The organism is Methylobacterium sp. 77 (assembly GCF_000372825.1).
GTDB lineage: Bacteria > Pseudomonadota > Alphaproteobacteria > Rhizobiales > Beijerinckiaceae > Methylobacterium.
Genome location: NZ_KB910516.1, coordinates 4,330,417 through 4,440,510, shown reverse-complemented (window position 1 = coordinate 4,440,510; position 110,094 = coordinate 4,330,417). Strand labels below are relative to the sequence as shown.

Sequence of the window (110,094 nt, the reverse complement as noted above, 5' to 3'; positions counted from 1 at the left end):
GTCTCGAACCGCATTCCCCTCGTAGTCGCGCCGACCACCGACAAGGTCCAGGCGGGGTTGGAGGCGATCGTGCCGGAGCCGTTCCGCCTCAATGCCCACCATTGGCTGATCCTGTTCGGTCGCTACGTCTGCAAGGCGCGACGTCCCGAATGCCCCACCTGCCTCATCGCCGACCTCTGCACCTATCCGAGCAAGACCATCGCGGCGTGAGAGACAGACCGGGATCAGAGTGCGGGTAAACCTGCGGTGACCAGCCGGGCGGTCGAGGGACGGCGTCCGCCACGCATCGCGCTCACCCTGCACATCCCGCTCGCCCTGCACAGCCGGGCTGCCGGGGTACGCGTTGTACTGCAAACCCGCTTCGGGTAGTTTGCGCCACGGTCGTCGAGGCTTTCGACAAACGATGTGTTCTCGCGGCCCGGTCTCACCGAGGCCGCCACGCCGCGGATTCCGCACATCGTCTGTCCGAAGGAGTCACGGCCCATGGACTTCCTCAAACCACGGTATACGCCTATGAACCGCCGCCGTCGCATCTACGAGGGCAAGGCGAAGGTCCTCTACGAAGGACCCGAGCCGGGGACGCTCATCCAGCACTTCAAGGATGACGCGACCGCCTTCAACGCGCAGAAGCACGAGGTCATCGACGGCAAGGGCGTGCTGAACAACCGGATTTCCGAGTTCGTGTTCCAGCACCTCAACGATATCGGCGTGCCGACCCACTTCATCCGCCGCCTCAACATGCGCGAGCAGCTGATCCGCGAAGTCGAGATCATCCCGCTCGAGGTGGTGGTGCGCAACGTCGCCGCCGGTTCGCTCGCCACCCGCCTCGGCCTCGAGGAAGGCACGCAGCTGCCGCGCTCGATCATCGAGTTCTATTACAAGAACGACGCGCTCAACGACCCGATGGTGTCGGAAGAGCACATTACCGCGTTCGGCTGGGCGACGCCCCAGGAGATCGACGACATCATGGCCCTCGCCATCCGCGTCAACGATTTCCTGTCGGGCCTCTTCCTCGGCGTCGGCATCCGCCTCGTGGACTTCAAGATCGAGACCGGCCGCCTCTGGGAAGGCGACCTGATGCGCATCGTCGTGGCCGATGAGATCTCGCCGGATTCGTGCCGGCTGTGGGACATCAAGAGCCAGGACAAGCTCGACAAGGACCGCTTCCGCAAGGATCTCGGCGGCCTGATCGAGGCCTATACGGAAGTGGCCAAGCGTCTCGGCATCATGTCCGAGAACGAGAAGGTTCAGTCCGGCGGCCCGCGCCTGGTGCAGTAACACCAGACCTCGATGAGCGTGACCGATGGGTCGGGCTCGGTGAGACTGGGAATAGGACGCGCCGTAATCGATACGGAACGAAGAAGGGGGCCTCGCGCGAGCGGCGGCCCCCTTCTTTTTATGCGACGGCTTCTGCGACGAGGCATCCGCCCCAAGAGTCTCGGATCTCCCGCGAGCCTATTGTGCGGCGCCGGGAGCGGATTCGGTCGGCACTGCGGCGTTGGCCGGCGCCTTCTTGCGCTTGCGCGGTGCCGCGGCCTTCCCCGGATTGCCGTGGAGAGAGACGCCAATCTCGTAGCTCTCGCTCAGGGGACGCGGCACGACGAGATTATCCTCGATGACCGAGAACAGGCCCTGCGCCTCGCCGGCCCCGATCGACACCGGCACCTTGCGTGCCCGCGTCACGATCGTCTGGTCGCCGGCCTTGATCGTGAAATAGACCGGGGCCTCGAACCGTCCGGGACGCCCCTGCGGCCCGAGCAGAACCTGGCCCTCGACGCCGACTTTCACGCTGACCGAACCATCGGCCAATCGGACGCATTCGCGGGCGAGGCGTCCGAGGGTGATCTGGCTGCGCAGGGCCGCGTTGTCGTCGGCCCGTCCGCCGTAGCTGCGCAGGGCGGCACCGTTCTCGCCGACATCGATGGTGGGGCAGTAGACCTCGCCGAGGTCAGGCCCCTGGGACGGCGGAACCGTGGTCCCGCCGTATTTGAGCATGTTGGAGAACCAGTTGCCGTCCTCGGCCTCGGCCGCCCAGGGCAGCAGGGCCGCGATCAGGGCCAGCCCGACCGTCCTCGCACGTATCCGCATCATACGATCCCGCTGAAACGCCGGCGCACGACGCCGGAACAGGCCTATTTCAGGCTGGCGAACCCATCGCCGAACCCCTTCATCGAGAGGGGAATGCCGACGCCCTCCTCCGGGGTCTGGAACACGATGAACGTGGCCTGCGCCCCTGCGCTGAACTGCTTGATGAGGTTGTCGTCCATCACCACCTCGGCGACGCAGCCCGTGGTCAGGCAGCGGACGAAGCCGGCCCGGCCGACATCGGTCTTGTCGATCTTCAAACCGAGCCCCGACGGCAGGAGGACGCCCAGCGGCGCCACCACGCGCAGCAGATAGCCGCGATTGTCGGCGGTCTTGAGCACGATGACGACGAGGGTGAGGTTCGGCCGGTCCTCGGCGGCCAGATACTGGACCATGGCACATTGTTCGGCCTTGGCTCCGGCCGGTGTCTCGCAGCGGAGCTGCCAGTCACCGTAGGTGTTGCGCACCATGCCCTGCGCCTCGGCGCGGCCATTGCCAGCGAGTGTCATGCCGGCCAGTCCGACGAGGCAGGCCAAACCTGTCCTCGTCATGCCTGTCCTTGTCATGCCGGTCCTTGTGAAGCTGATCCTTGTGAAGCTGAACCTGGCGAGACGCCCGAGAATGGTCGCCCGACCATCGGCGACCGGCCTTGCGCGCCTCAGCAATCCTCGAAAACCCACGCGCCGATCCCTCTCGCCTCGAGCCCCTCATGGCCAGGGGCACCGGATGAAACCCGCGGTGTTCCGACCATGCGCGGCTATTCTGTGTCAAGCGTGACCACAAGTTTACCATCGCGGACTATCGTTCTCCGAGAAGACGCCCTAATTCCCAGGGTAAAGCCACAAACGCCTACGGACCCAGCCATGCGATTCAGAGCTACCGCCGCGTTCCTGATCCTTGCCGGGATCGCCCCCGCCTCGGCCCAATCCCTGCCGGTCGACGAGACCACCTATGTCGAACGCTCGCTCAACCGCGACGGTCCGCTCGTGGTCGAGCACCGGCCGATCCGGCGCATGCCGGGCGGACGGGTCAATACGAATTCCGCCGAGATCGCAGGCTTCTGCCGGGATGGCGGGTATGTCCGCCGCCTCGACGAGTTCGGCAATCCGACGATCCTGCGTCAGCGCGAAGTCTGCGACAGCGTGGCGCCCCGCACCATGCGGCCGGGCGACGTCGACGCTCGCCCGACATGGCCGGCGGAGCGGGTCGCGCGCGACCGGGTCCTGCGCGTTCGCGGGTAGGAATTCGGCCGCGCTCGTCAGCCGTAGCGATGGAGGCTCGCGCCGTTGCGCTTGAGCCAGCGCTCGGCATCCTCGACGTTCGGGCACAGCGATTCCAGCAGAGACCAGAAGCGGGAGGAGTGGTTCATCTCCCGTAAGTGGGCCATCTCGTGCGCCACGAGGTAATCGAGCACTAGGGGCGGCGCCAGGATGAGGCGCCATGAGAAGTTCAATTCGCCTCGCGCCGTGCAGGAGCCCCAACGCGAGCGGGTGTCGCGGATCGTGATCCGCTTCGGCCCCTGCCCGAGCTTCGCGGTATAGGTCGCCACGGACGTCGCGAGATCCTTGCGGACCTCCCGCTCCAGGAAATCTTGGACCCGACGCGGCAGGTGCGGCGCCTCGCAGGCCACCGACAGCACGGGACGATCGTCATCCTCGGCCAGCAGCGTCACGCCGCTGCGCTCGCTGCGGTGAACGATGCGATGAGCGACGCCGCGCAGGGGCAGTTCGGCCCCGGCCTCGAAGGCGACCCGCTCGGGCAGTTTCGCGAGCCGCATCGCGATCCAGCCGCCATGGCTCACCGCGAAGGTGCGGGCGACGGAGACCGACGTCCGTGCCGGCAATGTCATCACCACTTCGCCGGTCGCACTCGACACGCGCAGGGTCAATCGCCGGGCCGTGGGCCGGCGACGCAGGGTGACACGAAGCTTCGCGCCTTCGTGGAGGATGTCGATATGGTCGGGATCGGACCCACGCAGCAGGGCGACTCTCATGGCCGCAGCTTAGCCGCAGCCTCACACGGCCGCCATCGGCCCGTCGCTCGAGTCCAGAACTTTCGCGCGTTCCGCCCGGTGCATCACGCCGCCGGGCGTTGGGGGATCGCCGGCAGTCCCTGCATCTCGCGGATGAAGGACGCGATCCTCGGCGCGATCGTCGTGCGATAGCGCGAGCCGTTGAAGACGCCGTAATGCCCGACCCGCTCCTGCAGGTGATAGGCCTTGCGCTCTGCGGGCAGGTTCGGCGTCAGGTCGAGGGACGACTTGGTCTGTCCGACCCCGGAAATGTCGTCGTTCTCACCCTCGATGGCGAGGATCGCGCAGGAGCGGATGGCGGTGAGATCCACCCGCTCGCCATGGTGAAGCATCTCGCCCTTCGGCAGCGCATGGTCGACGAAGACCGTCTTGACCGTCTGGAGGTAGAATTCCGCGGTCAGGTCCATCACGGCGAGATATTCGTCATAGAATTCGCGATGTTTCTCGGCCGAATCGCCGTCGCCGGTGACGAGATGGTCGAACATCTCGGCATGGGCGTTGACGTGGCGGTCGAGGTTCATCGCCATGAAGCCGCCGAGCTGGAAGAAGCCGGGATAGACGCTGCGCATGGCGCCCGGATACATGAGCGGAACGACGGTGATGCAGTTCCGCTCGAACCATTCCGTGCCGCGCTCCTGCGCCAGGCAATTGACGGCCGTCGGCGAACGACGGGTATCGATGGGGCCGCCCATCAGGGTCATGGTGCAGGGCAGCGGCGTCAGCCCCTGCGCCTCCATCAACGCCACCGTGGCCAGGACCGGCACCGCCGGCTGGCACACGGCCATGATGTGAAGATCCGGTCCGAGGGCGAGGAAGATCTCCTTCAGGTAGTCGATATAGGTGTCGAGATCGAACCGCCCCTCGGTGATCGGCACGAGGCGCGCATCCATCCAGTCGGTGATGAAGACCTGATGATCGGGAAGCATCGCCTCCACGGTCCCGCGCAGGAGCGTGGCGTAGTGCCCCGACATCGGCGCCACGATCAGCAGTTTGGGCTGGGGCTCGGGCTGGCCGCGCTGGAAGGAGCGGTCGAAGGTCACCACCCGGCAGAACGGCTTCTCCCACACCACCCGTTCGCTCACGGGCACGCTGGTCCCGTCGACCCGGGTGCCGGTGAAACCGAAGGTCGGTTTGGCATAGCGGCGGGTTCCGCGCTCGAACATCTCGCAGGCGGCGGCCATGGACTTGGCGTAGGGCGAGTAGGCCAGCGGATTGGCCGGGTTTTGAAGACTGTGCTTGATCACATCCGCCGAGAGGCGCGCCGGCGCCGTCATCATGCGCCCGAGCTCGTACCAGGTGTAGGCCAAGCTCATATCCGTACCTCTTCCTCGTCTGTGCCGAGCGCTGGAACGCGGTAGAGAACGCGGCTCTCCGAAAAACGTTCGGCGTGCAGACTGCGCAATGGTGCGCGCAATCGTCGACGGGAGGATGGATTACCGCCCGGCGAGCGCTATCGTTGCGCATACATGATCGACATGAGCACCAACGGCTTCGTCCGCGACGCCCGCCACCTGCGCCTCGACACGTTCGTGCGCCTGCGCTGGCTCGCGATCACCGGGCAGAGCGCGGCCGTCGTCGGCGCGCAGTTCGGGCTCGGCCTGCCCCTGCCCTTCGGCTGGTGCTTCCTCGTGATCGCGGCATCGTCCTGGCTCAATCTCGCCCTGAGGATCCGGTTTCCGGCGAGCTACCGTCTGAGCGACGATTCGGCGGCCCTGCTGCTCGCCTTCGACATCATCCAGCTTGCGGCTCTCCTCTTCCTCACCGGTGGCCTGCAGAATCCGTTCTCCCTGCTCTTCCTCGCCCCGGTGCTGATTTCGGCCACCGCCCTTCCCCCCGAGCGGACCCTGGCTTTGGGCCTTCTCGCCGTCGGGCTCGCGACCATGCTGGCGCTGCTCCATCGGCCGCTGCCGTGGTTCGCCGACGGGCGGCTCGAACTTCCCTTTCTCTATGTCTCGGGCGTGTGGACCGCGATCCTGCTCGGCACCGCTTTTACCGGCGTCTATGCCTGGAAAGTCGCCGAGGAAACCCGCCAGCTCGCCCAGGCCCTCGCGGCCACCGAACTCGTGCTCGCACGCGAACAGCACCTGTCGCAGCTCGACGGGCTGGCGGCGGCGGCGGCGCATGAACTCGGCACGCCGCTGGGTACGATCATGCTGGTCACCAAGGAGCTCACGCGCCAGCTCGCCCCCACCGCCTCCCCGGCGGTGAAGGAAGACCTCAACCTCCTGCGCGATCAGGTCGATCGCTGTCGCGGCATTCTCTCGAAGCTGACCTCCCTCGACGGTGACGAGGCCGGCATCCTTCAAACCGTATCGCTGAGCCACCTCGTGGAGGAACTCGTGGCGCCGCAGCGTGCCATGGGCATCGCCCTCGACGTCACCAGCCGCGGCGACGGCATCGAGCCGGCCTGTCGGCGCAATCCCGGCGTGCTGTTCGGGCTCGCCAACATCGTCGACAACGCCGTGGACTTCGCCACCACCCGCGTCGTCATCGAGGCGCGCTGGACCGTCGACCGGGTCTCCCTCGAGATCAGCGACGACGGGCCGGGCTTCTCCAGCGAGATACTCCTTCGGGCGGGCGAGCCCTACGTCACCACGCGCAGCCCCGATAAATCACGCGGCGGCGACAGCGTCGGAGCCGGCCTCGGTCTCGGGCTGTTCATCGCGAAGACGCTGATCGAACGCTCCGGCGCCCAGCTTACGCTCTCCAATGTATCGGGCCACCAAGCAACCGGAGCCGTCGTGCGCGTATCCTGGGCACGGCACATCTTCGAGCGGGATACGCTACCGCGGCGCAGCGCCGAATTCAGTACTCAAGAGCCCCTGACGGAACGCAGTCCGGCGCCTATATAAGTTGCCAACAATTCAATCTCGAAAAACGGAGGAGCGTCAGATGCTGACGCAGAGTGGAAGTTCGGCCGTCACTGCCGACGTGCTGCAGACCTCGGAATCCGACCCGCTGGCGGCCTATGCCGACCGCTCGCTGCTGATCGTGGATGACGACCGTCCGTTCTCGACCCGGCTCGCACGGGCGATGGAAATGCGCGGCTACGAGGTCCAGGTCGCGGAAAGCGTGGCAGAGGGCGTCTCGATGGTCGATGCGCGTGCACCCGCCTTCGCGGTGATCGACATGCGGCTCGGCGACGGCAACGGTCTCGACGTGATCGCGCGCTTGAAGGAGAAGCGTCCCGAGGCACGCGGGGTCATCCTCACCGGCTACGGCAACATCGCCACCGCCGTGACCGCCGTGAAGCTCGGCGCGTTCGATTACCTCGCCAAGCCCGCCGATGCGGACGAGATCCACGGCACGCTGATGGCGCAGCCGGGCGAACGCGCGGATCCGCCAGAGAACCCGATGTCGGCGGACCGTGTCCGCTGGGAGCACATCCAGCGGGTCTACGAATTGTGTAGCCGCAACGTGTCGGAGACGGCGCGCCGTCTCAACATGCACCGGCGCACCCTGCAGCGCATCCTCGCCAAGCGAGCGCCGCGCTGATCCGGCCGTCCGGCCAAGACCTCGACCACCCGATGTTGCGCGGGATGGGACCGGCGCTGTAAAGCTCCGCCCTCCCGTCGCAAACGCTGCATCGGGGCCGACGGAGAATCACGCCCGTGAACACGCGCAACCTGATCACGATCCTCAGCATGATGGTGCTGGTGGGCACCGAAGTCTTCGCGGTCGCCATCGCCGCGGGCTGGGCCCTGGCCGGGTTGTTCGATCTCGGCGATACGGTCGGCCATGTCCTGATGGCTCTGTTCAGCCTGATCGCCGCCTGGATCATGCTCCAGCTGTGGCGCCGGGCAACGAGTATCGAACCGATCCGCACTCCCGTACCGGCCGCTCGCCGCTAGGGGGCGCCCTGCTACGCGTTCCGGTTTTCAATACGATCGGGCGACGTCGCTGAGTCGCGCGAACCCCTGATTTCCGCAGGGCCGCCGGTCTGCCCTGCGTTGCAAGGCCGGCATTTCCCGACTATCGCCTGACGGGCCGAGCCACAGCACCGAGTCCGAGCCCATGAAAGCCCGCATCATCGTCACCCTGAAGACCGGCGTGCTCGACCCCCAGGGCAAGGCGATCGAAGCCGCGCTGTCCTCCTTCGGCATCTCCGGTGTCGAGGGCGTGCGCCAGGGCAAGGTCTTCGATGTCGAGATCGCCGACACGGACAGGGCGAATGCCGAAGCGACGCTGAAGAGCGCCTGCGAGAAGCTGCTCGCGAACACCGTCGTCGAGAATTACGAGATCGAGATCGCCTGATGCGCGCCGCGATCGTCGTCTTCCCAGGCTCCAACCGCGACGGCGACGTCGCCCGCGCCCTGCGCCTCGCCGGCGCGGACGTGGTCAAGGTCTGGCATACCGATACGTCGTTGCCGGCGGGAACCGATCTCGCGGTTCTGCCCGGCGGCTTCTCCTATGGCGATTACCTGCGCTGCGGTGCCATTGCCGGGCGAGCGGGCGCCATGGATGCGGTCAGGGACCACGCAGCGCGCGGCGGCCTCGTTCTCGGCATCTGCAACGGCTTCCAGATCCTGTGCGAATCGGGATTGCTGCCCGGCGTCCTGATGCGCAACGTCGACCGGCGCTTCATCTGCCATCGGCAATTGCTGCGCGTCGAGCGGGCCGATACCCGCTTCACCTCGTCCTACGCGAAGGGTCAGGTCATCGACGTCTGCGTGGCGCATGGCGAGGGCAATTACTTCGCCGATGCCGAGACGATCTCCCGCCTCGAAGGCGATGGCCGCGTGGCCTTCCGCTATGCCGACGCCGCCGGCCAGCTGACGGTGGATTCCAACCGCAACGGGTCGCTCAATTCCATCGCCGGCATCTACTCGGAAAAGCTCAACGTGCTCGGGATGATGCCGCACCCGGAGAATTTCGTCGAAGGCCTGATGGGCGGACTCGACGGGCGCGGGCTGTTCGAGAGCTTGGCGGCTTAAGCCCGGTCGTACCCCCTCCCCCGCGGCGGGGGAGGGTCAGGGCACCATCAGTGCCCGTCGAATTCCATCAGCGTCCGCACCGGCACATCGAGATCGCGCAGCTTCTGCGCGCCGCCGATCTCCGGCAGATCGATCACGAAACAGGCCGCCACCACCTCGGCGCCGATCTGGCGCAGCAGGTTCACCGCCGCACAGGCGGTGCCGCCCGTGGCGATGAGATCGTCCACCAGCAGCACCTTGTCACCCGGCTTGATGGCATCCACGTGGATTTCCATCTCGTCGGTGCCGTATTCCAGCGCGTAGGCGATGGAGACGGTCTTGTGGGGCAGCTTGCCCTTCTTGCGGATCGGCACGAAGCCCGAAGAGAGCTGATGCGCCACCGCGCCGCCGAGAATGAAGCCGCGCGCCTCGATCCCCGCCACCTGATCGATCCGGCCGCCCGCATAGGGATGGACCAGGGAATCGACCGCGCGGCGGAACGCGCGCGGGTCGCTCAGCAGCGTGGTGATGTCGCGAAAGATGATCCCTGGCTTCGGATAATCCGGAATCGAACGGATCGAATCCTTCAGCGCGGAGTGGCGGCGGGCTTCCATACGGGCGGCTTTCGCGAGGTTCGGCGATGATCGGTGCGGGTTAGAGCAGACCCGGCCCCGGCTGGAAAGCCGGGGCCTCGGATCCTCAGGCGTTGGCGCGGCGCAGGAGCTTTACGAGTTCGCCGTGCAGATTCTCGTTGCCGCAGGCCACGGAGCGGGCAGCGAGCGGTTCCGCTCCGCCATCGGCGCTGGTGACGAAGCCGCCGGCCTCGCGCACCATGATGATGCCGGCCGCGATGTCCCAGGTCTGCAGGTCGCGCTCCCAGTACAGGTCCGAACGGCCGCAGGCGACGTAGGCGAGATCCAGGGCCGCCGAGCCGAAGCGGCGGATGCCGCCGGTCACCGCCATCACGGCCGCGACTTCGCGCATGAGCTTCGGGTGGTCGCCGCGCCCGAGATAGGGCGAGCCGTAGGCGACGAGGGCGTCGGCCATATCGTCCCGGCCGGAGACGCGCAGGCGGCGGTTGTTGAGGTAGGCGCCCTTGCCGCGCTCGGCCACGAACAGCTCGTCCTTGGCCGGGTCGTAGATGACGCCGGCGACGATCTGGCCATCGCGCTCGAGCCCAACCGAGATCGCGAAATGCGGGATGCCGTGCAGGAAGTTGGTGGTGCCGTCGAGAGGATCGACGTGCCAGGTATGGCTCTTGTCCTGTCCCTCGATGTTGCCGGATTCTTCCAGGATCAGGCCGTAGCCGGGACGCGCCTTCATCAGCGCATCGCGCAGAACCTCCTCGGCCTTGCGGTCGGCGGCGGAGACGAAGTTTCCGGGGCCCTTGCGCGAGACCTGAAGGTTCTCGATCTCACCGTAATCGCGCTTGAGGCCGCGTGCGGCCTTGCGGACGGCGTCGACCATGACGGTCATGAGGGGTGAGCTGATCATCGATGCAAAGGTCCGGGTCGATTCAAAGAACGGTCTTGCGCGGCCATAGCATGTTTGCCGCCCGCCTCACCCCTCGCGGATGCGGGGCAGAGCAGAATCGCGTGCAGGCTCCGGTCACCGCGGCAGGCGTGACGCCGGCCTACTCGACCTTGGCACGGTCCGCGGCGAGTCGCTCGGCACGGGTCCGCTCGTCCGCGCTGAGGCCGGACAGGGTCTCGTCGAGCTTCGGGTCCGAACGCCCCTGAGCGGCAGCCGCGAGGTTCCAGGCCGCCGCCTCGACCGTGTTCTTCGGCATTCCCCGGCCCAGGGCATAGAGGATGGCGACGCGATTCTGCGCGATGGCGTTGCCGCGCGATGCCGCGTGCAGGAAGTAGCGGCCGGCGCGGGCCTCGTCCTTCTCGACGCCGATGCCGTTGAACAGCAGGATCGCGAACTCGACCTCGCCCGCGAGGTCACCGTTGTCGGCGGCGCGGCGGAACCACTCCGCCGCCTGTTTCGGGTCCTTCTGCACCCCCCTCCCCTGAAGGTAGAGCACACCGAGATCGTGCTGGGCCGGGCCGATCTCGCCCTCGGCCGCCTTGCGGAACAAAGAAGCGGCCTTGACCTCGTCCTGTGTGGCGCCGGTGCCGATCAGGATCAGGGCGAGGTTGTAGGCGGCCGTCGTGTCGCCCTTGTCGGAGGCCTGTTCGAGCCAGCGGCGACCGGCTTTCGGATCCTTCGCACCGCCGCGGCCGTCGATCGACATCAGGCCAAGCGAGGCCATCGCGTGGATGTCGCCCTGGTTGGCGGCGAGGCGATACCACTCGGCGGCCTTCACGGGATCCTGCTTCACGCCGAGGCCCTGGTTATAGAGCTCGCCGAGAAGGGTCATCGCCGCCGCATCCTTGTTGTCGGCACCGATGCGCTTCGTCGCCTCGCGGAAGGCCGTCGTGTATTGGCCGCGCTGGTAGGCGCCGAAGGCGATATCGGGCTCGGTCGTCGAGCGCGGCGGCACCGCACCGACCGCACCGACGGAATAGGGTGTCGGAAGCTCCTTGACCGGCCCCTTCAACGTCTCATTCCCGCCGAGGGGGGCGGTGCGCCCACGCGGTGTCATCGACTGCGGAAGCGCAGGATCGGTCGGCATCACCTTGGGTGCCTCGGCCGAGGCGGCGAAGCCCACGCCTCCCGCCAGAGCGAGCGCGACACCGATCCGTAGGGAGCCCCTCACGCCTCAAGCCTCCGCTGCGGTGACCGTCGCCTGGATGGCGGCGACGTCGGCTCCTTCGCCCATCCACAGGGCGCTCTCGAGCCCCAGGAACTCGGCGCCGGTGGCCACGAGGCCATCCACCTGCGCCCGGTCATGAGCCACGGCGATGCAGGGTGTCTCGAAGATCTCGACCCACCATTCCGCCCGTTCCTGCACGGTCTCGGCATCGGGCGCGAATCCGTCGGCATACAGACCGCCGAACATCACGTAATCGACGCCGGCCTCGCCGGCCTCCATTGCCGCATGCTTCTGCTCGTGGCCGCCGGCCCCGAGGATACGGCCCTCGCTGAGGCGGCTGCGCAGCTCGCGCAGGACCCCGTCGCGGGCCTTGTCGATATGGACCCCGTCAGCCCCGCCTCGGGCCGCGACGCTGACGACGTCGCCGGCGAAGTCGGAGACCGAGATGACCAACGCGGCACCCGTCGATTGCGCGGCCGGCGCCAGACGCTTGACCAGGTTGACGAGGCTGCGCTCGTCGGCCGACGCGAGGCGCAGGATCACCGCGGCCACGTCCCCCGCCGCGCAGGCGGCGGTCAGCGCATCGGCGAGGGCGTCGGCCTGCGCGGCCTCCACACGATGCGGAGACAGAAGGGCGAGGCGGGTGTGGGGATCGGACATCGTCTGGTCTTGGTCCTCGAGCTTCAGGCCGCGCCGATTTTCGGATCGAGCGAGCCGCTGGCGTAGCGCTTGGCCATCTCGGAGACCGAAATCGGACGGATCTTGGAGCCCTGGCCGGCGGTGCCGAACTCCTCGAAACGCTGGCGGCAGAGCTTCGTCATCGCGTCCATGGCGGGCTTTAGATACTTGCGCGGATCGAACTCGGCCGGGTTCTCGGTGAGAATCTTCCGGATCTGGCCGGTCATCGCCATGCGGTTGTCGGTGTCGATGTTGATCTTGCGCACGCCGTGCTTGATGCCGCGCTGGATCTCCGCCACCGGCACGCCCCAGGTCGGCTTCATCTGGCCGCCGTAGGAATTGATGATGTCCTGCAGGTCCTGAGGCACCGAGGAGGAGCCGTGCATGACGAGGTGGGTCGTCGGCAGACGGCGGTGGATCTCCTCGATCACATTCATGGCGAGCACGTCGCCGTCGGGCTGGCGGGTGAACTTGTAGGCGCCGTGCGAGGTGCCCATGGCGACGGCAAGCGCGTCGACCTTGGTCGCCGTGACGAACTTCACCGCCTCTTCCGGGTCGGTGAGGAGCTGGTCGTGGCTGAGCACGCCCTCGGCGCCGTGGCCGTCCTCGGCCTCGCCCTGGCCACTCTCGAGGGAGCCGAGCACGCCGAGTTCGCCCTCGACCGAGACACCGGCCCAATGCGCCATCCGGGTCACGTTGCCGGTGATCTCGACATTGTAGGCGTAGTCGGCCGGGGTCTTGCCATCGGCCTTGAGGGAGCCGTCCATCATCACCGAGGTGAAGCCGTACTGGATCGCGGTGGCGCAGGTGGCTTCGTTGTTGCCGTGGTCGAGATGCATGCAGACGGGGATGTGCGGGTAGATCTCGACCAGGCCGTCGATGAGCTTGGCCAGCACCACGTCGTTGGCGTAGGCGCGCGCGCCCTTGCTGGCCTGGAGGATCACCGGCGAATCGGTGGCGTCGGCAGCCGCCATGATGGCGAGGCCCTGCTCCATGTTGTTCAGGTTGAACGCCGGCACGCCGTACTCGTACTCGGCGGCGTGATCCAGGAGCTGCCTCAGGGTAATGCGTGCCATTGGTATCCCCTAAAACGATCGCGCCACTCAGGCGCACGAATGATCAAACGAATGCGGTCTTCGTCACGGCATGTCCCCCCGCATTGTCATTCCGGGGCGCCGAAGGCGAGCCCGTAATCCGCTCATGCAGCTTGGGCGGACAGGATGCCGACCTGTGGTTCCGGGTTCCGGGCACCATATCGCGGCCCCGGAACGACGCTCGGGGGACGGAACCGGTCAGTTCAGCCCCGCCCATATCCTGCCCCTCAGCCCTTGACGCGCAGAGCCTCGACGCCGGGCAGGACCTTGCCTTCCAGCCATTCGAGGAACGCGCCACCCGCGGTGGAGACGTAGGAGAAATCGTCCGCCACGCTTGCGTGGTTGAGGGCCGCCACCGTGTCGCCGCCGCCGGCCACCGAGACCAGCCTGCCGGCTTTGGTGCGTTCGGCCGCATGGCGTGCGGCCGCCACCGTGGCGGCGTCGAAAGGCGTCAGCTCGAAAGCGCCGAGGGGGCCGTTCCAGACCAGGGTGGCCGCCGTGTCGATGGCGGCGGAGATCTCGGCGACGGTGGCCGGTCCGGCATCGAGGATCATGACACCCTCGGAGACGGAATCGACACCGATGGTCTCGTTGGCGGCATTCGCTTTGAACTCGGAGGCGACCACCGCGTCGACCGGCAGAATGATCCGGCATTGCGCGGTCTTCGCAGCCTCGATGATGCGCAGGGCCGTCTCCGCGAGATCCTTCTCGCACAGAGACTTGCCGACGCCCTTGCCCTGCGCGTGCAGGAAGGTGTTGGCCATGCCGCCGCCGATGACGAGCATGTCGACCTTGGCGACGAGGTTCTGCAGAAGATCGATCTTGGAGGACACCTTGGCACCGCCGACGAGGGCGATGACCGGCCGGCTCGGCGCTTCCAGCCCCTTGGTGAGCGCGTCGAGTTCCGCCTGCATCAGGCGGCCGGCATAGGCCGGCAGCGCGTGCGCGAGGCCTTCCGTCGAGGCATGGGCGCGGTGGGCGGCGGAGAAGGCCTCGTTGACGTAGACATCGCCGTTGGCGGCGAGCGCGTTCACGAAATCGGCCTCGTTCTTCTCCTCGCCCGCGTGGAAGCGGGTGTTCTCGAGGAGTAGCACGTCGCCGTCCTTCAGCGCCGAGACGGCACGTGTGGCGACCTCACCGACGCAATCCTCGGCGAAGGCCACCGGCCGACCGAGATGCTCGGACAGGGTGGAGACGACCTGCTTCAGCGAATCGCGCTCCACCGGCTTGCCCTTGGGACGGCCGAAATGCGCGAGCAGCACCACGCGGCCACCGCCCTCCGCGATCTCGCGGATCGTCGGCACGATCCTCTCGATGCGGGTCGCGTCGGTGACGCGCTCCCCTTCCATCGGCACGTTCAGGTCGACGCGGAGAAGCACGCGCTTGCCCTGGAGGGAGCCGGCATCGTCGAGGGTGCGGAAAGCGGTCATCCTGGCCTTCAATGCAGTCAAGAGAAATGTCAGCGCGGGGGCAGGAGCCCATCGAGATGGAAGCGCTGAGCGGCAATGGTCAGGACGACGGTGAGCACCGCCGTGACGATCGCCGTCAGCACCAGGGCGCCGGAGCCGGGCAGGCGCCGCGTCCGGTCGGCCACGGCGCGGACTTCGCTGCGAAGAGCCGCGAGATCGGATTGGCGGGCGGCCTCGCTCATCCGGGTCGTGGCCCCCTCGATCTTCTCCTCGACGCGGGAGAGCAATGCCTCGGAGCGGGCGTACTTGTCCTCGATCCGCGCGCATTTGTCCTCGATGCGGGCGAGTTGGTCGCCGCCGGGCGCGGGCTGGGACAGCGTCTCGGCGCGTGCGACGACAGCTTTCGGCGCCGCATGCTGGTTGGCGATCGCCTGGGTCTCGGGCACGGGCGACGGTGCCGTTCCACCGATCTCGGATGGTCTCGTCTCGGGTGCCTTCGCACCTGGAATGAAGTCGGGTCCGTTCGACGGGGTCGGCGAAGTCACGGTCATTTCAGACGCACCATTGATGGTCGATCACGGGGTGTCGTGCATGGGGTGTCGTGCATGGGACATCGCGGGCGGCCCATGGAGCCGCCCGGAAGCGCTGATCTCAGAGCAGCTTGCCCATCGCCACAGCCGTATCGGCCATGCGGTTCGAGAAGCCCCACTCGTTGTCGTACCAGGACAGGATGCGGACGAAGGTGCCGTCCATGACCTTGGTCTGGTCGAGGTGGAAGGTCGACGAATGCGGATCGTGGTTGAAGTCGATGGAGACGTTGGGCTGGTCGGTATAGGCCAGCACGCCCTTCAGCGGACCGTCGGCGGCGGCGCGGATCGCGTTGTTGATCTCCTCGACCGAGGTCTGGCGCTTGGCCGTGAACACGAGGTCGACGGCCGAGACGTTGGGGGTCGGCACGCGGATCGAGGTTCCGTCGAGCTTGCCCTTCAGCTCCGGCAGGACGAGGCCGACGGCCTTGGCGGCGCCGGTGGAGGTCGGGATCATCGAGAGTGCGGCGGCGCGGGACCGGTAGAGGTCCTTGTGCATCTGATCCAGCGAGGGCTGGTCGTTGGTGTAGGAGTGGATCGTGGTCATGAAGCCGCGCTCGATCCCGACGAGATCGTTGAGCACCTTGGCCACCGGCACGAGGCAGTTGGTGGTGCAGGAGGCGTTCGAGATCACGAGGTGGTCGGCGGTCAGTTGGTCGTGGTTGACGCCGTAGACAACGGTCAGGTCGGCCCCATCGGCGGGCGCCGAGACGATGACGCGCTTGGCGCCAGCATCGAGATGGGCCTTGGCCTTGTCCTTCGAGGTGAAGATGCCGGTGCATTCGAGGGCGATGTCGACGCCGAGTTCGCGATGCGGCAGCTCGGCCGGGTTGCGCACGGCGGTGACCTTGATGCGCTGTCCGTCGACGACGATGAACTCGCCATCCACTTCGACCTTGGCGTTGAACCGGCCGTGGATCGAGTCGAAGCGCAGCAGGTGGGCATTGGTCTCGACCGGGCCGAGATCGTTGATCGCGACGACCTCGATATCCTTGCGGCCGGCCTCGTGGATGGCGCGCAGGACGTTGCGGCCGATGCGTCCGAACCCGTTGATGGCAACCTTCACCGACACGGCGTCAATCCTTCTATGAACCGGGCACCGACCTCGCGGGGCCCGTAAGCAGCAAGAGCGAGACAGCGGACCGAAGGGGCGGAGCCGCCATTCGGCGTCGCTGTGTCATGTGCACCGTTGAACGTCAGATGAACCGCATTGCCCGCGCACAGACCCTCACGCGTCCTCGAACGGAACGATGCGGGATCGGTGGTTGAACGGGTCAAGGGCTCGAAATCCCAATCTGTCGGTCGGTTCGAGGGGCGCGCGGTCTCTAACATGAGCGAAACCGCTGGCAAAGGTTTTGCCCTGTCGATTCGTTTTCCTCCCCCGCATATGGGGACGGACCGACGATTTCACGCGCGAAACAATGGTGGTTTGGCTACAAATCCGCTTTGCCGAAACAAATGGACCGGGACATTCATGCCCTGCGGGACGCGCAACGATGATCCAGACGCCTGAGCGACCGAACGTGGACCATGCGCTTGCTCGACTCGAGACGGCATTGACACGGCTGGAGGCCTCCGTCGCCCATCGCCTCGAAGCCGAGCGCGAACCCGGCGACCTGGAGACGGAACTCGCCATCATGGCCGAGGACCGCGCGCGCCTCGCCGCCGAACTCGACGCCGCCAGCGCACGCCTCGCGACGGTGGAGGCCACCACGACCGACGTTGGGCAGCGCCTCGGGCGGGCGATCGAGGCGGTGGAGGGCGTGCTGGCCCATCCCCGTCCCTCGCGCTAAGCTCGGCCCTTCACACCAGCCCCATCGGACATGCCCCAGATCAGCGTCACCATCGACGGCAAGAGCTACCGGATGGCCTGTGCCGAAGGCGAGGAGGCGCATCTCTCGGCGCTCGCCGCCGACCTCGACACGCGCGTCACCGGCATGCGCCAATCCTTCGGCGAGATCGGCGACATGCGCCTGCACGTCATGGCCGCCCTGACCCAGGCGGACGAACTGGCGGAGCTGAAACGGCGCCTTGCCGATCTGGAGACGGAGACGGCCACGCTTCGCGAGCGCGTCGACACCGCCGATTCCGTCCGCGCGGACGAGGAAACCCGCATAGCGGACGGGCTCGGGCGGGCGGCGGAACGGCTCGAGCGACTGGCGAGCGCGCTCGCGGCAGGGTGAAGGCCTCGCGCACGATTGCAGAGCCGCCCCCCTGGCGCGGATCGTAAGCCGACGCTACATGGAGAGGGCGGTGCTGCGGGGTTCGTCAGGAGTACTTTTCCCCGGGGCCTTATCGACTCCCCAGGGAGCTGTCCCTGGCCCTGTCCCTGGACTTGGCCAACACGGCGCCCACCTACACTGTAGGTTTCCCGGGATCGCAACTCCAACGGCTCACGTGGCTCCGCACTCTGATTTCCCCGCTCTGAAAGCCGATCTTCGCAAACACGCCCTCGCCCGCCGCGACGGTCTCGACCGCGAGACCCGCCGGGTCGGCAGCCTGCGGATCGCGCAGAGCGTGATGCAGATCGGCAAACTTGCCGAAGCCGACATCGTCGGCGCCTTCTGGGCGATCCGCAGCGAAGTCGATCCCCTCCCCCTGATCGAGATGCTGTTCGCGCGCGGGCAGCGCGTGGCGCTGCCCAAGGTGACGCCGGACGGCCTCGTCTTCCGCGAATGGCGCGCCGGCGAGGCTCTGGTGCCGGGCTCCTTCGGCCTCAGCGAGCCGCGCGACGACCTGCCCCCCCTCGATCCCACGGCCCTCATCGTGCCGCTCGCCGCCTTCGACCGGCGCGGGCACCGCATCGGCTATGGACGCGGCTATTACGACCAGGCCATCGACCGGCTCTCGCGCAACGGTCCGGTTCTGACGATCGGCATCGCCTTCGCGGTCCAGGAGGTTGAAACCGTACCGTCCGAGCCGCACGACCAGCCCCTCGACCACCTCATCACCGAAGCGGGGCCGGTCCCGCTCGTGCGGGACTGACATCGACGCATGCGACTTCTCTTCCTCGGCGACGTGGTGGGCCGCCCCGGCCGAAACGTGGTGATGGACCGGCTGCCGAAGCTGCGCGAGCGCTGGCGCCTCGACTGCGTCGTCATCAACGGCGAGAACGCGGCCGGCGGTTTCGGCATCACGGAGGCGATCTGCGACGAGCTTCTCCAGGCCGGGGCCGACGCGGTCACCCTGGGCAACCACTCCTTCGACCAGCGCGAGGCCCTGGTGTTCATCCAGCGCCAGTCCCGACTCGTGCGTCCGGCGAACTACCCGCCCGGCACGCCGGGACGGGGCGCCACCGTGGTGGAGACGCGCGACGGCGCGCGCGTCCTCGTCCTCAACGTCATGGGCCGCATCTACATGGATGCGCTGGACGATCCGTTCGCCTCCGCCGAGCGCGAGCTCTCCGCCTGCCCCCTCGGCGAGGTGGCCGACGCGATCATCGTCGATGTCCATGCCGAAGCGACCAGCGAGAAGCAGGCATTCGGGTACTTCCTCGACGGTCGCGCCAGCCTCGTCGTCGGCACGCATACCCACACGCCCACCGCCGATCACCGCATCCTTCCCGGCGGCACCGCCTATCTGTCCGATGCCGGCATGTGCGGCGATTACGATTCGATCCTCGGGATGCAGAAGGACGAGCCCCTGCGGCGCTTCCTTCAGAAGACCCCCGGTGCGCGCCTGGATTCTGCGCAGGGGAAGGGGACCCTGTGCGGAATCGCGGTCGAGACCGACAATGCGACGGGCCTCGCCACCATGGTGTCGGCGGTCCGCCTCGGTCCGCATCTCGAAGAAACCTGGCCTCGGTCGTGGGATTAGCCCGGTTCAGCTGGTGATGGACTTCCCGGTGGCTTGATCGTGGCAGATCCTGCCGCCAATGTGCGGGCACATTGGTCCCGCCCGCTTTACGAGCCAGCGTAGAAGAGTCCCTGACAGCCCATGGCGACCCGCTCCGCGACTGCCCCACTGAGCCGCCCGGGAATCTATCTGATCCGGATGCTGGTCTTCCTGATCCTCGTCGGCTTCCTCGCCTTCGTCCTATTCCGGCAGATCACCCCCGCCTTCCTCGCTAATGCCGGTTTGAACGGACTGATCCTCGGCGTCCTCCTCATCGCCGTCCTGCTCGCCTTCGGCCAGGTGATCCGGCTCTTCCGCGAGGTCGCCTACGTCAATGCGGTCGCCGCCGGCGAGGATTCGGCCAAGCCGCCGTCGCTGCTGGCGCCGCTCTCGCCGGCGATCCTGGCGCGCCGCGAAGGCACGACCCAGGCGGGCGTGCGATCCTATCTCGATACCGTCGCGGCCCGCCTCGACGAGGGCCGCGAGATCCTGCGTTACGTCGCCGGCCTGCTGATCCTGCTCGGCCTGCTCGGCACGTTCTGGGGCCTCATCGACACGCTGAGCGCGGTCGGCTCGGTCATCCAGAGCATGCGCGGCGGCGGCGAGGCGAGCGCGATGTTCGACGAGTTGAAGAACGGCCTCGCCAAGCCGCTCTCCGGTATCGGCCTCGCCTTCTCGGCCTCGCTGTTCGGCCTGTCGAGCTCGCTCATCACCGGCTTCCTCGATCTCCAGGCGGGCCAGGCCCATGCCCGCTTCCACAACGAGCTGGAAGATTGGCTGGTCTCCGGCGAGGAGCAGACGACGGCAGCACGCCCCGTCATGGCTCAGGAGCCGGCCTCGGCCCGCGAACTCACCGAAGCGGTGGACCGGCTCTCGGCCATCGTCTCCGAGGGCGCCAACGGGCGCGTCGCGACCCAGGCAATGACCAACCTCGCCGAGGGCATCCAGGGCCTCGTCCAGCACATGCGCGCCGAGCAGCAGATGATCCGCGACTGGGTCGAGGCGCAGGCGACGCGGGAACGCGACCTGAAGCAGGTCCTCGACCGGCTCGGCCGCGAGAAGGCCTGATGGCCTCGCTGCGCACGCGCCGGGACCGGAGCCTCAACGTCTGGCCGGGCTATGTCGATGCCCTGGCGACGCTGCTGCTGGCCGTGGTCTTCCTGCTCACGATCTTCGTGGTGGGGCAGTTCTTCCTGTCGCAGGAGATCACCGGCCGCGATTCGGTGTTGAATCGACTCAACCGCCAGATCGCCGACCTCACCGACCTCCTCGCCCTGGAACGCTCCAATCGCCGTGCCCAGGAAGAGAAGGCCTCGAACCTGCGCACGACCCTCCTCGGCACCGAGGCCGAGCGCGACAAGCTGAAGGAACAGGCCCTCGGTGCCGCGAGCAGCGACGGCCGCCAGGGTGAACTCGACAAGCAATTGCTGACCGAGCGTGCCGCCAGCGCGCGTGCCGCCTCGCAGATCGACCTCCTCAACGAGCAGATCGGCGCCATGCGCCGCCAACTCGCCGCCCTGGAGGATGCGCTCGCCGCGAGCGAGAGCCGCGACCGCGAGAGCCAGGCCCGCATCGCGGATCTCGGCAGCCGCCTCAATGTCGCGCTGGCGCAGAAGGTCCAGGAACTGGCGCGCTATCGCTCGGACTTCTTCGGCCGCCTGCGCCAGATCCTCGGCAACCGCAGCGACATTCGCGTGGTCGGCGACCGGTTCGTCCTGCAATCGGAAGTGCTGTTCCCGGCGGGTTCCGCGAGCCTGAAACCGGAAGCGGCGCCCGAACTCGACCGGATCGCCACCGCGATCCTCGACCTCGCCAAGCAGATCCCCGCCGATATCCCCTGGGTACTGCGGGTCGACGGGCATACCGACGCCCGCCCCATCGCCAGCTCGCAATTTCCGTCGAACTGGTCCCTTTCGGCGGCGCGTGCCATCGCCGTCGTGCAGTTCATGGCGGCCAAGGGCATCCCGCCTCAACGCCTTCTCGCGGCCGCCTTCGGCGAATTCCAGCCGCTCGAGGCCGGTACCACCGAAGAGATCTATTCTCGCAACCGCCGCATCGAACTGAAACTCACCGAACGCTGATGCGAGCCCCTCACCGCAGCGGCGCGAGCGCCACCGCCCAGACCACGAACGCCCCAGAAAGCAGGCCGAAGGCCATGAACTCCACCGCGCCGGTCAGGATCATCCGCTTGAACATGTGACGCGCCCCTCGTTGACGGGATCATCTTTGTTCTTGTTTTGTTCTGTGTAAAGCGGGGATTTTGGGCGAGCGCCGGCGTGGTTGAGAAACCGTGAACATGGCTCTCGGGCGTTGAGGGTCAGAACACTGCATTCATCGGGGTGCCGCCGCGCCGGGAGCCCTCGATGAGATCCGGTCGTCCACGAACGTTTCCATCGTGAAAGAGCGATCCGGGCGCGGGTGCCGAAGGCCGGCAGCGGGGAGCGTCGAGGGAACAGGCCGCTCGTCGTTCCCCGTTTCCGATACCCTCTACGCCAGCTGCTCGATCAGCCCATCCCGGATGGTGACGCGCCGGTCCATGCGAGCGGCGAGTTCCATGTTGTGCGTGGCGACGAGCGCCGCGAGGCCCGAAGCGCGGACCAGCGACACGAGGATGCCGAAGACATGCGCCGCCGTGTGCGGGTCGAGGTTGCCGGTGGGCTCGTCGGCCAGCAGCAGGCGCGGGCCGTTGGCGACCGCGCGGGCGATGGCGACGCGCTGCTGCTCGCCGCCGGACAATTCGGCGGGGCGGTGGACCAGGCGCTCCTTGAGGCCGAGAAAGCTCAGGAGTTCGGTGGCGCGCGCCTTGGCCTCCTTGGCGCCGAGACCACGGATGAGCTGCGGCATCACCACGTTCTCCAGGGCCGAGAATTCCGGCAGGAGATGGTGGAACTGATAGACGAAGCCCATCTCCTCGCGGCGAAAGCGCGTGCGCTCGGCATCGGGCATCGCCGCGGTGGGCTGGCCACCGATATAGACCTCGCCGCCGTCGGGCCGTTCGAGCAGACCGGCGAGGTGGAGAAGAGTGGATTTGCCCGCCCCCGAGGGCGCCACCAGCGCCACGAGTTCACCCGGCCAGATCGCGAGATCGGCGCCGCGCAGGATGTCGAGAGCACCCGTCCCTTGCGCGTAGCGGCGTTCCACCTTGGCAAAGAACAGGGCCGGGACCGGCTGAGCGCCGGCCGCCTCGGCGGAAGTGTTCATGAGTGTCCGATCCGCCTCAACCGTAACGCAGGGCCTGCACCGGATCGAGCCGGGCGGCGCGCCAGGAGGGATAGAGCGTCGCCACGAGCGACAGGGCGATGGAGGTGAGGACCACCACCGTGATCTCGCCGGAATTCATCTCGGCCGGAATTTCGGCGAGGAACCGCACCGTCGGGTCCCAGGCCGAGGGAAACAGCACCCGCTGGATCGGCTTGATGTTGAGGGTGATCAGGATGCCCAAAGCCAGCCCGCTCAGGGTGCCGACGATGCCGATGAGAGCGCCGTTGATGAGGAATACCCGCATCACGGTGCCGGGCGTGGCGCCCATCGTCCGCAGGATCGCGATATCGCTCGACTTGTCGCGCACCAGCAGGATCAGGCCCGAGATGATGTTCAGGGTGGCCACCACGACGATCAGGCTGAGGATCAGGAACATCACGTTCCGCTCGACCTCCAGGGCGCCGAAGAACGTCCGGTTGCGCTGGCGCCAGTCGGTGAGCAGCACGGGGCGCTCGGCCGCCATCTCCAGGTCCGGGCGCAATTGCGAGACCGCGTCGGCATTGTCGAGATAGACCTCGATCAGGCTGACATCGCCCTCCCGGTTGAAGAAGGCCTGGGATTCGGCGAGCGGCATGAACACGAAGGTGGCGTCGAACTCGGTCATGCCGATCTCGAAGATCGCCTTCACCGTATAGGCCTTGGTGCGTGGCGCCGTGCCGAACGGCGTCGTCGCCCCCTTCGGCGTCGACAGGGTGATCTGGTCGCCGGCCTGGAGGCCGAGGGATTCCGCGAGCCGCCGCCCGATGGCGACGCCGGTGCCGTCGTCGAACCCGTCCAGGGTGCCGCCGCGAATGGTCTTGGCGATGGAGCCGATGGAATCGATGTCCTCGCCGCGGATGCCGCGCACCAGCACGCCGCTGCCGCCATAGGGCGACGAGGCGAAGGCCTGGCCTTCGACCAGCGGGATCGCCGAGCGGACGCCGGCCACTTTCGAGAGCCGGTCGGACAAGTCGACGTAATCGGTGAACAGCTTGTCGATGGGCGTGACGAAGACGTGGCCGTTGATGCCGACGATCTTCGACAGGAGTTCTGTGCGGAAGCCGTTCATCACCGAGAGCACGATGATGAGTGTGGCGACCCCGAGGGCGATGCCGAGGACCGAGAAGAAGGCGACGACGGAAACGCCGCCGCCCCTGCGCCGCGCCCGCATGTAGCGCCCGGCGATGATCCATTCGAAGGCGGCGAATGGCGGCGTGCTGCCTCGCGCGAACAGGCCGCTCAAAGACGCGAGCCGCTCCTTCACCGTCCCTGCCAATGCCATGACGGCCTCAGTTCCGCTTCAGGCGGGAGATCAGATCGATCGGCGCCACGCTCTCGCGCTCGCCGCCGGAGCGGCGCTTGATCTCGACCTTGCCTTCGGCCAGCCCACGCGGGCCGACGACGACCTGCCAGGGCAGGCCGATCAGGTCGGCGGTGGCGAATTTCGCGCCCGGACGCTCGTCGCGGTCGTCGTAGAGCACGGTCAGGCCGTTGGCCTCGAGATTGGTCTGGATCTCGGCGCAGGCGGCGTCGGTCGCCGCGTCGCCGGTCTTGAGGTTGATCAGCGCGACGTCGAACGGCGCCACGGAATCCGGCCAGATGATGCCGGCCTCGTCATGCGACGCCTCGATGATCGCGGCGACGAGCCGGCTCGGGCCGATGCCGTAGGAGCCCATATGGACGGGACGGTCGACGCCGTCCGGGCCGGTCACCTTGGCGCCCATCGCCTCGGAATACTTCGTGCCGAAATAGAAGATGTGTCCGACCTCGATACCGCGTGCGGCCATCTGCTTGTCTTCGCCCACCTCGGCGAAGGCGGCCGGCTCGTGCATCTCGGAGGTCGCGGCGTAGAGCGAGGTCCAGCGGTCCACGGTGCCCTGGAGGCCGGCGACGTCGTCGAAATCGGTGGTCACCGGCGGGATGTCGAAGTCGAGATACTGCTTGTCGCAATAGACCTCGCTCTCGCCGGTCCCCGCCAGGATGATGAATTCGTGGCTGAGGTCGCCGCCGATCGGGCCGGTATCGGCCCGCATCGGGATCGCCTTGAGGCCGAGGCCGGCGAAGGTCCGCAGGTAGGCGACGAACATCTTGTTGTAGGCGTGCCGGGCGGTCGCCTGATCGAGATCGAACGAGTAGGCGTCCTTCATCAGGAACTCGCGCGACCGCATGGTGCCGAAGCGCGGGCGCACCTCGTCCCGGAACTTCCAGGAGATCTGGTAGAGGTTCTTCGGCAGGTCCTTGTAGGATCGCACGCTTCCCCGGAAGATCTCGGTGATGACCTCCTCGGCGGTGGGGCCGAACAGCATCTCGCGGTCATGACGATCGGAAATGCGCAGCATCTCCTTGCCGTAGGCCTCGTAGCGGCCGGATTCCTTCCACAACTCGGCGGACTGGATCGTGGGCATCAGCAGCTCGATGGCGCCGGAACGGTCCTGCTCCTCGCGGATCACCGCGCAGACCTTGTTGAGGACGCGCAATCCCAGCGGCAGCCAGGCATAGATTCCGGCGGCTTCCTGGCGGATCAGGCCGGCCCGCAGCATCAGGCGGTGGGAGACGATCTCCGCTTCCTTCGGTGTCTCGCGCAAGGTCGGCAGGAAGTAACGGGAGAGACGCATTGCAGGCCTTGAATCTTTGGGGCGCAGTCATGCCGCGCATCGCTGCCGGGCACACAACACATTGCATCGGCAAAATACAAGCGCCGTCCGGACTCAGGGGAAGCGCGGAACGGTCACGAAACCCGGCACCGCCTGCGATCGGAGGCGAAATCCGTCAACTCCTGCAAAAAAACGTGAGGAATCATCTCTGGATAGGTGACAATGCGCAATCCAGTTCCTATACACGCCGCCGTGATGGTCGCGACGCCCGGAGAGGCAGCGCGAGGTCCGAGTCTCGGGAGGAAATTCCAGCCGCCACGCCGTCAGAAATGCGTGAGATAAAATAGGCTGACACGTCATCTATGTTCTCAAAAGCAAGGCGCGAGCCTTGCTTTTTTTATGGCTGCCGCGCCACCGCGCCTTTGGGGTGCGCCGCCGGAGCCACCTCACGAAGGGCCGCGAGCGCGTTCGGAAACCCCGCCGTCAGGGCGCGGCCGGGGAATGAGAGCGAAGCCGTCGGAGTCCAGCGCTTCGGGTGGCCGTTCCCTAGAATGCGGGCACGTTCACGTCACCGGCATCGCCTGCCGGTTCACGCAATCTACAATCCCGACAACTCGAAGATCGGAATCGCCACGAGGAACACGGCGCTGGCGAGGAACGTCGTCCAGATCGCCTTCTCGCGCAGGCGCGGCACGGCAGGAGCTCCGGGATCCTGTCCCGGCACGATCAGCTCCGGGTCGGTCTCGACCTGGTTGCGGATCGGCAGGATGACGAAGAGCAACGTCCACCAGACCACGAAATACAGGGCGAAAGCCCCGAAAACGGTGAGCTTGAACAGAAAGACGGCCAGGGCCGCCACGGCCGAAATGATGACGACCATGGCGGCGAGTGTCCGCCAGGTCGTGGCCGAGGCGGTCCGAACGAAAGCGTTCACGCCGCTCACACCTGCTCCAGCTCGACCAACGTGCCGAGGAAGTCCTTGGGATGGAGGAACAGGACCGGCTTGCCATGCGCGCCGATCTTCGGCTCGCCGGTGCCGAGAACGCGGGCGCCCTGGGCCTTCAGTTTGTCGCGGGCGACGATGATGTCGTCGACCTCGTAGCAGACGTGGTGGACGCCGCCATTGGGGTTGCGCTCGACGAAGCTCTCGATCGGCGAACCCTCGCCGAGAGGCGACATCAGCTCGACCTTGCTGTTGGGCAGGTTCACGAACACCACCGTGACGCCGTGCTCAGGCTGCGGCAGCGGCTCGGTGAGCGTGGCGCCGAGGGTATCGCGATAGATGGCACAGGCCGCGTCGAGGTCTCGCACGGCAATGGCTACGTGGTTCAGGCGTCCGATCATTGGTGTGCTCCCTCTTCCGCAATCCGATCGTTCTTCCTCAAACCGAGCTGTGGCGTCAGCGGCCTCCAAGGAGGCATTCCGCTATCGCCGCGCGCCCCGGATGAGGTCGCGGGGTGGAAAGGCGGTCGAGGACTGCCGTTCCACCCCATGTGTCAGACTTCCACCACCTGAACGTGGCAGGCGGGCTTCTTGCCCCAGGCTTCGTTCACGGCCGAGCGGATCGCCCGATCGATGGCCTTCTCGACGGCTTCGGCATCCTTGCGCTTCTGCTTCGACAGGCCGCTCAGGGTGCGGGAGACCGCCTCGACGGCGACGTCGAGCATCGGCTGTCCGTTCTTGCCGCGGTTGGGCAAGCCCATGATGTCGATCGCCGGTTCACCGAGAACCTCGCCCTGGACGTCGATGGCGATGGCCACCGACACGACGCCGGCCTGCGAGAGCTTGCGCCGCTCCGGGATCGCCCGGTCCTTGGCGTCGATCAGGACGTTGCCGTCCTTGAACAGGCGGCCGGCCTTCACGTGCTCGATGATCTCGGGCGTGCCGGGGGCGAGGCGCACGACGCTGCCGTTGCGGGCCTTGACGACGTTGCCGACGCCCTGTGCCAGCGCGAAGCGTGCATGCTCGTCGAGATGGAGCGCCTCACCATGGACGGGGATCGCGGTCCTCGGCCGGGTCCAGGCATACATCTCGGCCATTTCGTCGCGACGGGGATGGCCAGAGACGTGGACGAGCTTCGTCCGGTCGGTCACCACCTCGATGCCGGCGTTGATCAGGTCGTTGATGATCGCGCCCACGGCCCGCTCGTTGCCGGGAATGGCGCGCGAGGAGAAGATCACGCGGTCACCGGACGTCAGGGTGACGTCGGGGTGGTCGTCGCGAGAGACACGGGCCAGGGCCGCGCGCTCTTCGCCCTGGGAGCCGGTGAGCAGGCAGACCACCTTGTCGCGCGGCAGGTAGCCGTAGCTGTCGGCCGAGCGGAAATCGGGCAGGCCGTCGAGGAAGCCGCATTCGCGAGCGACGCCGATGACCCGGTCCATGGCCCGGCCGACGGCGATCACCTCGCGGCCGCAATCGCGGGCGGCTTCCGCCACCGCCCGCATGCGGGCGACGTTGGAGGCGAAGGTGGTGACGGCGACGCGGTGCGGCGCCTCGGCGATCAGCTCACGCAGGGTCGCGGCGACCTCGGCCTCGCTCGGGCTGCGGCCCTCGCGGACGACGTTGGTCGAATCGCTGATCATGGCGAGGATGCCCTCGTCGCCAAGCTTGCGGAACGAGGCCTCCGACGTGACGTCACCCAGGATCGGCGTGGCGTCGAGTTTCCAGTCACCCGTATGCAGCACGAGCCCGTGGGCGGTGCGGATCGCCACGGCGTTGGATTCTGGGATCGAGTGAGAGACCGGGATGTACTCGATCTCGAACGGGCCGATCGTGACCGGCTTATGAGCCGCGATCTCGCGCAGGATCACCTTCGGCGCGCCCGGCTCGCTGAGGCGGCGCGCCTCGAGCAGGTTCTTGGCGAAACGGGTCGCGTAGACCGGGGCCTTCAGCTTGGGCCACAGCTCACCGATGGCGCCGATATGGTCCTCGTGCGCGTGGGTGATGAAGATCGCGAGGAGATCGTCCTTGCGCTCCTCGATGAAGCTCAGATCGGGAAACATCAGGTCGATGCCCGGGAAGCCCTCTTCCCCGGCAAAGCCCATTCCGCAATCGACCATGATCCATTTCCGGCGCTTCTCCGGCCCGAAGCCGTAGAGTGCCGCATTCATGCCGATCTCGCCCACGCCGCCGAGCGGCACGAAGACGAGTTCGTCTTGCCCTGTCGTCATCGATATAAAACCTCAAGCCGCCGTCGCGGCCGAACCCAAATGCACCTCGCCCGCCGTCACGGTCCGTCGCGTCCCATCATCCGATCGGACGACGAGCCGCCCCGCCTCGTCGATCGTCTCGAAAATTCCTTGCACGATCTCGCCACCGATCCGCACCGAGACCGGTGCGCCGATCCCCGCGGCGTTGTCGAGCCAAAGCTCGCGGATCGATGAGAACCCGCGGCCCCGACTCCATCGTCGCGCGGCAACGACCATCTCGTCCGACAGATGGTCGAACAGATCGTCGGCGCGCGTTTCGTGCGTTATCTGACTGAGGCTTGTGGCGGGATAAGGCAAGTCCTGCGGTGACGCGGCGACGTTGACGCCGAAACCTATCACCGCCGAACGCCGTCCTCCGGGGTGGGTTTCCGCTTCCAGAAGCAGCCCCGCGAGCTTGGCGCCGGACGCGAGGACGTCGTTGGGCCATTTCAGGCGGAAGGGGCTTGTCGAACAATCCCTCTCGCCTGCCGCCTCATCCCGGGGTCTCGTCCGGACGGTGACGCCCTTCAGAGCGGCGATCAGAGCGACTCCCGCCACGAAGCCCAAGCTCGGCACCTGGGCCGGGTCGACGTCGGAGACCGGCCAGAGCAGGCTCGCGGTGAGGTTGCCCGGCAGCGACGTCCAGGCGCTTCCCCTCCGGCCCCGTCCGGCATCCTGCCGGTGAGCGACGACCCAGAGCGGTCCTCTTTCACCCTGGCGTGCCAGTTCCATCGCCTGGCTGTTGGTGGAACCCAGGCTCTCGTGAACGTGAAGGCGGTGCCCGGCGGCCTTGGCCGCCGCACCGAGTCGATACTCCGCCAAAATCCTAGAACAGCGACTTGGCCGCGGCACCGGCCGCGCTGACCAACGGAGCCGGCACGAGGAAGAACAGCACCACGACGGCGCTCGACAGGCCGAGCACGATGCGGATGCCCGGCGGCATGGTCTCGTAAGGGGCCTTCGGCTCGTCGAAATACATCACCTTGACGAGACGCAGGTAATAGAACGCGCCGACCACGCTCGTGACGACGCCGATCACCGCGAGACCGACGAGGTCGGCCTTGATGGCGGCGGCGAAGACGTAGAACTTGCCGAAGAACCCGGCGAGCGGCGGGATGCCGGCAAGCGAGAACATCATCGCGGCGAGGCAGAAGGCCAGAACCGGATGCGTGCGCGACAAGCCGGAGAGATCGTCCACCGTCTCGTACATCTGCCCGCCGCGCCGCAGGGACAGGAGCACGGCGAAGGCACCGAGCGTCATGGCGAGGTAGATGATCATGTAGATCACCACGCCGCGGATTCCCTCTTCCGAGGCGGCGGCGAGACCGATCAGGGCGTATCCGATATTGCCGATGGAGGAATACGCCATCAGGCGCTTGATCGAGTGCTGGCCGATGGCCGCGAAGGAGCCGAGGGCCATCGAGGCGATGGCGACGAAGACGATGATCTGCTGCCAGATCGCGGTCACGTCGGGGAAGGCGCCGATGAAGATGCGTACCGTCATCGCCACGGCGGCCATCTTGGGCGCCGAGGCGAAGAAGGCCGTCACGGGAGTGGGCGAGCCTTCGTAGACGTCCGGCGTCCACATGTGGAACGGCACGGCCGACATCTTGAAGGCGACGCCGGCGGCTACGAACACGATGCCGAGGACGATGCCGAAACCGGCATTGTCGTTGAGCGCCGAGACGATGCCGGGGAAGGAGACCGTCCCGGTGAAGCCGTAGACCAGCGACGAACCGTAGAGCAGCATGCCGGAGGACAGCGCGCCGAGGACGAAATACTTCAGCCCGGCTTCGGTGGATTTCAGATTGTCGCGGTGGAAGGCGGCGATGACGTAGGCGGCGAGCGACTGGAGCTCGAGGCCGAGATACAGCGCGATCAGGTCGTTGGCCGAGGCCATCACCATCATGCCGATGGTGCAGAGCACGATCAGGATGGGGAATTCGAACCGGTCGATGCGCTCGCGCTGGAAGTAGTCGCGGGAGAGCAGGATCGTCGCGGCCGAGCCGATCATGATCAGCGCCTTCATCACCTTCGAGAAATTGTCGACGATGAAGGAGCCGTTGAGGGTGGTGACCTTGGCGCCGGACTGGGACACGACCACGAAGAAGGCCAGGATCAGTAGGACGAGCGCGCCGACATTGACGCTCTCCACCGAGCGCTCACCGCGAAAGGCCCCATAGAGGATCAGCGCCAGCACGCCGATGGCGAGGATCAGCTCCGGCATCACCGGCGAGAGCGAGGGCAGGACGGCCTGGATAGCGGTCATCGACGATACGACCTTCAGCGCGCCACGGGCGGGACGACCGCCGCGGTCTGCGTGTTCGAGAGCGCGGTCCTCATGCTCTGCATCAGCGCCTCCGTCGAGGGGGCGAAGGTGTCGAGGATGGGCGCGGGATGCACGCCGTAATAGATCGTCAGGGCGACGAGCGGCGCGATGATGATCTTCTCACGGATGTCGAGGTCGAGGATGCCCTGCAGGTTGGGCTTCTCGAGCTTGCCGTAGATCACCCGTGCGTAGAGCCACAGGGCGTAGCCGGCCGAGAGGATGATGCCGAAGACCGAGAAGAAGGCCACGGTGGGGTTGGCCTTGAAGGCCCCCATCATCGCCAGGAACTCGCCGACGAAGCCGGACGTGCCGGGCAGGCCGACATTGGCCATGGTGAACACCATCATCGCCGCCGCGTAAAGCGGCATGCGCTTCACGAGGCCGCCATAGGCCGCGATCTCGCGGGTGTGCATCCGGTCGTAGACCACGCCGACGCAGACGAAGAGCGCGCCGGACACGATGCCGTGCGAGATCATCAGGAACAGCGCGCCCTGGATGCCCTGTTCGTTGAGGGTGAACAGGCCGAGGGTGACGAAGCCCATATGCGCCACCGACGAATAGGCGATCAGCTTCTTGATGTCGGTCTGCATCAACGCGATCAGCGAGGTGAAGATGATCGCGACGACCGAGAGGGCGAAGACCAGCGGCGCGAAATAGGCGCTCGCATCTGGAAACATCGGCAGCGAGATCCGGATGAAGCCGTAGCCGCCCATCTTGAGCAGGATGCCGGCCAGGATCACCGAACCGGCGGTGGGCGCTTCCACGTGGGCGTCCGGCAGCCAGGTATGGACCGGCCACATCGGCATCTTCACCGCGAAGGAGGCGAAGAAGGCGAGCCACAGCCAGTATTGCATGCCGACCGGGAAGCGGGTGTGCAGCAGGGTCGGGATATCGGTGGTGCCGGCGTGCCAGTACATCGCCATGATGGCGAGCAGCATCAGCACCGAGCCGAGCAGGGTGTAGAGGAAGAACTTGAAGCTCGCGTAGATGCGCCGCTTGCCACCCCAGATGCCGATGATGAGGAACATCGGGATCAGGCCGGCCTCGAAGAACAGGTAGAACAGCACCAGGTCGAGGGAGCAGAAAACGCCGATCATCGTCGTCTCGAGGACGAGGAAAGCGACGAAATATTCCTTCACCCGGGTGTTCACCGAGAGCCAGGACGCGCCGATGCAGAACGGCATCAGGAAGGTGGTCAGCAGGATCAGCGGCATCGAGAAGCCGTCGACGCCGAGCTTGAACTTGATCGTCTCGGCGAGCCAGCCATGGGTCTCGACGAGCTGGAAGCTCGCTGTCGAGGGGTCGAACCGGCCCCAGGCGACGAGGCTGAGGAGAAAGGTGACGATCGTGGTCGCGAGCGCCGCCCAACGGGCGTTGCGCGCCACGCTCTCGGACTCCGTGCCGAGGGTCAGGATGAAGGCCGCGCCGCAGAGCGGCACGATCAGCAGGCCTGAGAGAATGCCGAGGCCGAACATCTAGCGGGCACTCCGATACGTGTTGGCGGCGGTCACTGCGCGAGCCATCAGTGTCCGACCTTGGGCAGGCCGGTGAGCATGTACCAGCTGATGAAGCCGGCGACACCGATGAGCATGACGAAGGCGTAGTGGTAGACGTAACCGGTCTGGAGCCGGACCACGCCCCGCGTGACGTCGAGGACGCGGGTGGCGATGCCGTCGGGACCGAGCCCGTCGATGACCCGTCCGTCGCCCTCCTTCCAGAGGAACTTGCCGAAACCCTTGGCCGGACGGACGAAGATCCGGTCGTAGAGCTCGTCGAAATACCACTTGTTGAGCAGGAACCGGTACAGGACCGGCTGCTGGGCGGCGAGCTGACCGGGGAGTTCCGGCCGGCGGATATACATCCAGAAGGCCAGGACGAAGCCGGTCACCAGCATGATGAAGGGCGCGTAGCTCACCAGGGCCGGCACCGAATGGATGTCGTGCATGATGTGGTTGTCGGGGCCGTGGCCGAGCGCGTGGCCCCAGAACGTCTCCATGCCCTCGCCGATGAAGCGGTTCTTGAACAGCAGGCCGGCGAACAGCGCGCCGAAGGCGAGGATGGCGAGCGGGATCGTCATCACCAGCGGGCTCTCATGCGGCGTGTGCGCATGGTCGTGATGCTCGATCGCGCTGTGCGAGGCCGGTTCCACGTCGTGGCCCTTGTCGTCATGGGCGACGCCTTCGTGGTGTCCCGGCGCGCCATCGGCCTGCACCGCCGCCGACGCGTGCGCGACGGCCGGCGTGGCGTGATGGTCGTCGTGGTGCGCGGCGCCGTGCCCCGCCCAGCGCGCCGGCCCCTCGAAGGTCATGAAGAACAGGCGCCAGGAATAGAACGAGGTCATCAGGGCGGCGATGACGGTGGCGAGGAAGGCGAGCGTGTGGCCAGGCCGCGTGGAAGCGTAGGCCGCCTCGATGATCGCGTCCTTCGAATAATATCCGGCGGTGAAGGGGAAGCCGATCAGCGCCAGGGTGCCGATGGTCATCATCGCCGAGGTGAAGGGGATGTAGCGGCGCAGGGCGCCCATGTTCCGCATGTCCTGCTCGTGATGCATCGCATGGATGACCGAGCCGGCACCGAGGAATAGCAAAGCCTTGAAGAAGGCATGGGTGAAGAGATGGAACACGGCGGCCGAATAGGCGCCGACGCCGAGCGCGACGAACATGTAGCCGAGCTGCGAACAGGTCGAGTAGGCGATGACCCGCTTGATGTCGTTCTGCACCATGCCGATCGTGGCCGCGAAGAAGGCGGTGATGCCGCCGACGATCGTGACGACGATGAGCGCGTTGGGCGCCACTTCGAACAGCGGCGAAAGGCGCGCCACCATGAAGACGCCGGCGGTGACCATGGTCGCGGCATGGATCAGGGCGGAGACCGGGGTCGGCCCCTCCATCGCGTCGGGCAGCCAGGTATGGAGCAGGAACTGCGCCGACTTGCCCATGGCGCCCATGAACAGGAGCAGGCACGCCAGGGTCATGGCGTTCCAGTCGTAGCCGAGGAAGTGGAAGGTCGCGTCCTTGAGCTCGGTGGCGCGCGGCAGGATGCCGTCGAAGGCCACGGAGCCGAACAGGACGAAGACGAGGAAGATGCCGAGCGAGAAGCCGAAATCACCGACGCGGTTGACGATGAAGGCCTTCATCGCCGCGGCGTTGGCGGAGGGCTTCTCGTACCAGAACCCGATCAGCAGGTAGGAGGCGAGGCCGACGCCCTCCCAGCCGAAGAACATCTGCACGAGGTTGTCGGAGGTCACCAGCATCAGCATGGCGAAGGTGAACAGCGACAGGTAGGCGAAGAAGCGCGGCCGGTGCGGATCCTCCTCCATGTAGCCCACCGAGTAGAGGTGGACGAGGGTCGAGACCGTCGTCACCACCACCAGCATCACCACGGTCAGCGTGTCGATGCGGAAGGCCCAGTCGACCACGAGGTCGCCGGCGGTGAACCACGTCGCCACGTGAACGCGGGTGGCGTGGTCCGAGCCGGGCACCTCGAAGAAGGCGCCCCAGGATAGAAGCGCGGAGAAGGCGAGGAAGCCGGTGGTGATGTACTCGCACACGCGAGGGCCGAGCTGGCGGCCGAACAGGCCGGCGAGCAGGGCGCCGATGAGCGGGAAGAAGACGATCGCGTGATACATCGCTGGCTGGCCCGGCCTCCGGAAGCGTGCCGGATGACCGGCCTCGCTCCATTCTCGTCAATGGGATCGCGCGGGGTGCCGCGCGGCTCGGCTTGGGTGAGGTCAGCCCTTCATCATGTTCACGTCCTCCACCGCGATGGAGCCGCGGTTTCGGAAGAAGACGACGAGGATGGCGAGCCCGATGGCCGCCTCCGCCGCCGCCACCGTGAGCACGAACAGGGCGAAGACCTGGCCGGTGATGTCGTTGAGATGCGTGGAGAACGCCACGAGGTTGATGTTCACCGCGAGCAGGATGAGCTCCACCGACATCAGGATGACGATGATGTTCTTGCGGTTCACGAAGATGCCGAGCACGCCGAGCGTGAACAGGATCGCCGCGACCGTGAGGTAATGGCTCAAGCCGATCATGAGCGCCGATCCTTCGATTGAGCCGACATCAGACCTCGACACCCTGGCGCGACGGCACCTTGCGGGTCTCCACCGCCATCTCCTGCGTCCGCGCGTTCTGGACGGAGATGTTCTGGCGCTTCACGCCCGGCCGGTCGCGCAGGGTGAGCACGATGGCACCGATCATCGCCACCAGCAGGATCAGCCCGGCCAGTTGAAAGTAGAAGACGTAGTCGGTGTAGAGCACCCGCCCGAGCATCTGGGTGTTGGTGACGCCTTCGACATTGGCGAGCGGACCGAGCGGCGCCTGCATCAGGCCCGGATCGATCGTCCAGGAGCCCACCACGAGAAGAAGCTCGATCAGGAAGATCGCTCCGATCAGGGCTCCGACCGGCAGGTATTGCTGGAACCCCTGTCGCAGCTGCGCGAAATCCACGTCGAGCATCATCACGACGAAGAGGAACAGCACGGCGACGGCGCCGACATAGACGACGACGAGGATCATCGCCAGGAACTCGGCACCCATCAGGACGAACAGTCCCGCCGCGTTGACGAAGGCCAGGATGAGGAAGAGCACCGACGCGACGGGATTGCGCGAGGTGATGACCATGAACGCGGACGCGATCGCGATGCCGGCGAACAGGTAGAAGAAGGCTGCGGCTGCACTCATGCGATTATGGAGATCAGCCGTCCCGAGGACGGCCCCTTCTGCCGAATTTCAAACCAGCCCGTGCAGGCCGCCCGTCTATAGAACCCACCCCTGCGGTGCACAACCGCCGGAGCGCTCGTCATTACCGGTATGGCGCGTCCACCGCGAGATTGCGCGCGATCTCGCGCTCCCAGCGGTCGCCGTTCAGCAGGAGCTTGTCCTTGTCGTAGAGAAGCTCCTCTCGGGTCTCCACGGAAAATTCGAGATTCGGCCCCTCGACGATGGCATCGACCGGGCAGGCCTCCTGGCACATGCCGCAATAGATGCATTTCACCATGTCGATATCGTAGCGCGTGGTGCGCCGCGTGCCGTCGTTGCGGCGCGGGCCGGCTTCGATGGTGATGGCCTGGGCCGGGCAGATCGCCTCGCACAGCTTGCAGGCGATGCAGCGTTCCTCACCGTTGGGATAGCGACGGAGCGCATGCTCGCCGCGAAAGCGCGGTCCGCGATGCCCCATCTCAAAGGGGTAGTTGATCGTGGCCTTCGGCTTGAAGAAATAGCGCATGGCGAGGGCGAACCCCGACACGAACTCCTTCAGCAGCAGACCCTTTGCGACCTGATCGAGCTTCATGGCTCAGATCTCCGTGAGGGGTTGTCAGACGCCCGGCGCGAGGCCGGTGAGCTTGAGGACGAAGGCGACGACCACGACCGAGACGAGCGAGAGCGGAAGGAAGACCTTCCAGCCGAGCCGCATGAGCTGGTCGTAGCGATAGCGCGGCACCATGGCCTTCACCATGGCGATCATGAAGAACAGGAAGCTCGCCTTCAGGGCGAACCAGATCAGCCCCGGCACCCAGGTGAAGGGCGCGAACGGGATCGGCGAGAGCCAGCCGCCGAGGAACAGGACCGTTCCGAGCGCGCACATAGTCATGATCGCCACGTACTCGCCGAGCATGAACAGCAGGTAGGGCGTCGAGGAATACTCGACCATGTAGCCCGCCACGAGCTCCGATTCGGCTTCCGGGAGATCGAAGGGAGGGCGGTTGGTCTCGGCCAGAGCCGAGACGAAGAACACCACGAACATCGGGAACAGCCACAGCCAGTACCAGCCGAGGATGCCCAGCGAGGTGTCCTGCGCCATGACGATGCGCGAGAGGTTGAGCGAACCGGCGCAGAGCAGAACGCAGATGATGACGAACCCGAGTGAGACCTCGTAGGAGATCATCTGCGCCGCCGAGCGGAGCGCGCCGAGGAAGGCGTATTTCGAGTTCGAGGCCCAGCCGCCCATCAGCACGCCGTACACGCCCAGCGACGAGATCGCGAAGATGTAGGTGATGCCGACATTGAGGTCGGCGATGGCCCAGCCTTCGGCCAGCGGAATCACCGCCCAGGCCGCGAGCGACAGGGTGGCGAAGACCAGCGGCGCCAGGAGGAACAGCGCCTTGTTGGCGCCGGCCGGAATCACCGGCTCCTTCAGGACGAACTTGAGCAGATCGGCGAAAGACTGGAACAGGCCCCAGGGCCCGACGACGTTGGGGCCGCGGCGCAGCTGCACCGCCGCCCAGATCTTGCGATCGGCCAGCAGCGCATAGGCGATGAAGACGAGAAGCAGCGCCAGGAGCACGAAGCTCTTCAGCACCAGCAGCAGGACGGTGCCCACGATTTCCAGCATGGTCATCGGCAGCCCCTATTCCGCCGCTTCGAGGCCGCGCGTCCGCGCGAGGCTCGAGCATTCGGCCAGCACGCGCGAGGCGCGGGCGATGGCGTTGGTGAGGTAGAAATCCGGAACCGCCGGAGCGAAGGCGGAGCGGTTCGGCTCGCCACCGAGCCCCGCCAGCGTCTCGACCGTGGCGACGACATCGCTCGCGGCGACCGCGTCGAGGGCGGCGAAATGCGGATGCTCCGCATAGAGCGCGCGGCGCAGGGCTCCGAGCGAATCGAAGGCGAGGCGCTGGCCGAGCACGTCGGACAGCGCGCGCAGGATCGCCCAATCCTCGCGGGCATCGCCCGGCGGGAAGCCGGCGCGGTTGGTGGTCTGCACCCGGCCTTCGAGATTGACGAAGGTCGCGTTCTTCTCGGTATAGGCGGCGCCCGGCAGGATCACGTCGGCGCGGGTGGCACCCCGGTCGCCATGAGTGCCCTGGTAGATCACGAAGGCGCCTGCACCGATCTCGATCTCGTCGGCGCCGAGATTGAACAGGACATCGAGGGCGCCCGGCTCGGCCATTTCGGCGACGCTCAGCCCCCCCTCCCCCGGCACGAAGCCGAGATCGAGCGCTCCGACCCGCGCAGCGGCGGTCTGGAGCACAGCAAAGCCGTTCCATTCGGCCGTGACCGCGCCGATATCCTTGGCGAGTGCCGCCGCCGCCGAGAGGATCGCAGCCCCGTCCGGCCTCGTCAGCGCACCGGTCCCGACGATGACCAGCGGGCGGCTGGCGCCCTTCAATACCTCGGCGAAGCTGTGCTGGCCGGCGGCGATATCGGCCAGGGTCTCGGGACCCGCACCGAGATAGGTGTGGGGATAGGTGAGGTCCACGGCCTCGCCGATGAGGCCGACGGCGAGGGGCGCCATGCGCCAGCGCTTTCGGATGCGCACGTTGAGGAGCGAGGCTTCGAGCCGGGGATTGGTCCCGACGAGCAGGATCGCATCCGCCTCCTCGATGCCGGGGATGGTCGGGTTGAAGGTGTAGGCGGCCCGGCCCCAGGCCGGATCGATCGCCTCGCCGGCCTGTCGGCAATCGAGACTGGTCACGCCGAACGACCCCATCAGGGTCTTCAGCGCGTAGATTTCTTCAACGGCGGCGAGGTCGCCGACGATGGCGCCGACGCGCTTGGGATCGGCCGACTTCATCTTCGCGGCGATGGCGGCGAAGGCCTCGCCCCAGGAAGCCGGGCGCAGGCGACCGTTCTCGCGCAGATACGGCCGGTCGAGACGCTGCGCGCGCAGTCCGTCCACCGCATGGCGGGTCTTGTCTGAGATCCACTCCTCGTTGATGTCTTCGTTCACGCGCGGCTCGATCTGCATGACCTCGCGGCCACGGGCATCGACGCGGATGGCGCAGCCGACCGCATCCATCACGTCGATGGATTCGGTCTTCGAAAGCTCCCAGGGCCGCACCTCGTAGCTGTTCGGCTTGTGAACGAGGGCGCCCACGGGGCAGAGATCGGCGACGTTGCCCTGCAGCTCGGAGCCCATGGCGCTCTCGAGATAGCTTGTGATCTCCATGTCCTCGCCGCGCCCGATGGCGCCGAGATCCGGCACGCCGGCCACCTCCGCCAGGAAGCGAACGCAGCGGGTGCAGTGGATGCAGCGGTTCATCGCCGTGCGCACCAGCGGGCCGATATACTTCTCTTCGACCGCGCGCTTGTTCTCGCCGTAGCGGGTCGAGTCGACGCCGTAGGCCATCGCCTGATCCTGCAGATCGCAATGGCCGCCCTGGTCGCAGATCGGGCAATCGAGCGGGTGGTTGATGAGGAGGAACTCCATCACCCCCTCGCGGGCCTTCTTCGTCTGGCCAGAGCGCGTCAGGATCTCCGGCGGCTCGCCGTTGGGGCCGGGCCGGCAATCCTTCACCGCATAGGCGCAGGAGGCAACGGGTTTCGGCGCCCCCTTGAGCTCGACGAGGCACATGCGGCAATTGCCGGCGATGGACAGCCGCTCATGGAAGCAGAAGCGCGGGATCTCCGCGCCCGCGACTTCGCAAGCCTGGAGCAGGGTGTACTCGGCCGGAACATCGACCTCGGTGCCGTCGACGATGAGCTTGGTCATGCGTACTTCTCGGTGTCGAAATTCGGTCCGAAAGACATGGCGATCACTCCGCCGCGATCCGCACAGGGTCGCTGTGCGGGTTGGCGCTGTAGCGGTCGATGCGCTTCTCGATCTCGGGGCGGAAGTGGCGGATGAGGCCCTGGATCGGCCAGGCCGCCGCATCACCGAGCGCGCAAATCGTGTGACCCTCGATCTGCTTCGTCACGTCGAGCAGCATGTCGATCTCGCGGCGCTGGGCGCGGCCTTCCGCCATGCGCAGCATCACGCGCCACATCCAGCCGGTGCCTTCGCGGCAGGGCGTGCACTGGCCGCAGCTCTCGTGCTTGTAGAAATAGGCGATGCGGGCGATGGCCGAAACGATGTCGGTGGAGCGGTCGAGAACGATCACCGCCGCCGTGCCGAGGCCGGAGCCGAGGCCGCGCAGGGTGTCGAAATCCATCTTGGCGTCGATGATCTGCTCGGCCGGCACCAGCGGCACCGAGGAGCCACCGGGGATGGAGCAGAGCAGGTTGTCCCAGCCGCCGCGCATGCCGCCGCAATGCTTGTCGATCAGTTCGCGGAAGGTGATGCCGAGCTCTTCCTCGACATTGCACGGCGTGTTGACGTGGCCGGACACGCAGAACAGCTTGGTGCCGGTGTTGTTCTTGCCGCCGAGACCGGCGAACCACGCGCCGCCCCGGCGCAGGATGGTGCCCGCCACCGCGATCGACTCGACGTTGTTCACCGTCGTCGGGCAGCCGTAGAGGCCCATATTGGCCGGGAAGGGCGGCTTCAGCCGCGGCATCCCCTTTTTGCCCTCGAGGCTTTCCAGCAGCGCCGTCTCTTCACCGCAGATATAGGCGCCGGCGCCGTGGTGAACGTAGATGTCGAACGGGTAACCGTGGACGTTGTCCTTGCCGACGAGGCGGGCGGCATAGGCCTCGTCCACCGCCTTCTGCAGGGCGTGCTTCTCGGCGACGTATTCGCCGCGGATATAGATGTAGCAGGCGTGAGCGGCCATCGAGAACGAGGCCAGCATGCAGCCCTCGATCAGGAGATGCGGATCGTGCCGCATGATCTCCCGGTCCTTGCAGGTGCCCGGCTCCGATTCGTCGGCATTGACGACGAGGTAATGCGGCCGCCCGTCGGACTTCTTGGGCATGAACGACCATTTCAGCCCGGTCGGGAAGCCGGCGCCGCCACGGCCGCGCAGGCCCGAGGCCTTCATCTCGTCGATGATCCAGTCGCGGCCCATTTCCAGCAGAAACTTGGTGCCGTCCCAGGCGCCGCGCTTTTTGGCGTCCTCGAGGCCCGGCGAATGCAGGCCGTAGAGGTTGGTGAAGATGCGATCCTGATCGGAGAGCATGTCAGCCCCTCACTTGTCGGATGCTGCGAGAGTCGCAGCCTGCGCCACCCAGCCCTCGCGGTCGATGCGGCCGGGGAAGGCGAGATAGGTGCCGACCCACGCGACCTCGTCGCGGCTCCAGGTCGCGATCTGGTCGAAATGGAAGATTCCCAGAGTATGGAGGCGCGATTCGTTGCCGGGTCCGATCCCCTTGATCCGGGTCAGAGCATCCGGCGCACCGGCACGAGCCCCATCGAGACCGGCGGGGCGGGTCCCAACGGCATCGGCCTTCTGTTCCGGGCTCGCATCCTTCGGCAGGGTGGCGAGCTTGCTCTCGATCCGAGCCTCTTCGGCTTCGGCGGCGGCCTCGCCCTCGCTGGCGCCGGAGGCGGCGGGCTGGGGCGGCGGCTCGTTACGGGGCAAGGTCGATTGCGTGCCGGCCTCGGCGCCGGCCGCTTCGCCAGCGGCCACGATCCCGGCAGCCGGTGCCGGCGGGGCATCGGGTTTGGCGGAGGATTCGGTCCGATCCGCCGCGTCGGCTTTGTCTCCGGGCTTCACCGGCGTCTCGCCGGCGGCGACGCGCTGGGCCGGGGCGTCGGTGGGAGGCTTCTCCGCGGCGCGGCCTGAATCGGGCTTGGCCGGTTTCGGATCGCTCGCCGCGCGCTGCTCGGAGGAGGCCGCCTCGGATTTACCACCGGACTCAGGCTTGGCACCCGTTTCAGGCTTGGCTGCCTGATCCTCGAAGCGCTTGCGCCATGCACCGACGCGGGAGCCGTCGAACAGCGTTTCGTCGGTGAGCGTCGCCGCGCCGCCCTTCGGCTCGGAGGAGACGCGGCCGGCCTGAGAACCGATCGTCACCGGGCGCCCGGCGGCGAGGTCGTCCATCAGCGTGCCGAGGATATCGGGGGTGAGGTCCTCGTAGTAATCCTGGTTGATCTGCGCCATCGGCGCGTTGCAGCAGGCCCCGAGACACTCGACTTCGAGCCAGGAGAAATTGCCGTCCGCGCTGACATGGCCCGAGGGACCGAGCCGGGACTGGAGATACTCCTTCAGCTCGCGCGAGCCGCAGGAATCGCACGGTACGGTGCCGCAGAGCTGGATCCAGAACCGGCCCACCGGTTCGAGCGCGAACATCGTGTAGAAGGTCGCGACTTCGAGCACGCGGATATGCGGCATGCCGAGCTCGGCGGCCACCGCCTCGATCGCCGCGCGCGGAAGCCAGCCGCCATTCTGCTCCTGCGCCTTCCACAGCAGCGGGATCACGGCGGAAGCCTGCCGGCCCTCCGGATACTTGTCGATCTGCCCCTTGGCCCATTCAGCATTCTCCGAGGAGAACGCGAAGCTGGCCGGCTGCTCGGAAGCTGGGGCGAGTCTGCGATTGGCCATCAGTTCGAAACCTCGAATACGGTCACCGGTCCACCTCGCCGAACACGATGTCGAGCGTGCCGAGCACGCAGGACACATCGGCCAGCATGTGGCCGCGGCACATCCAGTCCATCGCCTGGAGATGGGCGAAACCCGGAGCGCGGATCTTGCAGCGGTAGGGCTTGTTGGTGCCGTCGGCGACGAGATAGACGCCGAACTCGCCCTTGGGCGCCTCGACCGCGGCGTAAACTTCCCCGGCCGGCACGTGGAAGCCCTCGGTGTAGAGCTTGAAATGGTGGATCAGCGCTTCCATCGAGCGCTTCATCTCGCGGCGCGGCGGCGGCGCGAACTTACCGTCGGTGGCCGCGATCGGCCCGATTCCGGCGGGTTCACGCAGCTTGACGCAGCATTGCCGCATGATCTTGGCCGATTCGCGCATCTCTTCCATGCGGATGACCTGGCGATCGTAGGTGTCGCCGTTCTTCCCCACGGGGACGTCGAATTCCATCTCTTCGTAGCACTCGTAGGGCTGCGACTTGCGCAGGTCCCACGGGATGCCCGAGCCGCGCACCATCACGCCCGAGAAGCCCCAGGCCATCGCCTCGTCCACGGTGACGATGCCGATATCGACGTTTCGCTGCTTGAAGATGCGGTTCGACATGACGAGGTCGTCGAGATCGTCGACCACCTGCAGGAAGGGATCGATGAACGCCTCGATATCGTCGATCAGCGCGGGCGGCAGATCCTGATGGACGCCGCCGGGGCGGAAGTAATTGGCGTGCAGACGAGCGCCGGACGCGCGCTCGTAGAAGATCATCAGCTTCTCGCGCTCCTCGAAGCCCCAGAGCGGCGGCGTCAGCGCGCCGACATCCATCGCCTGCGTGGTGACGTTGAGAAGGTGGGAGAGGATGCGGCCGATCTCGCAGAACAGGGTGCGGATCAGCTGCGCCCGACGCGGCACCGTGAGCCCGAGCAGCTTCTCGATGCCGAGGCAGAAGGCGTGCTCCTGGTTCATCGGCGAAACGTAGTCGAGCCGGTCGAAATACGGCGTCGCCTGCAGGTAGGTCTTGTGCTCGATCAGCTTCTCGGTGCCGCGATGGAGCAGGCCGATATGCGGATCGACGCGCTCGACGATCTCGCCGTCGAGTTCCAGCACGAGGCGCAGCACGCCGTGCGCCGCCGGATGCTGGGGCCCGAAATTGATCGCGAAGTTGCGGATGTTGTGCTCGGTCATGGCCTCGCTCCGCCGCTCAAGCCGATTTCTTCTCGTCGCCGGGGAGCACGTACTCCGTGCCCTCCCATGGCGAGAGGAAGTCGAAGTTCCGGAATTCCTGCGTCAGCTTCACCGGTTCGTAGACCACGCGCGCCTCGTCCTGGTCGTAGCGAACCTCGACGAAGCCGGTGAGCGGGAAGTCCTTGCGCAGGGGGTGTCCTTCGAACCCGTAATCGGTGAGCAGCCGGCGCAGGTCCGGATGACCGGAAAACAGGATTCCGTAGAGGTCGTAGGTTTCGCGCTCGAACCAGTTCGCCGCCGGGAAAACGTCGATGACGCTCGGCACGGCCGTCTGGTCGTCGGTCTGCACCTTCACCCGGATACGGCTGTTATGGCGCAGCGAGAGCAGGTGGTAGACGACGTCGAACCGCTTCTCCCGATTGGGATAATCCGCGCCGCAGATGTCGATGAAGCAGCGGAAGGCGCAGGCCGGGTCGTCGCGCAGGTAGGTCAGCGCATAGACGATGTCGCTCGCCTGGACGTTCAGGGTGAGTTCGCCGAAGGCGATCGTGCGCGAGACGATGGCCGGGCCGAGCGCCGCGCCGACATGGTCGCTGAGCGCCTGGAGCGAGCCGTCGGCTGGGGCGGCGGTATGGGCGAGGATCGAGATGCCGTTGCTCATCGCGGTCCTCAGCGCTCGATCGTGCCGGTACGGCGGATCTTCTTCTGCAAAAGGAGCACGCCGTAGAGCAGCGCCTCCGCCGTGGGCGGGCAGCCGGGCACGTAGATGTCCACCGGCACCACCCGGTCGCAGCCGCGCACCACCGAATAGGAATAATGGTAGTAGCCGCCGCCATTGGCGCAGGAGCCCATGGAAATGACGTAGCGCGGCTCCGGCATCTGGTCGTAGACCTTGCGCAGGGCCGGGGCCATCTTGTTGGTGAGCGTGCCGGCGACGATCATAACGTCGGACTGGCGCGGCGATCCGCGCGGGGCGAAGCCGAAGCGCTCGCAATCGTAGCGCGGCATCGACATCTGCATCATCTCGACCGCGCAGCAGGCGAGACCGAACGTCATCCACATCAGCGACCCGGTGCGGGCCCAGTTGATGAGGTCGTCCGTCGAAGTGATGAGGAATCCGCGATCGGCGAGTTCGCTATTGATCGACAGGAAGGTCGGATCGTCGGCGCCGATCGGCCGGCCGGTATTGGGATCGATGATCCCCTTCGGTGCCGGGGCGACGGCTGGGATCCGGGTGATGTCGGGGCTGAAGGCCATCGGTTTCTCGGGATCAGGCTTCGGGCAATGCGATGTCAGGTCGGAGGGACGATCAGTCCCATTCGAGGGCGCCCTTGCGCCACTCGTAGACGAACCCGACCGTGAGCACGCCGAGGAAGGCCATCATCGACCACATGCCGAACCAGCCGAGCTCCCCGAAGGTGATCGCCCAGGGGAACAGGAAGGCCACTTCCAGGTCGAAGATGATGAACAGGATCGCGACGAGGTAGAACCGCACGTCGAACTTCATGCGGGCGTCGTCGAAAGCGTTGAAGCCGCACTCGTAGGCCGAGAGTTTCTCCGGATCCGGGCTGCTGTAGGCAACCAGGAACGGCGCGACGAGGAGAGCCGCCGCGATGAAGACGGACACGCCGATGAAGACGATGAGCGGCAGGTAATCCGCCAGCAGGCCTGTCATGCGACACCTCTCGTGTTCGTGGCGGGCGAAACGCCTCGCGAGCGCTCGATGGGTATGGAATTGCTCCAATGCCAGACTGCGCTGGCGCGAGGCTTAGACGACCCCTCGGAGCGAAACAAGGGCATCGTGCGTCGCACAAATCCGGCCATGCGGTAGGCAAGTAAGTGCCGGGTGACCTCCGGCAACACGACCGATCCGCGCAGGCCGCGTCCCGGCCGGCTCCACCCCCGTCGCCACGCGGGCTTTCGGCCGCTTGCCCGCAGGGTTCCTCAGTCGGCTCGGGCGTGTCCCGCGATCGTCTCGGGAGGTCTGGAAACGAGGATACCGGGGACATCCGGCGCCTCGACGACGATAGGGAATGGCGCCCTGGCGGGGCGAGGAACCATAACCTTAGCCGTGAGTTCCGTTCATGTCCCACTCAGGCCGGATGGCGTTAGGTCGTCGCAATATTCGACCTTACAGGAGACGTTTCGTGCGCATTGCCCAGATTGCTCCGCTCTCGGAGGCTGTCCCTCCTAAGTTCTATGGCGGTACCGAGCGCGTCGTATCGTGGATCACGGAAGAACTCGTCCGCCAGGGACATGACGTGACTCTGTTCGCAAGCGGCGATTCCGAGACCTCTGCAAAGCTCGCGGCCTGCACGCCGGAGGGGCTTCGCCTGCTGGGCTACCGCGACCATACCGCGAGCCACCTGGCGATGCTGCACAATGTGCACAAGCGGGCGCACGAATTCGATGTGCTGCACTTCCACATCGATCTCCTGCAGTATCCGATGTTCGAGGACCTGTACCACAAGTGCGTGACGACCATGCACGGCCGCCTCGACGTCCCGGATTTCATGCCGGTCTATCGCACCTTCACCGGCATGCCCCTGGTGTCGATCTCCGACAACCAGCGTGAGCCGATGCCGTCGAACTCGAACTGGCAGTCGACCATCCATCACGGCCTGCCGGCAGAGAATTGCCCGTATTATCCGGATGCCAAGGGCGGATACCTCGCCTTCCTCGGCCGCATCTCACCCGAGAAGCGCCCCGACCGTGCGATCCAGATGGCGATCCAGTCCGGCGTGAAGCTGAAGATCGCGGCCAAGGTCGACAAGGCCGACCAGGATTACTGGGATGAGGTCATCGAGCCGATGATCCACCATCCGCTCGTCGAGTATATCGGTGAGATCAACGAGGAACAGAAAAAGGACTTCCTCGGAAACGCGCTGGCGCTGGCCTTCCCGATCGACTGGCCGGAGCCGTTCGGCCTCGTCATGATCGAGGCGATGTCGGCCGGTACCCCGGTGATCGCGTTCCGCAACGGCTCGGTCCCCGAGGTCATCGCCGACGGCGTCAGCGGCGTCCTGTGCGAGACGATGGATGACGCGGTCGCGGCCGTGCACAAGGTGAAGACCATGAGCCGCGCCGGCGTCCGCCGGCATTTCGAGACGCAGTTCACCGCCGAGTGCATGGTGAAGAAATACGTCGCGGTCTACGAGCAGTTGATCGCCGGCGAGAAAAACGTGATCAAGATGCCCCATGCGGGCGGCTTCACCCCGCATTACGGCGATCTCAACGGCTCGGCCCGTCCGTCGCTCTCCGCCGCGGCGATGCCCGCTTAAAAAACGTTTCCAAAAGGTTGATGCCATCGGGCACCAGCCTTGCTAACCTTCTCCGCGTCGGCGGCGCTCCATGCGAGCATTGTCGATACCGGTTCCAGAAGGCCGCCGAGTCGCCTGGTCGCGATCGGCGGCCTTTTGATTCGCGAGTCTGAGGTTCAGCCCAGCGTGCCGACGCGCGGACCTCCCGTTCGCGATCGTTCGATGCGACACACCGATCTGCGGGGTCAGGGCGGGTAAGGCCCGGCTTCGATGCCGCAGATCCGGCAGCTCATTTCCCGGAGACGTTCCAGCATGGCGGCGAACACTTCCACGGCGACGACACAGGATGGTCCCAGCGCGAACGGCTTGGGACAGGGCTTCCAGGATGCCGACGAGGTGCTGCCGCAATATCATATCGAGGCGCAGACCTCGCTGGTCGAGCGGCCGTTACGGTCGCTGAAATACGGCGAGGCTTTCGCCGTCCTCGACAGCTACGGCGATATCGGCGTGCTTCCCGGCCCCGAAGGTCTGTACTTCCAGGATACGCGCTACCTGTCGCGCCTCGGTTTCACCGTCGAGGATCAGCGGCCGCTGCTGCTCTCCTCGGTGATGCAGGACGATAACGGCGCGCTCAGCGTCGACATGACGACGCCGGACATCCGCATCGATGCCCATGACGAGACCACCATCCCGCGCGAACTGATCGCGATCGAGCGGACCAAGTTCCTGTTCAAGGGCGCCTGCTACGACCGGATCGGCCTGCGCAATTACGATTCGCGACATTGGCACCTGAAGGTCGGCGTGACCTTCGACGCCGATTTCCGCGACCTGTTCGAGGTGCGCGGCATGGACCGCCCGGTCCGCGGCAAGCGCAGCGTCCAGGTGGCCAGCGGATCGGAGGTCCAGTTCCGCTATGTCGGCCTCGACGAGGTGGTGCGCACCACGAGCCTGCATTTCGGGCCGAAGCCGAAACATATCGAGCCGGGCCGCGCCGAGTTCGAGGTCTCGCTTCCGCCGGGCGGCCGGGCGTCGCTGTTCATCCGCGTCGTCTGCGAATCGCACCGGGCCTTCACCAGCGCGCCTGCCGCCGAGAAGGTCGGCGAGGACGCCGCCGCGGGCCTGTCCCAGGCGGCCGGAAGCGGCGCCGGCGCGCGCCATCCGAAGGGGCTCGGAGAAGGCGTGATCTTCGCCCGCGCCTATCGCGATGCGCGCCGGGACCTGCGCCAGCTCACGGCCGGCATCACCACGATCATCTCATCGAACGACCAGTTCAACGAGGCGGCCTGCCGCGCCACCGCCGACCTCTACATGCTGGCGAGCCGCACGCCGGAGGGCATCTACCCCTTCGCCGGCATCCCCTGGTACTCCACCGTCTTCGGCCGCGACGGCATCATCACCGCGATGATGGCGCTCTGGATTGACCCGAATTTCGCCAAGGGCGTCCTGCGCTACCTCGCCTCGACCCAGGCCAAGGCGACGGACCCCGCCGCCGACGCGCAGCCCGGCAAGGTGCTGCACGAGACCCGTCGCGGTGAGATGGCGATGCTCGGCGAGGTGCCGTTCCGGCACTATTACGGGACGATCGACGGCACGCCGCTCTTCGTCATGCTGGCCTACGAGTATTACGCCGTCACCGGCGACCGCGAGACCATCGCCAGGATCTGGCCGGCGCTCGAACTCGCCGTCGAATGGATGAACAAATACGGCGACCGGGACGGCGACGGCTTCGTCGAATATGCCCGCGATACCGACAAGGGCCTCGAGAATCAGGGCTGGAAGGACAGCCACGACTCGATCTTCCATACCGACGGGCAGCTCGCCAAAGGCCCGATCGCGCTCTGCGAGGTCCAGGGCTACGTCTATGCCGCCAAGAACGGCATGGCCAAGCTCGCTACCCTTCTCGGCCATGACGCGTTCGCCGCCCGTCTCGGCGACGAGGCCCGTCACCTGCGCGAGAGCTTCGACAAGGCCTTCTGGTGCGAGGAGATCGGCACCTATGCGCTGGCCCTCGACGGGGCGAAGAAGCAATGCGCCGTGCGCTCGTCCAATGCCGGTCACGCCCTCTTCACCGGCATCGCCCTGCCGGAGCGTGCCGCCAGCGTCGCCGCCAACCTCCTGTCGAAGGACGGATTCAACGGCTGGGGCGTGCGCACGATCGCGCGCGGTGAGGCTCGGTACAACCCGATGTCCTACCATAACGGCTCGATCTGGCCGCACGACAACGCCCTGGTCGCGATGGGCCTCGCCCGCTACGACCTGAAGCCGGAAGCGTCCCGCATCTTCCAGGGCATGTTCGATACCGCCCTCTACCAAGACCAGAAGCGGCTGCCGGAGCTGTTCTGCGGCTTCATGCGTCGCAACCAGCGCGGACCGGTCTCCTACCCGGTGGCCTGCTCGCCCCAGGCTTGGGCGGCGGCGGCACCGTTCGCCTTCCTCTCGGCCTGTATCGGCCTCGAGATCCAGCACGACCGCAACCGCATCCGACTGCGCAATCCGACCCTGCCGGACTTCCTCGAAGGCGTCTCGATCTTCAACCTGAAGCTCGGCGAATCACGGATCGACCTGCGGGTCCAGCGCTACGGCAGTGACGTCACCGTCAACGTGCTGCGGCGCGTCGGCGACGCACAGGTCTCGGTGGTGAAGTAGCGGACGAAAACCACGAAGAGGCGGTCGCACGACCGCCTCTTTAGACGCGAGCCCAACGAAAAACGCCGCCTCCCAGAGGGAAGCGGCGTTTTCACGAAACGGTTAATCCGTCGAGACGATCAGCGCGGCGCCAGGATCATGATCATCTGGCGGCCTTCGAGCATCGGCTCGCTTTCCACCTTGGCGATCTCCTGGGTCTCGTTCTTCACCCGTTCGAGCAGGCGCAGTCCGATATCCTGGTGGGCCATCTCGCGGCCACGGAAGCGAAGGGTCACCTTCACCTTGTCGCCTTCTTCGAAGAAGCGGATGACGGCCTTCATCTTGGTGTCGTAGTCGTGCTTGTCGATGCCCGGCCGGAGCTTGATCTCCTTGACCTCGACCGTCTTCTGCTTCTTGCGGGCCTCGTTCTGCTTCTTCTGTTCGTTGAAGCGGAAGCGGCCGTAATCGAGAAGCTTACAGACGGGAGGAACGGAGTTCGGCGCGATCTCCACGAGATCGAGGCCCGCCTCTTCGGCAAGGGTGAGCGCGTCGAAGAAGGCAACGACACCGCGGTTCTGCCCGGTATCATCGATGAGCTGCACTTCGCGGACACCACGGATGTCCCGATTGGCGCGCGGCCCGTCCTTCTGCGGGGCCGGCATGGCTCTCATTGGTCTACGAATGGCTTCAATCTCCTAGTGAACGACGAAACGGCAGCCTGCGGACGTCACCCGAAGGGCTAGACCTGGCCACCAATCGCTCCGGCAATCCGGTTGCGGACACCATGTCCGAACTGCGTGCCGTGTCAACAGGCGCGAGCCGGTTTGGTTCACGGAAGCGGCCGATAAGGCCTCACCGGGGACGGCCGGCGAGGAGCCCGGCATAGACGTCGAGGGTGGCACCCACCATGCCGTCGAGGGAGAAATGCGCCTCCACATGGGCGCGTCCGCGCCGGGTCATGGCGTCGCGCGCGCTCGCCCCGAGGTTGAGCGCCTCCAGCAGGGCCTCGGCCAGGGCCGGCGCATCGCCGGGCGGCACCCGCCAGCCGGTGCGCTGCGCCGCCGGCACTTCCGGCGGGGCGAGCACCGTCTCCGGCACGGCGCCGAGATCCGAGACCACCACCGGCGTACCGAGGGCCTGGGCCTCCACCGCGGAACGCCCGAAGGCCTCCGGCTCGACGGACGGAACCGCGACCACCGAGGCCGCGCGGAAGGCAGCCGGCATGTCGGTGCAATGGCCGACCCGCAGGACGATCTCGCGCAATCCGCGCGCCTCGATCAGCGCATCGAGTTCGCGCTCGTAGGCCGAGCGTCCCTGTGGATCGCCGGCCAGGACGAAGGAGACATCGGCAATGCCGCGGTCTCGCAGGACCGAGGCGGCCTCGATCAGCACGCGCTGCCCCTTCCAGGCGGTGAGCCGGGCGGCGAGGAGAACGACCCGCTGATGCGGGGCGACGCCCCAGGACCGGCGCAGGGCCTCGACCCGGGCCGGCGCCACGGCGCCGGGAGAGAACTGGGCGAGATCGGTGCCGCGATGAACCACACGGACCCGGTCGCCGGCCTGCTCGGGGTGCAGCATGCGGATGAGGTCGGCGGTGTAATGCGAATTGGCGATGACCACGTCGCCGCGCGCCATCACCGAATTGTAGAGCACCTTCACCCCGGTCCGCCCCGAATAGCTGCCGTGATAGGTGGTGACGTAGGGGATCTTCAGCCTGCGGGCCGCTCCGAGTGCGACCCAGGCCGGCGCCCGCGAGCGGGCATGAATGATCTCGACCCCCTCCCGCCGGCACAGGCCGGCGAGCCGCCCGACATTCAGCGCCATGGCGAGCGGGTTCTTGGAGGCGGCCGGGAAGGGCAGCCAGGTTCCACCCTTGGCCTGCATCTCGCCGACGAGCCGTCCGCCCTCCGTCGCCACCAGAGCCCGCGCGCCCACGGCCGCGAGGGCGGCGGCCACGTCCACGGTGGTGCGCTCGGCCCCGCCCGCGTCGAGGGCCGGGATGATCTGGAGGATCGTCGCGCCCGCCAGCGGCTGCGCCTCGCTCGGGAAGCCGGCGCCGAATCGCTCGCCGCCGCTCACGTCGCCAATCCCTTGACCGACGCCTTGCGGAACGGCTGAACCGGCGGAACCCGGGATTCAGGGGGGTGACGGTATCCGTCTCGCGTCTCGATCATGGTCTCCAGCATCGGGGGCACGCTTTACGGCTCGGTAAACGAAATGCGACTGCATCGCATTCAGTTGTCGGTTTCGTCGGATCGAGGATCACGAATGGACTCAGCGAGCAGCCAAGCGCCCCTCTTCATCACGGTGGGAGAGGGTGAGCCCGCGCGCCGCCTCGCGGTGCAAATCCGCGAGGGAGACGGGCCTACCCTGGTCTGGCTCGGGGGCTTCCGCTCCGATATGGGCGCGACCAAGGCGATGGTCCTCGATGCCTGGGCGCGGGACAATGGCCGCGCCCTCGTCCGGTTCGACTATACCGGGCACGGCGAATCGGAGGGCGAATTCGCCGATGCGACGATCTCGACCTGGCTCGAAGACGCCATGGCCGTGCTCGATGCGACGGTGAAGGGTCCGGCGATCCTCGTCGGGTCGTCGATGGGCGGCTGGATCGCCTGCCTCGCCGCCAGGGCACGCGCGCGCCGCGGCGATGCCGCGCTCGCCGGAATGGTGCTGATCGCCCCCGCGCTCGATTTCACGCAGAGCCTGATGTGGGAGCGCTTCCCGCGAGGCATCCGCGAGATCATGGAGCGGGACGGCGTGTGGATGCGGCCCACGGAATACGGGCCGGAGCCGGTGCCCACGACGATGGCGCTGATCGAGGACGGACGCCGGCACCTGCTTCTCGGCGGCCCGATCGATCCGGGTTGCCCGGTGCACATCCTCCAGGGCATGCAGGATCCCGACGTGCCCTACGCCCACGCGCTCGCGACGGTGGAACGGCTGCCGGCACCCGGCACCGTCCTCACCCTCATCGCCGATGGCGACCACCGCCTGTCGCGTCCGCAGGATCTCGCGCGGCTGCTGGCGGCGGTGGCCGAGATCGGCCGAGCGGCACCGTCTGCTTAGTGCGGCTGCCTAGTGAAGGCTGACCGCGAACAGGTCGTTGGCCATCGCATTGGCGACGATCACGTCGCGCGAATCGGCGAGGAGGATCGGACTGCCGCTGGCCGAGAGCAGCGCGAACAGGTCCATGCCCGGCGTCAGGTCAGGGGCCTGCGGGAACAGCCGCTTCACCTCGTCGGAGCGGATCGGCCGGACATAGGCGATGTGGCCTTCGCCCAGGGCCGCGAGATCGGCAGCGTTGAAATCGGCGGGGTCGAGATCGGCCTGTGTGATCGGGTTCGGATTGAAATCGGTCATGATGCCCCCCTTTCGAGGCAGAGCTTGCTCTCCGGTCCGGCGCCGCGACGGCCCGAACCCGGTGAGTCGGTGACATGCGTTCAGATGTCGTCGCGGGACGCGATGGCAATCTTTCGGACGATCCGTTCCGGTTCCGGCCGGGTCAGATCGATGGAGAGAAGGCCGTTCGAGAGGTCCGCACCCATCACCTCCATGCCGTCGGCAAGGAGGAAGGCACGCTGGAACTGGCGGGCCGCGATGCCCCGGTGCAAGAACTGCCGCGCCTTGTCGTCGACCTGACGCCCCCGCACCACGAGCTGGTTCTCTTCCAGCATCACATCGAGCTGGTCTCGGGTGAACCCGGCCACCGCGAGGGTGATCCGGAGCCGTTCGGGCTCGTCGTCCGAGCGGGCCACGCGCTCGATATTGTAGGGCGGATACCCGTCATTGGCCGCTTTCGACACACGGTCGAGCGCCTGCTCGATCTCGTCGAAGCCGAGTAGAAACGGATGTCCGAACGGAGAGGGCCGTGTCGTCACGTGATCTTGTCCTTAGCGAAGCCCCGGGGACGATACGGTGAGGCACTTCGATCTGTCGGAACCCGCCTGTGGCAGCACTCCTCCCGGCGGTCGCCTGCCGGTCATCGCGATATGGAGATCTGGAAAAGCGTCATCAAGGGCTTGGATCGTCGACGACTTTCGAGATCGCCACCGCGCCCTCCCCCACGCGCTGCAGACCTGCTCACGTGAGCGCTTTCACGGGCGTCGAGACAGAATTCGGGAGCATTAGGCAATACATGTGGGAGTTTTAGGAAATGCCGGACGCGTGACTGAGCGTTGCAGTAACAGTTTGGAACTGCTCTGATTTTCAGCACATAGCTTGATCTCCCAGCGTCAACTCGGATACTCCGCGCCACGGTGAACGATGCGGCGGTGCGAAGTCGGGCGTCAGGCAAAGCAGCACCGAAACGCGAGCGTTGCGCTCTCAGCCGAGGAATTGTCCGGGACGAGCCCAGTTTGGGAGGTCTCGGCGATGTCGGCTTGCTATGGCGTTTCGACGCACGCGACCAGGGCACGCGACGAAGGACCGTCGCTACCGAGGAGAACCGGACCGTTATGAACGAGGCGCACCGCGTGATCGACTTCTCATCCGTCTTGCCCGCTTCATCCGTCTTGCCCGCTCGGGCCGTCGGCCTGGCGCTGCTCGCCGCCCTCACCGCGGGATGGACCGGCTCCGCCCTCGCGCAGGATGCCAAGGCGCCCGTTCTGAAGCTCGAACTCAACCGGCTCGAGCCGGCGGGCGAGGCCTGCCGCACCTATCTTCTCGTGGACAACAGCCGCGGCACCGCGCTGAAATCCCTCAAGGTCGATCTCTTCGCCTTCGATACGGACGGCATCGCGCAGAAGCGCCTCGCCGTCGAGCTCGGCCCCGTCCAGGACCGCAAGACCATGGTGCGGCTGTTCGATTTCCCCGCCCTCGCCTGTCCGAAGATCGGCCGCGTGCTCCTGAACGACGTCCTCGCCTGCGAAGGCGGTGAGGCCAGCCGCGAGACGTGCCTCGACCGGATCGAGACCGAGAGCAAGACGAGCGCGACCTTCACGCGCTGAGCCGCACGCGCTGAGCCGACACGAGGCGTCCACCGCCTCCCCTACACGCCATCCGGTCGCCCCTCGGCGATCGCCACCGCTCAACGAACCCCGAGGAGCCCGCCATGGATCCGACCTCCGCGCCGGCCGCCGCCGCCCACGACTTTTCCTTCATCGGCCTGTTCCTTCAGGCCGACCCGATCGTCAAAAGCGTCATGATCCTGCTCGTGATCGCCTCGATCGCCTGCTGGACGGTGGTGTTCGAGAAGCTCGTCCGCTTCGCCGCAGCCAAGCGTCAGGCCAGGAACTTCGACACGCTGGTGCGTTCGGGCGGCTCGCTCGAAGCCACGGGTTCGGGGATCGATGCGAGCATCGTGCAGGCGGGCCTCGAAGCCTGGCGTGACCAGGATGCCACCGAGACCCGCGCCGAGCGTCGCGACCGCATCGAGCGCGCCATGCGGGCCGCCCTGACGCTCCGGGTGAAGCGGCTCCAGGGCGGTCTGCCTCTGTTGGCGACCTCCGGCTCCACGGCCCCCTTCATCGGCCTGTTCGGCACGGTCTGGGGCATCATGAACTCGTTCTCGTCCATCGCGCAGAGCCAGGACACCTCGCTCGCCGTGGTGGCTCCCGGCATCGCGGAGGCACTCTTCGCCACGGCGATCGGCCTCATCGTCGCGATCCCGGCGGTGATGGCCTACAACAAGCTGACCAACGATCTCGGCCGCGTGCAATCCGCCTTCGTCGCCGGCATCGGCATCCTCGGCAATCGTCTCGCCCGAGACCGCAAGGGCGTCCCGCACGCCGCAGCCGCCGAGTAGCGCGTCCCTTCTCCGCTCGACGAAGCATTCACGGCCGGCGCGCACGCGGCGGCACTATGACGACATGCGGCGGGCCCTCGAGCCGGCCGCCGATGCCCTGGAGGGCGAACGATGGCAATGGGTTCGATCCGCGCCAGCGGCGGCGACGACGATGACGACCTCGATTCCGCGCCGATGTCCGAGATCAACGTCACCCCGATGGTGGACGTGATGCTGGTGCTGCTGATCATCTTCATGGTCGCGGCCCCCCTGATGACGACGGGCGTGCCGGTGCAATTGCCCAAGACCACCGCCGCCAAGGTCGCGCAGGCGAAGAAGCCCGTCGAGATCTCCATCGACAAGGAAGGCAAGCCCTTCCTGGCGAAGGACGAGCTGACGCCCGAGACGATCATGCCGCGCCTGAAGGCGCTGGCGGCCGAAGACCCGACCCAGGTGATGCTGGTGCGCGGCGACAAGGACGTGCCCTACGGCAAGATCATGGAGGTGATGGGCCTCGTCGGGCAGGCCGGGTTCACCAAGGTGTCCCTGATCGCGCAATCGCCGGGCGGAGCGCTTCCGGCGGCTCCCGCCGCGAGTGGAGCATCGCGGTAGACCCGATGAGCGCCCTCGTCTCGACACGTGAACCCGGACCGCAAGGTCCCACGGGACTCGCTGCCGCCTTCCTCGTGGCCTTCGTGCTGCACCTGACGGTGCTGGCGGGCATGATGCTGTTCGGCCAGGCGCCCAAGGCGCCCCCCGGAGAGAACACGATCACCATCGATCTCGCTCCGCAATCGACGGAAGCGGAAGCCCAGGCGCCCGCCGAGATGGCGGCGGCGGTGCCGCCTCCGTCCGAGGTGACGCCCACCGAGACGCCGGAGACCGTGGACGAGGTGAAGCCCCCCGAAATGGTGGAGGTGAAGCCCCCCGAGACCGCCGAAATCCCGCCCGACGAGACCCAGCCGGTCACGATTCCGGACACCGTCGCCGAGGTTCCGCCGGAAGATCAGGTCGTCACCTCCACCGCCGAGATCGCGGAGCCACTCGCCCCGCCGCCTCCGGTGGTGGCCAAGCCGCCCGAGCCGGCAAAGCCCATCGAGGTCGCCAAACCGAAGCCCAAGCCCAAGCCCGACCCACGGATCGAGGCCAAGCGGCAGGAGCAGCTGGAAGCCAAGCGCGAGGCCGTTCAGGAGGCGAAGCGCGAAGCCAAGCTGAAGGCGGCGCGCGAAGCCAGCAAGCGCCAGGCCCAGGAGGGCGCCGGCCGCTCGCAGCAGAACTCGGCCTCGTCCTCGCGCCAGAGCAGCGCCGGCGCGGCCGCCGCCGGCAACGATCCGAGCGCCCTGCGCCAATGGCAGGGGGCGCTGGCCTCTGCCATCAACGGCCGCATGAACCGCAACGCCGCCGCGGGCACCGCGGGCGGAACCGCGGTGGTGCGCTTCACCGTCTCGCGGTCGGGTCAGGTGCTGAGTGCCGGCCTCGCCAGCAGCAGCGGCATCAGCGTGATCGACGGCGCGGCGCTCGCCGCCGTACGGGGCTCGCTGCCGGCAGCGCCTGCCGGCGTCACCGTGAGCAGCCTCGCCGTCACCGTTCCCATGCGCTTCCGGCCCGGCGGCTGAGCCGGTCGGCTCGGCTTAAGTGAAGGATGGCGGTCTGGTTCACCAGCGACACGCATTTCGGCGACAGGCGTGCGCTGAACATCGATCGGCGTCCCTATCCGGACCTCGCGGCCCACGATGCCGGCCTGATCGCGAACTGGAACGAGAGGGTCGCTCCCGACGACACCGTCTGGCATCTCGGCGACGTGGCGCTCGGCCCTACGGACGAGCGGATCGCGCAGATCGTCGGCGCACTCAACGGCGTCAAGCACCTCATCGTCGGCAACAACGATGGACCCGGCACGCTGGCGCTGCGGGATTGGGCCTCGGTCGGCCATTACGCCGAGATCGAGGTCGAAGGCCGGCGGCTCGTCCTGTGCCATTACGCCTTCCGGACCTGGAACGGCATGGGTCGCGGGGCGCTCGACCTGCACGGCCATTCCCATGGCAAGCTCGCCCCGATCCCGCGTCAATACGATGTCGGCGTCGACGTGCATGCCTGCGCGCCGGTTCGCCTCGCCGAGATTCTGGTCTCTCGCAGGCGCAATAAACCTGCGGAACCTTCGCCGTGAGTTCGCCGTTTGAACCGCAGACCGACGATGATTGATCACCGCCGGCGCTGATCTTGAAAGACGGACGGACCGACCTTCTCGACACGCGGAATCGGAATTTCCATGCGCCTCGCTCTTGCAACGCCCATCGCCGCCCTCGGCTTCGCGCTGTGCACGATCGCCCCCGCCCTGGCGGCACCGTCCTGTCTCAAGGGGGAGAGGAAGGTCGAGGAGGCCACGGCCCTCCGCTTCCAGGCCCGCGAGGAAGCGCGGCTCGGCAACCATGACCGGGTCTGCGATACGCTCGACGAGGTCGGGGACCGCTACGACGAAGCCAAGGATGCGTTCGAGGATTGCGGCGCTGGCATCGTCGCCATCGACTTGCGCAGTGAAAGCCGCGCGCTCCGCGCCGCGAAAGCGGTCAACCGCTGCGACTGACGCCCGAACCTGGATTTCGCGCTTCCTGTCTCGAGGCGATCATTTGAGACCGAAGCTCTGAACTGTCCGACTGCATGCGGAACGCTCCGCAGGCACTGATTCCGTGCGGCGACGCACAGCCACGTCTTCGATCTCACGTCACTGCTCATCTGGAACGACGGCCACTGATCCGTCGGGAGATTTTGTCGATGAACGCCTCCGCTCAGCACAGCGACCTGGCCCTGCTCTCGTCCCAGGCCACGCTCTTGTCTGCCACCGGCCCCTCCTTCGCGGCGGCCTTGTGCGGCTTTCTCTCCACCACCGTCGCCACGACCATGGTGATGTTCCTGCTCAGCAGCCTCTGACCATCGTCGCCTCAGGGGGCGACGAACCAGAAACGACGTTTCGAGAACAACATATCCATCCGGCCGACGCTCTGTTCGTCCTGCGGGCGAGCGCCACCCAAGGTACACGGTGCTTCGATACGCGGCGGAGCGGCCGGTAGCAGCAGCGCCGACGAGACCGGATAGAGCCCCAGCTTCGCCTGCACCTCCGGCTGACGGACGGCGGCGATGGTGACGATCCCAGCGATGAGCCCTCCGGCGAGCGTACCGAGTAGAAAATTCATCATGTCAGTGACGAGTCATGCCCGCCCACGGCGTGGGACTGCGCGAACACAGCATGACCGCAAAACCTCACGGATGCGTTGCACGGGTCGGACGGCCCTCTCCCTTCGCCCACGGCGCACGTCATCGGCTCTGGATGATCCCGGCTGGTCGATGGAGCAGGCCGCTCCCCGTCACGTCCTCCGCCAGCTTATCGGCATGATTACGGCGGCAGCGACCATTACGTTGTTTTAACATTGGTCCGTCTAGGGTCCGCTCCCGGCGGCCCGACTCGGAATGGTCGCACCTCGAGAAGGATCGGCCATGTCCTATGGAGCCAATGCCTATGCGCGTGTCTCGCAGACCGCGCTGACGCCCCGGGAGGCCGAAGCGGCCGTCCTCATCAAGGCGGCAGGCCGGCTCCAGCTTATCCAGTCCGATTGGGCGAATCAGAGCCCGACGCTGAACGAGGCCCTGAACTTCAACCAGAAGGTCTGGACCCTCATTGCCGGTGCCGCGACCGCGCCGGAGAGCCCGCTGCCGGACCAGATCAAGACGAACATCGCCCAGCTCTCGGCCTTCGTGTTCAAGCGCATCATCGACACCATGATCGAGCCGAAAGCCGAAAAGCTCTCCGCCCTGATCAACATCAATCACCAACTCGCCGCCGGCCTGCGGACCTGAACCACAGGACCGGGCGCCGGCCACCGGCCGCTCCGCGGACCCGGCCGACGCGACGATCGGCTTAGACCGCCGGCTCTATTCCCTTCAGCCTGTCAGCCAGGGCCTGTTCGTATTGAACGAGGTCCCGGCCGCGCTTGAGCGCCTTGTAGTGCTCGCCGGCCTCGATGAAGGCGTGAATGTCGCGGATGAAGGGAATCATGCTCGGCACCGCGTTCATGACCTCGCTGGCCTGGGCGACGAAGGCTTCTTCGGCTTGGCGCGGATCGTCGGCCAGATAGATCACCGTGAGCGCGAAGTAGAGCTGCTTGCAGGGAGTGTCCGCGTCGCTCTGCGTGATGATCTCGGACTCGCGCAGGAATTTCGTGTTCGTCTCGATGATGAAGCTCGCCCGGCGCGGACCGTTGCGGATCGCGGCGTTGCCGATGATCAGACGTTCGCCCGGCTTGAGCTCGATCTTGAGGGGCATGGCGTGTCACCTTCACTGCGCAGCGACGTGATCGGGCGAATGCTGCCCTGAGGACAACGGCGTATGCGGCGCGGCTCCTTACGCCATGACCGCTGAGACGATGTCCAGCCCGGCCGGCTCGCGCCGACGATCGCCCGTCGGTCCCGGCAATCTAGGCACCGCCGCTTAACGAACGATTAGTTCTAGTCGGCGCCGACGAGCCTATAAACCAAGTGTTTACCACGATACCGCTCAACACCGACAAGCTCGAATCCAACTGGTCGTTTTAAGTCCTTCGAAAGGCGCTGGGGGACTACTGGGCTCGTCTCCAAAAAGGAGGCACAACGATCAGAATGGATCAGGCATCATGTCTTCTTCGGTTACCCTTTCCGCCGCTACCCGCCAGAACCTGCTCTCGCTGCAGAACACCTCGGCGCTGACCTCCAACACCCAGAACCGCCTTGCCACCGGCAAGAAGGTTTCGTCGGCCCTGGACAACCCTGTCAACTTCTTCACCTCGCAGTCCCTGACGTCCCGCTCCGGCGATCTCGGCGGCCTCCTCGACGGTATCTCGAACGGCATTCAGACCATTCAGGCTGCCAATACGGGCCTCACCTCGATCCAGAAGCTGGCTGATCAGGCGAAATCGATCACCTCCCAGGCGCTCGCCACGCAGATCACCACGACCGGGACCGCCTCGACGGCTTTCGCCGCTTCGACGTCGGCCGCAACGGCCGTGACGTTCTACGTCAACGGCGCCGAGAAGACCGCCTCTATCGCTACGAGCGCGACGATCGACGCTGCCATCGCCACCTTGAACACCGCTGCAGGATCATCGGTCTTCTCGAAAGACACCACCGGCACGAAGCTGGTGCTCAATGCCTCCTCCGACATCGAATTCCAGGCCTCTACCGACCAGACCGCTCTGGGCTTCTCGGCTGGTACCGCGGATAGCGCCGGCACCGACTATTACGGAACCGGCCTCGACAAGAACGTGAAGCAGAGCGCCGACCTGGTCACGACCGGCGTAGAGAGCCGCAAGGCCCTCTCGGAGCAGTACAACGCCCTGCTGACCCAGATCGATCAGCTCGCGCGAGATGCCAGCTTCAACGGCGTCAACCTGCTCAGCAGCAAGGAAGACACCAACAAGCTGAACATCCAGTTCAACGAGAAGGGCACTTCGAGCCTCGACGTGCAGGGCGTGGACGTCACCTCCAGCGGTCTCGGTCTCTCGGCGCTAACGGGCACCTCGACCACGGCCGCTGCGGCCAACCAGACCAACCGCGGCAGCTTCCTCCTCGACGCCGACATCAAGGCCACGGCAAAGGACCTGGGTGCGGCAACCGACGCGCTTCGCTCCAAGGCCTCGACCTTCGGTTCGAACCTGTCGGTGGTGCAGAACCGTCAGGACTTCTCGAAGAACCTGATCAACGTCCTCGATACCGGCGCCGCCAACCTCACCGACGCCGACCTCAACGAGGAAGCCGCGAACTCCCAGGCCCTGACCACCCGTCAGTCGCTCGGTATCTCGGCGCTCTCGCTCGCGAACCAGGCTCAGCAGGGCGTCCTTCAGCTCCTCCGCTGATCCGCCCGACGACCAAGAACGCGAGAACCATCCAAAAGGAGACGGTCGGGCGAAAGCCCGGCCGTCTCTTTTTGTGCTTACGTTAACTAAGCGGAAACGGAGACATGATTGATTAACGTTAACTCTCACTGTCAATCAGATGGATCTGATCCATGGCAACCGACGTTACCCTTTCCGCAGCTACGCGCCAGAACCTGCTCTCGCTGCAGGATACGTCGGCCCTGACGGCTCTCACCCAGAACCGTCTCGCCACCGGCAAGAAGGTCTCTTCGGCGCTGGACAACCCGGTCAACTTCTTCACGGCGCAGTCCCTGAACTCCCGCTCGGGCGATCTCGGCGGCCTCCTCGACGGTATCTCGAACGGCATCCAGACCATTCAGGCTGCCAACCAGGGCATCACCTCGATCCAGAAGCTCGTCGACCAGGCCAAGTCGCTGACCTCTCAGGCGCTCGCGACCCAGCTCAACACCAGCGGCACCGCCTCGACGGCTTTCGCCGCTTCGACGTCGGCAGCAACGGCCGTGACGTTCTACGTCAACGGCGCCGAGAAGACCGCCACCATCGCGACAAGCGCGTCGATCGACACCGCCATCGCCACCCTGAACACCGCTGCCGGTTCGTCGATCTTCTCGAAGGACACCACCGGCACCAAGCTGGTGCTCAACGCGGCCTCCGACATCGAATTCCAGGCCTCCACCGACCAGACCGCTCTGGGCTTCTCGGCCGGTACCGCGGATAGCGCCGGCACCGACTATTACGGAACCGGCCTCGACAAGAACGTGAAGCAAAGCGCCGACCTGGCCGTGATCGGCGTATCGAGCCGCAAGGCCCTCTCGGAGCAGTACAACGCCCTGCTGACCCAGATCGACCAGCTCGCACGCGATGCCAGCTTCAACGGCGTCAACCTGCTCAGCAGCGCCGACGACTCGAACAAGCTGAACATCCAGTTCAACGAGAAGGACACGTCCAACCTCAGTGTCCAGGGCGTCGACGCCACCTCGAGCGGCCTCGACCTGACCTCGCTGAACAGCACCTCCGCCACGGCCGCTGCGGCCAATCAGACCAATCGCGGCAACTTCCTCCTCGATGCCGACATCAAGGCGACGGCGAAGGAACTGGGTTCGGCAACCGACACGCTTCGCTCCCAGGCCTCGACCTTCGGCTCGAACCTGTCGGTCGTCCAGAACCGCCAGGACTTCACGAAGAACATCATCAACGTGCTGGATACCGGCTCGGCGAACCTCACCGACGCCGATCTCAACGAGGAAGCCGCGAACTCACAGGCTCTGACCACCCGCCAGTCGCTCGGTATCTCGGCCCTCTCGCTCGCGAACCAGGCCCAGCAGGGCGTGCTCCAGCTTCTCCGCTGAGTCAGAAGATCCGCCAGACACGAAACAAGGGCCGAAGCGCACCGCTTCGGCCCTTGTTTCGTTCGCTTTCGGTCCGTCAGAAGTCGCTTCAGGCGGTCTTCTCGAAAGGCTGCTCCGGTTTCTCGGCCTTCGCGGCGGCGGCCTGGGCGTAAGCACGCGCCTTCAGCACGACGGCATCCGGCAACTGGACCACTACGTCTCCCGAATTCGGGTCGACGACCTGATAGACCACCGCCTTGGTGTCCTGATCGATCCGTATCCGCTGGGTGTTCTGCTCGACGGCCTTGTCCTCGTTCGCCGCCTTGGCGACGCGTCCTCCGAGAGGCCTGTCGCCCGACTGGATATCCACCTTCACCGCCGGGGCCAGGGGCGCCGGCGCGGTGACGGGTTGAATCGGCTGGATCGCGCTCTGGACGGGCAGAGAGGTGCGCACCGGTGGGAGGGCGCCGAGTGGTGAGATCGCCATGTTACGCCGCTCCTCATCTGGTCGTGGCATGCAACCAGAAACGACGCCGTCGGTGAATCGGTCCTTAAGATGTCCCCGTTCCCCACCATTGCCCACGGGGATGCTGAAGACATCGCTACGGCGAGGAGTCGATTTTTAACGGTTCCGTCGATGCGCGGTCAGATCTCCACCGCGTCCGGCTGAACCGTTCCGACGCCCTGGGGATCGAAGGCCACGCTTTTCACCACGGCGTAGACGGCCCGGCCGGGCACCAGGGCGAGGTCGTCGACCGAGGCGCGGGTCAGGCGGGCGGCGAGCACGGCGCCGTTGCAGTCGATCTCGACCATGGCGGCGGCCTCGCCGAGCGCCTGGATCGAGACGACGCGGCCTTCGAGCAGGTTGCGCGCGCTCAAACCCACCGGCCGCTGCGTGGCGATCAGGACGTCGCGCGCCGGCACGCGGACCCGCACGGCGGTGCCGATGCTGCGCGTCAGGCGGGGAACCGAGAGGTGGCCGGCCCGGCCGGACAGCCGCGTCAGGCCGGTAGAATCGTCGTTCTCCACCACCACCATGTCGAGGATCGCGCCGGCCTCCGCCTCCTGTGCGGCGAGGAGGTCGGTACGCCGCAGCACCATATCGGCATCACCGATTGCGGCGACGCGGCCGGCCTCCAGCACGACGATGGTGCGCGCGAGCCGCGCCACTTCCGAGACCGCGTGGCTGACATAGACGATGGGCAGTCCCGCCTCGTCGCGCAGGCGCTCGATGTAAGGGAGGATCTCGGCCTTGCGCGCCTCGTCGAGGGCGGCGAGAGGCTCGTCCATGAGCAGGAGCCGCGGCCGGCTGAGCAGGGCCCGGCCGATCGCCACCCGCTGTGCCTCGCCGCCCGAAAGGCCGGCCGGCCGGCGTTCGAGGAGATGGCCGATGCCCAGGAGCTCGACCACACCGTCGAAGCCGATCCCGTCCCGGCGGTCGCGCGCGAAGGCACGGCCGTAGACGAGATTTCGGCGCACCGAGAGATGCGGCATCAGCCGCGCCTGCTGGAACACGACGCCGATGCGCCGGCGATGGGCCGGGACGGCGATGCCGCGCTCCGTGTCGAGGAGCGTCTCGCCCGAGACGACGATGCGGCCGGATGCGGGGCGCGCCAGCCCGGCGATGAGATCGATGATCGTGGTCTTGCCCGAGCCCGAACGGCCGAACAGGGCGGTGAGGCCCGCGCCTGCGGTGAAGCCGACATCGAGGCGGAAGGCACCGCGCGTGAGCGAGACGTCGATATCGAGGGTGGGAGGCGTGAGCATCGGCGTCCTCACCCCGCACCGAGCCGGCGACCGAGGCGGCGGGCGAGCAGTTCCGACACGAGAAGGGCCGTCATCGACAGGGCCACGGAGATCAGGGTGAGGCGCAGCGCCCCGCCTTCCCCGCCCGGCACCTGCGTCAGCGTGTAGATCGCGGAGGGCAGCGTCTGGGTCTCGCCGGGGATGTTCGAGACGAAGGTGATGGTGGCGCCGAACTCGCCCATCGCCTTGGCGAAGGCCAGGACCGCACCGGCGAGGATGCCGGGCATGGCGAGCGGCAGGGTGACGGTGAGGAAGACCGCGCTCGGGCGGGCTCCGAGGGTGGACGCCGCCTGTTCGAGGCGCCGGTCGACGGCCTCGATCGAGAGGCGCATCGCCCGGACCATCAGCGGGAAGCCCATGATGGCGCAGGCCAGGGCCGCCCCGGTCCAGCGGAACGAGAACACGATCCCGACCTCGGCGAGGGCCGCGCCGAGCGTACCGCGCCGCCCGAAGGACAGCAGCAGCAGATAGCCCGTCACCACGGGAGGCAGGATCAGCGGCAGGTGGACCAGCCCGTCGAGGAGCGCGCGGCCGGGGAAACGCCCTCGCGCCAGAAGCATGGCGATGCCGAGGCCGGGGGCGAGACTCGCCAGCGTCGCCGCGCAGGCGACTTTCAGGCTGAGGCCGATGGCGATCCATTCGTCGGGTGTGAGATCGAGCACGGGCCGCCGGTCAGGTCGGAGTCTCGACGAAGCGCGGGCCGTATCTCTGGATCATGGGCGCGCGCATTCCCCTGGCCGAAGCGATCGGCGTGACGAAGGCGTCGATAGCACGGATTCGTCGCGCCGATCACGGCATGGACGGATCGTCCTCGGGAGGGGCCGGGCGCTCGGCGCGATGGAGCCGGCTCAGGAGCACCAGCATCGAGCCCGGAACCGGCTCGAAATTCGGCTCGGAATCGAGCAGGCCCGACCCTCCGCTCGCGCGGAGACGTCTGGCCGTCCTCTTGCCGACGATGGCCACGGGGGCCCGGCGCATGTTTTTCTTCTGGTTCGTACTCAACAACGCACCCACGAACGCCACGGGGACGACAGGAGAAGCGCAGTAAAACGCGAAGGCCCGAGCCGGGTTCCGCGATGGTGGCGGTGAATCCTCACGGATGCTAGAGCCCGCATCATGCTCGAAGGCCTTCACCCCAACCGCCCGACCCATGTGCTGCGCCTCCTCACCGATGAGAGGTCGGCGCGCGCCATGACCGACATCATCGGCGAGATGTTCGATCCGACCGAGACGGCGGTCGCCGCTTTCGAGGCCGAGGACGGCAGGACCTGGCGGCTGGAGGCCTATTTCGCCGAGGCCCCGGACGAGGAGATGGTGCGTGACCTGATCCGCCCGCTGGTGGGCGAGCAGGCGGATACGGCCGTGTTCGAGACCATCGACCAGCAGGACTGGGTCCGCGCTTCCCTCGAAGGGTTGAATCCCGTCCGTGCCGGACGCTTCCTCGTCCACGGCTCGCATGACCGCCACACCATCCGGCCCAACGACCTCGCCATCGAGATCGAGGCGGCCCTGGCCTTCGGCACCGGCCATCACGGCACCACTCTGGGCTGCCTCAAGGCCTTCGTCGGCATCATGAAGAAGGGCCGCCCGGCGCATGTGCTGGACGTCGGCACCGGCACCGGCATCCTCGCCTTCGCGGCGGCCAAGGCCCTGCACCAGCCGGTCCATGCCGGCGATCTCGACCCCGAGGCGGTCTGGACCGCGAAGGGCAATGCCCGGCTCAACGGTCTCGGCGGCCTCGTCCGGCTCTATGTCGGCCCCGGCGTGCGGCACGCCAGCGCGAACCGCAGCCGCCGCTTCGACGTGGTGTTCGCCAACATCCTCGCCCGGCCGCTGAAGCGCCTGGCCCCCTCACTGACGGCGACGGTGGCCGATCGCGGCGTGCTGATCCTGTCGGGCCTGATCGAGCGCGACGTGCCGGGCGTGCTCTCGACCTACCGCCATCGCGGCTTCCACCTCGCAGCGCACGGCCTGATCGAAGGCTGGGCGACCCTGGTGCTCAAGCGCGGCGGGGCGGCGGCACGGCGCCTCTGACCGGCGTCCCCTCGGCAAGACGGTGAGGACAGTGTCGTTCATGCCATCCAGCACTCACGACCATGCCGCCGTCCTGATCATCCACGAGGTGGAAGACTACGCCCGATGGAAGGTCGTGTTCGACGATGCCGCGACGATCCGGCGGCAGGCCGGCGAGATCGCGTATCAGCTGCTGGCCTTCGAGACCGAGGAGAGACGCGTGGTGCACTTCTCCCACTGGACATCCCTGGCAGCGGCGCGCGCCTTCTTCGAATCCCCGGAACTGGTCGAGATCCGCCGCGTCGCGGGAGTGCGCGCGCCCGAATTCCACTATCTCAACCGGATCGAGGCGAAGACGCTGTAGGGGACGAACACTCGAGAAATCTGCCGTTCACGGCAGATCCTATGGGGCCAGATTGTTTCGGTGATCGCTCATCAACGACGGCGAATCGGTGATGTCGTCCATGACCAGCTGGTTCAGGGCGCAGATGAATGAGGACAGCCGGTAGCCGTCGTGGCGCGAGAGGGCGTTATCGAAGGCGCGGACGTTCCAGAACGGATCGTTGGGGCGGGTGATCGGCGCGATGCCGGTCAACTGCAGGCCGTGCAGGAAGCGCGCGGCCGGAGCGATCTCGCCGGACCGGCCGCGCGCCAGATCAGAGCTATCCCAGAAATTGCCGCGCTGGTCGGCGCGCGCCAGCCGCGCACGGGTCAACCAATGGTCGGAGCGTGGGCAATCGATGGCCGCATCCGCCAACGTCGCGTAGGAGTGATGCCGTTCGAGGCCGCGGGCGTCGAGACCCATGAGTTCGTGGGTGGTGCCGAAGGGTGCAGCCGAGGGCTGAGCATCAGCGAGTACGCCGGCCGCCGGCCGCGGCGGATCGAAGTTGCCGATGGTATGGGTATCTTCCCGCGCGGTGTTCTGGAACGGGAAGGTCGCGGCGAGCAGCGACAAGGTACGAAGAGGAAGTGTCAGCAGACCAGCCGCGAGGCCAACGGGAGGTGGGGCCGTGCAACTCTCGCCGCGGGGCTGGCGGCCCTCGAACCGCGCCGCCACTCGATCGAGGAAGGCCGCCGCCGGGCGAAAATCCGATTTGAAGGTGGGAAACAGGTCGTGGGTCGCCCAGTCGTAGTCGACGCCCGAATCGAACATGCTGTCCGTCGCGGAGAGCCGGCTCCGGATTTTCCGCCGGGCCGCGGCGAAGGCGTCCTCGACATCGAGGCCGATCCAGGCGCAATCGCCGGGCCGCAGTCCGCCCGCCGGGAAGGCTAGGGCCGCCGTCACCGACATGAGGACCGGCCGTTGATCGGTCGGGAAATAATCATCGTCGCGCACGACCTCGGAGGCCGGCGTGTGCGCGTCCGCATAATCGGCCAGCTTGGTCCAGACCTCGCGCTGGATCGCGGTCCACTTGCTCGCCTCGGAGGCTGGATTGATCAGCACCACGAGGTTGCCGAGCACCGGCAGCAGCGTCTCTCCGAAGCGGTGGCGGCGCACCGCCTTGACGACATCGTCCTTGAGCCCGGTCGCGAGCATGTTGCCGCCGAGGCTGTGCCCGGCCACGATGAGCTTGTTGTGGGTGCCCGGAGCGCTGAGCGTACTTTCGATCGTGCGCAGGGCCGAGATGGCCGCGGGCGCGATCGCCTCGCTCACGGGCTTCCGGTCGAACAGGGTGGCCCCGGCCGACAGGTCGCCGAAGACGCCGCCGAGCGTATCGCCAAACCAAGTCCGCAAGCCGCGCTCGTCGACGCGGGCGCCGCGCCAGCCGATATAGATCGCCGTGACGTCCATATCGCAGACGCTCGGGTCGCTCGGGCAGCGCTGAGCGAGGAAACGGGCGGCGTGGGCCGCATAGAGGCGCAGATCCGCCACGTTGCCGTCGCCGATCCGGGCGTCGTGTCGCCAGCCGTGGATAAAGGCGATCACGTAGTGCGAGCCGGTGGAGAGATGCTTCTTCAGGGCATCGAGCTGGGTGATGACGGGCTTGACCATGGTGGCCGGCATGCCCTTGGCCTGCATCTCGTTTTCCATGGCGTGGCGCAGCATCGCGCTGTCTATGGCCGCGTCGCTCGCCCCTTCGCGGGATACGAGGGCGTAGGGCTCGCCGTCCTCCTGGAATTCGATGAAGCCGAGGTGGTAGGCGAGGTCCCGTCCGCCCTGCTCGCGGGCCGGGACGACGTGGCGCTGCAGGGCGCAGCGCAGCCGCGTCGCCCAGCGCGTATCCGCAGCGATGACGGCGCTCTCGTCGTTGCTGGCATCGAACCATCCATCGCCGTCAGGCGGTATCGCCTTTCGTAACGTCTCGCGGCCGGTATCGGCCAGGATCGTCCAGCCCTGCGCGAGCCCGTCTCGGCATTCGCTGAGGCCGGGGTCGAGGTCGCGATAGGCCCGGGCCTTGTCCGTCGAGAGCACGACGTAGTTCAGGAACAGGATGCCGAAGGCCGCGAGTACCAGTGCGGCGGCGATGCGGGCGGTGGCGCGCAGGGAGTGCATGATCCCGCGAACCAGCCCGGATGCGACGCGGCGCACGCCGCGCCGCCTCTCACCTCGGGGCGTCGCCCGTCCCGGGCTCATCGCGCGGGCGCCCTGGTCGAAATCGACGCCGAAGGCTGCCCCATCGGACGGATCGCGCGCGGCGGCATCGAAAAATCCTTGTTCTCCATACCGGTCCTTCGTTCGCCGTCGCCGCTCCGTTACGGTGCCGGCGGTCGCGAGCGGGACAATTCAATCTCTGTAACTGCCTGGCTCACGCCTGCGAAGACTCATCGATCGAAGCGGGAGTGATCCATCATGATGCGCGCAATCCGACCGGCCGTCGCCCTTCTCGCCGGCACGGGCATAGCCACCGCCTCTTTGTCGAGCCTCGTCGGCGCCTGGGGCCGCGACTTCGTTGTCACGCAGTTCGAGCCGATGCAGCTCATGGTCGCGATGGCGACCGACAAAATCACAGGACAGCAATTCAACGTCATCAAGATGCCGGACGGCCACGTGATGGCGGTGGTGCCCATCGACCAGATGGCAAAGATGCCGGAGATCGACCCCAGGAGTTTGATCCCGATGAAGGGAGCGCGATGAGCGATCGAAGGCCCGCTCTCCGCTAAAATGCATTGAAAGCGGACCGTTGATCAGGGATGGGCGACGACGACAGCGTCCTTCTCGTCGTCAGGCTGCGCGAACGGTCGAGAGGAAGCGGGCCACCTCGGCCGTCAGGTGCTCGGACTGACGCGACAGTTCGGAGGCAGCCCCGAGCACCTGGCTCGCCGCAGCCCCGGTTTCCTCGGCGGCTCCGGCTACGCCGGCGATGTTGCCTGTTACCTCGCCCGTGCCCGCCGCCGCCTGAGCGACGTTGCGGGCAATCTCCTGCGTGGCGGCACCCTGCTCCTCCACCGCCGCAGCGATGGAGGTGGCCACGCCGCTGATCTCGCGGATCCGCCCGGTGATGCCGCCGATCGAGGCGACAGCCTGCCCGGTGGAGGTCTGGATCTGGAGGATCTGCCCGGAAATCTCGTTCGTGGCCTTTGCAGTCTGCTCGGCGAGCGCCTTCACTTCGGCGGCGACGACTGCGAAGCCCTTACCCGCTGCGCCAGCCCGGGCCGCTTCGATCGTGGCGTTGAGTGCCAGCAGATTGGTCTGTCCGGCAATCGACGATATGAGACCGACCACGTCGCCGATCCGTGAGACTGCCGCGCTGAGCTCCTGCACGAATGCGCTCGTTTGATCGGCCTCGCCCACAGCGAGATGCGCGAGGCTGGCTGACCCTTGCACCTGGCGTCCGATCTCCTGGACCGACGAGCCCAGTTCCTCAGCGGCGGCCGCCACCGTATTGACGTTCGAGGCGGCTTCTTCCGCAGCCGCGGCCACCGTCATAGACTGGCTAGCGGTCTCGGTGGCTGTGACGGTCATGGCCTGGGCAGTCGCCTGCAGCTCGGTGGCCGACGACGAAACCATGCCGATGATGCCACTGACCGCGGCCTCGAACCCGTCAGCCATCTGACGCATTCCGGCCCTGCGCTGTTCCTCAGCCGCCAGTCGGGCCTGGGCAGTCTCGACCTCCAGCACTTGGCTGCGGAGCAGGTTGTCCTTGAACACCTGCACGGCAGCGGCCATCGCGCCGACCTCATCTCGACGGCCGCGATAGGGCACCTCGACCTCGGCATCGCCGTCAGCCAGTACCGACATCGTGCCGGTCATGCGCACGAGCGGCCGGGCGATTGCCATGCCGATCGCCAAGGCAAGGCCGATGGAGAGAAGGAAGATGCCGATCCCGCCGACAAGCCATAGCGCCAGCTGATGCTCGGCCCATGAGCGCATCGCGCCCGCAGCCTCGATCAAGTCGGCTGTCAATTGGTTCTCGACAACCTTGAGCGCATCGATGCGCTGCGAGGCGAGCCGGAACCAGCTCGGCGCATCGCGGAAGGCCAGCGCCTCGCCGGGCATTGTGTCCAATGCTTCCTTTCGCAGGCGCGCAACCTCGCGGGCCGGAGCGCTCGCCTCGGCAGCGTCGAGCAGCGCGGTCTGTGACGAGAGAGCGCTCGCACGGAACAGGCTAGCATACGTCGTTTGATCGGCGGACAGGGTCGACAACCGGCGTACAGCCGGGAGGTCGAGGCTGCCGCCGGCGAACGCCGCAGACGCAGCAGCACGCTCTTGACCAGCGGCCTCCTTCATCGCCAGGAATGCGCTGTAGGCGCTAGCGCGGGCAGCGATCTCGGCGCTGTCGATCGCCCCGCTCATCGCGCGGACGATCCCGAGGCCCTCGCCGATCATTCCAGTATAGTACGACGTCGCCTGCGGTGCGGTGGTGCCGAGACCGTCCACCGTTTGGCGCTGTGCCGCAAGGCCAACCAACGTCTTCGCGAGACTTGCGGCCCGTGGCGCCAAGGCAGAGCTGACGCCGCCCGCCGTCGCGATCGCCTCGGGAAGCCCGGCGAGCGCCGTATCGGTGCGCTCACGTTGCGCGACAAGCTCCTGCCGGAACTGCGTTCCCTTGGCGCCGAGGAACAGGCTCGTGGCACCACGCTCGCGTTGGGCTTCGTGTACGAAGGCGCTGATGCGCGATGCGAGACTCACGATGTCTTCGACCCGGCCCATCTCCGCTTGGCGCACCCTGAGATCCGACACGGACAGTGCCGCCGCCCCCACGAAGGCAAGGCAGGGGGCGAGCGCGACCGCCATGATACGAGCGCGAAGCGAAGAGAGAAGGAACATGGGAGACCGAATGCGACCTGGAAACGTATGAACTACTTTAGTCTGGTAAACGAAAGCTCATCCGGCGACCGCAAAACCGTAGGCCGCCGGTCGTTCGTCAATGATCTTGCTTGAGCAGCAGCGGGATCGACGGCCGCTTTCGAGCGCGTGAGCGTGAGCGAGCGGGCACCTCCGGTCGAACCACGCTTCATCGACCGTCCGAGACCGGTTGCCGCCCATCGCCGCGCCGCGTAATTCTCGCCGCCATGACCCGCGCCCGCTTCCAGACTTTCGAAGATCCGAGCCACCGCGAGGGCGCGGCGCGCATCGCCGCCCTGAGGCAGGCGATGAAGGAGACCGGGCTCGACGGGTTCGTGGTGCCGCGCGCCGACGAGCACCAGTCGGAATACGTGCCCCCGAATGCCGAGCGCCTCGCCTGGCTCACGGGCTTCACCGGGTCGGCCGGCACGGCGGTGATCCTGGCCGACCATGCGGCGCTGGTGGTCGACGGGCGCTACACGCTCCAGGCCCCCGAGCAGGTGGAGACCAGCGTCATCACCCCGGTCCAGCTCGCGAAGACCAATGTCGAGGCCTGGATCGGCGAGAATCTGAGGCAGGGCGCCGTACTCGGCTACGATCCCTGGCTCCACACCGCCGAGGGCGTCGCCAAGCTGGAAAAGGCGGCACGCAAGGCCGGCGCCCGGATCGCCCCGGTCTCCGACAACCCCGTCGATGCGGTCTGGGCCGGCAGGCCGTCCTCCCCCGCCGGCGCCGTGGTGGTGCATCCCCTCGACCTCGCCGGGGTTACCGTCGAGGCCAAGCTCCGCCGCATCCGCGAGGCCCTCGGGCGCGGCGGCTGCGACGCTCTCGTCATCTCCGATCCGCACAACCTCGCCTGGGCCTTCAACCTGCGCGGCTCCGACATCGCCCACACGCCCCTGGCACTGGGCTATGCGATCGTGCCGAGGACGGGGCGCGCCGCCCTCTACCTCACCTCCACCGCCCTCGAACCGACCTTGCGGGATGCGCTCTCGTCCTCGACGGACATCGCGGGGCGGACGGGCTTTGCCGAGGCTCTGTCGGCCGTCTGTGCCGGAGGCGCCAGGATCAGGCTCGATTCCGCCACCGGCGCAATGGCGCTCAAGAACCTGGTGGACGAGGCCGGGGGCACGGTCGATCTCGGCCCGGACCCGATCACGCTGATGAAGGCGGTGAAGAACGAGGCCGAGATCGCCGGATCGCGCGCGGCCCATCACCGCGACGGGCTGGCCGTGGTGCGTTTCCTCGCCTGGTTGTCGCGGCAGGCCCCGACGGGCACCCTCACCGAGATCGCCGCCGTCGAAGCGCTGGAAGCGTTCCGCGCCGAGGGTGGGCTCCTGCGGGACGTGTCGTTCCCGACGATCTCCGGCAGCGGCCCCAACGGCGCCATCGTGCATTACCGGGTCACCCGCGAAACCGACCGGCGGGTCGGCCAGGGCGAGCTGTTCCTCGTCGATTCCGGTGCGCAATATGCGGACGGCACCACCGACATCACCCGGACGGTGGCGGTCGGCACGCCCACGGCGGAGATGCGCGACCGCTTCACCCGCGTGCTTAAGGGCCATGTCGCCATCGCGCGATCGGTCTTCCCGGAGGGCACGACCGGCGCACAGATCGATTCCTTCGCCCGTGCGCCGCTATGGCAGGCGGGCCTCGACTTCGATCACGGCACCGGGCACGGCGTCGGCGCCTTCCTCTCCGTGCACGAGGGGCCGCAACGCATCGCCAAGATCGGCACCACGGCGCTGGTGCCGGGCATGATCCTCTCCAACGAACCGGGCTATTACCGGCCCGGCGCCTACGGCATCCGCATCGAGAACCTCGTCCTGGTGGAGGAGCGCGCGATCCCGGGCGGCGAGAGGCCGATGTTGGGCTTCGAGACGCTGACTCTGGCCCCCTACGACCGCGGCCTCATCGACGTGTCGCTGCTGGACGAGGCCGAGATCGCCTGGATCGACGGCTATCACGCATGGGTGCGGGACGCGCTCGGCCCCGCTCTCGACCACGAGACGCGAGGCTGGCTCGAGCGGGCGACGTCGCCGCTGCGGACCGGGGACAGCTGACCGGACCGATCCCTCGCGCGCCGCTGCCGGCTGGGTTAAACGTCGGGCGAGGCAGGAACCCCCATGACCCAAGCTCCATTCGCGACGCAGGCCCCTTTCACCACGCCGGTCCCTACCAATTCCGACCTCGGGCAGCTCGTCGTCGCCGCCTTCCTGAGCGTCGGTTGGCGTCCGGGCCTGACGTTGCAGGCGGCCGACATCGCCGATTTCTTCGAGGCGGCCGACCTGACGCGACACCATGCGCGGATCGGCCTGGATTACGCGGTGACGATCGGCTGGATCGGGCATGAGAGCGCTGATCACTACACGCTGGTCGCGCTCCCGCCTGCCTGAAGGTCGATCCCGTCCGCCGCGGCCGGTTTCCGGGCACCGACTTTGTCGGATCGCCGAAACGCCATATCCTGACGTCAGGATGACTGCTCCCGTCTCCGCCCCAGGGTTTCGATGATCCGGCTTTTCGCCCTCCTGCTCCTCACGCTGATCGGCGCCACCGGCGCCTCGGCGCAAGGGCTCAAGCCGCCGGCCGATCTCGTCAAGGCGAGCCTCCTGGCCGAACCGGGGGCGATCCAGGCCGGGGAGCCCTTCACCATCGGCATCCGCATGGTGATGCGGCCGCATTGGCACGTCTACTGGCGCAATCCCGGCGATTCCGGCCTCCCTCCGGAAGTGGCGTGGTCGCTGCCGCAGGGCTTCTCGGCGGGCGCCCTGCAATGGCCGACGCCGAGCCGCATCCCGGTCGCGCATCTGGTGAATTTCGGCTTCGAGGGCGAGACGGTGCTGCTGGCGCAGATCACCCCTCCGGCGACGCTGCCGGCCGGCAAGGCGGTCACGCTGTCGGCCAGGCTGACCTATCTCGTCTGCGAGCGCGAATGCATTCCCGGCTCGGCCGACCTGAAACTCAGCGTGCCCGTGGCCGCGCCGGGCACCAGCGTCGGACATTCCGCCGCCAACGTCCTGCTGTTCGAGGATGCCCGTGCCGCCCTGCCGGTTCCCTCCCCCTGGCCGGTCAAGCTGACCGGCGCGGGCGACCGGCTCGTCCTCGGTGTCGACGCGCCCGGCCTGAAACCCGACGCGATCCGCGATCCCGCCTTCTTCCCCTATTCGGAAACCGCGATCGAGAACGCCGCGCCCCAGTCCCTGGCCATCGACGACACGGGCTTCACCCTGAGCCTCGCGCGGGCGACGCCCGGCGAACCGGCCCCGGCCGAGCTTCCCGGCGTTCTCACCTTCTTGGAACAGACCGCCGACGGAACGGTCCAGCGCTCATACGCCATCGGAGACGCACCGGCTTCCGCCCCCCTCGGGGCGATCCCGAGCGAGGCCGCCCCCCTCACACGATCCGCCGCGCCGGAGGAGACGCTGACCCTGTGGAGCGCGGCCGGCCTCGCCTTCCTGGGTGGGCTCCTGCTCAACCTGATGCCCTGCGTTTTCCCGGTCCTGTCGATCAAGGTCCTGAGCCTGGTGAAGCATTCGGGCGAGCCGGCCTCACGCGTGCGCCTGCACGGCCTCGCCTACACCGCCGGCGTGCTCGCCGCCTTCCTGTCCCTGGCGGGGTTGCTGATCGCCCTCAAGGGCGCGGGCGCCGGGATCGGCTGGGGCTTCCAGCTGCAATCGCCCCTCGTGGTGGCGGGCCTCGCCTACCTGCTCTTCGCCATGGGCCTCAGCCTGTCCGGCGTGGTCCATGTCGGCGGCGGAATCGCCGGGCTCGGCGACGGGCTGACCCGCCGAGCGGGGCTCGAAGGCTCGTTCTTCACCGGCATCCTCGCCACCGTCGTCGCCACCCCCTGCACCGCCCCGTTCATGGGGTCGGCGGTGGGGTTCGCCCTGACGCAGGCGCCGCTGGTGAGCCTGACCGTGTTCGCGAGCCTCGGCCTCGGCCTTGCCCTCCCCTTCCTGATCCTCACCACATGGCCGGCGGCCGTGCGGCGGCTGCCGCGTCCGGGCGCCTGGATGGAGACGCTGAAGGGAGCCCTCGCCTTCCCGATCTACGCCACCGTGGCCTGGCTCGTCTGGGTCCTGTCGCAGCAGGTCGGCTCCACCGGCCTCCTCGCCGGCCTCATCGGCCTCGTCCTCGTGGGGTTCGCCGCCTGGGCCTGGGAGCGGGCCCGCCACGCGGCCGGCATCGGCGCCGGGTTCGCGCGCCTGACCGCCGTCGGGGCGCTGGTCGCGGCCCTCGCGCTGACCATCGGCCTCGACCAGGACCGCGCGTCGGCGGATCTCAGAACGGCGAGCGCGGAGGGCATCACCCCCTTCACCCAGGCCCGCCTCGACGCCCTCGTGGCGGAGGGCAAGCCGGTCTTCGTCAACATGACGGCGGCGTGGTGCATCACCTGCCAGGTCAACGAACGCACGGCGCTCCGCACGAAAGCCGTGGAGGCGGCGTTCAAGGCGCATGACGTCACCTATCTCAAGGGCGACTGGACCAACCAGAACCCCGAGATCACGGCCCTGCTGGAGCGGCACGGCCGCAGCGGCGTGCCGCTCTACCTGCTCTATACCGGCGCAGGCGCACCCGTCGTGCTGCCGCAGATCCTCACATCGGGCATCGTCCTCGACGAACTCGCCCGCATCCCATCCACCGCCGCCGACCGGCGCGCCGCCCTCGACACGCCGAAGCGGTGAGAGAAGGGGTCGCGCGTCGCCGGCAAGCCGGTGGGCGCCCAGGCCTCACGGCCTAGGCCCGATCGGCGACGCCTGCGTCCTGAGACCGGGCCGTAAAAAAATCTCGATCCATCGATCGGGCTCGACGTGCCACGGTCCGCGGTCGGCGCTGGTTCACGAGAAATCCTCGGTCACGATCCGGGCCCAGGTCTCACCGGCGAGGCCGCCGAGGAAAACGTTTCCGCCGCGCAGGCTTTCCGCGACATCCGGATCGCGCGTCCAGGCGATCGTCCCCATCACGTGATGATAGAAGATCCCTTTCTGGCGGAAGAGCCCTTTGAGCAGGTCGGGCGAGGTCGGCCCCCGCACGGCCACCGAACCGATCTCGGCGGCATCGGCGATCATCTGGCCGATGACGAGTTCCTCCCGGTTCGGCAAGGCGAGGACCTGGAGTGCGTAGGCGACGCCGTCCCGTCGCGCGTAGAGGAGGTAGAGCCCCACCCGGCGTCCCATCCGATCCACCACCTCCCGGATCAGCAAGGGGCCGTATTTCAGCTGGAGTTCCGCCTGCTCGACGAACCATTCGAGGTCGGCCCAGGCCGGCTTCAGATCGTAGGGTTCGAGAAATGACCGGGCGGCTTTGGTGAAGTCGGCGGCGGTGAGCGGGCGCGAGCTGACGCCATCGGGGCGCGCCGGTCCGGACGGCAGGGCGCGTCGGAGCACAATGTCCGCCGCACGGACGAGCGGCGTGATCACAGACGCCAGCCACGGCAGACGCTTTCCGAGAAAATACGCCGCCGTTCCCATCGGGCGGCAGATCTTCACCCATTCGAGGCTCTGCGCCGGCAGGATGACGAAGCGCGTCGCGCGCGCAATATCGAGCGAGGTCCGGTTGGCGGTATCGGTGAAGAGCAGATCGAAATCGCGGGCGGTAACGCCCCGAACGAGACTGACGCCGATGCCGGGATTGTTGTCGGGATCGGCAGCCATGTAGGCGCTGAGGATCCCGGCACGCAGATTCCGGCCCCCGACGACCATGGTCATGGCGATCACGCCCATGAAACCGTTCACGATTCCGTTCTCGTCGAGATGGACGATCGAGCCGGTCGCCTCGGAATAGGCGGGCGAGCCGAAATACGTCGCCTCCAGGCAGCTTGCGAGCTTATCGGCCTGATAGGTGTTCCCCAGTCGAAACGTTTCCGAAAAGAGATGGCATATCTGCGGGATGTCGCTCCTCTCGAAAGCGCGGATCGACCCGTGCCGCGACGAAGCGATTGTACTCGGAACAAGGTCGGGATTTTGCCTTGCCATGCTTTGCGGTGTCGGATTTTGCTTTGGGATGCTTTGGATCATTCTGGCACAACTCGATGGTATTTAATTATACCATGCAAGTTTCTACCCAAGCATCGCCCAGTTAACAAAACGAAGCCGATCGCTTTCGGCTGGCCCGGCAGCGGTGTCGCCCTCGCCGATCGGCTATAGAGCGAGCGAGGCGGCCTCCGCCTCCATCCTGCGAGCGTATGGCCGAGCCTTCATGACAGAGACCGCTGCGCCGCGCTGGTCCGTCTTCCGTAACGGCGATTTCCGACTCTACGGCGCCGCGCGTTTCCTGACCGGCCTCGCCTACCAGATGCAAGCCGTTGCGGTGGGATGGTTCGTCTACGACCTGACCCGCTCGGCGCTCGCCCTCGGCCTCGTCGGCCTGGCGAGCTTCCTTCCGGCGATGCTCTCCGCCCTGATCACCGGGCACGTGGCCGACACCTACGACCGGCGTCTGGTGACGGCCATCGCCTACGCGACCCTGGCCACCGCCGATCTCGGCCTGCTCTGCCTCGCCTTGTTCGGAACCACGTCGATCTGGCCGATCTACGCCCTCGTGGTCGTCATCGGCACGTCCCGCGCCTTCGCGAATCCCGCGCTCCAGGCCCTGCTCCCGACCCTGGTGCCGCGTGACCTGTTCGGATCGGCGATCGCCTGGAACGCCTCGCTTTGGCAGAGCGCCTCGATCATCGGCCCGGCCGCGGGCGGATTTCTCTACGTGCTGGGCCCCGCCGCCGTCTTCGGGGCGGCAGCGGCGAGCTTCGCCCTGGCCAGCGCCCTCGTGGTCGCGATCCGCTTCCGCCCCGCCCCCGTGACGGAGCGTCCGCCCGTCACCTGGGCGACCCTCTCGGCCGGCCTGTCCTACATCCGCTCGCAGCCGGTGGTGCTCGGCGCCATCAGCCTCGATCTCGTGGCCGTGCTCCTCGGAGGCGCCACGGCCCTGCTGCCGATCTTCGCAGCCGAGATCCTTCACGTCGGCCCGCTCGGGCTCGGCGCATTGCGGAGCATGCCGGCGGCCGGCGCCGTGATCACCGCCATCGTCCTCGCCTATCGCCCCCTCGAACGCCATGCCGGATTGCGCATGCTGCAGGCCGTCGCGGTCTTCGGCATCGCCATCGTGGCATTCGGCCTGTCCGCGTCGCTGCCGTTCTCCATGGCCTGCCTCTTCGTCACCGGGGCGGCCGACATGATCAGCGTCTACGTGCGCCAGACCTTCGTTCAGGGCGAGACGCCGGATGCCATGCGCGGACGGGTCTCGGCCGTGAACACGGTGTTCATCGGCGCCTCGAACGAACTCGGAGAATTCGAATCCGGTACGCTCGCCGCCCTCGTCGGGGCGGTCCCGGCGGTCGTGGCCGGAGGCCTCGCGACGATCGTGGTGGCGATGCTGTGGGGTCGGCTGTTCCCGGCGCTCAAGGCACGGGACCGGCTGCTGGCAGCGGCGGAGTGAGGGATGGCCCACAGGGTTCAGCGCAGCGGCGACGATCCTGCTCCGGCCGGGTGCGGTGAGCGGCGTCCGACCGACGGAGTTCCGACCCCGATCACGTCCGTCATCCCTCTCCGGCGCGCGATCTGCCGGAGAGGGATCATCGTCTGTCCATCGATGACGTATACGGAAGGCACCGGCTCCGCGCCTCCCGGAGCCCGTTTGGGGGCTACTTCCCCGCGAGCAGCGGCGACCAGGTCGGGTCCGAGGCATAGGAGGGCGTCGGGACGGGCTGTTCCACCTTGCCGGTGATGTCGACCATGTAGAGCTTGCCGCCGCCCTGGCCGCCGGGATCGCGGAAGAACAGCACGTACTGGCCGTTGGGCGCGAAGGTCGGCCCCTCGTTGTGGAAGCCCTCGGTGAGAACCCGCTCACCCGAGCCGTCCGGCTTCATCACGCAGATGGCGAAACCGCCCTTGCGCTGGCGGGTGAAGGCGATGAGGTCGCCCTTGGGTGACCAGGCCGGCTGCGAGGCCGAGCCTTCACCGAACGAGATGCGGGTCGGGTTCGAGCCGTCGGCGCCCATCACGTAGACCTGCTGCGAACCGCCGCGATCGGATTCGAACACGATCTGGCGTCCGTCCGGCGAGTAGGTCGGCGAGGTATCGATGGCGTTGCCGTTGGTGATCGGCGTCTGCGCCTTCGAGCCGAGATCCATCTTCACGATATCGGCGTTGCCGCCCTGCTGCACGCTCATCACGAGGTGGTGGCCGTCGGGCGAGAAGCGCGGGCTGGTGCTCATCGAATCCATCCGGCCGATGGCTTGGCGCGCGCCGGTCTCGAGGTTGATCACCTGGATGCGCGGCTGCTGGCCGGTGGCCTGAGTCATGAAGGCGATGTCCTGCGTCGCCGGCGAGTAGCGCGGGGCCACGACGGCGGATTCACCGGTGGTGAGGGCCCGGACATTGGCGCCGTCCTGGTCCATCACCATCAGGCGCTTGCGGCGGTTCTCCTTCGAGCCGGATTCGTCGACGAAGGCGATGCGGCTGTCGAACCAGCCGCCGAGGCCGGTGATCTTGGTATAGACCACGTCCGAGATGAGGTGGCCGGTGCGGCGCGCATTGGCGACGTCCGCGCCGTATTGCTGGCCGGCGAGCTGCTGGCCGGAGGTGACGTCCCAGAGCCGGAACTCGACCTTGAGCTTGCCCGAGGGATCGCGCCCGACGCGGCCGGTGATCAGCGCCTGGGCGCCGGCGGCGCGCCACTTGTCGAAGCCCGGCACCGCGTCGAAGCCGGGGTTTTCCGGGAACTTCCCCTTCTCCAGGGGCACGAAATAGCCGGACCGCCTCAGGTTGTTCGTGACCACGCTCGACACCAGCAGGCCGAGGCTCGGATCGCCGGAGAAGTCGGCGACGGCGATCGGCATCGGCTGGAACGAGCCGCCGCCGATCCGCAGGTTCAGCTGCGCCTGCGCGGGCGCGGCGAAGGCGAGAACCAGGGCCAGGATCGCGAGGAGGGACGCCAGAGGCGAGGACAGCCGCCGGTGAAGGGTGTCGGTCATGAAGAAATTCCGAGAGATGGGGCAGGAATTCGGGGCGCTGATCGTTGGGGGAACAGGCCCGATCCGTATGTTCGATCCGTCCCATCCTCGACCTCATCCTGAGGTGCCCGCGTTAGCGGGCCTCGAAGGAGCCCTCCAGTGAGCGCGAGAGTACTGGAGGGCTCCTTCGAGGCCTTCGCTGACGCTTCGGCACCTCAGGATGAGGCGAATGGGTTGGACCGGTCCGAGGTTATAGGCGTCTCGCATTACACCCGCGAGAACTCGAATTCCGCGTTGATCGCCTTCCAGTCATCGTAATACGGCGCGAACTGGGGCGGGATCTTGTAGGGCGCGCAGCGCTTCACCGCACGCAGAGCGGCCTCGGCGAGGGAGCGATCCACCGCATTGGCGCCGCCGCGCATGATCCGCGGTTCGGTGCTCAGAGAACCGTTGGCGGAGAGGCGGATGTCGAGCATCGGCAGCACCACCCCCTGCGACGCACCGGGCGGCGCCGAGTAGCAGCGCTCGATCTGCTGGGTCAGCATCCCGATCAGCGAGTCGCGCATGGAGGGCGACAGGCGCTGCGAGGTGCCGCTGGCGGCTCCCAGCGAGGCCGTGCGCTGAACGTCGCGGCCTGTGGCGCCGGTCGATTGCGAGGGCGCCTTCGAGGCGAGAAGCTGCTTGATGTCGCCTGAGCTGAACTTGTCGGCGAGCTCGGCCTGTTTCCTGGCCTTCGCCTCCGCATCGGCCTTGGCGTGCGCATCCGCCATCGCCTTGGCTTTGGCCTTCGCCTCGGCCTTGGCGGCGGCCTCGGCCTTCGCCTTGGCATCGGCTTTCGCCTGAGCATCCGCCGCGGCCTTCGCCTCCGCGACCGCCTGCTGGCGCTCGGCCTCCGCCTTGGCCTTCGCTTCGGCCTTGGCCTCGGCTTCCGCCTCAGCCTTCTCCGCCTTGGCGAGCGCTTCGGCCTTGGCCTTCGCGTCGGCTTTCGCCTTGGCATCGGCCTGCGCCTTCGCCTCTGCCTTGGCCTCCGCGAGCGCCTTGGCCTTCTCGGCCTTGGCGGCATCCGCCTTGGCGATGGCTTCGGCTTCCTGGCGCTCGATGAGTTCGGCGAGCTTCTCGCGCTTCTCGGCCTCGACCTTGGCGGCCTTCACGGCTTCGGCCTTGGCCTCGGCTTTGGCCGCCTCCGCCTTGGCGGCAGCCTTTGCTTCAGCAGCGGCCGCCTTAGCTTCGGCCGCCTTGGCTTCGGCCGCTTTCGCGGCTTCGGCTTTCGCGGCTTCCTTGGCTTCGGCCGCCGCCTCGGCCTTGGCCGCAGCCTCGGCGGCGTCCTTGGCGGAATCCTTCTCGGGCTCGGGCATGCGCAGGGGCATCTCCTCGGCGCTGGCGACCTTCATGTCGGCCGGGCGCTTCGGCGGAGCCGGAGCATCGAGCTTGGAATTCTCGGGCTCGCGCTCCTCGAACTTCTCGGAGACCTTGTCGGCCCGGGGCTTGGCATCGGGCAGGGGCTTCTCCGCGTTCTTCTCGCCCTTGGTCAGCTCGGAGAATTGCTGCTCGGTCATCACCTCCACCGGCACGCCCTCCTGCGCATCCGGCAGGGCGGGAGCGGCCACCGACATCAGCGCCACGGTGAGCACCGCGACATGGACGCCGGTCGAGATCCAGACGCCCGGTTCGCGGAATTTGGAGGGAAGCTTCACGGTGGCGGCGTCCGCTACTTCTGGTCCGGCTCGGTGACGAGGGCGACCTTCTTGAAGCCGCCGCCCGTCACGATCGCCATCACCTGGGCCACGCGTCCGTAATCGACGCGCTTGTCGCCGCGCACGAAGACCCGCTCCTCGAAGCCGGACTTGGAGGTATCCACGAGTTTCGGGACGATGGTGTCGTCGGTGAGTTCGGCCTCGCCGAGGAAGACCTGGCCGGTCTGGCGGATCGAGAGCGTCACCGGAGTGCTGTCGGAATTGAGCGGGCTCGCCTTGGATTGCGGCAGGTCGAGGGGCACGCCCACCGTCATCATCGGCGCGGCCACCATGAACACGATGAGCAGCACGAGCACGACGTCGATGAACGGCGTCATATTGATCTCGTTGATGGCTCCGCCGCGACGCGCGCGACGCCGCCTGCTTCCACCCTGCGCCGCGCCGTGGGCCATGCCCATGATCGTGCCTCGATGCTCTTGAAAATGGTCGGAATCAGGCGGCGAGCGACAGGCGCTCGTCGATCTGACGGGAGAGGATGGCGGAGAACTCGTCGGCGAAGCCCTCGAGCCGCGACTGGGCCTTGGACACGTTCGACTGGAGCTTGTTGTAGGCGAGCACCGCCGGGATCGCCGCGAACAGGCCGATGGCCGTCGCGAACAGGGCCTCGGCGATGCCGGGCGCCACCACCGCGAGCGAGGTGTTCTTCGAGGCGGCGATGGCCGTGAACGAGGTCATGATGCCCCAGACCGTGCCGAACAGGCCGACATAGGGGCCGGCCGAGCCGATGGAGGCGAGGAACAGGAGACGCGATTCGAGCCGCTCGACCTCGCGCTGGATCGTCACGTCGAGCACCTTGTCGATGCGCTGGGACAGGCTCTGGATCTGCCGGCCCGAGCCCTCGAACGAGCGCTTCCACTCGCGCATGGCGGCCACGAACAGGGCGCCGAGATTGGTGGCGGGCCGGTCGTTGAACGAGCGGTAGAGTTCCTCCAGCGAACGGCCGGACCAGAACGCTTCCTCGAACGCGTCCATCTCGGTTTTGGTGCGGCGGAACAGCAGCGTCTTGTCGACGATGATCGCCCAGCACCAGACGGAGCAGCCGAGCAGGCCCACCATCACCAGCTTGACCACGAAATGGGCATGCCAGAACAGGTTGAACAGGCTCATGTCCGGCGGCGGCAGCGCCTGCATGGCATCGGCGGGATTCATGCGTTCGTCCTCGTCCCGGGTCGACCGGGCGGCCGACTCCCGCACTCCACCTGATCCGGGCGGTATGCTCCCCAGATCGCTGGTGAATCTGTCGAAAGTATGGGGTGCATCGCAAAACGAACCCGCTCACCTTCCTCCGCCGTCAAGGTTAATGAACCGTGAGGATGCCCGTCATTCCATGGCGTCGGAGGCCGCAGCCTCCCGCTGACGGCATGGCCAGGCAATCGCCGGGCCGCACGGCGCGGCGCTGGAGCGTCTTTTCCGAAAAGTGGGAACCGGTTGTCGGAAAAGACGCGGCCCGATCAGGAGGCGGCTGCATCTCCGGCGGCATCGAAACGTTGCGACAGGGCACGGCGCAGGGCGTCCGGCAGGCGGACGGCGCGGCCATCCCGCACCGCCGCCACGGTGACCTCTGCCTTGAGGAGGATTTCGTCTCCGCGCCGCACTTCCTGGCTCATCGGCATCGACGCGCCGCGCAATTCGAGCGGCCTCGTTACGATGGAGAGCATATCGTCCATCCGCGCCGGCCGCAGGAAGTCGAGGACCATGCGCCGCACCACGAAGATCAGCGCGGAATCGCGCTGCAGGTCGGCCTGTTCCATGGCCAGCGCCCGAAGCAACTCCGTGCGGCCGCGCTCCATGTAGCGCAAATAATTGGCGTGATAGACGAACCCGGAAAAGTCCGTGTCCTCGTAATAGACGCGGATGTCGATGCGATGCGAGGTCGTGCGATCAGGGTTCATGCGATGGCTTCCGAGGACAGGTCGACCACGACGATCTCGGGGGGAACACCGAAACGGACCGGCGCGATGCTGTTTCCGAGCCCGCCGGAGACGACGAGATCGGCCTGCTCGCGGACATGGCCGTAGGCGTACCGGTTGGCGTAGCGCGACGGGACAACGGGAGAATAACCGAACAGGCGAACCTGCCCGCCATGGGTGTGGCCGGAGAGGGTCAGCGCCACATGGGCCGGCACCTGCGGGAAGATGTCGGGCTCGTGCGCGAGCAGGATCGTCGGCGCACCGTCCGGTATCCCGGCGAGGGTCTTGTCCAGATCGTCGACGCCGATGCGCGGATGGCCATGGCGCTTGCGGGTCGGCAGCAGGGCGAGCTGGTCGCCGAGCCCCGCGAGCCAGAACGCCCGGTCGTCGCGTTCCAGGCGAATCGCATCGTTGTCGAGGACACGGATGCCGGCCCGCGTCAGGGCTTCGCCGGCGATGGTCGGGCCGGAGCCACGCTTCTGCGCCGTGCGGTCTTCCCACCAATCGTGATTGCCGAGGATGGCGTATGTGCCGAGCGGCGCCTTGAGCCGGCCGAGTTCGGGTGCCCATTCGGCGGCGTCGACATAGCGTGTGACGAAATTCTGACCGGTCACGTAGTCGCCGAGCAGCACGATCACGTCGCCGCCCAAAGAGTTCGCGGTGGCGACGATGCCGGCGATCCGTGCGGCACTCATCCAGGGCTCGCAGGCATGGATATCGGCGAGCGCCACGATCCGCAGCGTCTGCCCGGCCGGCCAATGTCCCTTCGGCCTGATGGCATAGCGCGTCACCGACAGGCGCATGGGCTCGATGCCGATGCCGTAGGCCGAGGTCGCGCCGCCCGCGAGGACGATTCCTCCGAGTCCGGCAAGCACCGTCCGGCGCGTGATCCTCACCGCAGGCGTCTTGGAGGGCAACGCCTCCTCGCCGATCCGATCCTCGTCGAGGCTCATGCCACCGGCTCCGAGGACAGGTCGACCACGACGATCTCGGGCGGGATGCCGAGGCGGACGGGCAGGCCGCTCATGCCGAGGCCGCCGGAGACGACGAGATCGGTCTGCTCGCGGACATGGCCGTAGGCGTAGCGCCGTCCGTAGCGCGAGGGCACGACCGGCGCGTAGCCGAACAGCCTGACCTGTCCGCCATGGGTATGGCCCGACAGGGTGAGGGCGACGCGGGCGGGAACCTTCGGGAAGATGTCCGGCTCGTGGGCGAGCAGGATGGCGGGCGCGCCGTCCGGGATCGCGGCGAGGGTCGCGGGCAGGTCGTCGCTGCCCATCCGCTTGAAGCCGTAGCGCCACCACGTGCCCTGGAAGCTGAGCTGGTCGCCGAGCCCGGCGAGCCAGACGTCGTGTCCCCTCACCTGCAATGGCAGCGCCTCGTTCTCGAGAACGCGGATTCCGGCGCGGGTCAGCGCCTCTCCGGCGAAGGTCGGGCCGTGACCGCGCTCGCAGGCCGCCCGGTCGGCCCACCAATCGTGGTTGCCGAGGATGGCATAGGTGCCGAGCGGGGCCTTCAGGGCGCCGAGGACCGGGGCCCAATCGGCGGATTCGACGATGGTGGTGAAGGCGTGCATGCCGCGCACGTAATCGCCGAGCAGGACGATCACGTCGCCGCCGAGGCCGTTGGCCGTCTCGACGATCCGCCGGATATGCTCGGGCGTCATGAACGGATCGCAGGCATGGACGTCCGAGACCGCCACGATCCGCAGGGACAAACCCTCGGGCCAGGGCGCCCCCGGCCTGATCCGGTATCGCGTGATGGCGAGGCGCATCGGTTCGATGCCGATGCCGTAGGCGGCGGTGCCGCTGGCGCCGAGGGCAGCGGCACCGAGGCCGAGCACGACGGTGCGGCGGGTGATCCGGACCGAGGATGTCGCTCCGTCAGGCTTCATCGAAACCTGCCCGCCATCGATACGGGGTCGGCGGCACAGTCCGGTGCCACGAATCGGCCACGACACCTTCCTGCCACCTTGAGGGGACGGATCGCGGAGGGAGGTGATCGACCGGGTTCTCGTCGGTCGATGAAGCCCCGACCGTGGCCGCCCTCATCACTCATCGGGATCTCCCGCCCCGAACAGCCCGAACTGCGTGGCCGGATCGCGCCGGGGGACGGCGAAGCCCATATGCTTGTAGGCGTGCGGCGTCAGCATGCGGCCGCGCGGGGTGCGCTGGACGAAACCCTTCTGGATCAGGAAGGGCTCGATGATGTCCTCGATGGCGTCGCGCGGCTCGGAGAGCGCGGCCGCGATGGTCTCGATGCCGACCGGACCGCCGCCGAAGGAGGTGGCGATCATCGTCAGGTACTTGCGGTCCATCACGTCGAGGCCGGCGGGGTCCACGTCGAGGAGTTGCAGCGCCCGGTCGGCGATGGCCCGCGTCACGGTGGGGGCATCGGCGACGATGGCGAAGTCGCGCACCCGACGCAGCAGCCGGCCGGCGATGCGCGGCGTGCCGCGCGCCCGCTTGGCGATCTCGTTGGCGCCCTCCGCCGACATGCCGATGCCGAGCACCCGCGCCCCGCGCGTGACGATGAGTTCGAGCTCGTCGACATCGTAGAATTCGAGGCGGATCGGGATGCCGAACCGGTCGCGCAGGGGCGTGGTGAGCAGGCCCGCGCGGGTGGTGGCGCCCACCAGGGTGAATTTCGGCAGCTCGATCTTCACCGAGCGCGCCGCCGGCCCCTCGCCGATGATGAGGTCGAGCTGGTAATCCTCCATCGCCGGATAGAGGATCTCCTCCACCGCCGGGTTGAGGCGGTGGATCTCGTCGATGAAGAGCACGTCGCGCTCTTCGAGATTGGTGAGCTGGGCCGCGAGATCGCCGGCCTTGGCGATGACCGGGCCGGAGGTGGAGCGGAAGTTCACCCCGAGTTCGCGCGCCACGATCTGCGCCAGGGTGGTCTTGCCGAGGCCGGGCGGCCCGACGAACAGGACGTGATCGAGGGCCGAGCCGGTCTTCTTGGCCGATTCGATGAAGATCTGCATGTTTGCGCGCGCCGCGCGCTGGCCGATGAACTCGGCGAGGCTCAAGGGGCGGATCGACTGCTCGACATCGTCCGGGCGGCGCTCGGGCGTCAGCAGCGAGTCCGGCAGCGGATGCAGGGTCGGCGATTTCGGGGACGGCGATTTCGCGGACTTGGGGAGCTTGCTCACACGGGCTCTCGCTCGGGGCCCGGCACGGGGCCTGCTCCGGTGGACGGACGTTTCGCCCGATGTCGCACAACGCCGCCGCGCGCGCTACACTGCGCCGTCGGCGGCATGAAGCCGCCGAGATAACCGGCAAGGGGATCAGCGATGGGCCGCGCGTCTCAGCTTTTCGAGATGATGGCGCTCGACGATTTCGAGGAGCTGCTGGCCGACAAACCGAGCAACGAACGCTGGGAGCTGATCGGCGGCCGGGTCGTCCGGATGATGGTCGGCGCCCGGTGGGAGCATGGGCGGATCGTCCAGAACATCGCCACCAGCCTGGAGAGCGGATTTCGCGCCGCGGGGTCGTCCTGTCAGACCTTCACCGAGACGTTCTACATGAAGAGCAGGCCGCTCGACGCCGCGATGTTGCCGGATGTCCTCGTCGTCTGTGGCGATCTCGAACCGGGAACGACCTCGGTGGACAATCCGACCGTCCTCTTCGAGGTCCTGTCTCCCGGCACGGAGGCCCGCGACCGTTTCGAGAAGTGGAGCGTCTATCAGCAGCTCGGCTCGCTCCAGCATTACGTGCTGGTGGCGCGCGACCGGGCACATATCGAGGTCTTCGACCGGGTCGACGGAGCCTGGACGGGGTTCAGGGTGCTCGAGGGGCTCGATGCGACCCTCGACCTCGCGGCGATCCAGGCCGCCTTGCCCCTGCGCGACATTTATTACCGGGTGATCGCGCGCTGAGCGCCGGCGAACCGGCGCTCAGCGGCGGTCGTCCTAGTCCTTCTCCGGGGCGATCGCCTCGAGGCCACCGATATGCTTCTGCGCGTAGAGCGGCAGGCCGACCTGGGCGATCAGGTTCTGCTGCGTCTCGAGGAAGTCGATATGGCCTTCCTCGTCGGCGGCGAGTTCCTCGAACAGGATCTTCGAGACGCGGTCGTTGATCGAATCGCAGTATTGCGCGGCTTCGAGATAGAGCGCGCGCGCCTCGGTCTCGGCGGCGAGATCGCAGGCGATGATCTCCTCGACATTCTGGCCGATCCGCAGCGGGTCGAGTTCCTGCAGGTTCGGGAACCCGTCGAGGAACAGGATCCGGTCGACGAACCGGTCGGCGTGGTTCATCTCCTCGATCGATTCCTTGCGCCAGAACTTGGCGAGATCGATGTAGCCCCAATCGTTCAGCATGCGGAAATGGAGCCAGTACTGGCTCACGGCCGTCAGCTCGCTACGGAGCCCTCGGTTGAGGTACTCGACGACCTTCACATCACCCTTCATCAAACACACTCCCGTAAGGCTATCGATCAGCCGAAGGGGAGCGTGGGGCCTCGCACAGGCCCTCAGGCGGCGATCCCCTCCTCCGCAGTTTGGAACTTGACCAAACTACAGCCGCTCGCGCAACCCGCCTCGCACGCATGGCCTGCCTCCGCAACGGCATTTTCGAGGGCGCCCTGCAGCGCCGCCTGCATGATCGAGCGGATCGTGCGGGCACAACGGCCGCATTTCGGACTGCAACCGAGGCAGGCATGGACCTGCGCCGGGGTACGCGGGCAATCGGGCCCGCCCTTCAGGCAATCGCGGACGGCACCGTCGGACAACACGTTACAGGAACAGACGATCATGACAGCTCGCTGGACGGGGCGGAGCAGATCGATCGGCATCGAGAGAATCGTGCGCGAGGCAGATTTCCCGTTGCGACCATCGACTTGCGTGCCTCTTTAGAACTTTTAAAATCTACTGCGTTCTCAACAACTTAACTGCCATGGGAGAATTGCGCAAGCCGGGCGGGCGCGGCTCAGCGGGCGAGTTCGCGCAGGCCCAGGCGGATCAGGGTCTTCGCCTCGGCCCCCTCCCCGGCGCCCTTCATGGCCGCAGCGATGGCGGCGGAGGCCTGGACCGGGGCGTAGCCGAGATTGACCAGGGCGGAGATCGCGTCGGCGGCGGGTTGGGGCGCGGTGCGGTCTTCCACCGCGCCGGAGAGGGCGAGCACGGCGGGATCGATGGGGGCGAAGGCCGGCGCCTTGTCCTTCAATTCGGCGGTGAGGCGGGCGGCGAGGCGCGGGCCGACGCCGGGCGCGCGGGCGATGGCGGTCTTGTCACCGAGCGCGATGGCGGTGGCGAGCGCTTCGGGCTCGAGCACGGAGAGCAGGCCGAGCGCGACCTTTGAGCCCACCCCCTGCACCGTCTGCAACAGGCGGAACCACTCGCGCTCGGCATCCGACCGGAAGCCGTAGAGCCGGATCATGTCCTCGCGGACATAGGTCTCGATCGCGAGGGAGGCCGCCTCGCCCACGGCCGGCATCCGCTGCAGGGTGCGGGCCGAGCAATGCACCACGTAGCCGACGCCCTGCACGTCGAGGATCACGAAATCCTCTCCGTAGGAATCCACCACACCCTTCAGCTTGCCGATCATGCATCATCTCGTCATCAGAGGGCGGGTCTTATCAGGGACCGGCCCGCCTGTCCGACCCGCCATTCGAGAAAGAGACCGCATGACGCGCACGCGCCTCCTCGCCCTCCTGCTTCTGGCCTCCACCTGCGCCCAGGCGCAGGAGACACCACCGGATGGCGGCCCGTCGAGCGATCCGACCCAGGTCCGGGCCGGCGCCTACGTGCTCGATCCGGCCCACGGCAAGATCACCTGGTCGGTGAGCCATCTCGGCTACTCGACCTATTACGGCCAGATCACCGATGTCGCGGCCAAGGCCGATCTCGATCCGAAAGCCCCGGCGCGGAGCCGCCTGTCCGTCACCATCGGCATGGCCAGCATCAACGGCCTGAACGACGCCCTGAACCGGCACCTCCAGGGCCCGGATTTCTTCGACACCGCGACCTTCCCCACCGCGACCTTCACCGCCACCCTGGTGGAGCCCACGAGCCCGACCACGGCCCGCATCTCCGGCACCCTCACCCTGAAGGGCGTGACCAAGCCCGTGGCCTTCGACGCCACTTTCAACCAGGCCGGCATCAACCCGATCGACAAGCGCTACACCGTCGGGTTCGACGGCCGCACCGTGATCAAGCGCTCGGATTTCGGCGTCTCCGCCTTCCTCCCCGCCGTGGGCGACGAGGTGAGCCTGCGCCTGGAGGGCGAGTTCAAGGCGCAGTAGCCCCTCTTCTCCGGGATCGTCTTCTCTCCGGGATCGTCTTCCCGAATCCGGCTCCCCTCTCCCGGCACGCGGCGCGGGGGGAGGCACGCCCTCACCCCTTCGCCAGGGCCGCCGCGATCCGGGCGGCGGCGAGCCCGCTCACCCCGGCGACGGGGGCGTGCAGCTTCTTCAGCGCATGCGCCCCGCGATGGTTGGCATGGGTGACGGCGATGGCCAGCGCATCGGCGGCATCCGCCGTCTTGAACTCGGCCTTCGGCATCAGGAACTTCACCATCGCCTGGATCTGCACCTTCTCCGCATGGCCCGAGCCGCAGACGGTCTTCTTGACGAGGTTGGCGGCGTATTCGGAGACGGGCAGGCCCGCCAGCGCCGGCACCAGAAGCGCGATGGCGCGGGCATGGCCGAGCTTCAGCGTCGCCTGCGCATCCTTGTTGACGAAGGTCTCCTCCACGGCGACCTCATCCGGGCCGAACCCCGACACCACGCGGGTGATGCCCTCGTGCAATTCCCGCAGGCGCAGGGCCAGCGGCAGATCCCCATCCGAGGTCACCACCCCGCAATCGACATAGGTCAGCTTGGTCCCGACGACGGAGATCAGCCCCCAGCCGGTGCGGCGAAGGCCGGGATCGATGCCGAGGATGCGGATGGGGGTCATGCGGGCAGGACCATAACAGGCGCGCTCATGGATCGGACGGCTCCGGGCGCGAGCACCGCGCCGATCTCAGCATACGGGACATAGCGTGAACGAAGTCCTGTGCCAAGGCATGCGCCGGAAGGCCAGCAAGCCACACGCGAGACACCCGCAAGGAACCGGCAAGACACGCTCCGGACGCCGACGCCTCGGGACCGATCTCGATGGTAGCCCCTGCGCCGGACCACCGGTCTGCGCTTCGACGGTTAGTTAGATCCACTCTGCCCGAGTGACGCGACGTCCAATCGAATTCAGATCGAAAGTCGACAAAACATATTTGATATCTGCAGTGATATTTGAAATCATCAAATGTAAACCCAGAAGTTGCAATATTTCATCTTAAGACACCGGCCGATCTTTTCGATAAATGCAAATACGTAAGGAATTTTTAGCTCCTATCAGCCTAATCCCCAAGCATAGGCTGAAGTCGGATTGAATTACCCGTGCCCCTCACTGGCTCTCGACGCCCCCTCAACAGACGTGTCGCCGGATTCGTGGCGGGACTGGCCGCGCTCACGGCCGCATTGGTTCCGCTCGGCCTTCTGGCGCTGCCCGCCTCCCGGACGGTAGCGGTCCTCGGTCCGCCCGGTCACGACATGGTCGCGCTCGTCGCTCGGGCCGGCGGGTCGATCCTGCGCATGGGCGGATGGACCAACATTATCGTGGCCACCGACGGCCCGCCGGATCTCGTCGCCCGCCTCTACGCCTCAGGCGCATGGCTCGTCGTCGCTGCCGGCGAAGCGCGCGGCTGCGCTCCCACTTCCCGAGCCCCCGCCATCCAAGCCAATCGCATCTGAAAGACTCCGATCCCGATGACGAATCTCGAGACCCTCCGGCAGAGCTTCAGCCGGTTCCTGATCGCCTTTCTCTGGCTGCATCTCCCGGTCATCGCCCTCGGCGCATGGTACAGCGGGAACGCCCCGATGGCCCCTGTCCTTGCCGCGGCGTTCCTGGCGGGGCTCAGCACGCTGACATGGTTGCGGTCGCGCACCGGACTGGCGACCCGCCTCGCCAGCAGCCTGGCGCTGATCGGCATGGCGGCCATCCTGGTCTCGGTCTTCGCCGGACATGCCTGGCAGATCGACATGCACATGTACTTCTTCGCCTGCATGGCCCTGATCGTGACCTGGTGCGACTGGCGCGTCCTGATCGCCTGCGCGGGCGCCACCGCCGTCCATCACCTCGCCCTCGATTTCGCGATGCCGGTCCTGGTCTTCCCGGGGGAGGTCGCCGGCTCGGATCTGGGGCGGGTGGTGCTGCACGCGGTCATCCTGATCCTGGAGACCGGCGTGCTGGCCTGGCTGGCGAACACCATCGTGACGGCCTTCACGGCCCAGGCAGCCTCCGAGCAGGAGGTCCGGATGCAGATCGCGCGCATGCAGGAATTGGAGACGGAGACGACCCTGGCGCGGGCCGGCGCCGAGGCCCAGCGCCGGGCCGCGATGCAGCAGACCGCCGAATATTTCGAATCGACGGTGAGCGGCATCCTCGGCCAGGTCACGCAGGCCGCCGGGACGATGCAGGACACTGCCCGCGCGATGGTGGACGCGGCGGACAGCACGTCGGGGCAGGCGAGCGCCGTGGCGCGGTCCGTGGCGAGCGCGGCGGAGGGCGCCGCCGCCAATGTCTCGCTGGTGGCAGCCGCTGCCGAGGAACTCGGCGCCTCGGTCCAGGAGATCGGCCGGCAGGTGGAGGATTCGGCCCGGATGGCACAGAGCGCGGTCGGGCAGGCCGACGAGACGGGCCGGCTGGTCCAGGCGCTGAGCGCAGGCGCTGCCCAGATCGGCGATGTCGTCGGAATGATTACCGGCATCGCGGGCCAGACCAACCTGCTGGCGCTCAACGCGACCATCGAGGCGGCCCGCGCGGGCGAGGCCGGACGCGGCTTCGCGGTGGTCGCGGCGGAAGTCAAGGAACTCGCCAACCAGACGGCCCGGGCCACCGAGCAGATCGTTCAGCAGATCAGCGCGATCCAGGACTCGACCGGCGAGGCTGTCGCCGCCATCGACAGCATCGCCGCGCGCATCCGCACCATGAGCAGCGCGGCGGCCGCCATCGCGACGGCGGTGGACCAGCAGGGTATGGCGACGCAGGAGATCATCCGCAACGTGGCGCACGCCGCCACGAGCACCTGCGCGATTAAGGACACCGTCGGGAGCGTCGTCGGCTCGGCCGGGGAGACCGGCACGGCGGCGGCGGACGTCTTCGCCTCGGCATCGGCTCTCGCAGAGCACGCCGATCAGCTCGGCGCCGAGGTCAACCGCTTCCTCGACACCGTCAAGGCGGCCTGACCCGGCGCATCTCCGTGGCGCTCGGTCCCGGAGATTGTCCATCGGCCCGCCCGCCAGGGCGAGGTCGATGGAGACGTTCCGGACGTCGTCCTGATCCTCGATGACCTCGACGCGGCGGCCGGCATTGTCATCCTGTCGGCCGACGGCAAAGCCAATCTAGACCGCCCCTTCGTCATCTTTCGCGAGTGGCATATTCCAACGTTTATACTTTGGCACTGCGACCGACATCTACCTGTGGGCATACGGGCGCCAGCAATCGAACTTGCGCCGAGCGAGTTGGAGAGCCAGACCGATCAGCTCACTCCCGCGCCGGTCAGTGACCGTGTCGGTTTTTGCGATGCGCCTTTCGAAAATTGCTTGGACCACGAGCTCATCGAAGTTCGAACGCCAGATCTTCACAAGCCATGTCGTGCTGCTGTCTGCGAGCCCCCTGTTCGTCATCCGATACGATCCACGTCAGACGCAAGCTTCGGTAATCGGCGCCTGAGTCTCCGGCTTTTCGTTTGACGCAGGGAATCGGACCGTCTCATACCGCCCCATGACGCCTCCTGCACGACCATACGCCACGCGCCGCAACGCCGCCGCTTCCTCCATCGACACACGACAATTATTTTGACAAAATTCCTATTTCATGTCTATATCCCCACACCTGCCGCCCAGTGAAGGGGGCCTGTCCGGTGACCGACCGGGTGGGCCGGAGGGGTGGTGGGGCGGTGCCCGCGTCGGTGGTGTCGGTCACCATCGCCCCGGGCGGCGACTCGCCAGACCGCGGGCTCGGTCCGGGCGGTGTCCGGGAGGTAAATGCCCCGGCGCCGACCCTGCACTGGGCTCGGTGGAGGACAGCTGCGTCGCCATCCACTACGAGATGGCGTGCGACGAAGGTTCGCTCGGAGATGAACGGGGCCAGGAGACCCGTCACGACTAGCGCCAGCGCGAGACCCGTCGGAGACACCGTGATGCAAAAAAGGCCCCGGCGGGAACGCCGGAGCCTCGGGACGCCGGGGGACCGGCACTCACATCAAGCGCTCAATGGGTTCCGCGGCGTCCCGCGTCCCCTCTTGGGGCTTTTCTTGTTTGGGCTTCTCTTGGGCCATGCCCCCGGCGCTGTCGCGCGCGGGGGTGAAGCTGTGTGGCAGCCAGGGTCACGGCGAGCCGGAGACTGGGCCGCGCGAGGTCGCCCTCCCCCCGGAAGGAGGAGGGTCACGGGCCGCTCAGCCTTCGAGCTTGGCCATCAGCGCGTCGGAGAGGGCGAAGTTGACGTAGACGTTCTGGACGTCGTCCTGGTCCTCGATGACCTCGACGAGGCGGATCAGCTTCTCGCCGGTCTCGTCGTCGACGTCGATCGTGTTCTGGGCCTTCCACACCAGGGCGGTGCGGCGCGGCTCGCCGAAGCGGGCCTCCAGGGCCTTGGAGACCTCGCCGTAGGAATCCTGGGCGCAGGTGACTTCGTGGCCGTCCTCGGAGGAACGCACGTCGTCGGCGCCGGCCTCGATCGCCGCTTCCAGCATGGTGTCGGCATCGGCCACGGAGGCGTCGAACGCGACGATGCCGACATGGTCGAATAGGAAGGCGACGGCGCCGGTCTCGGCGAGGCTGCCGCCGGATTTGGTGAAGGCCGAGCGCACGTCCGAGGCGGTGCGGTTGCGGTTGTCGGTCTGCGCCTCGACGATGAGGGCGGCGCCGCCGGGGCCGTAGCCCTCGTAGCGGATCTCGTCGTAGCTCTCCGCGTCGGCGCCGGAGGCCTTCTTGATGGCGCGCTCGATATTGTCCTTGGGCACGTTCTCGGCCCGCGCCGCGATGATGGCGGCGCGGAGACGCGCGTTCATCGCCGGGTCGGGCATGCCGAGCTTGGCCGCCACCGTGATCTCGCGGGCGAGCTTGCCGAAGAGCTTGGAGCGGACCGCGTCGACGCGGCCCTTGCGGTGCATGATGTTCTTGAACTGGGAATGGCCGGCCATGGCGTGACCTTGGGTCGTGTCGGAGGTGAAGCGGAAGTGCGCGCATGCGTCGCCGCAGCGGGATGGGGCCGGGTTATAGGCCGGGTCCGCTCATGGAGGCAACGCACGGGAGGCCCCGGCGTTGACGGAGCGAGGTTTTTCCGGCCTCGAAAGGGACCGACGCGATGGCAGGCACGGGACATGACGACCCCGGACGGCCCTGGTGGCGGCTGGCGCTCACCGCCTGCCTCGGGATCGTCGCCGGCTCGACGCTGTTTCCCCGACCGGCGAAAGGGGTCAGCCCGTCATCCGGTCGTGCCAGGCCGTCAGCGCCGCCACGGTGACGAGACCGCCCGGCCATGTCAGCCCGGCGAGATGGCCGTGCGGCGCTCCCGGCTCGCCGAGATCGGACAAAGCCGAGAATGCGCCGTCCAGGCTCTGGCCGCCGGTATAGCGGCTGCGCGTCGCGATGACGGGCAATCCGGCATCGAGCGCCGAGCGGATGCCGGCGGCCGAATCCTCGAACGCGACGGCCTCGCTCGGGCTCACGCCGAGGCGCGCCAGAGCGAGGAGGAACACGTCCGGATGCGGCTTCTTGCGCTCGGCCTCGTCACCGCAGGCGATGACGTCGAACGGGCTGCCATCGGGGAAGTTGACGGCGATGAGGGTATCGACGTTGGGCCGGCTGGTGGTGCTGGCCACCGCGAGACGCAGACCGGAACTCCTGGCCTCCGCGATGAGACGGGCGATGCCGGGCCTGAGTTCGAGCGCCCCCTGCGTGACGAGATCGCCGTAGATTCGGGTCTTGCGGTCGTGGATCTCGCCCATCTGCGCGCGCCGCTCCGCATCCGGCTCGCCATGCTCGGTCCGCACGTAATGCGCGAGCCGCTCCTTGCCGCCCATCACGGTGAGGAGATCGGCGTAAAGCTCCGGCGACCAGTGCCAGTTGAGCCCCATCTCGGCGAAGGCGCGGTTGAACCCCTGCCGGTGCAGGTCCTCGGTCTCGGCCAGCGTCCCGTCGACGTCGAAGATCAGCGCCTTCAGCATGCGACGGTGCCGCCGGCGCCCGCTCGGATCGCGGCGATGCGCTCGGCATATCCGGACGGTCCACCCTTGAACACGGCGCTCCCCGCCACGAATGCGTTGGCTCCGGCGGCGGCGGCCAAGCCCACATTCTCGGGCGTGATGCCGCCATCCACCTCGATGTCGATGTCGCGGCCGGCACTCATCGCCTTGATCCGGGCGATGGTCTCCAGCGTCGAGGGGATGAAGCTCTGGCCGCCGAAGCCGGGATTCACCGTCATCACCAGGACGAGATCGACCATGTCGATCAACGGCTCGATGGCGCTGGCCGGCGTGCCGGGGTTGAGGGCGATGCCGGCGCGCTTGCCGAGGTTCAGGATGGTCTGGAGCGAGCGGTGAATATGCGGGCCGGCCTCCACATGAACCGAGATCGCATCCGCCCCCGCCTCGGCGAAGGCCGCGAGATAGGGGTCGGCGGGCGCGATCATCAGGTGCACGTCGAACACCTTGGCGCTGTGCGGCCGCAGGGCCTTCACCACGTCGGGACCGAAAGTGATGTTGGGGACGAAATGCCCGTCCATCACGTCGAGATGGATCCAGTCCGCCCCCGCCTCGGATATCGCGCGCACCTCAGCGCCCAGATTGGCGAAATCGGCCGAGAGGATCGACGGGGAGATGATGGGGCCGGTCATGCGCGTCGTCATCCAGGATATCTCGTTACAGGTTTGCCCGTCCGGGCCGTGCGCCGGAACCCGGACTTCCGTCTCGCTCACGCGAGCCGGCGCTTGCGCTCCACCAGCTGCATGATGATCGGCGTCAGGATGAGCTGCATCGCGATATCGAGCTTGCCGCCGGGAATCACGATGGAGTTCGCGCGGCTCATGAAGGAGCCCTGGATCATCGAGATCAGGTAGGAGAAATCGATGCCCTTCGGGTCCTTGAAGCGGATCACCACCATCGATTCGTCGGCGGTGGGAATCCAGCGGGCAATGAAGGGGTTGGAGGTGTCCACCGTGGGCACGCGCTGGAAGTTGATATCGGTCCAGGTGAATTGCGGGCAGATCGTCTGCACGTAATCCGGCATCCGCCGCAGGATCACGTCGGTGACGGCCTCGGTGGAATAACCGCGAAACGACCGGTCCCGGTGCAGCTTCTGGATCCATTCGAGGTTGATCACCGGCACGACGCCGATCTTGAGGTCGGCATAGCGGGCCATGTCGACATTGTCGTCGACGACGCAGCCGTGAAGGCCCTCGTAGAACAACAGGTCCGAGCCCGGCGGGAAGTCCTCCCAGGCGGTGAAGGTGCCCGGCTCGGCCGCATAAGCCTGCGCATCGGCGGCATCGTGGACGTAGTGCCGCGTCCGCCCGACACCGGATTCGCCATAGGTGCGGAACACCTCCTCCAGTTCGGGCAGGAGGTTGGCGCGGGGTGCGAAATGGCTGAGCGTCGGCTCCTCCGCCATCGCCATGCGCATGGCATTGCGATCGAGGGCGTGAAACGCGTCGCCCTCGATATAGACCGCGCTCACATCTTCGCGGCGGAAGATCTGCTCGAACGTGTTGCGCACGGACGTCGTGCCGGCACCGGACGAGCCGGTAACCGAGATGATGGGGTGACGCGCCGACATGAACGATGCCCGACCGGTTTCAGCCTGTGCCCGATCAGCCGCGCATCAGGCCGCGCTGGCCGAACAGGGGCGAGCGGCCGGCGGCGGGATTGCGGCCGCCGTAATATTTGGCGACGCTGGCCACCTCTTCGGTCGATCCGAAGACGAGGGGCACGCGCTCGTGAATGCCCGTGGCGCTGATATCGAGGATGCGGGCGGCGCCGTCGGTGGCGGCGGCACCGGCCTGCTCCATCAACATCGCGATGGGCGCAGCCTCGTAGAGCAGCCGCAGCCGCCCTTGCGCGTAGCCTTTCCGATTATCGCCGGGATACAGGAACACGCCGCCGCGCATGAGGACCCGCTGTGCGTCGGCCACCAGCGAACCGAGCCAGCGCATGTTGAAGTCCTTGTCCAGCGGACCATCCGAACCGGCGAGGCAATCCTCGATATAGGCCTTCACGGGCGTGTCCCAGTGTCGGGCATTGGACGCGTTGATGGCGTATTCCTTGGCCGTGGCCACCACCTCGACTCGAGGGCTGGTAAGGCGGAAGACGCGCTCGGCCCTGTCGAGCGTGTAGATCTGCGTGCCGAAGCCCAGGGTGATCACCAGGGAGGTCGCGGGTCCGTAGGTGACGAAACCGGCAGCGAGTTGCGCCGTGCCCGGGCTCGTGAACGAACCGAGCGGATTCTCGGGTGTCGCGCCGACGGGGCGGATGCCGAAGATCGAGCCCACCGCCATATTCACGCCGATGTTGGACGAACCGTCGAGCGGATCGATGGCGACGGCCAGCGGAGCGCCCGCATTGAGGAGCATGACGCCCTCGGCCTCCTCGGAGGCGACCTCCGCCACCGGAGCGCCACGCAGCGCCTCGGTGAAGCGTTCATGCGCCAATACGTCGAGGGCCTTCTGGACGTCGCCGTCGCTGTTCTGTTCGCCCTGGGCGGCCAGATCGCCGCCGCCGAGGGCGCCACGCCCGATGACCTCGCTCACATCGACCGCCGCTTCGGCACAGGCCGCGATGACGGCGGCCACATCGGCCAAGGCCGGATCGGCGGCTACGGCCTGTGCGAGGCATGCATCGAGGCGAGACCCGATCTCCAGCGACCCCATCGACATCGGCTCACGTCCTCTTCAACGACCTACCGGAGAATCCGGCTGCTCATAATCCGTTCTGGCGCAGGATTCAGGACTTCCTCACCCAGACGCCGCCCTTTGCACGATACCCCTGCGATCAACCAGAGCACCAGACGGGCAATCCCCGTGCAAAGAAGGAATTCTGAAAAAACTTGCGGGCGGTTCCAAAAAAACTAAAAACGCCGAATGCGCAACCTCTCGCTCAAGCAACTCCAGGCCGTCGCAGCTGTTGCCCGTCTCGGGACGATGACCCGCGCGGCCCAGGAACTCAACGTCACCTCGGCGGCGCTTTACGCGCGCATCCGCCAATTGGAGGAGGAGGCGGGGCTGCTGCTGTTCGACCGAACGCCGACCGGTCTCAAGCCGACCGATGCCGGGCGAGAGATGCTCTGGGCGATCGACAGCATCAATACGGTGCTCGAAACCTGCGCCGACAGGCTCCAAACCCTCAAGGGCGGCAGCGGCGGCCGGGTCGCCATGGGCGTGGTGTCCACAGCCAAATACTTCACGCCTCAGATCATCGCCGGCTTCGTCAGCCGCTATCCCGCAGTGGAGATCAACCTCTCGGTCGGCAATCGCGGCGGCATGGTCGAGTCCCTGCGCAACTACGAGATCGACTTCGCGATCATGGGGCGTCCCCCTCGCGACTTCGCCATCGAGGCGGAGATGTTCGGCGCGCATCCGCTCGTGATCATCGCGGCTCCCGGCCACCACCTCAGCGGGCGCACCGATCTCACGCGGGCGGATCTGGTCGAGGAGTCTTTCCTGGTGCGCGAGGAAGGGTCCGGCACGCGCACCGTGTTCGAGGAGTTCATGTCGGGCATCATGATCCGGCGCGCCAAGCTCGGCATCGATTCCGGTTCGAACGAAACGATCAAGCAGGCGGTGATGGCCGGGCTCGGCATCGCCCTGATCTCCGGCCACACGGTGGCGGCCGAAATCGAAAGCGGGCGCCTGACCCTTCTCGACGTGCAGGGGCTGCCGATCCGCCGCGACTGGTACGTGGTCCGCCGCGCCGACAAGGTCCTCGGACCGGCTGCGGCGGCGTTCTGGGACTACACGGTGAAGGAGGGCGGACGCAGGCTGCCCCGCCTGGCCCTGAAATCGGCGATCAGCTCGATCACTGCGGAGTTCGAGGCGTGAGCGAGGACGGCATCGTCATCGTCGGAGCCGGTCAGGCCGGTTTTCAGGCGGCGGTCTCCCTTCGAGAGGGGGGCTATATCGGTGCCGTGACGATGATCGGCAACGAGGCGAGCCTTCCCTATCAGCGCCCGCCGCTGTCGAAGGCCTATCTCGCCGGCAAGGTCGATGCGACCGGCCTGTTCCTCCGCGCGCCGGCTTTCTATGTGGACCACCATATCGCTTGCGAGACGTCGGTCCACGCCGTTTCCATCGATCGGGCGGCCCGGCATGTTCGCCTGAGCGATGGCCGCGATTTCTCCTACGATCACCTCATCCTCGCGACGGGATCGCGGAACCGACCCCTGCCGGTGCCCGGCGCGGACCTCACAGGCGTCTATCAGCTCCGTTCGGTCGTGGATGCCGACCGGATCCAGGCGGCGCTCGGGGAGGCGCAGAACATCACGATCGTGGGCGCAGGCTTCATCGGGCTCGAATTCGCCAGCATCTGCGCCGCGCGCGGCCTCTCCGTCACGGTGATCGAGGCCGCCGATCGTCCCATGGCGCGGGCCGTGTCCGAACCGATTGGTGCCTTCTTCCGAGAGGCGCATGAGAAAGCCGGCATCCGCTTCTTGTTCGGCAGCGGCGTCACAGCCATCGAAGGACGGGACGGTCGGGTCGATGGGCTTCGCTTATCCGATGGCACGACATGCGCGTCGGACCTCGTCCTGATCGGCATCGGGGTAGTCCCGAACCAGGAACTCGCAGTCGAGGCGGGTGTCAGGGTCGAGGACGGCATCGTCGTCGATTCCGTGCTGTTGACCTCCGATCCATCCATTTCGGCAATCGGTGATTGTGCCCGGTTTCCCACACGCTTTGCCGCCCATGGTGCGGCGCGGGTGGAATCCGTCCAGAACGCCATCGATCAGGGACGCTGTGTCGCCGCCCGTATGACCGGACACGCCGCGCCCTACGATGCCGTTCCCTGGTTCTGGAGCGATCAGGGCGGTCACAAATTGCAGATGGTGGGATTGCCGGTATCGAGCGATATCTCCGTCCGCCGCCCAACCGCTGGCGGTTTTGCCGTGTTTCGCTATCGCGGATCTCACCTCACCGGGATCGAGACGGTGGATTCGGCGGCCGAGCATATGGCCGCCCGCCGGATCATCGCCCGCGGCCTGTCGCCGACACCGGACGAGGCCGCCGATCCGGCCTTCGACCTGAAGTCCCTCGCGATGGGGCGTGGCGGCGCCTGAGATATCAGGCCCTGCGGTCGTGGCGAGACTTCAGTGATCGTTCTCGGTGGTCAGCGAGCTGAGCCGCGTGCCTTCGTCGCCGCCCTTGGCGCGCAAACTGACGCCGCTCTCGCTGCCTTCGCGAAAGACGATGCCAGCGGCCATGAGCGAACTTCGCAGGGCCTCGATCTGACCCGAGGGCGGATCGCCGGTGCCGTGCTCGAAGGCTTTTACATCCTGCTCGGCCAAGCCTACCTTCGCCGCAAGATCGGCCTCGGACCATCCCAGCATCCCGCGCGCAGCCCTCGATTGAGCGGGGCTCATCGTGTTCAATCCCGCTCCGTCACGGTCGCTCTCGTCCATTCCCGCCAAAGGAATCTCTCCATCCGCTCACGGGTGCTCGAAGCGCACCGGCGTCTAAGCTGCTTTAACGAGGCTGATATCGGGATAGTTCACGACTAGCGCGCATGGATCGTCGTTTGGGCGGGATGACAACGAAAACCAGCGCTAGACAGTCTTGACCATATTTGTGCTGGAATCTTATCCGAAGGGCGGATGCTCGTTTTTGACGCGGAGCCTTGCGCGTACCGCGCGGTCTGGTGCCGCGCCTCGGAGCCGAGGCAAGACGCACGACGATGCGAGCCCGATTGATGTTGGCGAAGGAAGGCCTGACGATGAGAGCGATGCTGTTCGCCGCGATGGCTTGTGCCGTGACGGCAGGGATGCTGTCGACGGACGCATCTGCGCAGGGAAATAACGTAACTGGGTTCGGCAAGGACAACCGCGAGAAGCCCGAGAAGAAGCAGTACGTTCCAGCCTCCAAGGCCCAGGAAAAGATGTTTCCCCTCGACGCGACCTGGACTGCCGTGAGCCTGAACGGCAAACCCTTCAACGGAGCCGACCGGCCGAGCTTCATCATCGACAAACAGTACCGCGCCCGCGGCTACGGTGGCTGCAACACTTTCGCGGCGACGGCCTTCCCTTTACGCGAGCAACACCTCGCGGTCGGCCCCCTCGCTCTCACGAAGAAGCCCTGCGACAAGGGTACTGGCGCGAGCGAACAGGATTTCTTCATCGCCCTGCGCACAGCCGCCCAATGGGACCTCGTCGGATCACAGCTGGTGATCAAGAGCCAGAAGGGCGAGTTGAAGTTCGACCGCGCGCTCTGACATCCGCCGCATCGGAAACGTCGGCTTCGCTTTAAGACCGCGTTGACGACGATCCGAGGTGACGGCTGCGGCTTTACCCCTCGTTCAATGCACTCGTCGCCTTCTGCCGATCACGGCTGAGGCGGAGTGAGCACGATGGTGAAGCGGCTGGAATGGGCGACCGGCAGCGTCGTCAGGCGTGGTGCGCACGAAGAATTCATCTACACCTGTCCGCCGAGCGTGCATCCGGCTGCATTCCGGATAGCCGTTTCGACGCCCCTATGCGCGACTCTGCTCCTCCTTTCGGCGATGATCCAATTTTTCTGAGATAGCGCCTCGTACTGCCATCCACGGAGTCGTACGGTCCCGGCTCCGAGGATCAGCAGCCATACAACGAGGGATGAGAACAACATTCCCCTAGGGACGGCCCAAGCAGAGCAATATTTCTACTGGCGATTTCATCCATTCAAGACAGAGAAGATTTGTCTTTGCACGGCGTCCATTGGCGATTGCCTCGCATAGAGTGACGCGATATCCCGGCGCACACCGAGCGCGAGGTCTGTCGAGGCCTTCGCAACGCGTAAGAGCCGATCAGGAGATCTCGTCATGGCCGACACCAGTCCCTCTCAGTCCCGCAAACCCGGCCATGGTCTGATCTACGGATCGATCACCGAGACGATCGGCAACACGCCGCTGGTTCGGCTGAACCGCATCACCAAGGAGCGCGGTGTCGATGCCGAGATCCTGCTGAAGCTCGAGTTCTTCAACCCGATCGCAAGTGTGAAGGACCGTATCGGCGTCAACATGATCGACGCCCTCGAAGCGTCCGGCCAGTTGAAGCCGGGCGGTACGCTCGTGGAGCCCACCTCCGGCAATACCGGCATCGCCTTGGCCTTCGTAGCGGCGGCGCGCGGCTACCGCCTGATTCTCGTCATGCCCGAGACCATGTCGCTGGAGCGCCGCAAGATGCTGGCCTTCCTCGGCGCGGAACTCGCTCTCACACCCGGCCCTCAGGGCATGAAGGGCGCGATCAGCAAGGCTGAGGAGCTACTCACCGAGATTCCCGGCTCGATCATGCCGCAGCAATTCTCGAACCCCGCCAACCCCGAGATCCATCGCAAGACCACGGCCGAAGAGATCTGGAACGATACGCAGGGCCAGCTCGATGCCTTCGTCGCCGGCGTCGGCACGGGCGGGACGATCACGGGCGTCGGCAGCGTGCTGAAGCCGCGTCTGCCGAACCTCCAGGTCATCGCCGTCGAGCCAACCGATTCCCCGGTGATCTCCGGTGGCCAGCCCGGCCCGCACAAGATCCAGGGTATCGGAGCCGGCTTCATCCCGGGCAACCTCGATCGCGAGATCATTGACGAGGTGATCACCGTCTCGAACCAGGAAGCCTTCGACACGGCCCGGCTTCTCGCAAAGCTGGAAGGGATTCCCGGCGGCATCTCCACGGGCGGCAACGTCGCCGCCGCACTGAAACTGGCCGCACGGCCGGAATTCCAGGGCAAGCGCATCGTGACCGTGGCCTGCTCCTTCGCCGAGCGCTACATCTCCTCGGCGCTCTTCGAGGGGATCTGATCCCCGTCGGTCGGCTCCACGACGGGGCCGACCGTTCCGCGACGAGGGCGCTTTCTCCACGCGGCTCTCGAGCCGAGCCTGAAGGCCGCCCTTGTCATCGACCGCCCTCTACCGGATTCGCCGTGCTGCCCGCCGCCCCTGGTTGCGGGTAGCCGCGTTCTGTGGGGCCGGTGTCGCTGCGGCCCTCGCCTCGGCCTTTGGCGCGCCCCTGATTCCCATCGAGATCGCGCGCTCGATCGGATCCGACGCCGTCGATCAGATCCTCACCGTGCTCGCCACCAGCATGCTGCCGGTGGCGACATTCTCGCTCTCGACCATGGTCCAGGCCTATGGGGGCGCCACCAGCAACGTGACGCCCCGCGCCGTAACGCTGTTGATGGAGGACACCCGCGCACAGACGGCGGTTGCGAGTTTCCTCGGCGCCTTCGTCTACAGCGTGGTCGGGCTGATCGCGCTCAAGACCCATTTCTACGGCGATCAGGGTCGGGTCATCCTGTTCGGCCTCACGCTCGTCGTACTTGCGCTTGTCGTCGCAACCCTGGTGCGCTGGATCGATACCCTGGCTCATCTCGGCCGTGTCGGGGAGACCATCGACGCCATAGAAGAGGCCGCCTGCGCCGCGATCCGGAGGCGAGCGGAGGCGCCGTATCTCGGTGGCCTGCCCTGGTGCCCGGCGCCCGCGAGCGCGATGTCCGTCCGCGCACGGAGTACGGGCTACATCCAGCACGTCGATACCAAATCGCTCGATGCACTCGCCGAAGCCTCGGGGCTGACCTTACATCTGGTGGCTCTGCCCGGCGGATTCATGCATACCGGCCGCCTGCTCGTGGAGGTCGACGGCGTTCCCGACGAGGCGACGCTGGCAGCCATCGAGAAGGCCTTCGTCATTGGCGACCGGCGCACGTTCGACGATGATCCGCGCTTCGGCATCATCGTTCTCACCGAGGTCGCATCGCGAGGGCTGTCTCCTGCGATCAACGATCCCGGTACAGCCATCGACGTCATTGGCACTCACGTGCGCGTCCTCGCCCTCTGGGCGACGTGCCGTGCCGTAGCACCGCACGCCGAAATCTATCCGCGCCTGCGCGTGCCCGGCATCGAGGCGGCGGACCTGTTCACCGACGCCTTCCGTCCCATTGCCCGGGACGGTGCCGCTTGCGTCGAGGTCGGTGTGCGCTTGCAGAAAGCGCTCGCAGCCCTCAACACGCTTGGCGGTCCCGACTTCCAGGCAGCGGCACGGCGAGAGGCGGACGGCGCACTGGCGCGGGCGGAAAAAATCCTCGACCTGCCCGACGATCTCGAGGGCCTCCGTGCAGCTCACGCTCTCGTCGGGCGAGCGACCTGACGCAACTTCGTCGCTCGTGGAGCGGTTGAACCTCCAAAATTGGAGGATTCTCATGAACCATGATCCACGCCAGCGCCCCTCTTTGAAGGACTTCGACGCCTATACCGACCGCAATGGACAGGATCTCGGGCAGGACGACGCCCGCGACATCGGCATTCCCGCCCGGACCCAACACGACCTGAAGAGTGATCCTTCCGGCGAATCGGAGACCGCACGCATCGCCTCTGGCATGCCGGGCCAGGATGCCACCGACGAGACCGAGGCAGAGACGCCGCCGGAAAACCTGCGCCATATCGGCGACGCTTCGCAGACAGGCGCCGTCTCGGAGGCCCTCGACCGGGCGACCGCACCGGTCGGCACGGATTCGGGGGATGCCGCATGAGCGACAAGGACAATCCCACCGATGCGGCGACCCGCAAGCCCGACGACGATGTCGGCACCCGTGGCGGCCCCGCTGTCAACGGCGGCCATCAGACGGCAGAACAGAATGCGGCGCGCGACCGTGAACCGGGCGGTCTGTCCGATGCGGAGCGCAAGCAGGACTGGAACGATAGCGGAGCTGCAAAGGGCCGCAACCCGGTTCCGGTCGGAGGCTCTTCGGACGGTCAGTCCGACCGCCGGCAGGACTGAACGTCTTGCCGAGACTGTATCTCACCCAACGAGGGAGCGGACGATGAGCGAGACCGACGACAAGACCAAGCCGGAGAAGAGCTCGGGCAAGCCAGTCAATTCCGCGCCCGACGCGGTCAAGGACCCCAATGAGAAAACGGACGGCAAACCCGGCGAGGGTCCGAAGGGCGGCAACAGGCCGGACGATGAGACCGACCCCGGTGGCGGTTAGCCACTGACACCCTGGTCATCGATTCTCGACACGCGGCGCGCCCAACTGGTCCAGCGCAGCCGCGTGTCGATACGAAGGGTCCGCTGGATCGTGCGAATCCATTGTCGGATTGGATTCCGTCGTTACGGTAGTCACAGGGAGACACGCCGATGACGATGTCCACGACAGCCACAAGTGCTGCACCCACAATCTATGACCGCGACCTCGATCGGAACCCGGCAAACCACCAGCCGCTCACGCCGCTGAGCTACCTCGACCGGTCGGCGCGCGTTTTCCCCGACCATGTCGCCGTGATCCACGGCCCCCTTCGTCGAAGCTATGCCGAGCTTTACGCGCGCTCCCGGCGACTTGCCGCAGCGCTGGCCGCTCGCGGCATCGGACGCGGCGACACGGTGGCGGTGATGCTCGCCAACACGCCCGAGATGATCGAATGCCATTACGGGGTGCCGATGACCGGCGCCGTGCTCAACACCCTGAATACCCGCCTCGATATCGCCGGCCTCGCCTTCTGCCTCGATCACGGCGAGGCCAAGGTGCTGATCACGGATCGGGAGTTCAGCCGCATCGTCGGCCCCGCCCTGAAGCAGGCACAAGCAAAGCCCCTGGTCATCGACGTGGATGATCCAGTCTATCGCGGGGAAGGCACGGCTGTCGGCAGCCTTGGCTACGAAGCGCTCCTCGAGGAAGGGGATCCGGCCCGGGACTGGGCGATGCCGAACGATGAATGGGACGCGATCTCGCTCAACTACACGTCGGGCACGACCGGCGATCCGAAAGGCGTGGTCTATCATCACCGCGGCGCGGCGCTTCTCTCCCTCGGCAACGTCATCACCGGCAATCTCGGGCAGCATCCGGTCTATCTCTGGACGCTGCCGATGTTCCATTGCAACGGCTGGTGCTTCCCGTGGACGCTGTCGATCGTGGCCGGCACCCATGTCTGCCTGCGGCAGGTGCGGGCAGGCGCGCTCTATGCGGCCCTTGCAGAGCACGGCGTCACGCATCTGTGCGGCGCGCCGATCGTGATGCAGCTTCTGCTCAACGCCTCGGAGAATGAGCGCCGCCCCCTGCCCCGGCGCGTCGCCTTCCTCACCGCCGCGGCACCTCCGCCCCAGGCGGTCCTCGCCGCCATGGGCAGCGCCGGTTTCGATGTCACCCATCTCTACGGCCTCACCGAGACCTATGGGCCGGCGGTCGTGAATGCCTGGCACCGGGATTGGGACGCGCTGGATGGAGATGCCCGCGCCGCCAAAATGGCGCGTCAGGGCGTGCGCTATCCGGTTCTGGAAGGGTTCGATATCCGCGATCCCGAGACCTGTGAATCCATGCCCGCCGATGGTGAGACCATGGGCGAAGCGATGTTCCGTGGCAACGTGGTGATGCGGGGCTACCTCAAGAATCCGGCGGCGACACAGGCCGCCTTCAAGGATGGCTGGTTCCGCTCGGGCGACCTCGGGGTCAAGCATCCGGACGGCTACATCCAGCTCAAGGATCGCTCGAAGGACATCATCATCTCAGGCGGCGAGAATATCTCGTCCATTGAAGTGGAGGACGCCCTGTTCCGCCATCCCGACGTCTCGGCCGCCGCCGTAGTGGCCAGACCCGATGAAAAATGGGGCGAGACGCCGATGGCCTTCGTGGAATTGAAGCCTGGCGTCACCTTGGAAGCGGACGTTCTGATCGCTTGGTGTCGAGAGCGGCTGGCCGGCTACAAGCTGCCGCGCCGAATCGTATTCGGAGAACTACCGAAGACGTCGACAGGGAAAGTGCAGAAGTACCTGCTGCGGGAGCGGGCGAAGGAGGATTGAGGGCACTCGAGGCTATGCCTCGTCCGCCGGCCCCAATCGCTCCACCCCGCAAAGTCAGTCGGAGCGGCAAGGATGAGATCGAGGCGAAATTTTCGCGTGTGGCCCGTCGACGCTCCAAATGAAAAGGCCGGACAATGCCCGGCCTTTTCATCGTTACCGATTCGTGTCGCTTACGCGGCGCCGCCCGAGCGCTCGAAGCGCTTGCGCTCGTTGGGGTCGAGATAGGTCTTGCGGAGGCGGATCGACTTCGGAGTGACTTCCATCAACTCGTCGTCCTGAATCCAAGCGAGCGAACGCTCTAGAGTCATGCGGATCGGAGGCGTGAGACGCACGGCCTCGTCCTTCGACGTGGTGCGGATGTTGGTGAGCTTCTTGCCCTTGAGCACGTTCACCTCGAGGTCGTTCTCGCGGTTGTGCTCGCCGATGATCATACCCTGGTAAACCTTGGCGCCGGGCTCGATCATCATCGGGCCGCGATCTTCCAGGTTCCACATGGCGTAGGCCACTGCCTCGCCCTTGTCGTTGGAGATCAGCACGCCGTTGCGGCGGCCGGGCATTTCGCCCTTGTAGGGCTCGTAGGCCTTGAACAAGCGGTTCATGATCGCGGTGCCGCGCGTGTCGGTCATGAGCTCGCCCTGGTAGCCGATCAGGCCACGGGTGGGCGCATGGAAGACGAGGCGCAGGCGGGAGCCGCCCGACGGCCGCATCTCGATCATCTCGGCCTTGCGCTCGGACATCTTCTGCACGACGACGCCGGAATACTCCTCGTCGACGTCGACCACGACCTCCTCGACGGGCTCCAGGACGTTGTCGTCCTCATCCTTGGAGAGCACAACGCGGGGACGCGAGACGGCGATCTCGAAGCCTTCGCGGCGCATGGTCTCGATCAGGATGGCGAGCTGCAATTCGCCACGACCCGAGACGAAGAACGAATCCTTGTCGGCCGCCTCCTCGATCTTGAGCGTGACGTTGCCCTCGGCCTCCTTGAACAGGCGGTCGCGGATCATGCGGCTCGTGACTTTGTCGCCCTCGGTGCCGGCGAGCGGCGAATCGTTGACGATGAAGGACATGGTGACGGTGGGCGGATCGATCGGCTGGGCCTGGATCGGGGTCTCGACCTGCGGATCGCAGAAGGTGTCGGCCACGGTGCCCTTCACGAGGCCGGCGATGGAGACGATGTCGCCGGCTTCACCGATATCGATGGGCGCGCGCTCCAGGCCGCGGAAGGCCAGGATCTTCGAGACGCGGCCGGTCTCCACGAGCTTGCCGGTGCGGTCCATGACCTTGATGGCCTGGTTCGGCTTCACGGTGCCGGAGGCGATGCGGCCGGTGATGATGCGGCCGAGGAACGGGTTGGCCTCCAGCAAGGTGCCGAGCATCCGGAACGGACCCTCCTCGACACGCGCCTGAGGCACGTGCGCGAGCACGAGATCGAAGAGCGGCGCGAGGCCGTCGTCCTGCGAGCCATCGGGCGAGGTCGCCATCCAGCCGGCGCGGCCAGAACCGTAGAGAATCGGGAAGTCGAGCTGATCGTCGGTGGCGTCGAGCGCCGCGAAGAGGTCGAAAACTTCGTTGACGACTTCGGTGATGCGGGCGTCCGGGCGGTCGACCTTGTTGATCGCCACGATCGGCTTCAGGCCGATCTTGAGCGCCTTGCCGACAACGAACTTGGTCTGGGGCATCGGGCCTTCGGCGGCATCGACCAGCACGATCACGCCATCGACCATGGAGAGGATACGCTCCACCTCGCCGCCGAAATCGGCGTGGCCAGGGGTATCGACGACGTTGACGCGGGTATCCTTCCAGACGACCGAGGTCGCCTTGGCCAGGATCGTGATGCCGCGCTCCTTTTCGAGGTCGTTCGAATCCATCGCGCGCTCTTCGACGCGCTGGTTATCTCGGAACGATCCCGACTGGGACAACAGCTTGTCGACGAGCGTCGTCTTGCCGTGGTCGACGTGGGCGATGATGGCGATGTTGCGAAGCTTCATAAGGTATCCGGAAGCGAGTAGAGCCCGTCACGCGACGGGCCGCAGGAATGCGGCCGGCAGCGCCGGGTCACGGGACGAGCTATCGCGTCGCAATATAAGGTGTGGGCCGTTCCGGCAAGGGGCATGGACTGCGTGTCTGCCTGTCATCGCACGCGGGCGCCTTCAATCGCGGCTTCGGGACCGGGCTGTCGCGCCCGGTAGCAGCCGAGCCCGGTGATGCAGACGAACGAAATCGCCGCCAGCGTCGTCCCGAAAACGGCGATCGGCCACCAATGTCCTTGGAAGCGTTCGGCCAGGATCGTGCCGACGATGGGCGTGAGCCCTCCGGCGATGGCGCCGCAGAACTGATAGGCGACTGAGATCGCGGTGTAGCGCACCCGAGTCGGGAAGGCCCCAGCGACGTAGCCGGCGATGACGGCGTAGAAGGTGGCGCTGCCGAGGACGTTGAGCCCGAGCCCGAGAGTGATCGTCCAGGTCGCCCGCATGTCGACCAACAGGAATAGTGGATAGGGTGCCAGCATCGCCCAAATGAGGGCGATCTGCAGGAACAGGCGCTCGTTGC

General features: G+C 66.9%; 113 protein-coding genes and 1 other RNA gene (2 of these 114 cut by a window edge). 48 read left to right on the top strand and 66 right to left on the bottom strand.

Features of this window, described 5'->3' with window-relative positions:
• Together nth and purC are read left to right on the top strand one after the other, a co-directional pair.
• Window positions 1-210, top strand: the end of a protein-coding gene (gene nth, locus A3OK_RS0121065) for an endonuclease III (protein WP_081631219.1). It extends 612 nt beyond the left edge of the window; only the last 210 of its 822 coding nucleotides appear in the window; its start codon lies off the left edge, out of view; the stop codon is at window positions 208-210.
• A 273-nt stretch (window positions 211-483) separates the two neighbouring features.
• Window positions 484-1,278, top strand: coding sequence for a phosphoribosylaminoimidazolesuccinocarboxamide synthase (gene purC / locus A3OK_RS0121060; RefSeq protein WP_026175628.1), 795 nt, complete (start codon window positions 484-486; stop codon window positions 1,276-1,278).
• 177 nt (window positions 1,279-1,455) lie between these two features.
• On the opposite strand, the gene A3OK_RS0121055 is transcribed toward purC, so the two are convergent.
• Together A3OK_RS0121055 and A3OK_RS0121050 are read right to left on the bottom strand one after the other, a co-directional pair.
• Window positions 1,456-2,091, bottom strand: a complete 636-nt coding sequence (locus tag A3OK_RS0121055; protein WP_019906879.1) for a hypothetical protein — start codon at window positions 2,089-2,091, stop codon at window positions 1,456-1,458.
• A 41-nt stretch (window positions 2,092-2,132) separates the two neighbouring features.
• On the bottom strand, window positions 2,133-2,594 hold the full coding sequence (locus A3OK_RS0121050; protein WP_155912195.1) for an invasion associated locus B family protein: 462 nt from the start codon (window positions 2,592-2,594) through the stop codon (window positions 2,133-2,135).
• Window positions 2,595-2,948: 354 nt separating this feature from the next.
• On the opposite strand from A3OK_RS0121050, the gene A3OK_RS0121045 reads away from it, so the two are divergent.
• Window positions 2,949-3,326 (top strand): hypothetical protein, encoded by a 378-nt coding sequence (locus A3OK_RS0121045; RefSeq protein WP_019906877.1) that lies wholly within the window; start codon window positions 2,949-2,951, stop codon window positions 3,324-3,326.
• Between the two features lie 17 nt (window positions 3,327-3,343).
• Here the strand turns inward: A3OK_RS0121045 and A3OK_RS0121040 are convergent, their stop codons facing one another.
• Entirely contained in the window at window positions 3,344-4,078 is a 735-nt protein-coding gene (locus tag A3OK_RS0121040) for a SprT family zinc-dependent metalloprotease (protein WP_019906876.1), read from the bottom strand.
• Between the two features lie 83 nt (window positions 4,079-4,161).
• Window positions 4,162-5,430, bottom strand: coding sequence for a polyhydroxyalkanoate depolymerase (gene phaZ / locus A3OK_RS0121035; protein WP_019906875.1), 1,269 nt, complete (start codon window positions 5,428-5,430; stop codon window positions 4,162-4,164).
• A 153-nt stretch (window positions 5,431-5,583) separates the two neighbouring features.
• Here phaZ and A3OK_RS0121030 point away from each other — a divergent pair, with 153 nt between their 5' ends.
• The 5 genes from A3OK_RS0121030 to purQ all read left to right on the top strand — a co-directional run bounded on the left by A3OK_RS0121030 (window position 5,584) and on the right by purQ (window position 9,051).
• Window positions 5,584-6,969 carry an ActS/PrrB/RegB family redox-sensitive histidine kinase gene (locus tag A3OK_RS0121030; RefSeq protein ID WP_019906874.1) on the top strand — a complete coding sequence of 462 codons (1,386 nt, stop codon included), beginning with the start codon at window positions 5,584-5,586 and terminating at the stop codon, window positions 6,967-6,969.
• 40 nt (window positions 6,970-7,009) lie between these two features.
• Window positions 7,010-7,612, top strand: coding sequence for an ActR/PrrA/RegA family redox response regulator transcription factor (locus A3OK_RS0121025; protein WP_019906873.1), 603 nt, complete (start codon window positions 7,010-7,012; stop codon window positions 7,610-7,612).
• A gap of 116 nt (window positions 7,613-7,728) precedes the next feature.
• Window positions 7,729-7,968, top strand: a complete 240-nt coding sequence (locus A3OK_RS0121020) for a hypothetical protein (protein ID WP_019906872.1) — start codon at window positions 7,729-7,731, stop codon at window positions 7,966-7,968.
• A 163-nt stretch (window positions 7,969-8,131) separates the two neighbouring features.
• Window positions 8,132-8,371 (top strand): phosphoribosylformylglycinamidine synthase subunit PurS, encoded by a 240-nt coding sequence (purS, locus tag A3OK_RS0121015; protein WP_019906871.1) that lies wholly within the window; start codon window positions 8,132-8,134, stop codon window positions 8,369-8,371.
• On the top strand, window positions 8,371-9,051 hold the full coding sequence (gene purQ, locus A3OK_RS0121010; protein WP_019906870.1) for a phosphoribosylformylglycinamidine synthase subunit PurQ: 681 nt from the start codon (window positions 8,371-8,373) through the stop codon (window positions 9,049-9,051). The genes purS and purQ overlap by 1 nt, the downstream gene beginning before the upstream one ends.
• Window positions 9,052-9,098: 47 nt before the next feature.
• Here purQ and A3OK_RS0121005 read toward each other — a convergent pair whose 3' ends face one another.
• The 8 genes from A3OK_RS0121005 to gap form a co-directional block, all read right to left on the bottom strand.
• The gene (locus A3OK_RS0121005) at window positions 9,099-9,644 is read right to left on the bottom strand and encodes an adenine phosphoribosyltransferase (RefSeq protein ID WP_019906869.1); all 546 of its coding nucleotides are present in this window, start codon (window positions 9,642-9,644) and stop codon (window positions 9,099-9,101) included.
• A gap of 85 nt (window positions 9,645-9,729) precedes the next feature.
• Window positions 9,730-10,524, bottom strand: coding sequence for an inositol monophosphatase family protein (locus tag A3OK_RS0121000; protein ID WP_026597499.1), 795 nt, complete (start codon window positions 10,522-10,524; stop codon window positions 9,730-9,732).
• 139 nt (window positions 10,525-10,663) lie between these two features.
• The gene (locus A3OK_RS0120995) at window positions 10,664-11,620 is read right to left on the bottom strand and encodes a tetratricopeptide repeat protein (RefSeq protein WP_245259456.1); all 957 of its coding nucleotides are present in this window, start codon (window positions 11,618-11,620) and stop codon (window positions 10,664-10,666) included.
• Between the two features lie 117 nt (window positions 11,621-11,737).
• A complete protein-coding gene (locus A3OK_RS0120990; RefSeq protein WP_019906866.1) occupies window positions 11,738-12,391 on the bottom strand; it encodes a thiamine phosphate synthase in 654 nt (217 codons plus the stop codon).
• Window positions 12,392-12,414: 23 nt separating this feature from the next.
• The gene (gene fba / locus A3OK_RS0120985; RefSeq protein ID WP_019906865.1) at window positions 12,415-13,485 is read right to left on the bottom strand and encodes a class II fructose-bisphosphate aldolase; all 1,071 of its coding nucleotides are present in this window, start codon (window positions 13,483-13,485) and stop codon (window positions 12,415-12,417) included.
• Between the two features lie 245 nt (window positions 13,486-13,730).
• A complete protein-coding gene (locus tag A3OK_RS0120980) occupies window positions 13,731-14,933 on the bottom strand; it encodes a phosphoglycerate kinase (protein ID WP_019906864.1) in 1,203 nt (400 codons plus the stop codon).
• A 29-nt stretch (window positions 14,934-14,962) separates the two neighbouring features.
• Entirely contained in the window at window positions 14,963-15,463 is a 501-nt protein-coding gene (locus A3OK_RS0120975) for a hypothetical protein (RefSeq protein ID WP_019906863.1), read from the bottom strand.
• A gap of 100 nt (window positions 15,464-15,563) precedes the next feature.
• On the bottom strand, window positions 15,564-16,571 hold the full coding sequence (gene gap / locus A3OK_RS0120970; RefSeq protein ID WP_019906862.1) for a type I glyceraldehyde-3-phosphate dehydrogenase: 1,008 nt from the start codon (window positions 16,569-16,571) through the stop codon (window positions 15,564-15,566).
• Between the two features lie 424 nt (window positions 16,572-16,995).
• Between gap and A3OK_RS0120965 the strand changes: the two genes are divergently transcribed.
• The 7 genes from A3OK_RS0120965 to A3OK_RS0120940 all read left to right on the top strand — a co-directional run bounded on the left by A3OK_RS0120965 (window position 16,996) and on the right by A3OK_RS0120940 (window position 21,414).
• Window positions 16,996-17,292, top strand: coding sequence for a DUF4164 domain-containing protein (locus A3OK_RS0120965; protein ID WP_026597498.1), 297 nt, complete (start codon window positions 16,996-16,998; stop codon window positions 17,290-17,292).
• A 30-nt stretch (window positions 17,293-17,322) separates the two neighbouring features.
• The gene (locus tag A3OK_RS0120960) at window positions 17,323-17,682 is read left to right on the top strand and encodes a cell division protein ZapA (RefSeq protein ID WP_019906860.1); all 360 of its coding nucleotides are present in this window, start codon (window positions 17,323-17,325) and stop codon (window positions 17,680-17,682) included.
• 67 nt (window positions 17,683-17,749) lie between these two features.
• Window positions 17,750-17,907: non-coding RNA, 6S RNA (gene ssrS / locus A3OK_RS23765), on the top strand.
• Window positions 17,897-18,484, top strand: a complete 588-nt coding sequence (locus tag A3OK_RS0120955) for a 5-formyltetrahydrofolate cyclo-ligase (RefSeq protein ID WP_019906859.1) — start codon at window positions 17,897-17,899, stop codon at window positions 18,482-18,484. The genes ssrS and A3OK_RS0120955 overlap by 11 nt, the downstream gene beginning before the upstream one ends.
• 9 nt (window positions 18,485-18,493) lie before the next feature.
• On the top strand, window positions 18,494-19,315 hold the full coding sequence (locus A3OK_RS0120950; RefSeq protein ID WP_019906858.1) for a TIGR00282 family metallophosphoesterase: 822 nt from the start codon (window positions 18,494-18,496) through the stop codon (window positions 19,313-19,315).
• 120 nt (window positions 19,316-19,435) lie between these two features.
• Complete coding sequence (locus A3OK_RS0120945) at window positions 19,436-20,401, top strand: MotA/TolQ/ExbB proton channel family protein (RefSeq protein ID WP_019906857.1); 966 nt, start codon at window positions 19,436-19,438, stop codon at window positions 20,399-20,401.
• The gene (locus A3OK_RS0120940) at window positions 20,401-21,414 is read left to right on the top strand and encodes a peptidoglycan -binding protein (RefSeq protein ID WP_019906856.1); all 1,014 of its coding nucleotides are present in this window, start codon (window positions 20,401-20,403) and stop codon (window positions 21,412-21,414) included. Before A3OK_RS0120945 ends, A3OK_RS0120940 begins: the two co-directional genes overlap by 1 nt.
• 406 nt (window positions 21,415-21,820) lie before the next feature.
• Here A3OK_RS0120940 and A3OK_RS0120930 read toward each other — a convergent pair whose 3' ends face one another.
• From A3OK_RS0120930 to A3OK_RS0120830, 21 genes are all read right to left on the bottom strand, one after another.
• The gene (locus A3OK_RS0120930) at window positions 21,821-22,534 is read right to left on the bottom strand and encodes an ABC transporter ATP-binding protein (RefSeq protein ID WP_019906854.1); all 714 of its coding nucleotides are present in this window, start codon (window positions 22,532-22,534) and stop codon (window positions 21,821-21,823) included.
• A 16-nt stretch (window positions 22,535-22,550) separates the two neighbouring features.
• The gene (locus A3OK_RS0120925) at window positions 22,551-23,855 is read right to left on the bottom strand and encodes a lipoprotein-releasing ABC transporter permease subunit (RefSeq protein ID WP_019906853.1); all 1,305 of its coding nucleotides are present in this window, start codon (window positions 23,853-23,855) and stop codon (window positions 22,551-22,553) included.
• Between the two features lie 7 nt (window positions 23,856-23,862).
• Entirely contained in the window at window positions 23,863-25,188 is a 1,326-nt protein-coding gene (gene proS / locus A3OK_RS0120920) for a proline--tRNA ligase (RefSeq protein ID WP_019906852.1), read from the bottom strand.
• 577 nt (window positions 25,189-25,765) lie between these two features.
• Window positions 25,766-26,110 carry a DUF1467 family protein gene (locus A3OK_RS0120915; RefSeq protein WP_019906851.1) on the bottom strand — a complete coding sequence of 115 codons (345 nt, stop codon included), beginning with the start codon at window positions 26,108-26,110 and terminating at the stop codon, window positions 25,766-25,768.
• Window positions 26,107-26,511, bottom strand: a complete 405-nt coding sequence (gene mce / locus A3OK_RS0120910; protein WP_019906850.1) for a methylmalonyl-CoA epimerase — start codon at window positions 26,509-26,511, stop codon at window positions 26,107-26,109. Before mce ends, A3OK_RS0120915 begins: the two co-directional genes overlap by 4 nt.
• Window positions 26,512-26,663: 152 nt before the next feature.
• Window positions 26,664-28,337, bottom strand: coding sequence for a ribonuclease J (locus A3OK_RS0120905; RefSeq protein ID WP_019906849.1), 1,674 nt, complete (start codon window positions 28,335-28,337; stop codon window positions 26,664-26,666).
• A 12-nt stretch (window positions 28,338-28,349) separates the two neighbouring features.
• Window positions 28,350-29,087: a biotin--[acetyl-CoA-carboxylase] ligase gene (locus A3OK_RS0120900; protein ID WP_019906848.1), complete on the bottom strand. Its 738-nt coding sequence runs from the start codon at window positions 29,085-29,087 to the stop codon at window positions 28,350-28,352.
• A 94-nt stretch (window positions 29,088-29,181) separates the two neighbouring features.
• Entirely contained in the window at window positions 29,182-30,624 is a 1,443-nt protein-coding gene (gene nuoN / locus A3OK_RS0120895) for an NADH-quinone oxidoreductase subunit NuoN (protein ID WP_019906847.1), read from the bottom strand.
• Window positions 30,625-30,638: 14 nt separating this feature from the next.
• Window positions 30,639-32,159 carry an NADH-quinone oxidoreductase subunit M gene (locus tag A3OK_RS0120890; protein WP_019906846.1) on the bottom strand — a complete coding sequence of 507 codons (1,521 nt, stop codon included), beginning with the start codon at window positions 32,157-32,159 and terminating at the stop codon, window positions 30,639-30,641.
• 47 nt (window positions 32,160-32,206) lie between these two features.
• On the bottom strand, window positions 32,207-34,312 hold the full coding sequence (gene nuoL / locus A3OK_RS0120885; protein ID WP_019906845.1) for an NADH-quinone oxidoreductase subunit L: 2,106 nt from the start codon (window positions 34,310-34,312) through the stop codon (window positions 32,207-32,209).
• A gap of 102 nt (window positions 34,313-34,414) precedes the next feature.
• Window positions 34,415-34,720: an NADH-quinone oxidoreductase subunit NuoK gene (nuoK, locus tag A3OK_RS0120880; RefSeq protein WP_018042026.1), complete on the bottom strand. Its 306-nt coding sequence runs from the start codon at window positions 34,718-34,720 to the stop codon at window positions 34,415-34,417.
• Window positions 34,721-34,748: 28 nt separating this feature from the next.
• Window positions 34,749-35,369, bottom strand: a complete 621-nt coding sequence (locus A3OK_RS0120875; protein WP_019906844.1) for an NADH-quinone oxidoreductase subunit J — start codon at window positions 35,367-35,369, stop codon at window positions 34,749-34,751.
• A gap of 121 nt (window positions 35,370-35,490) precedes the next feature.
• Window positions 35,491-35,979 carry an NADH-quinone oxidoreductase subunit NuoI gene (gene nuoI, locus A3OK_RS0120870; protein WP_019906843.1) on the bottom strand — a complete coding sequence of 163 codons (489 nt, stop codon included), beginning with the start codon at window positions 35,977-35,979 and terminating at the stop codon, window positions 35,491-35,493.
• A 24-nt stretch (window positions 35,980-36,003) separates the two neighbouring features.
• The gene (nuoH, locus tag A3OK_RS0120865; protein ID WP_019906842.1) at window positions 36,004-37,026 is read right to left on the bottom strand and encodes an NADH-quinone oxidoreductase subunit NuoH; all 1,023 of its coding nucleotides are present in this window, start codon (window positions 37,024-37,026) and stop codon (window positions 36,004-36,006) included.
• 9 nt (window positions 37,027-37,035) lie between these two features.
• Window positions 37,036-39,117, bottom strand: coding sequence for an NADH-quinone oxidoreductase subunit NuoG (nuoG, locus tag A3OK_RS0120860; RefSeq protein WP_019906841.1), 2,082 nt, complete (start codon window positions 39,115-39,117; stop codon window positions 37,036-37,038).
• Window positions 39,118-39,160: 43 nt separating this feature from the next.
• Complete coding sequence (gene nuoF, locus A3OK_RS0120855; RefSeq protein WP_019906840.1) at window positions 39,161-40,462, bottom strand: NADH-quinone oxidoreductase subunit NuoF; 1,302 nt, start codon at window positions 40,460-40,462, stop codon at window positions 39,161-39,163.
• A 9-nt stretch (window positions 40,463-40,471) separates the two neighbouring features.
• Window positions 40,472-41,827 (bottom strand): NADH-quinone oxidoreductase subunit NuoE, encoded by a 1,356-nt coding sequence (gene nuoE / locus A3OK_RS0120850; protein WP_019906839.1) that lies wholly within the window; start codon window positions 41,825-41,827, stop codon window positions 40,472-40,474.
• Between the two features lie 22 nt (window positions 41,828-41,849).
• The gene (locus A3OK_RS0120845; protein WP_019906838.1) at window positions 41,850-43,040 is read right to left on the bottom strand and encodes an NADH-quinone oxidoreductase subunit D; all 1,191 of its coding nucleotides are present in this window, start codon (window positions 43,038-43,040) and stop codon (window positions 41,850-41,852) included.
• Between the two features lie 16 nt (window positions 43,041-43,056).
• The gene (locus tag A3OK_RS0120840) at window positions 43,057-43,701 is read right to left on the bottom strand and encodes an NADH-quinone oxidoreductase subunit C (RefSeq protein WP_019906837.1); all 645 of its coding nucleotides are present in this window, start codon (window positions 43,699-43,701) and stop codon (window positions 43,057-43,059) included.
• Window positions 43,702-43,709: 8 nt separating this feature from the next.
• The gene (locus tag A3OK_RS0120835) at window positions 43,710-44,297 is read right to left on the bottom strand and encodes an NADH-quinone oxidoreductase subunit B (protein WP_019906836.1); all 588 of its coding nucleotides are present in this window, start codon (window positions 44,295-44,297) and stop codon (window positions 43,710-43,712) included.
• A gap of 52 nt (window positions 44,298-44,349) precedes the next feature.
• On the bottom strand, window positions 44,350-44,715 hold the full coding sequence (locus A3OK_RS0120830; protein ID WP_019906835.1) for an NADH-quinone oxidoreductase subunit A: 366 nt from the start codon (window positions 44,713-44,715) through the stop codon (window positions 44,350-44,352).
• A gap of 472 nt (window positions 44,716-45,187) precedes the next feature.
• Here A3OK_RS0120830 and A3OK_RS0120825 point away from each other — a divergent pair, with 472 nt between their 5' ends.
• On the top strand, window positions 45,188-46,321 hold the full coding sequence (locus A3OK_RS0120825; RefSeq protein WP_019906834.1) for a glycosyltransferase family 4 protein: 1,134 nt from the start codon (window positions 45,188-45,190) through the stop codon (window positions 46,319-46,321).
• Between the two features lie 291 nt (window positions 46,322-46,612).
• Window positions 46,613-48,946, top strand: a complete 2,334-nt coding sequence (locus tag A3OK_RS0120820; protein ID WP_019906833.1) for a glycogen debranching N-terminal domain-containing protein — start codon at window positions 46,613-46,615, stop codon at window positions 48,944-48,946.
• A gap of 119 nt (window positions 48,947-49,065) precedes the next feature.
• On the opposite strand, the gene infC is transcribed toward A3OK_RS0120820, so the two are convergent.
• A complete protein-coding gene (infC, locus tag A3OK_RS0120815) occupies window positions 49,066-49,587 on the bottom strand; it encodes a translation initiation factor IF-3 (RefSeq protein WP_019906832.1) in 522 nt (173 codons plus the stop codon).
• A gap of 190 nt (window positions 49,588-49,777) precedes the next feature.
• A complete protein-coding gene (locus tag A3OK_RS0120810) occupies window positions 49,778-51,013 on the bottom strand; it encodes a glycosyltransferase family 4 protein (protein WP_036302417.1) in 1,236 nt (411 codons plus the stop codon).
• A 180-nt stretch (window positions 51,014-51,193) separates the two neighbouring features.
• On the opposite strand from A3OK_RS0120810, the gene A3OK_RS0120805 reads away from it, so the two are divergent.
• Complete coding sequence (locus A3OK_RS0120805; RefSeq protein WP_019906830.1) at window positions 51,194-51,991, top strand: alpha/beta hydrolase; 798 nt, start codon at window positions 51,194-51,196, stop codon at window positions 51,989-51,991.
• 9 nt (window positions 51,992-52,000) lie between these two features.
• On the opposite strand, the gene A3OK_RS0120800 is transcribed toward A3OK_RS0120805, so the two are convergent.
• Window positions 52,001-52,285 carry a DUF1150 domain-containing protein gene (locus A3OK_RS0120800; RefSeq protein WP_019906829.1) on the bottom strand — a complete coding sequence of 95 codons (285 nt, stop codon included), beginning with the start codon at window positions 52,283-52,285 and terminating at the stop codon, window positions 52,001-52,003.
• Window positions 52,286-52,365: 80 nt separating this feature from the next.
• Window positions 52,366-52,803, bottom strand: coding sequence for an Hsp20 family protein (locus A3OK_RS0120795; RefSeq protein ID WP_019906828.1), 438 nt, complete (start codon window positions 52,801-52,803; stop codon window positions 52,366-52,368).
• A 576-nt stretch (window positions 52,804-53,379) separates the two neighbouring features.
• Between A3OK_RS0120795 and A3OK_RS0120790 the strand changes: the two genes are divergently transcribed.
• From A3OK_RS0120790 to A3OK_RS24420, 7 genes are all read left to right on the top strand, one after another.
• The gene (locus A3OK_RS0120790) at window positions 53,380-53,871 is read left to right on the top strand and encodes a hypothetical protein (protein ID WP_019906827.1); all 492 of its coding nucleotides are present in this window, start codon (window positions 53,380-53,382) and stop codon (window positions 53,869-53,871) included.
• A 104-nt stretch (window positions 53,872-53,975) separates the two neighbouring features.
• Window positions 53,976-54,668 carry a MotA/TolQ/ExbB proton channel family protein gene (locus tag A3OK_RS0120785; RefSeq protein WP_019906826.1) on the top strand — a complete coding sequence of 231 codons (693 nt, stop codon included), beginning with the start codon at window positions 53,976-53,978 and terminating at the stop codon, window positions 54,666-54,668.
• A 111-nt stretch (window positions 54,669-54,779) separates the two neighbouring features.
• Window positions 54,780-55,259: a protein TolR gene (tolR, locus tag A3OK_RS0120780; RefSeq protein WP_026597494.1), complete on the top strand. Its 480-nt coding sequence runs from the start codon at window positions 54,780-54,782 to the stop codon at window positions 55,257-55,259.
• A 5-nt stretch (window positions 55,260-55,264) separates the two neighbouring features.
• Window positions 55,265-56,263 (top strand): energy transducer TonB, encoded by a 999-nt coding sequence (locus tag A3OK_RS0120775; protein WP_019906824.1) that lies wholly within the window; start codon window positions 55,265-55,267, stop codon window positions 56,261-56,263.
• A gap of 26 nt (window positions 56,264-56,289) precedes the next feature.
• Window positions 56,290-56,814 (top strand): metallophosphoesterase, encoded by a 525-nt coding sequence (locus tag A3OK_RS0120770; protein ID WP_019906823.1) that lies wholly within the window; start codon window positions 56,290-56,292, stop codon window positions 56,812-56,814.
• A 102-nt stretch (window positions 56,815-56,916) separates the two neighbouring features.
• Window positions 56,917-57,231, top strand: coding sequence for a hypothetical protein (locus A3OK_RS0120765; protein WP_019906822.1), 315 nt, complete (start codon window positions 56,917-56,919; stop codon window positions 57,229-57,231).
• A gap of 188 nt (window positions 57,232-57,419) precedes the next feature.
• Window positions 57,420-57,575: a hypothetical protein gene (locus tag A3OK_RS24420; protein WP_019906821.1), complete on the top strand. Its 156-nt coding sequence runs from the start codon at window positions 57,420-57,422 to the stop codon at window positions 57,573-57,575.
• 11 nt (window positions 57,576-57,586) lie between these two features.
• Here A3OK_RS24420 and A3OK_RS0120755 read toward each other — a convergent pair whose 3' ends face one another.
• The gene (locus A3OK_RS0120755) at window positions 57,587-57,841 is read right to left on the bottom strand and encodes a hypothetical protein (RefSeq protein ID WP_019906820.1); all 255 of its coding nucleotides are present in this window, start codon (window positions 57,839-57,841) and stop codon (window positions 57,587-57,589) included.
• A gap of 298 nt (window positions 57,842-58,139) precedes the next feature.
• Here A3OK_RS0120755 and flaF point away from each other — a divergent pair, with 298 nt between their 5' ends.
• Window positions 58,140-58,499, top strand: a complete 360-nt coding sequence (gene flaF, locus A3OK_RS0120745) for a flagellar biosynthesis regulator FlaF (RefSeq protein ID WP_019906819.1) — start codon at window positions 58,140-58,142, stop codon at window positions 58,497-58,499.
• Window positions 58,500-58,560: 61 nt separating this feature from the next.
• On the opposite strand, the gene A3OK_RS0120740 is transcribed toward flaF, so the two are convergent.
• The gene (locus tag A3OK_RS0120740; RefSeq protein ID WP_019906818.1) at window positions 58,561-58,965 is read right to left on the bottom strand and encodes a flagellar biosynthesis repressor FlbT; all 405 of its coding nucleotides are present in this window, start codon (window positions 58,963-58,965) and stop codon (window positions 58,561-58,563) included.
• 346 nt (window positions 58,966-59,311) lie between these two features.
• On the opposite strand from A3OK_RS0120740, the gene A3OK_RS0120735 reads away from it, so the two are divergent.
• Both A3OK_RS0120735 and A3OK_RS0120730 read left to right on the top strand, forming a co-directional pair.
• Window positions 59,312-60,529 carry a flagellin gene (locus A3OK_RS0120735; protein ID WP_019906817.1) on the top strand — a complete coding sequence of 406 codons (1,218 nt, stop codon included), beginning with the start codon at window positions 59,312-59,314 and terminating at the stop codon, window positions 60,527-60,529.
• Between the two features lie 152 nt (window positions 60,530-60,681).
• Window positions 60,682-61,899, top strand: a complete 1,218-nt coding sequence (locus A3OK_RS0120730) for a flagellin (protein WP_019906816.1) — start codon at window positions 60,682-60,684, stop codon at window positions 61,897-61,899.
• 88 nt (window positions 61,900-61,987) lie between these two features.
• Here the strand turns inward: A3OK_RS0120730 and A3OK_RS23175 are convergent, their stop codons facing one another.
• The 4 genes from A3OK_RS23175 to A3OK_RS0120710 all read right to left on the bottom strand — a co-directional run bounded on the left by A3OK_RS23175 (window position 61,988) and on the right by A3OK_RS0120710 (window position 64,662).
• Window positions 61,988-62,365 carry a hypothetical protein gene (locus tag A3OK_RS23175; RefSeq protein WP_019906815.1) on the bottom strand — a complete coding sequence of 126 codons (378 nt, stop codon included), beginning with the start codon at window positions 62,363-62,365 and terminating at the stop codon, window positions 61,988-61,990.
• A 158-nt stretch (window positions 62,366-62,523) separates the two neighbouring features.
• Window positions 62,524-63,645 carry a molybdenum ABC transporter ATP-binding protein gene (gene modC / locus A3OK_RS0120720; RefSeq protein WP_019906814.1) on the bottom strand — a complete coding sequence of 374 codons (1,122 nt, stop codon included), beginning with the start codon at window positions 63,643-63,645 and terminating at the stop codon, window positions 62,524-62,526.
• Between the two features lie 8 nt (window positions 63,646-63,653).
• On the bottom strand, window positions 63,654-64,346 hold the full coding sequence (modB, locus tag A3OK_RS0120715) for a molybdate ABC transporter permease subunit (protein ID WP_019906813.1): 693 nt from the start codon (window positions 64,344-64,346) through the stop codon (window positions 63,654-63,656).
• A 127-nt stretch (window positions 64,347-64,473) separates the two neighbouring features.
• Complete coding sequence (locus tag A3OK_RS0120710; protein ID WP_019906812.1) at window positions 64,474-64,662, bottom strand: hypothetical protein; 189 nt, start codon at window positions 64,660-64,662, stop codon at window positions 64,474-64,476.
• A 138-nt stretch (window positions 64,663-64,800) separates the two neighbouring features.
• Between A3OK_RS0120710 and A3OK_RS0120705 the strand changes: the two genes are divergently transcribed.
• Window positions 64,801-65,718, top strand: a complete 918-nt coding sequence (locus tag A3OK_RS0120705; protein ID WP_019906811.1) for a 50S ribosomal protein L11 methyltransferase — start codon at window positions 64,801-64,803, stop codon at window positions 65,716-65,718.
• Window positions 65,719-65,758: 40 nt separating this feature from the next.
• Window positions 65,759-66,061 carry an antibiotic biosynthesis monooxygenase gene (locus tag A3OK_RS0120700; RefSeq protein WP_019906810.1) on the top strand — a complete coding sequence of 101 codons (303 nt, stop codon included), beginning with the start codon at window positions 65,759-65,761 and terminating at the stop codon, window positions 66,059-66,061.
• A gap of 39 nt (window positions 66,062-66,100) precedes the next feature.
• Here the strand turns inward: A3OK_RS0120700 and A3OK_RS0120695 are convergent, their stop codons facing one another.
• Window positions 66,101-68,227: a hypothetical protein gene (locus A3OK_RS0120695; RefSeq protein ID WP_019906809.1), complete on the bottom strand. Its 2,127-nt coding sequence runs from the start codon at window positions 68,225-68,227 to the stop codon at window positions 66,101-66,103.
• Window positions 68,228-68,488: 261 nt separating this feature from the next.
• Between A3OK_RS0120695 and A3OK_RS0120690 the strand changes: the two genes are divergently transcribed.
• A complete protein-coding gene (locus tag A3OK_RS0120690) occupies window positions 68,489-68,773 on the top strand; it encodes a hypothetical protein (protein WP_019906808.1) in 285 nt (94 codons plus the stop codon).
• Window positions 68,774-68,860: 87 nt separating this feature from the next.
• On the opposite strand, the gene A3OK_RS0120685 is transcribed toward A3OK_RS0120690, so the two are convergent.
• Window positions 68,861-70,906 carry a methyl-accepting chemotaxis protein gene (locus A3OK_RS0120685; RefSeq protein WP_019906807.1) on the bottom strand — a complete coding sequence of 682 codons (2,046 nt, stop codon included), beginning with the start codon at window positions 70,904-70,906 and terminating at the stop codon, window positions 68,861-68,863.
• 245 nt (window positions 70,907-71,151) lie between these two features.
• On the opposite strand from A3OK_RS0120685, the gene A3OK_RS0120680 reads away from it, so the two are divergent.
• The 3 genes from A3OK_RS0120680 to A3OK_RS0120670 all read left to right on the top strand — a co-directional run bounded on the left by A3OK_RS0120680 (window position 71,152) and on the right by A3OK_RS0120670 (window position 75,609).
• Window positions 71,152-72,987, top strand: a complete 1,836-nt coding sequence (locus A3OK_RS0120680) for an aminopeptidase P family protein (protein WP_019906806.1) — start codon at window positions 71,152-71,154, stop codon at window positions 72,985-72,987.
• Between the two features lie 63 nt (window positions 72,988-73,050).
• Entirely contained in the window at window positions 73,051-73,320 is a 270-nt protein-coding gene (locus A3OK_RS0120675) for a hypothetical protein (protein WP_019906805.1), read from the top strand.
• 111 nt (window positions 73,321-73,431) lie between these two features.
• The gene (locus A3OK_RS0120670; RefSeq protein WP_019906804.1) at window positions 73,432-75,609 is read left to right on the top strand and encodes a protein-disulfide reductase DsbD domain-containing protein; all 2,178 of its coding nucleotides are present in this window, start codon (window positions 73,432-73,434) and stop codon (window positions 75,607-75,609) included.
• A 153-nt stretch (window positions 75,610-75,762) separates the two neighbouring features.
• On the opposite strand, the gene A3OK_RS0120665 is transcribed toward A3OK_RS0120670, so the two are convergent.
• Complete coding sequence (locus A3OK_RS0120665; protein ID WP_245259393.1) at window positions 75,763-76,659, bottom strand: hypothetical protein; 897 nt, start codon at window positions 76,657-76,659, stop codon at window positions 75,763-75,765.
• Window positions 76,660-77,122: 463 nt separating this feature from the next.
• Here A3OK_RS0120665 and A3OK_RS0120660 point away from each other — a divergent pair, with 463 nt between their 5' ends.
• Window positions 77,123-78,358: an MFS transporter gene (locus tag A3OK_RS0120660; RefSeq protein WP_026597492.1), complete on the top strand. Its 1,236-nt coding sequence runs from the start codon at window positions 77,123-77,125 to the stop codon at window positions 78,356-78,358.
• 205 nt (window positions 78,359-78,563) lie between these two features.
• Here the strand turns inward: A3OK_RS0120660 and tolB are convergent, their stop codons facing one another.
• From tolB to ruvB, 8 genes are all read right to left on the bottom strand, one after another.
• Window positions 78,564-79,895 carry a Tol-Pal system beta propeller repeat protein TolB gene (gene tolB / locus A3OK_RS0120655; RefSeq protein WP_019906801.1) on the bottom strand — a complete coding sequence of 444 codons (1,332 nt, stop codon included), beginning with the start codon at window positions 79,893-79,895 and terminating at the stop codon, window positions 78,564-78,566.
• Window positions 79,896-80,140: 245 nt separating this feature from the next.
• The gene (gene tolA / locus A3OK_RS0120650; protein WP_019906800.1) at window positions 80,141-81,568 is read right to left on the bottom strand and encodes a cell envelope integrity protein TolA; all 1,428 of its coding nucleotides are present in this window, start codon (window positions 81,566-81,568) and stop codon (window positions 80,141-80,143) included.
• 14 nt (window positions 81,569-81,582) lie between these two features.
• The gene (locus tag A3OK_RS0120645) at window positions 81,583-82,026 is read right to left on the bottom strand and encodes a biopolymer transporter ExbD (RefSeq protein ID WP_026597491.1); all 444 of its coding nucleotides are present in this window, start codon (window positions 82,024-82,026) and stop codon (window positions 81,583-81,585) included.
• 34 nt (window positions 82,027-82,060) lie between these two features.
• Complete coding sequence (gene tolQ, locus A3OK_RS0120640) at window positions 82,061-82,777, bottom strand: protein TolQ (protein ID WP_018041984.1); 717 nt, start codon at window positions 82,775-82,777, stop codon at window positions 82,061-82,063.
• A 302-nt stretch (window positions 82,778-83,079) separates the two neighbouring features.
• Window positions 83,080-83,520 (bottom strand): tol-pal system-associated acyl-CoA thioesterase, encoded by a 441-nt coding sequence (gene ybgC / locus A3OK_RS23170; RefSeq protein WP_019906797.1) that lies wholly within the window; start codon window positions 83,518-83,520, stop codon window positions 83,080-83,082.
• Window positions 83,517-84,491 carry a metallophosphoesterase gene (locus A3OK_RS0120630; RefSeq protein ID WP_019906796.1) on the bottom strand — a complete coding sequence of 325 codons (975 nt, stop codon included), beginning with the start codon at window positions 84,489-84,491 and terminating at the stop codon, window positions 83,517-83,519. Before A3OK_RS0120630 ends, ybgC begins: the two co-directional genes overlap by 4 nt.
• Window positions 84,488-85,432, bottom strand: a complete 945-nt coding sequence (locus tag A3OK_RS0120625) for a metallophosphoesterase (protein ID WP_019906795.1) — start codon at window positions 85,430-85,432, stop codon at window positions 84,488-84,490. The genes A3OK_RS0120630 and A3OK_RS0120625 overlap by 4 nt, the downstream gene beginning before the upstream one ends.
• Before the next feature lie 156 nt (window positions 85,433-85,588).
• Complete coding sequence (ruvB, locus tag A3OK_RS0120620) at window positions 85,589-86,632, bottom strand: Holliday junction branch migration DNA helicase RuvB (protein WP_026597489.1); 1,044 nt, start codon at window positions 86,630-86,632, stop codon at window positions 85,589-85,591.
• 201 nt (window positions 86,633-86,833) lie between these two features.
• Here ruvB and A3OK_RS0120615 point away from each other — a divergent pair, with 201 nt between their 5' ends.
• Window positions 86,834-87,418 (top strand): Uma2 family endonuclease, encoded by a 585-nt coding sequence (locus A3OK_RS0120615; RefSeq protein ID WP_019906793.1) that lies wholly within the window; start codon window positions 86,834-86,836, stop codon window positions 87,416-87,418.
• 33 nt (window positions 87,419-87,451) lie between these two features.
• Here A3OK_RS0120615 and bfr read toward each other — a convergent pair whose 3' ends face one another.
• The 3 genes from bfr to ruvA form a co-directional block, all read right to left on the bottom strand.
• Complete coding sequence (gene bfr, locus A3OK_RS0120610; protein ID WP_019906792.1) at window positions 87,452-87,949, bottom strand: bacterioferritin; 498 nt, start codon at window positions 87,947-87,949, stop codon at window positions 87,452-87,454.
• Window positions 87,950-88,011: 62 nt separating this feature from the next.
• Complete coding sequence (locus A3OK_RS0120605; protein WP_081631265.1) at window positions 88,012-88,293, bottom strand: (2Fe-2S)-binding protein; 282 nt, start codon at window positions 88,291-88,293, stop codon at window positions 88,012-88,014.
• Between the two features lie 173 nt (window positions 88,294-88,466).
• Window positions 88,467-89,084, bottom strand: coding sequence for a Holliday junction branch migration protein RuvA (ruvA, locus tag A3OK_RS0120600; RefSeq protein WP_019906790.1), 618 nt, complete (start codon window positions 89,082-89,084; stop codon window positions 88,467-88,469).
• Between the two features lie 79 nt (window positions 89,085-89,163).
• Here ruvA and A3OK_RS0120595 point away from each other — a divergent pair, with 79 nt between their 5' ends.
• Window positions 89,164-89,781 carry a YceI family protein gene (locus A3OK_RS0120595; RefSeq protein ID WP_019906789.1) on the top strand — a complete coding sequence of 206 codons (618 nt, stop codon included), beginning with the start codon at window positions 89,164-89,166 and terminating at the stop codon, window positions 89,779-89,781.
• 91 nt (window positions 89,782-89,872) lie between these two features.
• Here A3OK_RS0120595 and ruvC read toward each other — a convergent pair whose 3' ends face one another.
• Complete coding sequence (gene ruvC, locus A3OK_RS0120590; protein WP_019906788.1) at window positions 89,873-90,436, bottom strand: crossover junction endodeoxyribonuclease RuvC; 564 nt, start codon at window positions 90,434-90,436, stop codon at window positions 89,873-89,875.
• 530 nt (window positions 90,437-90,966) lie between these two features.
• Between ruvC and A3OK_RS23165 the strand changes: the two genes are divergently transcribed.
• Window positions 90,967-91,269 carry a hypothetical protein gene (locus A3OK_RS23165; protein WP_019906787.1) on the top strand — a complete coding sequence of 101 codons (303 nt, stop codon included), beginning with the start codon at window positions 90,967-90,969 and terminating at the stop codon, window positions 91,267-91,269.
• Between the two features lie 15 nt (window positions 91,270-91,284).
• Entirely contained in the window at window positions 91,285-92,763 is a 1,479-nt protein-coding gene (locus A3OK_RS0120580) for a methyl-accepting chemotaxis protein (RefSeq protein WP_019906786.1), read from the top strand.
• A gap of 1,211 nt (window positions 92,764-93,974) precedes the next feature.
• Here A3OK_RS0120580 and A3OK_RS0120570 read toward each other — a convergent pair.
• From A3OK_RS0120570 to A3OK_RS0120550, 5 genes are all read right to left on the bottom strand, one after another.
• Complete coding sequence (locus tag A3OK_RS0120570; RefSeq protein WP_019906784.1) at window positions 93,975-94,721, bottom strand: YebC/PmpR family DNA-binding transcriptional regulator; 747 nt, start codon at window positions 94,719-94,721, stop codon at window positions 93,975-93,977.
• Between the two features lie 276 nt (window positions 94,722-94,997).
• The gene (locus tag A3OK_RS0120565) at window positions 94,998-95,747 is read right to left on the bottom strand and encodes an HAD-IA family hydrolase (protein ID WP_019906783.1); all 750 of its coding nucleotides are present in this window, start codon (window positions 95,745-95,747) and stop codon (window positions 94,998-95,000) included.
• Complete coding sequence (gene rpe, locus A3OK_RS0120560) at window positions 95,741-96,415, bottom strand: ribulose-phosphate 3-epimerase (RefSeq protein WP_026597487.1); 675 nt, start codon at window positions 96,413-96,415, stop codon at window positions 95,741-95,743. The genes A3OK_RS0120565 and rpe overlap by 7 nt, the downstream gene beginning before the upstream one ends.
• Window positions 96,416-96,492: 77 nt before the next feature.
• Complete coding sequence (locus tag A3OK_RS0120555; protein WP_019906781.1) at window positions 96,493-97,353, bottom strand: phosphoribulokinase; 861 nt, start codon at window positions 97,351-97,353, stop codon at window positions 96,493-96,495.
• Window positions 97,354-97,387: 34 nt separating this feature from the next.
• Window positions 97,388-98,449: a class 1 fructose-bisphosphatase gene (locus A3OK_RS0120550; RefSeq protein ID WP_019906780.1), complete on the bottom strand. Its 1,062-nt coding sequence runs from the start codon at window positions 98,447-98,449 to the stop codon at window positions 97,388-97,390.
• 204 nt (window positions 98,450-98,653) lie between these two features.
• Here A3OK_RS0120550 and A3OK_RS0120545 point away from each other — a divergent pair, with 204 nt between their 5' ends.
• A complete protein-coding gene (locus A3OK_RS0120545) occupies window positions 98,654-99,610 on the top strand; it encodes a LysR family transcriptional regulator (protein ID WP_019906779.1) in 957 nt (318 codons plus the stop codon).
• Entirely contained in the window at window positions 99,607-100,842 is a 1,236-nt protein-coding gene (locus A3OK_RS0120540) for an FAD-dependent oxidoreductase (RefSeq protein ID WP_019906778.1), read from the top strand. Before A3OK_RS0120545 ends, A3OK_RS0120540 begins: the two co-directional genes overlap by 4 nt.
• A gap of 30 nt (window positions 100,843-100,872) precedes the next feature.
• Here the strand turns inward: A3OK_RS0120540 and A3OK_RS0120535 are convergent, their stop codons facing one another.
• Window positions 100,873-101,070, bottom strand: a complete 198-nt coding sequence (locus A3OK_RS0120535) for an XRE family transcriptional regulator (RefSeq protein ID WP_245259392.1) — start codon at window positions 101,068-101,070, stop codon at window positions 100,873-100,875.
• 425 nt (window positions 101,071-101,495) lie between these two features.
• Between A3OK_RS0120535 and A3OK_RS0120530 the strand changes: the two genes are divergently transcribed.
• From A3OK_RS0120530 to A3OK_RS0120495, 7 genes are all read left to right on the top strand, one after another.
• Window positions 101,496-101,990 carry an META domain-containing protein gene (locus A3OK_RS0120530; RefSeq protein WP_026597485.1) on the top strand — a complete coding sequence of 165 codons (495 nt, stop codon included), beginning with the start codon at window positions 101,496-101,498 and terminating at the stop codon, window positions 101,988-101,990.
• A 585-nt stretch (window positions 101,991-102,575) separates the two neighbouring features.
• Window positions 102,576-103,550 (top strand): cysteine synthase A, encoded by a 975-nt coding sequence (gene cysK, locus A3OK_RS0120520; protein WP_019906774.1) that lies wholly within the window; start codon window positions 102,576-102,578, stop codon window positions 103,548-103,550.
• 91 nt (window positions 103,551-103,641) lie between these two features.
• Window positions 103,642-104,895, top strand: a complete 1,254-nt coding sequence (locus A3OK_RS0120515) for a DUF2254 domain-containing protein (RefSeq protein ID WP_019906773.1) — start codon at window positions 103,642-103,644, stop codon at window positions 104,893-104,895.
• Window positions 104,896-104,947: 52 nt separating this feature from the next.
• Window positions 104,948-105,277, top strand: a complete 330-nt coding sequence (locus A3OK_RS0120510) for a hypothetical protein (protein ID WP_019906772.1) — start codon at window positions 104,948-104,950, stop codon at window positions 105,275-105,277.
• Window positions 105,274-105,525, top strand: coding sequence for a hypothetical protein (locus A3OK_RS0120505; RefSeq protein WP_019906771.1), 252 nt, complete (start codon window positions 105,274-105,276; stop codon window positions 105,523-105,525). Before A3OK_RS0120510 ends, A3OK_RS0120505 begins: the two co-directional genes overlap by 4 nt.
• A 43-nt stretch (window positions 105,526-105,568) precedes the next feature.
• Window positions 105,569-105,736: a hypothetical protein gene (locus tag A3OK_RS24415; RefSeq protein WP_019906770.1), complete on the top strand. Its 168-nt coding sequence runs from the start codon at window positions 105,569-105,571 to the stop codon at window positions 105,734-105,736.
• Window positions 105,737-105,885: 149 nt separating this feature from the next.
• On the top strand, window positions 105,886-107,541 hold the full coding sequence (locus A3OK_RS0120495) for an acyl-CoA synthetase (RefSeq protein WP_019906769.1): 1,656 nt from the start codon (window positions 105,886-105,888) through the stop codon (window positions 107,539-107,541).
• A gap of 170 nt (window positions 107,542-107,711) precedes the next feature.
• Here A3OK_RS0120495 and typA read toward each other — a convergent pair whose 3' ends face one another.
• On the bottom strand, window positions 107,712-109,532 hold the full coding sequence (gene typA, locus A3OK_RS0120490) for a translational GTPase TypA (protein WP_019906768.1): 1,821 nt from the start codon (window positions 109,530-109,532) through the stop codon (window positions 107,712-107,714).
• 143 nt (window positions 109,533-109,675) lie between these two features.
• Window positions 109,676-110,094: the final stretch of an MFS transporter gene (locus A3OK_RS0120485; RefSeq protein ID WP_026597483.1), read on the bottom strand. It continues 919 nt past the right edge of the window; the window shows 419 of its 1,338 coding nt (coding positions 920-1,338); the start codon falls outside the window, past its right edge; it ends in the stop codon at window positions 109,676-109,678.

Bases quoted from the DNA above. Each gene is read 5' to 3' on its own strand.
- purC (WP_026175628.1), top strand. From the start codon at position 484: ATGGACTTCCTCAAACCACGGTATACGCCTATGAACCGCCGCCGTCGC.
- A3OK_RS0121055 (WP_019906879.1), bottom strand. From the start codon at position 2,091: ATGATGCGGATACGTGCGAGGACGGTCGGGCTGGCCCTGATCGCGGCC.
- A3OK_RS0121050 (WP_155912195.1), bottom strand. From the start codon at position 2,594: ATGACACTCGCTGGCAATGGCCGCGCCGAGGCGCAGGGCATGGTGCGC.
- A3OK_RS0121045 (WP_019906877.1), top strand. From the start codon at position 2,949: ATGCGATTCAGAGCTACCGCCGCGTTCCTGATCCTTGCCGGGATCGCC.
- A3OK_RS0121040 (WP_019906876.1), bottom strand. From the start codon at position 4,078: ATGAGAGTCGCCCTGCTGCGTGGGTCCGATCCCGACCATATCGACATC.
- phaZ (WP_019906875.1), bottom strand. From the start codon at position 5,430: ATGAGCTTGGCCTACACCTGGTACGAGCTCGGGCGCATGATGACGGCG.
- A3OK_RS0121030 (WP_019906874.1), top strand. From the start codon at position 5,584: ATGATCGACATGAGCACCAACGGCTTCGTCCGCGACGCCCGCCACCTG.
- A3OK_RS0121025 (WP_019906873.1), top strand. From the start codon at position 7,010: ATGCTGACGCAGAGTGGAAGTTCGGCCGTCACTGCCGACGTGCTGCAG.
- purS (WP_019906871.1), top strand. From the start codon at position 8,132: ATGAAAGCCCGCATCATCGTCACCCTGAAGACCGGCGTGCTCGACCCC.
- purQ (WP_019906870.1), top strand. From the start codon at position 8,371: ATGCGCGCCGCGATCGTCGTCTTCCCAGGCTCCAACCGCGACGGCGAC.
- A3OK_RS0121005 (WP_019906869.1), bottom strand. From the start codon at position 9,644: ATGGAAGCCCGCCGCCACTCCGCGCTGAAGGATTCGATCCGTTCGATT.
- A3OK_RS0121000 (WP_026597499.1), bottom strand. From the start codon at position 10,524: ATGATCAGCTCACCCCTCATGACCGTCATGGTCGACGCCGTCCGCAAG.
- A3OK_RS0120995 (WP_245259456.1), bottom strand. From the start codon at position 11,620: ATGACACCGCGTGGGCGCACCGCCCCCCTCGGCGGGAATGAGACGTTG.
- A3OK_RS0120990 (WP_019906866.1), bottom strand. From the start codon at position 12,391: ATGTCCGATCCCCACACCCGCCTCGCCCTTCTGTCTCCGCATCGTGTG.
- fba (WP_019906865.1), bottom strand. From the start codon at position 13,485: ATGGCACGCATTACCCTGAGGCAGCTCCTGGATCACGCCGCCGAGTAC.
- A3OK_RS0120980 (WP_019906864.1), bottom strand. From the start codon at position 14,933: ATGACCGCTTTCCGCACCCTCGACGATGCCGGCTCCCTCCAGGGCAAG.
- A3OK_RS0120975 (WP_019906863.1), bottom strand. From the start codon at position 15,463: ATGACCGTGACTTCGCCGACCCCGTCGAACGGACCCGACTTCATTCCA.
- A3OK_RS0120965 (WP_026597498.1), top strand. From the start codon at position 16,996: ATGATCCAGACGCCTGAGCGACCGAACGTGGACCATGCGCTTGCTCGA.
- A3OK_RS0120960 (WP_019906860.1), top strand. From the start codon at position 17,323: ATGCCCCAGATCAGCGTCACCATCGACGGCAAGAGCTACCGGATGGCC.
- A3OK_RS0120950 (WP_019906858.1), top strand. From the start codon at position 18,494: ATGCGACTTCTCTTCCTCGGCGACGTGGTGGGCCGCCCCGGCCGAAAC.
- A3OK_RS0120945 (WP_019906857.1), top strand. From the start codon at position 19,436: ATGGCGACCCGCTCCGCGACTGCCCCACTGAGCCGCCCGGGAATCTAT.
- A3OK_RS0120940 (WP_019906856.1), top strand. From the start codon at position 20,401: ATGGCCTCGCTGCGCACGCGCCGGGACCGGAGCCTCAACGTCTGGCCG.
- A3OK_RS0120930 (WP_019906854.1), bottom strand. From the start codon at position 22,534: ATGAACACTTCCGCCGAGGCGGCCGGCGCTCAGCCGGTCCCGGCCCTG.
- A3OK_RS0120925 (WP_019906853.1), bottom strand. From the start codon at position 23,855: ATGGCATTGGCAGGGACGGTGAAGGAGCGGCTCGCGTCTTTGAGCGGC.
- proS (WP_019906852.1), bottom strand. From the start codon at position 25,188: ATGCGTCTCTCCCGTTACTTCCTGCCGACCTTGCGCGAGACACCGAAG.
- mce (WP_019906850.1), bottom strand. From the start codon at position 26,511: ATGATCGGACGCCTGAACCACGTAGCCATTGCCGTGCGAGACCTCGAC.
- A3OK_RS0120905 (WP_019906849.1), bottom strand. From the start codon at position 28,337: ATGACGACAGGGCAAGACGAACTCGTCTTCGTGCCGCTCGGCGGCGTG.
- A3OK_RS0120900 (WP_019906848.1), bottom strand. From the start codon at position 29,087: ATGGAACTGGCACGCCAGGGTGAAAGAGGACCGCTCTGGGTCGTCGCT.
- nuoN (WP_019906847.1), bottom strand. From the start codon at position 30,624: ATGACCGCTATCCAGGCCGTCCTGCCCTCGCTCTCGCCGGTGATGCCG.
- A3OK_RS0120890 (WP_019906846.1), bottom strand. From the start codon at position 32,159: ATGTTCGGCCTCGGCATTCTCTCAGGCCTGCTGATCGTGCCGCTCTGC.
- nuoL (WP_019906845.1), bottom strand. From the start codon at position 34,312: ATGTATCACGCGATCGTCTTCTTCCCGCTCATCGGCGCCCTGCTCGCC.
- nuoK (WP_018042026.1), bottom strand. From the start codon at position 34,720: ATGATCGGCTTGAGCCATTACCTCACGGTCGCGGCGATCCTGTTCACG.
- A3OK_RS0120875 (WP_019906844.1), bottom strand. From the start codon at position 35,369: ATGAGTGCAGCCGCAGCCTTCTTCTACCTGTTCGCCGGCATCGCGATC.
- nuoI (WP_019906843.1), bottom strand. From the start codon at position 35,979: ATGAAGCTCGATCAGGTCGCAAAGGGTCTGCTGCTGAAGGAGTTCGTG.
- nuoH (WP_019906842.1), bottom strand. From the start codon at position 37,026: ATGACCATGCTGGAAATCGTGGGCACCGTCCTGCTGCTGGTGCTGAAG.
- nuoG (WP_019906841.1), bottom strand. From the start codon at position 39,117: ATGACCAAGCTCATCGTCGACGGCACCGAGGTCGATGTTCCGGCCGAG.
- nuoF (WP_019906840.1), bottom strand. From the start codon at position 40,462: ATGCTCTCCGATCAGGATCGCATCTTCACCAACCTCTACGGCCTGCAT.
- nuoE (WP_019906839.1), bottom strand. From the start codon at position 41,827: ATGGCCAATCGCAGACTCGCCCCAGCTTCCGAGCAGCCGGCCAGCTTC.
- A3OK_RS0120845 (WP_019906838.1), bottom strand. From the start codon at position 43,040: ATGACCGAGCACAACATCCGCAACTTCGCGATCAATTTCGGGCCCCAG.
- A3OK_RS0120840 (WP_019906837.1), bottom strand. From the start codon at position 43,701: ATGAGCAACGGCATCTCGATCCTCGCCCATACCGCCGCCCCAGCCGAC.
- A3OK_RS0120835 (WP_019906836.1), bottom strand. From the start codon at position 44,297: ATGGCCTTCAGCCCCGACATCACCCGGATCCCAGCCGTCGCCCCGGCA.
- A3OK_RS0120830 (WP_019906835.1), bottom strand. From the start codon at position 44,715: ATGACAGGCCTGCTGGCGGATTACCTGCCGCTCATCGTCTTCATCGGC.
- A3OK_RS0120820 (WP_019906833.1), top strand. From the start codon at position 46,613: ATGGCGGCGAACACTTCCACGGCGACGACACAGGATGGTCCCAGCGCG.
- infC (WP_019906832.1), bottom strand. From the start codon at position 49,587: ATGCCGGCCCCGCAGAAGGACGGGCCGCGCGCCAATCGGGACATCCGT.
- A3OK_RS0120805 (WP_019906830.1), top strand. From the start codon at position 51,194: ATGGACTCAGCGAGCAGCCAAGCGCCCCTCTTCATCACGGTGGGAGAG.
- A3OK_RS0120800 (WP_019906829.1), bottom strand. From the start codon at position 52,285: ATGACCGATTTCAATCCGAACCCGATCACACAGGCCGATCTCGACCCC.
- A3OK_RS0120790 (WP_019906827.1), top strand. From the start codon at position 53,380: ATGAACGAGGCGCACCGCGTGATCGACTTCTCATCCGTCTTGCCCGCT.
- A3OK_RS0120785 (WP_019906826.1), top strand. From the start codon at position 53,976: ATGGATCCGACCTCCGCGCCGGCCGCCGCCGCCCACGACTTTTCCTTC.
- tolR (WP_026597494.1), top strand. From the start codon at position 54,780: ATGGCAATGGGTTCGATCCGCGCCAGCGGCGGCGACGACGATGACGAC.
- A3OK_RS0120775 (WP_019906824.1), top strand. From the start codon at position 55,265: ATGAGCGCCCTCGTCTCGACACGTGAACCCGGACCGCAAGGTCCCACG.
- A3OK_RS0120770 (WP_019906823.1), top strand. From the start codon at position 56,290: ATGGCGGTCTGGTTCACCAGCGACACGCATTTCGGCGACAGGCGTGCG.
- A3OK_RS0120765 (WP_019906822.1), top strand. From the start codon at position 56,917: ATGCGCCTCGCTCTTGCAACGCCCATCGCCGCCCTCGGCTTCGCGCTG.
- A3OK_RS24420 (WP_019906821.1), top strand. From the start codon at position 57,420: ATGAACGCCTCCGCTCAGCACAGCGACCTGGCCCTGCTCTCGTCCCAG.
- A3OK_RS0120755 (WP_019906820.1), bottom strand. From the start codon at position 57,841: ATGATGAATTTTCTACTCGGTACGCTCGCCGGAGGGCTCATCGCTGGG.
- flaF (WP_019906819.1), top strand. From the start codon at position 58,140: ATGTCCTATGGAGCCAATGCCTATGCGCGTGTCTCGCAGACCGCGCTG.
- A3OK_RS0120740 (WP_019906818.1), bottom strand. From the start codon at position 58,965: ATGCCCCTCAAGATCGAGCTCAAGCCGGGCGAACGTCTGATCATCGGC.
- A3OK_RS0120735 (WP_019906817.1), top strand. From the start codon at position 59,312: ATGTCTTCTTCGGTTACCCTTTCCGCCGCTACCCGCCAGAACCTGCTC.
- A3OK_RS0120730 (WP_019906816.1), top strand. From the start codon at position 60,682: ATGGCAACCGACGTTACCCTTTCCGCAGCTACGCGCCAGAACCTGCTC.
- A3OK_RS23175 (WP_019906815.1), bottom strand. From the start codon at position 62,365: ATGGCGATCTCACCACTCGGCGCCCTCCCACCGGTGCGCACCTCTCTG.
- modC (WP_019906814.1), bottom strand. From the start codon at position 63,645: ATGCTCACGCCTCCCACCCTCGATATCGACGTCTCGCTCACGCGCGGT.
- A3OK_RS0120710 (WP_019906812.1), bottom strand. From the start codon at position 64,662: ATGCGCCGGGCCCCCGTGGCCATCGTCGGCAAGAGGACGGCCAGACGT.
- A3OK_RS0120705 (WP_019906811.1), top strand. From the start codon at position 64,801: ATGCTCGAAGGCCTTCACCCCAACCGCCCGACCCATGTGCTGCGCCTC.
- A3OK_RS0120700 (WP_019906810.1), top strand. From the start codon at position 65,759: ATGCCATCCAGCACTCACGACCATGCCGCCGTCCTGATCATCCACGAG.
- A3OK_RS0120690 (WP_019906808.1), top strand. From the start codon at position 68,489: ATGATGCGCGCAATCCGACCGGCCGTCGCCCTTCTCGCCGGCACGGGC.
- A3OK_RS0120685 (WP_019906807.1), bottom strand. From the start codon at position 70,906: ATGTTCCTTCTCTCTTCGCTTCGCGCTCGTATCATGGCGGTCGCGCTC.
- A3OK_RS0120680 (WP_019906806.1), top strand. From the start codon at position 71,152: ATGACCCGCGCCCGCTTCCAGACTTTCGAAGATCCGAGCCACCGCGAG.
- A3OK_RS0120675 (WP_019906805.1), top strand. From the start codon at position 73,051: ATGACCCAAGCTCCATTCGCGACGCAGGCCCCTTTCACCACGCCGGTC.
- A3OK_RS0120670 (WP_019906804.1), top strand. From the start codon at position 73,432: ATGATCCGGCTTTTCGCCCTCCTGCTCCTCACGCTGATCGGCGCCACC.
- A3OK_RS0120660 (WP_026597492.1), top strand. From the start codon at position 77,123: ATGACAGAGACCGCTGCGCCGCGCTGGTCCGTCTTCCGTAACGGCGAT.
- tolB (WP_019906801.1), bottom strand. From the start codon at position 79,895: ATGACCGACACCCTTCACCGGCGGCTGTCCTCGCCTCTGGCGTCCCTC.
- A3OK_RS0120645 (WP_026597491.1), bottom strand. From the start codon at position 82,026: ATGGGCATGGCCCACGGCGCGGCGCAGGGTGGAAGCAGGCGGCGTCGC.
- tolQ (WP_018041984.1), bottom strand. From the start codon at position 82,777: ATGAATCCCGCCGATGCCATGCAGGCGCTGCCGCCGCCGGACATGAGC.
- ybgC (WP_019906797.1), bottom strand. From the start codon at position 83,520: ATGAACCCTGATCGCACGACCTCGCATCGCATCGACATCCGCGTCTAT.
- A3OK_RS0120630 (WP_019906796.1), bottom strand. From the start codon at position 84,491: ATGAGCCTCGACGAGGATCGGATCGGCGAGGAGGCGTTGCCCTCCAAG.
- A3OK_RS0120625 (WP_019906795.1), bottom strand. From the start codon at position 85,432: ATGAAGCCTGACGGAGCGACATCCTCGGTCCGGATCACCCGCCGCACC.
- A3OK_RS0120615 (WP_019906793.1), top strand. From the start codon at position 86,834: ATGGGCCGCGCGTCTCAGCTTTTCGAGATGATGGCGCTCGACGATTTC.
- bfr (WP_019906792.1), bottom strand. From the start codon at position 87,949: ATGAAGGGTGATGTGAAGGTCGTCGAGTACCTCAACCGAGGGCTCCGT.
- A3OK_RS0120605 (WP_081631265.1), bottom strand. From the start codon at position 88,293: ATGATCGTCTGTTCCTGTAACGTGTTGTCCGACGGTGCCGTCCGCGAT.
- ruvA (WP_019906790.1), bottom strand. From the start codon at position 89,084: ATGATCGGCAAGCTGAAGGGTGTGGTGGATTCCTACGGAGAGGATTTC.
- A3OK_RS0120595 (WP_019906789.1), top strand. From the start codon at position 89,164: ATGACGCGCACGCGCCTCCTCGCCCTCCTGCTTCTGGCCTCCACCTGC.
- ruvC (WP_019906788.1), bottom strand. From the start codon at position 90,436: ATGACCCCCATCCGCATCCTCGGCATCGATCCCGGCCTTCGCCGCACC.
- A3OK_RS0120580 (WP_019906786.1), top strand. From the start codon at position 91,285: ATGACGAATCTCGAGACCCTCCGGCAGAGCTTCAGCCGGTTCCTGATC.
- A3OK_RS0120570 (WP_019906784.1), bottom strand. From the start codon at position 94,721: ATGGCCGGCCATTCCCAGTTCAAGAACATCATGCACCGCAAGGGCCGC.
- A3OK_RS0120565 (WP_019906783.1), bottom strand. From the start codon at position 95,747: ATGCTGAAGGCGCTGATCTTCGACGTCGACGGGACGCTGGCCGAGACC.
- rpe (WP_026597487.1), bottom strand. From the start codon at position 96,415: ATGACCGGCCCCATCATCTCCCCGTCGATCCTCTCGGCCGATTTCGCC.
- A3OK_RS0120555 (WP_019906781.1), bottom strand. From the start codon at position 97,353: ATGTCGGCGCGTCACCCCATCATCTCGGTTACCGGCTCGTCCGGTGCC.
- A3OK_RS0120550 (WP_019906780.1), bottom strand. From the start codon at position 98,449: ATGTCGATGGGGTCGCTGGAGATCGGGTCTCGCCTCGATGCATGCCTC.
- A3OK_RS0120545 (WP_019906779.1), top strand. From the start codon at position 98,654: ATGCGCAACCTCTCGCTCAAGCAACTCCAGGCCGTCGCAGCTGTTGCC.
- A3OK_RS0120530 (WP_026597485.1), top strand. From the start codon at position 101,496: ATGAGAGCGATGCTGTTCGCCGCGATGGCTTGTGCCGTGACGGCAGGG.
- cysK (WP_019906774.1), top strand. From the start codon at position 102,576: ATGGCCGACACCAGTCCCTCTCAGTCCCGCAAACCCGGCCATGGTCTG.
- A3OK_RS0120510 (WP_019906772.1), top strand. From the start codon at position 104,948: ATGAACCATGATCCACGCCAGCGCCCCTCTTTGAAGGACTTCGACGCC.
- A3OK_RS0120505 (WP_019906771.1), top strand. From the start codon at position 105,274: ATGAGCGACAAGGACAATCCCACCGATGCGGCGACCCGCAAGCCCGAC.
- A3OK_RS24415 (WP_019906770.1), top strand. From the start codon at position 105,569: ATGAGCGAGACCGACGACAAGACCAAGCCGGAGAAGAGCTCGGGCAAG.
- A3OK_RS0120495 (WP_019906769.1), top strand. From the start codon at position 105,886: ATGACGATGTCCACGACAGCCACAAGTGCTGCACCCACAATCTATGAC.
- typA (WP_019906768.1), bottom strand. From the start codon at position 109,532: ATGAAGCTTCGCAACATCGCCATCATCGCCCACGTCGACCACGGCAAG.